At 70.3% G+C, this 87,275-nt stretch carries 84 protein-coding genes, 5 tRNA genes and 1 other RNA gene; 36 read left to right on the top strand and 54 right to left on the bottom strand.

Annotation, left to right across the window (positions count from 1 at the left end; all coding sequences use genetic code 11):
* The first annotated feature begins 118 nt into the window (after positions 1-118).
* Entirely contained in the window at positions 119-466 is a 348-nt protein-coding gene (locus O3X23_RS32055; protein ID WP_269275779.1) for a hypothetical protein, read from the top strand.
* 142 nt (positions 467-608) lie between these two features.
* On the opposite strand, the gene purL is transcribed toward O3X23_RS32055, so the two are convergent.
* Genes purL through purS form a run of 3 tightly spaced genes read right to left on the bottom strand, consistent with a single transcriptional unit; the run spans position 609 to position 3,777 of the window.
* Positions 609-2,858 (bottom strand): phosphoribosylformylglycinamidine synthase subunit PurL, encoded by a 2,250-nt coding sequence (purL, locus tag O3X23_RS32050; protein ID WP_269275777.1) that lies wholly within the window; start codon positions 2,856-2,858, stop codon positions 609-611.
* Positions 2,855-3,535: a phosphoribosylformylglycinamidine synthase subunit PurQ gene (purQ, locus tag O3X23_RS32045; RefSeq protein WP_269275775.1), complete on the bottom strand. Its 681-nt coding sequence runs from the start codon at positions 3,533-3,535 to the stop codon at positions 2,855-2,857. The genes purL and purQ overlap by 4 nt, the downstream gene beginning before the upstream one ends.
* Positions 3,532-3,777, bottom strand: a complete 246-nt coding sequence (gene purS / locus O3X23_RS32040) for a phosphoribosylformylglycinamidine synthase subunit PurS (protein ID WP_269275773.1) — start codon at positions 3,775-3,777, stop codon at positions 3,532-3,534. The genes purQ and purS overlap by 4 nt, the downstream gene beginning before the upstream one ends.
* A gap of 354 nt (positions 3,778-4,131) precedes the next feature.
* Here purS and O3X23_RS32035 point away from each other — a divergent pair, with 354 nt between their 5' ends.
* The 8 genes from O3X23_RS32035 to O3X23_RS32000 all read left to right on the top strand — a co-directional run bounded on the left by O3X23_RS32035 (position 4,132) and on the right by O3X23_RS32000 (position 8,784).
* A complete protein-coding gene (locus O3X23_RS32035; protein ID WP_269275772.1) occupies positions 4,132-4,449 on the top strand; it encodes a histone-like nucleoid-structuring protein Lsr2 in 318 nt (105 codons plus the stop codon).
* A gap of 162 nt (positions 4,450-4,611) precedes the next feature.
* Positions 4,612-4,683, top strand: a tRNA-Gly gene (locus O3X23_RS32030).
* Positions 4,684-4,741: 58 nt separating this feature from the next.
* Positions 4,742-4,814 (top strand) — tRNA-Gly (locus O3X23_RS32025).
* 150 nt (positions 4,815-4,964) lie between these two features.
* Positions 4,965-5,891 (top strand): ABC transporter ATP-binding protein, encoded by a 927-nt coding sequence (locus tag O3X23_RS32020; RefSeq protein WP_269275771.1) that lies wholly within the window; start codon positions 4,965-4,967, stop codon positions 5,889-5,891.
* On the top strand, positions 5,888-6,727 hold the full coding sequence (locus O3X23_RS32015; protein WP_269275769.1) for an ABC transporter permease: 840 nt from the start codon (positions 5,888-5,890) through the stop codon (positions 6,725-6,727). The genes O3X23_RS32020 and O3X23_RS32015 overlap by 4 nt, the downstream gene beginning before the upstream one ends.
* A 20-nt stretch (positions 6,728-6,747) precedes the next feature.
* Positions 6,748-8,028, top strand: coding sequence for a sensor histidine kinase (locus O3X23_RS32010; protein ID WP_269275767.1), 1,281 nt, complete (start codon positions 6,748-6,750; stop codon positions 8,026-8,028).
* Positions 8,025-8,678 (top strand): response regulator transcription factor, encoded by a 654-nt coding sequence (locus tag O3X23_RS32005; protein WP_269275765.1) that lies wholly within the window; start codon positions 8,025-8,027, stop codon positions 8,676-8,678. The genes O3X23_RS32010 and O3X23_RS32005 overlap by 4 nt, the downstream gene beginning before the upstream one ends.
* Before the next feature lie 33 nt (positions 8,679-8,711).
* Positions 8,712-8,784: transfer RNA gene (locus O3X23_RS32000), tRNA-Gly, on the top strand.
* 115 nt (positions 8,785-8,899) lie between these two features.
* Here the strand turns inward: O3X23_RS32000 and O3X23_RS31995 are convergent.
* The 4 genes from O3X23_RS31995 to purD form a co-directional block, all read right to left on the bottom strand.
* On the bottom strand, positions 8,900-9,799 hold the full coding sequence (locus tag O3X23_RS31995; protein WP_269275763.1) for a phosphoribosylaminoimidazolesuccinocarboxamide synthase: 900 nt from the start codon (positions 9,797-9,799) through the stop codon (positions 8,900-8,902).
* 104 nt (positions 9,800-9,903) lie between these two features.
* Entirely contained in the window at positions 9,904-11,442 is a 1,539-nt protein-coding gene (locus tag O3X23_RS31990) for a N,N-dimethylformamidase beta subunit family domain-containing protein (protein WP_269275761.1), read from the bottom strand.
* Positions 11,443-11,608: 166 nt separating this feature from the next.
* Positions 11,609-13,339 carry a hypothetical protein gene (locus O3X23_RS31985; RefSeq protein ID WP_269275759.1) on the bottom strand — a complete coding sequence of 577 codons (1,731 nt, stop codon included), beginning with the start codon at positions 13,337-13,339 and terminating at the stop codon, positions 11,609-11,611.
* 228 nt (positions 13,340-13,567) lie between these two features.
* A complete protein-coding gene (gene purD / locus O3X23_RS31980) occupies positions 13,568-14,827 on the bottom strand; it encodes a phosphoribosylamine--glycine ligase (RefSeq protein WP_269275756.1) in 1,260 nt (419 codons plus the stop codon).
* A 225-nt stretch (positions 14,828-15,052) separates the two neighbouring features.
* Between purD and O3X23_RS31975 the strand changes: the two genes are divergently transcribed.
* Positions 15,053-15,796, top strand: a complete 744-nt coding sequence (locus O3X23_RS31975) for an SLATT domain-containing protein (protein ID WP_269275754.1) — start codon at positions 15,053-15,055, stop codon at positions 15,794-15,796.
* A gap of 44 nt (positions 15,797-15,840) precedes the next feature.
* Here the strand turns inward: O3X23_RS31975 and O3X23_RS31970 are convergent, their stop codons facing one another.
* The 3 genes from O3X23_RS31970 to O3X23_RS31960 all read right to left on the bottom strand — a co-directional run bounded on the left by O3X23_RS31970 (position 15,841) and on the right by O3X23_RS31960 (position 18,795).
* Positions 15,841-16,491 (bottom strand): hypothetical protein, encoded by a 651-nt coding sequence (locus O3X23_RS31970; protein ID WP_269275752.1) that lies wholly within the window; start codon positions 16,489-16,491, stop codon positions 15,841-15,843.
* 93 nt (positions 16,492-16,584) lie between these two features.
* On the bottom strand, positions 16,585-17,241 hold the full coding sequence (locus O3X23_RS31965) for a GntR family transcriptional regulator (protein ID WP_269275750.1): 657 nt from the start codon (positions 17,239-17,241) through the stop codon (positions 16,585-16,587).
* 180 nt (positions 17,242-17,421) lie between these two features.
* Positions 17,422-18,795 carry an aspartate aminotransferase family protein gene (locus tag O3X23_RS31960; protein ID WP_269275748.1) on the bottom strand — a complete coding sequence of 458 codons (1,374 nt, stop codon included), beginning with the start codon at positions 18,793-18,795 and terminating at the stop codon, positions 17,422-17,424.
* 222 nt (positions 18,796-19,017) lie between these two features.
* On the opposite strand from O3X23_RS31960, the gene O3X23_RS31955 reads away from it, so the two are divergent.
* Positions 19,018-20,634: a serine/threonine-protein kinase gene (locus O3X23_RS31955; RefSeq protein ID WP_269275746.1), complete on the top strand. Its 1,617-nt coding sequence runs from the start codon at positions 19,018-19,020 to the stop codon at positions 20,632-20,634.
* Between the two features lie 24 nt (positions 20,635-20,658).
* Here O3X23_RS31955 and O3X23_RS31950 read toward each other — a convergent pair whose 3' ends face one another.
* Complete coding sequence (locus O3X23_RS31950) at positions 20,659-21,942, bottom strand: adenylosuccinate synthase (protein ID WP_269275744.1); 1,284 nt, start codon at positions 21,940-21,942, stop codon at positions 20,659-20,661.
* Between the two features lie 137 nt (positions 21,943-22,079).
* On the opposite strand from O3X23_RS31950, the gene O3X23_RS31945 reads away from it, so the two are divergent.
* Positions 22,080-23,027: a diacylglycerol kinase family protein gene (locus tag O3X23_RS31945; protein WP_269275742.1), complete on the top strand. Its 948-nt coding sequence runs from the start codon at positions 22,080-22,082 to the stop codon at positions 23,025-23,027.
* On the opposite strand, the gene O3X23_RS31940 is transcribed toward O3X23_RS31945, so the two are convergent.
* From O3X23_RS31940 to O3X23_RS31920, 5 genes are all read right to left on the bottom strand, one after another.
* Complete coding sequence (locus tag O3X23_RS31940) at positions 23,017-24,255, bottom strand: cytochrome P450 (RefSeq protein WP_269275740.1); 1,239 nt, start codon at positions 24,253-24,255, stop codon at positions 23,017-23,019. The two genes, O3X23_RS31945 and O3X23_RS31940, sit on opposite strands and share 11 nt — an antisense overlap.
* Positions 24,255-25,097 (bottom strand): MBL fold metallo-hydrolase, encoded by an 843-nt coding sequence (locus O3X23_RS31935; RefSeq protein ID WP_269275738.1) that lies wholly within the window; start codon positions 25,095-25,097, stop codon positions 24,255-24,257. The genes O3X23_RS31940 and O3X23_RS31935 overlap by 1 nt, the downstream gene beginning before the upstream one ends.
* Entirely contained in the window at positions 25,094-26,017 is a 924-nt protein-coding gene (locus O3X23_RS31930; RefSeq protein ID WP_269275736.1) for an NUDIX hydrolase, read from the bottom strand. The genes O3X23_RS31935 and O3X23_RS31930 overlap by 4 nt, the downstream gene beginning before the upstream one ends.
* A 102-nt stretch (positions 26,018-26,119) precedes the next feature.
* Positions 26,120-26,581: a RidA family protein gene (locus O3X23_RS31925; protein ID WP_269275734.1), complete on the bottom strand. Its 462-nt coding sequence runs from the start codon at positions 26,579-26,581 to the stop codon at positions 26,120-26,122.
* A complete protein-coding gene (locus O3X23_RS31920) occupies positions 26,578-26,739 on the bottom strand; it encodes a DUF4177 domain-containing protein (protein WP_138358698.1) in 162 nt (53 codons plus the stop codon). The genes O3X23_RS31925 and O3X23_RS31920 overlap by 4 nt, the downstream gene beginning before the upstream one ends.
* A 185-nt stretch (positions 26,740-26,924) precedes the next feature.
* Between O3X23_RS31920 and O3X23_RS31915 the strand changes: the two genes are divergently transcribed.
* Entirely contained in the window at positions 26,925-27,935 is a 1,011-nt protein-coding gene (locus O3X23_RS31915; RefSeq protein WP_269275729.1) for an ArsA-related P-loop ATPase, read from the top strand.
* Positions 27,936-28,001: 66 nt separating this feature from the next.
* Positions 28,002-29,348 carry an ArsA family ATPase gene (locus O3X23_RS31910; RefSeq protein ID WP_269275727.1) on the top strand — a complete coding sequence of 449 codons (1,347 nt, stop codon included), beginning with the start codon at positions 28,002-28,004 and terminating at the stop codon, positions 29,346-29,348.
* Here the strand turns inward: O3X23_RS31910 and O3X23_RS31905 are convergent.
* Positions 29,330-29,662 carry a WhiB family transcriptional regulator gene (locus O3X23_RS31905; protein ID WP_138358704.1) on the bottom strand — a complete coding sequence of 111 codons (333 nt, stop codon included), beginning with the start codon at positions 29,660-29,662 and terminating at the stop codon, positions 29,330-29,332. The genes O3X23_RS31910 and O3X23_RS31905 overlap by 19 nt on opposite strands.
* Positions 29,663-30,046: 384 nt before the next feature.
* Here O3X23_RS31905 and O3X23_RS31900 point away from each other — a divergent pair, with 384 nt between their 5' ends.
* Positions 30,047-32,329, top strand: a complete 2,283-nt coding sequence (locus O3X23_RS31900; protein WP_269275725.1) for a transglycosylase domain-containing protein — start codon at positions 30,047-30,049, stop codon at positions 32,327-32,329.
* A gap of 66 nt (positions 32,330-32,395) precedes the next feature.
* Here the strand turns inward: O3X23_RS31900 and O3X23_RS31895 are convergent, their stop codons facing one another.
* On the bottom strand, positions 32,396-32,863 hold the full coding sequence (locus O3X23_RS31895; RefSeq protein ID WP_269275723.1) for a GatB/YqeY domain-containing protein: 468 nt from the start codon (positions 32,861-32,863) through the stop codon (positions 32,396-32,398).
* Between the two features lie 350 nt (positions 32,864-33,213).
* Between O3X23_RS31895 and O3X23_RS31890 the strand changes: the two genes are divergently transcribed.
* The 4 genes from O3X23_RS31890 (at position 33,214) to O3X23_RS31875 (ending at position 36,104) form a co-directional block, all read left to right on the top strand.
* The gene (locus tag O3X23_RS31890; RefSeq protein ID WP_269275721.1) at positions 33,214-34,152 is read left to right on the top strand and encodes an ATP-grasp domain-containing protein; all 939 of its coding nucleotides are present in this window, start codon (positions 33,214-33,216) and stop codon (positions 34,150-34,152) included.
* On the top strand, positions 34,149-35,003 hold the full coding sequence (locus O3X23_RS31885) for an ATP-grasp domain-containing protein (protein WP_269275719.1): 855 nt from the start codon (positions 34,149-34,151) through the stop codon (positions 35,001-35,003). Before O3X23_RS31890 ends, O3X23_RS31885 begins: the two co-directional genes overlap by 4 nt.
* Complete coding sequence (locus O3X23_RS31880; protein ID WP_269275717.1) at positions 34,970-35,920, top strand: metallophosphoesterase; 951 nt, start codon at positions 34,970-34,972, stop codon at positions 35,918-35,920. The genes O3X23_RS31885 and O3X23_RS31880 overlap by 34 nt, the downstream gene beginning before the upstream one ends.
* Before the next feature lie 110 nt (positions 35,921-36,030).
* Positions 36,031-36,104 (top strand) — tRNA-Pro (locus tag O3X23_RS31875).
* Positions 36,105-36,213: 109 nt separating this feature from the next.
* Here O3X23_RS31875 and O3X23_RS31870 read toward each other — a convergent pair.
* Positions 36,214-36,384, bottom strand: coding sequence for a hypothetical protein (locus O3X23_RS31870; protein ID WP_269275714.1), 171 nt, complete (start codon positions 36,382-36,384; stop codon positions 36,214-36,216).
* A 422-nt stretch (positions 36,385-36,806) separates the two neighbouring features.
* Between O3X23_RS31870 and O3X23_RS31865 the strand changes: the two genes are divergently transcribed.
* Positions 36,807-37,019 (top strand): hypothetical protein, encoded by a 213-nt coding sequence (locus O3X23_RS31865; RefSeq protein WP_269275712.1) that lies wholly within the window; start codon positions 36,807-36,809, stop codon positions 37,017-37,019.
* Positions 37,020-37,112: 93 nt separating this feature from the next.
* On the opposite strand, the gene O3X23_RS31860 is transcribed toward O3X23_RS31865, so the two are convergent.
* The 3 genes from O3X23_RS31860 to O3X23_RS31850 form a co-directional block, all read right to left on the bottom strand.
* On the bottom strand, positions 37,113-38,420 hold the full coding sequence (locus O3X23_RS31860) for a site-specific integrase (protein WP_269275710.1): 1,308 nt from the start codon (positions 38,418-38,420) through the stop codon (positions 37,113-37,115).
* Positions 38,417-38,635, bottom strand: coding sequence for a helix-turn-helix domain-containing protein (locus O3X23_RS31855; RefSeq protein ID WP_164607325.1), 219 nt, complete (start codon positions 38,633-38,635; stop codon positions 38,417-38,419). Before O3X23_RS31855 ends, O3X23_RS31860 begins: the two co-directional genes overlap by 4 nt.
* Positions 38,636-38,757: 122 nt before the next feature.
* On the bottom strand, positions 38,758-39,300 hold the full coding sequence (locus O3X23_RS31850) for a helix-turn-helix transcriptional regulator (RefSeq protein WP_269275705.1): 543 nt from the start codon (positions 39,298-39,300) through the stop codon (positions 38,758-38,760).
* Positions 39,301-39,573: 273 nt separating this feature from the next.
* Between O3X23_RS31850 and O3X23_RS31845 the strand changes: the two genes are divergently transcribed.
* The 4 genes from O3X23_RS31845 to O3X23_RS31830 all read left to right on the top strand — a co-directional run bounded on the left by O3X23_RS31845 (position 39,574) and on the right by O3X23_RS31830 (position 44,881).
* The gene (locus O3X23_RS31845; protein WP_269275781.1) at positions 39,574-41,103 is read left to right on the top strand and encodes a DnaB-like helicase N-terminal domain-containing protein; all 1,530 of its coding nucleotides are present in this window, start codon (positions 39,574-39,576) and stop codon (positions 41,101-41,103) included.
* A gap of 248 nt (positions 41,104-41,351) precedes the next feature.
* Positions 41,352-42,293, top strand: a complete 942-nt coding sequence (locus O3X23_RS31840) for a DUF2637 domain-containing protein (RefSeq protein WP_269275703.1) — start codon at positions 41,352-41,354, stop codon at positions 42,291-42,293.
* Positions 42,294-42,632: 339 nt separating this feature from the next.
* Entirely contained in the window at positions 42,633-43,160 is a 528-nt protein-coding gene (locus O3X23_RS31835; protein WP_269275701.1) for a MobC family plasmid mobilization relaxosome protein, read from the top strand.
* 5 nt (positions 43,161-43,165) lie between these two features.
* Complete coding sequence (locus O3X23_RS31830; RefSeq protein WP_269275699.1) at positions 43,166-44,881, top strand: relaxase/mobilization nuclease domain-containing protein; 1,716 nt, start codon at positions 43,166-43,168, stop codon at positions 44,879-44,881.
* Positions 44,882-45,230: 349 nt separating this feature from the next.
* Here the strand turns inward: O3X23_RS31830 and O3X23_RS31825 are convergent, their stop codons facing one another.
* Positions 45,231-46,556 (bottom strand): tetratricopeptide repeat protein, encoded by a 1,326-nt coding sequence (locus O3X23_RS31825; protein WP_269275697.1) that lies wholly within the window; start codon positions 46,554-46,556, stop codon positions 45,231-45,233.
* Between the two features lie 251 nt (positions 46,557-46,807).
* On the opposite strand from O3X23_RS31825, the gene O3X23_RS31820 reads away from it, so the two are divergent.
* The 4 genes from O3X23_RS31820 to cyaB all read left to right on the top strand — a co-directional run bounded on the left by O3X23_RS31820 (position 46,808) and on the right by cyaB (position 51,288).
* Positions 46,808-47,131, top strand: a complete 324-nt coding sequence (locus O3X23_RS31820) for a DUF6415 family natural product biosynthesis protein (RefSeq protein WP_269275695.1) — start codon at positions 46,808-46,810, stop codon at positions 47,129-47,131.
* A gap of 332 nt (positions 47,132-47,463) precedes the next feature.
* Positions 47,464-49,602: a B12-binding domain-containing radical SAM protein gene (locus O3X23_RS31815; protein ID WP_269275693.1), complete on the top strand. Its 2,139-nt coding sequence runs from the start codon at positions 47,464-47,466 to the stop codon at positions 49,600-49,602.
* A gap of 10 nt (positions 49,603-49,612) precedes the next feature.
* The gene (locus O3X23_RS31810; RefSeq protein WP_269275691.1) at positions 49,613-50,689 is read left to right on the top strand and encodes an aldo/keto reductase; all 1,077 of its coding nucleotides are present in this window, start codon (positions 49,613-49,615) and stop codon (positions 50,687-50,689) included.
* A gap of 29 nt (positions 50,690-50,718) precedes the next feature.
* Complete coding sequence (cyaB, locus tag O3X23_RS31805; protein WP_269275690.1) at positions 50,719-51,288, top strand: class IV adenylate cyclase; 570 nt, start codon at positions 50,719-50,721, stop codon at positions 51,286-51,288.
* A 416-nt stretch (positions 51,289-51,704) separates the two neighbouring features.
* Here cyaB and O3X23_RS31800 read toward each other — a convergent pair whose 3' ends face one another.
* Positions 51,705-52,772 carry a PucR family transcriptional regulator gene (locus O3X23_RS31800; RefSeq protein ID WP_269275688.1) on the bottom strand — a complete coding sequence of 356 codons (1,068 nt, stop codon included), beginning with the start codon at positions 52,770-52,772 and terminating at the stop codon, positions 51,705-51,707.
* 410 nt (positions 52,773-53,182) lie between these two features.
* Between O3X23_RS31800 and O3X23_RS31795 the strand changes: the two genes are divergently transcribed.
* Both O3X23_RS31795 and O3X23_RS31790 read left to right on the top strand, forming a co-directional pair.
* Positions 53,183-53,692 carry a hypothetical protein gene (locus O3X23_RS31795; RefSeq protein ID WP_269275686.1) on the top strand — a complete coding sequence of 170 codons (510 nt, stop codon included), beginning with the start codon at positions 53,183-53,185 and terminating at the stop codon, positions 53,690-53,692.
* 71 nt (positions 53,693-53,763) lie between these two features.
* Positions 53,764-55,194, top strand: a complete 1,431-nt coding sequence (locus tag O3X23_RS31790) for a flotillin family protein (protein WP_269275684.1) — start codon at positions 53,764-53,766, stop codon at positions 55,192-55,194.
* A gap of 651 nt (positions 55,195-55,845) precedes the next feature.
* On the opposite strand, the gene O3X23_RS31785 is transcribed toward O3X23_RS31790, so the two are convergent.
* The gene (locus O3X23_RS31785) at positions 55,846-56,274 is read right to left on the bottom strand and encodes a hypothetical protein (protein WP_269275682.1); all 429 of its coding nucleotides are present in this window, start codon (positions 56,272-56,274) and stop codon (positions 55,846-55,848) included.
* Positions 56,275-56,308: 34 nt separating this feature from the next.
* On the opposite strand from O3X23_RS31785, the gene O3X23_RS31780 reads away from it, so the two are divergent.
* A complete protein-coding gene (locus tag O3X23_RS31780) occupies positions 56,309-56,980 on the top strand; it encodes an LAETG motif-containing sortase-dependent surface protein (protein ID WP_269275680.1) in 672 nt (223 codons plus the stop codon).
* 216 nt (positions 56,981-57,196) lie between these two features.
* Here O3X23_RS31780 and O3X23_RS31775 read toward each other — a convergent pair whose 3' ends face one another.
* From O3X23_RS31775 to O3X23_RS31755, 5 genes are all read right to left on the bottom strand, one after another.
* Positions 57,197-57,574, bottom strand: coding sequence for an STAS domain-containing protein (locus tag O3X23_RS31775; RefSeq protein ID WP_269275678.1), 378 nt, complete (start codon positions 57,572-57,574; stop codon positions 57,197-57,199).
* A 45-nt stretch (positions 57,575-57,619) separates the two neighbouring features.
* The gene (locus O3X23_RS31770; RefSeq protein ID WP_269275676.1) at positions 57,620-57,931 is read right to left on the bottom strand and encodes a hypothetical protein; all 312 of its coding nucleotides are present in this window, start codon (positions 57,929-57,931) and stop codon (positions 57,620-57,622) included.
* A 73-nt stretch (positions 57,932-58,004) separates the two neighbouring features.
* Entirely contained in the window at positions 58,005-59,303 is a 1,299-nt protein-coding gene (locus O3X23_RS31765; protein ID WP_269275674.1) for an ArsB/NhaD family transporter, read from the bottom strand.
* Positions 59,300-59,767: a CBS domain-containing protein gene (locus O3X23_RS31760; protein ID WP_269275672.1), complete on the bottom strand. Its 468-nt coding sequence runs from the start codon at positions 59,765-59,767 to the stop codon at positions 59,300-59,302. The genes O3X23_RS31765 and O3X23_RS31760 overlap by 4 nt, the downstream gene beginning before the upstream one ends.
* On the bottom strand, positions 59,754-61,079 hold the full coding sequence (locus O3X23_RS31755; protein ID WP_269275671.1) for a cation:proton antiporter: 1,326 nt from the start codon (positions 61,077-61,079) through the stop codon (positions 59,754-59,756). The genes O3X23_RS31760 and O3X23_RS31755 overlap by 14 nt, the downstream gene beginning before the upstream one ends.
* A gap of 245 nt (positions 61,080-61,324) precedes the next feature.
* Between O3X23_RS31755 and O3X23_RS31750 the strand changes: the two genes are divergently transcribed.
* Entirely contained in the window at positions 61,325-61,477 is a 153-nt protein-coding gene (locus O3X23_RS31750) for a hypothetical protein (RefSeq protein WP_269275669.1), read from the top strand.
* Between the two features lie 513 nt (positions 61,478-61,990).
* Here the strand turns inward: O3X23_RS31750 and O3X23_RS31745 are convergent.
* Positions 61,991-63,412 (bottom strand): ATP-binding protein, encoded by a 1,422-nt coding sequence (locus tag O3X23_RS31745; protein WP_269275667.1) that lies wholly within the window; start codon positions 63,410-63,412, stop codon positions 61,991-61,993.
* Between the two features lie 241 nt (positions 63,413-63,653).
* Between O3X23_RS31745 and O3X23_RS31740 the strand changes: the two genes are divergently transcribed.
* Positions 63,654-64,466, top strand: a complete 813-nt coding sequence (locus O3X23_RS31740) for a class I SAM-dependent methyltransferase (RefSeq protein WP_269275665.1) — start codon at positions 63,654-63,656, stop codon at positions 64,464-64,466.
* A gap of 43 nt (positions 64,467-64,509) precedes the next feature.
* Positions 64,510-64,653: a hypothetical protein gene (locus tag O3X23_RS31735; RefSeq protein WP_269275663.1), complete on the top strand. Its 144-nt coding sequence runs from the start codon at positions 64,510-64,512 to the stop codon at positions 64,651-64,653.
* A gap of 1 nt (position 64,654) precedes the next feature.
* On the opposite strand, the gene O3X23_RS31730 is transcribed toward O3X23_RS31735, so the two are convergent.
* Positions 64,655-65,329 (bottom strand): class I SAM-dependent methyltransferase, encoded by a 675-nt coding sequence (locus O3X23_RS31730; RefSeq protein WP_269275661.1) that lies wholly within the window; start codon positions 65,327-65,329, stop codon positions 64,655-64,657.
* 54 nt (positions 65,330-65,383) lie between these two features.
* Here O3X23_RS31730 and O3X23_RS31725 point away from each other — a divergent pair, with 54 nt between their 5' ends.
* Positions 65,384-67,168 (top strand): S9 family peptidase, encoded by a 1,785-nt coding sequence (locus O3X23_RS31725; protein ID WP_269275659.1) that lies wholly within the window; start codon positions 65,384-65,386, stop codon positions 67,166-67,168.
* Between the two features lie 41 nt (positions 67,169-67,209).
* Here O3X23_RS31725 and O3X23_RS31720 read toward each other — a convergent pair whose 3' ends face one another.
* The 10 genes from O3X23_RS31720 to ffs form a co-directional block, all read right to left on the bottom strand.
* Positions 67,210-68,058 carry an SURF1 family protein gene (locus tag O3X23_RS31720; RefSeq protein WP_269275657.1) on the bottom strand — a complete coding sequence of 283 codons (849 nt, stop codon included), beginning with the start codon at positions 68,056-68,058 and terminating at the stop codon, positions 67,210-67,212.
* Between the two features lie 151 nt (positions 68,059-68,209).
* Positions 68,210-69,193: a hypothetical protein gene (locus O3X23_RS31715; protein ID WP_269275656.1), complete on the bottom strand. Its 984-nt coding sequence runs from the start codon at positions 69,191-69,193 to the stop codon at positions 68,210-68,212.
* 293 nt (positions 69,194-69,486) lie between these two features.
* Positions 69,487-70,152 carry a SigE family RNA polymerase sigma factor gene (locus O3X23_RS31710; protein WP_443048042.1) on the bottom strand — a complete coding sequence of 222 codons (666 nt, stop codon included), beginning with the start codon at positions 70,150-70,152 and terminating at the stop codon, positions 69,487-69,489.
* A 276-nt stretch (positions 70,153-70,428) separates the two neighbouring features.
* On the bottom strand, positions 70,429-71,532 hold the full coding sequence (locus O3X23_RS31705) for an aspartate-semialdehyde dehydrogenase (protein WP_269275652.1): 1,104 nt from the start codon (positions 71,530-71,532) through the stop codon (positions 70,429-70,431).
* Positions 71,529-72,803 carry an aspartate kinase gene (locus tag O3X23_RS31700; protein ID WP_269275650.1) on the bottom strand — a complete coding sequence of 425 codons (1,275 nt, stop codon included), beginning with the start codon at positions 72,801-72,803 and terminating at the stop codon, positions 71,529-71,531. The genes O3X23_RS31705 and O3X23_RS31700 overlap by 4 nt, the downstream gene beginning before the upstream one ends.
* A gap of 335 nt (positions 72,804-73,138) precedes the next feature.
* Positions 73,139-73,861 carry a DUF5063 domain-containing protein gene (locus tag O3X23_RS31695; protein WP_269275648.1) on the bottom strand — a complete coding sequence of 241 codons (723 nt, stop codon included), beginning with the start codon at positions 73,859-73,861 and terminating at the stop codon, positions 73,139-73,141.
* Positions 73,854-74,453 (bottom strand): recombination mediator RecR, encoded by a 600-nt coding sequence (gene recR, locus O3X23_RS31690; RefSeq protein ID WP_269275646.1) that lies wholly within the window; start codon positions 74,451-74,453, stop codon positions 73,854-73,856. The genes O3X23_RS31695 and recR overlap by 8 nt, the downstream gene beginning before the upstream one ends.
* 69 nt (positions 74,454-74,522) lie before the next feature.
* On the bottom strand, positions 74,523-74,855 hold the full coding sequence (locus O3X23_RS31685; protein WP_269275644.1) for a YbaB/EbfC family nucleoid-associated protein: 333 nt from the start codon (positions 74,853-74,855) through the stop codon (positions 74,523-74,525).
* Positions 74,856-74,973: 118 nt separating this feature from the next.
* Positions 74,974-77,262, bottom strand: a complete 2,289-nt coding sequence (locus O3X23_RS31680; protein WP_269275642.1) for a DNA polymerase III subunit gamma and tau — start codon at positions 77,260-77,262, stop codon at positions 74,974-74,976.
* A 17-nt stretch (positions 77,263-77,279) separates the two neighbouring features.
* An RNA gene (gene ffs, locus O3X23_RS31675) (signal recognition particle sRNA small type) lies at positions 77,280-77,376 on the bottom strand.
* A 72-nt stretch (positions 77,377-77,448) separates the two neighbouring features.
* Here ffs and O3X23_RS31670 point away from each other — a divergent pair.
* A tRNA-Ser gene (locus O3X23_RS31670) sits at positions 77,449-77,533 on the top strand.
* A 79-nt stretch (positions 77,534-77,612) separates the two neighbouring features.
* Here the strand turns inward: O3X23_RS31670 and O3X23_RS31665 are convergent.
* The 12 genes from O3X23_RS31665 to O3X23_RS31610 form a co-directional block, all read right to left on the bottom strand.
* The gene (locus tag O3X23_RS31665; RefSeq protein ID WP_269275640.1) at positions 77,613-78,878 is read right to left on the bottom strand and encodes a tyrosine-type recombinase/integrase; all 1,266 of its coding nucleotides are present in this window, start codon (positions 78,876-78,878) and stop codon (positions 77,613-77,615) included.
* Between the two features lie 11 nt (positions 78,879-78,889).
* Positions 78,890-79,114, bottom strand: coding sequence for an excisionase family DNA-binding protein (locus tag O3X23_RS31660; RefSeq protein ID WP_269275638.1), 225 nt, complete (start codon positions 79,112-79,114; stop codon positions 78,890-78,892).
* A 282-nt stretch (positions 79,115-79,396) separates the two neighbouring features.
* Positions 79,397-80,941 carry a YfjI family protein gene (locus O3X23_RS31655; protein ID WP_269275636.1) on the bottom strand — a complete coding sequence of 515 codons (1,545 nt, stop codon included), beginning with the start codon at positions 80,939-80,941 and terminating at the stop codon, positions 79,397-79,399.
* Positions 80,938-81,177, bottom strand: coding sequence for a hypothetical protein (locus O3X23_RS31650; RefSeq protein ID WP_269275634.1), 240 nt, complete (start codon positions 81,175-81,177; stop codon positions 80,938-80,940). Before O3X23_RS31650 ends, O3X23_RS31655 begins: the two co-directional genes overlap by 4 nt.
* A 134-nt stretch (positions 81,178-81,311) precedes the next feature.
* Entirely contained in the window at positions 81,312-82,172 is an 861-nt protein-coding gene (locus O3X23_RS31645; protein WP_269275632.1) for a bifunctional DNA primase/polymerase, read from the bottom strand.
* On the bottom strand, positions 82,169-82,855 hold the full coding sequence (locus tag O3X23_RS31640; RefSeq protein WP_269275631.1) for an SAM-dependent methyltransferase: 687 nt from the start codon (positions 82,853-82,855) through the stop codon (positions 82,169-82,171). The genes O3X23_RS31645 and O3X23_RS31640 overlap by 4 nt, the downstream gene beginning before the upstream one ends.
* Before the next feature lie 84 nt (positions 82,856-82,939).
* Positions 82,940-83,284: a hypothetical protein gene (locus O3X23_RS31635; RefSeq protein WP_269275629.1), complete on the bottom strand. Its 345-nt coding sequence runs from the start codon at positions 83,282-83,284 to the stop codon at positions 82,940-82,942.
* Complete coding sequence (locus O3X23_RS31630; RefSeq protein ID WP_269275628.1) at positions 83,281-83,907, bottom strand: hypothetical protein; 627 nt, start codon at positions 83,905-83,907, stop codon at positions 83,281-83,283. Before O3X23_RS31630 ends, O3X23_RS31635 begins: the two co-directional genes overlap by 4 nt.
* A 20-nt stretch (positions 83,908-83,927) precedes the next feature.
* Entirely contained in the window at positions 83,928-84,122 is a 195-nt protein-coding gene (locus O3X23_RS31625; RefSeq protein ID WP_269275627.1) for a hypothetical protein, read from the bottom strand.
* Complete coding sequence (locus tag O3X23_RS31620) at positions 84,113-84,409, bottom strand: hypothetical protein (protein WP_269275625.1); 297 nt, start codon at positions 84,407-84,409, stop codon at positions 84,113-84,115. Before O3X23_RS31620 ends, O3X23_RS31625 begins: the two co-directional genes overlap by 10 nt.
* 140 nt (positions 84,410-84,549) lie before the next feature.
* Entirely contained in the window at positions 84,550-86,790 is a 2,241-nt protein-coding gene (locus O3X23_RS31615) for a cell division protein FtsK (protein WP_269275623.1), read from the bottom strand.
* A 28-nt stretch (positions 86,791-86,818) separates the two neighbouring features.
* Entirely contained in the window at positions 86,819-87,190 is a 372-nt protein-coding gene (locus O3X23_RS31610; RefSeq protein ID WP_269275780.1) for an RRQRL motif-containing zinc-binding protein, read from the bottom strand.
* Between the last annotated feature and the right edge of the window lie 85 nt (positions 87,191-87,275).

Here is an 87,275-nt window from a genome sequence, read left to right as displayed (position 1 = left end):
GTCAAGGTGCGCAGCGCCGCAGAAGAACCACTCCGCAACGTTCTGACCCCGGCCCCCGCCCCCCGAACTCGGCCCACTCACCCGCCCCGTAGCTCGTATGACCTGAGAGGACCGCCATGTGACTACGCGACCCAAGCACCCCGGCGGAGAGCTGATCCCCCGGCCCGCACGGACCCCCGACGCCCTGCGGGTCGCCCTTGCCCGCATCGCACCTCACCGACTGGAGGAGATGGATCGGCAGAAGAACGAAGCGTTCTCCATGGCCGTCCAGCACGACACCATCGGCCCCATGCGGATGTGGCTGCTGATGTGGTCCGGCGAAGTGGAAATCGAGCGGCGCCCGGACCTGTACGAACGGCGGCGCAACGCCGAGGAGTCGGCGGCAGCGCTCCCTCCGGAGGCGCCCGCCTGGCGCGCCGCCATGGACGAGATCGTTGCCCTCACCGAGGAGGCACGCTCCCCCTGAACCACTCCCTCCCCAGCAGGAGGCCGAAGGCCGACCATGAGCTCGTCGTCCGGGTGGAGGTCGAAGGCCAGGAGCGTCGCCGGCCGCGCGATCCTGGCAGGTCCCGGCCCCCTTCCGAGGGGCCGGGACCTGACGCGAACGATCAGGCCAGCAGAGCCGGGATCGTCGCCTCGTGCGCCTGCTTCAGCTCGCTCAGCGGGATCGTGAACTGGCCCTGGACCTCGATCACTTCGCCGTCCACGACACCGATGCGCGCCGCCGGGAGGCCCCGGGCGCCGCACATGTCGTTGAAGCGGAGCTCCTCGCTGCGCGGGACGGCGACGATCGCGCGGCCGGCCGACTCGCTGAAGAGGAGGACGAACGGGTCGAGGTCGTCCGGGACGACGATCCGGGCGCCCTTGCCGCCCCGCAGGCACGACTCGGTGACGGCCTGGATGAGGCCGCCGTCCGAGAGGTCGTGCGCGGCGTCGATCATGCCGTCGCGGGAGCCCGAGATGAGGATCTCGCCGAGCAGCCGCTCGCGCTCCAGGTCCACCTTGGGCGGCAGTCCGCCGAGATGACCGTGGATGACCTCGGACCAGGCCGAGCCGCCGAACTCCTCGGCCGTGTCGCCGAGGAGGTACAGGAGCTGTCCCTCTTCCGCGAACGCCATCGGCGTACGGCGGTTGACGTCGTCGATGACGCCGAGCACCGCGACCACGGGGGTCGGGTGGATGGCGACGTCGCCGGTCTGGTTGTAGAGCGAGACGTTGCCGCCGGTGACCGGGGTGCCCAGGATCAGGCAGCCGTCGGCGAGGCCGCGGGTGGCCTCGGCGAACTGCCACATGACGTCCGGGTCCTCGGGGGAGCCGAAGTTGAGGCAGTCCGAGATGGCGAGCGGCTTGGCGCCGGTGGCGGCGACGTTGCGGTACGCCTCCGCCAGCGCGAGCTGCGCGCCGGTGTACGGGTCGAGCTTGGCGAAGCGGCCGTTGCCGTCGGTGGCGATGGCCACGCCGAGGTTGGTGTCCTCGTCGATGCGGACCATGCCCGAGTCCTCGGGGTACGACAGCACCGTGTTGCCCTGCACGAACCGGTCGTACTGGTCGGTGATCCAGGACTTCGACGCCTGGTTCGGCGACGAGACGAGGGCCAGCACCTGGCGGCGCAGCTCGTCGCCGCTCGCCGGGCGGGGCAGCTTGTTCGCGTCGTCGGCCTGGAGGGCGTCCTGCCAGGACGGGCGGGCGAACGGCCGGTCGTAGACCGGGCCCTCGTGGGCGACGGTGCGCGGCGGGACGTCCACGATCTGCTCGCCGTGCCAGAAGATCTCCAGCCGCTCGCCTTCGGTCACCTCACCGATGACGGTGGCGATGACGTCCCACTTCTCGCAGATCTCCAGGAAGCGCGCGACCTTCTCCGGCTCGACGATCGCGCACATGCGCTCCTGGGACTCGCTCATGAGGATTTCCTCGGGCGAGAGGGAGGAGTCGCGCAGGTGGACGGTGTCGAGCTCGACGCGCATACCGCCGGAGCCGGCCGAGGCCAGCTCGGAGGTGGCGCAGGACAGGCCCGCGCCGCCGAGGTCCTGGATGCCGTCGACGAGGTCGGCCTTGAAGATCTCCAGGGTGCACTCGATGAGGAGCTTCTCCTGGAACGGGTCGCCGACCTGCACCGCGGGGCGCTTGCTGGGCTTCGCGTCGTCGAAGGTCTCCGAGGCGAGGACCGAGACGCCGCCGATGCCGTCGCCACCGGTGCGGGCACCGTAGAGGATGACCTTGTTGCCGGCGCCGGACGCCTTGGCGAGGTGGATGTCCTCGTGCTTCATGACGCCGACGCAGAGCGCGTTGACGAGCGGGTTGCCCTGGTAGCAGGCGTCGAAGACGACCTCGCCGCCGATGTTCGGCAGGCCGAGGCAGTTGCCGTAGCTGCCGATGCCGGACACCACGCCGGGCAGGACGCGCTTGGTGTCGGGGTGGTCCGCGGCACCGAAGCGCAGCGGGTCCATGACCGCGATCGGCCGCGCGCCCATCGCGAGGATGTCGCGGACGATGCCGCCGATGCCGGTGGCCGCGCCCTGGTGGGGCTCGATGTACGAGGGGTGGTTGTGCGACTCGACCTTGAAGGTGACCGCGTACCCCTGGCCGACGTCGACGACGCCGGCGTTCTCGCCGATGCCGACGAGCATGGCGTCGTTCTCGGGGGCCTTCTCGCCGAACTGCTTGAGGTGGACCTTGCTGCTCTTGTACGAACAGTGCTCGGACCACATGACGGAGTACATGGCGAGCTCGGCGCCGGTCGGGCGGCGGCCGAGGATCTCGCGGATGCGCGCGTACTCGTCGGGCTTGAGGCCGAGTTCGGCCCAGGGCTGCTCGGCCTCGGGGGTCTTCTCGGCGTTCGCAATGGTGTCGAGGGTCATGCGTTGACCAGCTTCTTCAGGATCGAGGTGAAGAATCCGAGACCGTCGGTGCGGCCGGTGCCGATCAGCGGCTCGACGGCGTGCTCGGGGTGCGGCATGAGGCCGACGACGTTGCCCGCGGCGTTGGAGATGCCGGCGATGTCGCGCAGCGAGCCGTTGGGGTTGACGTCGAGGTAGCGGAAGACCACGCGGCCCTCGGCTTCCAGCTCGTCCAGCGTCCGCTCGTCGGCCACGTAGCGGCCGTCGATGTTCTTCAGCGGGATGGAGATCTCCTGGCCGGCCGAGTAATCGGCGGTCCAGGCGGTGTCCGCGTTCTCCACCCGCAGCTTCTGGTCGCGGCAGATGAAGTGCAGGTGGTTGTTGCGGAGCATCGCGCCGGGCAGCAGGTGCGACTCGGTCAGCACCTGGAAACCGTTGCAGATGCCGAGGACCGGAAGGCCGTCCTTGGCGCCCGCGATGACCGACTCCATGACGGGGGAGAAACGCGAGATCGCGCCCGCCCGCAGGTAGTCGCCGTAGGAGAAGCCGCCGGGCAGGACGACCGCGTCGACCTGGTGGAGGTCCTTGTCGCGGTGCCACAGGGGCACCGGCTCCGCACCGGCGACGCGGATCGCGCGCTGGGTGTCGCGGTCGTCGAGCGTCCCGGGGAAGGTGACGACGCCGACGCGTGCCGTCACGACTCCACCTTCACGATGAAGTCCTCGATGACGGTGTTGGCAAGGAAGGTTTCGGCCATCTCCCGGATGCGGGCGAGGACGGCGTCGTCGACCGGCCCCTCCACTTCCAGTTCGAAGCGCTTTCCCTGGCGGACGTCCGCGATCCCTTCGAACCCGAGACGCGGCAGTGCGCGATGCACCGCCTGGCCCTGGGGGTCGAGGATCTCCGGCTTGAGCATGACGTCGACTACGACGCGTGCCACTGGCACTCCCGGTGTTGTGGTGGTGCGTGAAGTGACTTCAGCGTACCCGCCACAAAAATCTACGCGGGTAGATATACCGTTCTCCGACGGTTGACGCTCATCACGTTTAAGTATCGGCCGTCCGATTCCCTAGGGATTGCGTTTCAAGAAACGTAGGGTCCGATTGCGGCGGGACACGCGGAGGAATAATCCTCCGGCTTCCCGACGTAATGCATGGCATCGTACAAATGAAAACTTATTGTCCCCGACATGTCGGCTTCATCGCATCGGCCCAGCTCAACCGTTGATCAGTCGTTGATCAGTGGCAGCAAGGAAGCCGGTGGAAGCCGATTCCGCACGAAAGGACCGACACCCATGGCGCAGCGCGTAGTGGTCAGCCTCTCCGACGATCTGGACGGCGGCGAGGCAGCCGAGACGATCGTTTTCGGCATCGACGGAAAGTCCTTCGAGATCGACCTGTCGGCCGTCAATGCCGACAAGCTGCGGAGCGCCCTGTCGCCGTATGTCGGCGCCGGCCGGAAGCACGCCCGTTCGGGAAAGGTCTACCAGCGCACGGCCGTCGCGCCCGACCCGGCAGCGGTGCGCGCGTGGGCCCGGTCCAACGGTTTCGACGTGCCGCCGCGGGGCCGTATCCCGAAGAAGGTCTACGAGGCGTTCAACGAAGCGAGTTGAGCCGGCGGCCGGTCGCCCACGGGCCGGAGCCGATCTTCCACGAGCCGACGGACGACGCGCCGCGAGCTGCGGCCCTACCGACTGGACAGGCACCCCCTGTGTTCCGCTACTGTTTGGAGCACGCCGAGGGCAGGGTCGAAAGACCAGGTCTTCGATAGTCACGCGGGTGTAGCTCAGTAGTAGAGCGCCCCCCTTCCAGGGGGGAGGCGCAGTGTGCGATCCCTGTCACCCGCTCTGACTGTTCTGACCGGTCCAATGGATCGGGTAGAGTAGTCCTGCGCAACAGCGCGGTGCGGACGTAGCTCAGTTGGTAGAGCGCAACCTTGCCAAGGTTGAGGTCGCCAGTTCGAACCTGGTCGTCCGCTCAGTTCGATGAAGTCCCCGGTCGGATCCTCGACCGGGGACTTCATTGTTTTCACCTTCCCCCGCCACCCCCGGCCCCTCATGACATTCGTCATCAATGCCGATGACAGCGCGCACTGACGTCGCGTCCGGGCCGGCGGAACGCTGGATATATGGACACGTACAGCGGGGACACCCACGAGAAGGTGATCGATGTCGCCGGATTGCGCCGCCGATATGACGGTCAATTCGAGGCGGTACGGGGAGTGACGTTCACGGTGGCGCGCGGCGAGCTCTTCGCGCTGCTGGGGACCAACGGGGCGGGCAAGACCTCCACCGTCGAGGTGCTGGAGGGGCTGGCCCGGCCGAGCGGCGGCCAGGTCAGGGTGCTGGGGCACGATCCCTACCGGGAGCGGGCGCTGGTGCGGCCGCGGGTGGGCGTCATGCTCCAGGAGGGCGGTTTCCCCTCCGACCTGACGGTGGCCGAAACCGCGCGCATGTGGGCGGGGTGCACGAGCGGGGCCCGGCCCGTCGGGGAGGCACTGGACATGGTCGGCCTCGGCACCCGCCACAAGGTGCGCGTCAAGCAGCTGTCGGGCGGTGAACGGCGGCGCCTGGACCTGTCGATGGCGCTGCTCGGCCGCCCCGAAGTGCTCTTCCTGGACGAACCGACCACCGGGCTCGACGCGGAGGGCCGCCACGAGACCCAGCGACTGGTGCGCGAACTGCGGGACCAGGGCACGACCGTCCTGCTCACCACGCACTACCTGGAGGAGGCCGAAGACCTCGCCGACCGGCTGGCGATCATGCGCGACGGGCAGATCGTCGCGATCGGCACCCCCGCCGAGGTGACGGCGGCCCGCCCGGCCCGGATCCGCTTCACCCTGCCGGAGGGGGTGACCCCGGACCGGCTGCCGCTGTCCGTCCCGTCGGCCGCCGACGGGCGCCGGATCGAGGTGCGGACGGTGCGGCTCCAGGAGGACCTGCTGGAACTGCTGGCGTGGGCGCGCGACCGGGACGTACAACTCCTCGGACTCGACGCGCGGACCGCGACGCTGGAAGAGGCGTTCATGGACATCGCGAAGGGGGACGCACGATGAGCACGGGGACAGGGACAGGCACGGGCACGGGCACGCTGGAGGGGACGGAGGCGGTGCGCGCGGCGGGCGCCAGGACCGGGAGCGGTACACGGCTGCTGGCCCTCGGGCGGGCCGAACTCACCCTGCTCTGGCGCAACCGGACGGCGCTGTACACCGCGCTGCTGCTGCCGGTCGCCATGGTCTGGGCGACGCGCTCGGTGATCCCGGCCGACGACCTCAGGGAAGCCGGGCTGACCCGCAACGCCCAGACGATGAGCGGCGGCATCGGCGTCGTCCTGCTCTTCGTCGTCTACTACAACCTGGTGACCGCTTACGTGGCGCGGCGCGAGGAGCTGGTGCTCAAACGGCTGCGGACCGGGGAGGTGTCGGATCTGGAGATCCTGGCCGGGACGGCGCTCCCGGCGGCCGCCGTGGCGCTCGCGCAGTGCACGGCGCTGGTCGTGGCGGGTGCGGTGCTGCTGGACCTGCCGGCTCCCCGGCGGCCCGAACTGCTGGTCGCGGGTGTGCTGTCGGGAGTGCTGCTGCTGGCGGCGCTGGCGGCGGTCTCGACCGTCTTCACCCGGAGCGTGGAGGTGGCGCAGCTGACCACCCTGCCGCTGTTCATGGTGTCGATCATCGGGTCGGGGCTCTTCGTCCCGGTGAACCTGCTGCCCGACCACATCGCCGACCTGTGCCGGCTGCTGCCCGTCACCACCGTCACCGACCTCGTACGGTTCGGCTGGCTGGGTGGCGCGGGGGCGGGCGAGGTCCTGCGGACGCTGGGCCTGGCGGTGGCCTGGACGGTGCTCGCGGTGTTTGCTGTACGCCGGTGGTTCCGCTGGGAACCGCGCCGCTGACCAGGCCCAGGGAGACGACCGTGGCGAAGTTGACGGGATGGTGGGAGGGGCGCAGCGACCCGGCCCGCTTCGAGCTCTACACCCGGTGGTCGCTCTACTCCTTCGCCGCGATCGAGGTCTTCCTCGTCCTCGGCGCGGTGCAGCGCTCCGACAGCCCGACGGGTGCGCGCGTCGTCCTGTGGGCGCTGCTGGGGCAGGCCGTGCTGTGCGCGGTGCTGGTCTCGCGGGTGCTGGACTGGGCGCTGGGCCGCCGCGAGCGGCCGACCGGGCTGCTCGCCGCCCTCGGCGGTGTGACGGCCCTCGCCGTCCTGTTCGTCGTCGTCCTGCGGGCGCGCGGCACGCTGTCCCCGGGCGGCGAGGCGGTCCAGATCGTCATCGGCTTCACCAGCTTCGCGATCGGCCCCGCGGTGCTGAACATCCGCCGCCCGCGGTGGATCGTGCTGCTCGTCGCGGGCACGGCCGCGCTGGTGGCGGCGTTCTCCGCGGCGGCCGGACTGCCGGGAGGCGAGGCATTGGGCTACGCCATCGGCGTGGCGGCGGGAGGCGCGGGCATGGCGTTCACCTACCGCGGCTCCGCGTGGATCCTGGTCGTCGTGTGGGAGCTGGACACGGCGCGGGAGGCGCAGTCGCGGCTGGCGGTGGCGGAGGAACGGCTGCGGTTCGGACGGGATCTGCACGATGTGATGGGGCGCAACCTGTCGGTGATCGCGCTCAAGAGCGAGCTCGCCGTGCAACTCGCCCAGCGGGGGCGCCCGGAGGCCGTCGACCAGATGGTGGAGGTGCAGCGCATCGCGCGGGAGTCGCAGCGCGAGGTGCGCGAGGTCGTCCGCGGCTACCGTTCGGCGGATCTGCAGGTGGAGTTGGCGGGCGCGCTGTCGGTGCTGCGGGCCGCGGGCGTCGACTGCCGGGCGGAGGGCGACGACGGGGCGACGCTGGCACCCGCCGTCCAGTCCGTGATCGCCTGGGTGGTCCGCGAGGGCACCACCAACGTGCTGCGGCACGGCGACGCCCGCAGCTGCGTCATCCGGCTGCTGGCCCCGCCGTCCGGCCCCGCCGTGCTGACCATGGAGAACGACGGCGCGGCGGCCGTCCCCGCCGCGGCCGGTCCGAGGACGCCGGGGACCGGGCTGACCGGGCTGCGCGAGCGCGTCGGCGCGCTGGGCGGCACGCTCACCGCCGAGCCGGACGCGGGCGGGGTCTTCCGGCTGACGGCGCGGGTGCCGCTGCAACGCGGCGCCGGCACCCCGGCAACCCCGGGCACCCACGCCCTTGGTCCGCAGAGCGAGGAGGGCGCCGCATGACGCATCGACCCGGAACCGCCGCAGCCGCCGGGAGCGGCGAGGCGCGCGTGCGCGTGCTGCTCGCCGACGACGAGCACCTCATCCGCGGCGCGCTCGCCGCGCTGCTGTCCTACGAGGACGACATCATCGTCGTCGCCGAGGCCGCCTCGGGGCCCGAGGCGCTCGCCATGGCGCGGGCGCACCGGCCGGATGTCGCGGTCCTGGACCTCGAGATGCCGGGCGCCGACGGTGTGGCGGTCGCCACATCCCTGCGGGCCGAACTGCCCGGCTGCCGGACCATGATCGTGACCGGTCACGGGCGTCCTGGGCACCTGAAGCGGGCGCTCACCGCGGGCGTCAGGGGGTTCGTCCCCAAGACCGTCTCCGCACAGCGGCTCGCGGAGATCATCCGCACGGTGCACGCCGGAGGCCGTTACGTGGACCCGGAGTTGGCGGCCGACGCGATCAGCGCCGGGGACTCCCCGCTGACCGCCCGCGAGGCCGAGGTCCTCGACCTGGCCGCCGACGGCGCGCCGATCGCGGAGATCGCCCGGCGGGCCGCGCTGTCGCAGGGGACGGTGCGCAACTACCTCTCGTCCGCCGCCGCGAAACTCTCCGCGGAGAACCGTCACGAGGCCGCGCGCATCGCCCGGGAGCGCGGTTGGGTATAGTGGCTCTCGCGCAATGCACACAGCAAGCGCGATGCGGACGTAGCTCAGTTGGTAGAGCGCAACCTTGCCAAGGTTGAGGTCGCCAGTTCGAACCTGGTCGTCCGCTCAGCAGAACGAAGGCCCCGGTGGATTTCTCCACCGGGGCCTTCCTCGTTCCCGGCCACCGTGCACAGCCGCCGGATGCCCGGCCGCGGTTCGCGCGGCCGGGCCTTCCCGCGGGCTCAGGACCAGGTCGTGCCGGTGAGGCGCTCGTAGGCCTCGACGTACTTGGCGCGGGACTGCTCGATGATCTCCGGGGGCAGCGGCGGCGGGGGCAGTTCGCTGTTCTTGTCCCAGCCGGAGGCGGGGGACGTCAGCCAGTCGCGGATGAACTGCTTGTCGAAGGACGGCTGGGCGTGGCCGGGCTCCCACTGGTCGGCCGGCCAGAAGCGCGAGGAGTCCGGAGTCAGCACCTCGTCACCGATGACGAGCCCGTCACCGTCGAAGCCGAACTCGAACTTGGTGTCCGCCAGGATGATGCCGCGGTCGCGGGCGACATCGCGGGCCCGGCCGTAGACCGCCAGGGTCGTCTGCCGCAGCAGCGCCGCGGTCTCGGCGCCGACCTGGCGGGCCGCCTCCTCGTAGGAGACGTTCTCGTCGTGCTCACCGACCTCGGCCTTGGTGGCGGGCGTGAAGATCGGCGCGGGCAGCTCCGAGCCGTCGACGAGGCCCTCGGGCAGCGCGAGGCCGCAGACCGTGCGGTGCTTCTCGTACTCCACGAGGCCGGAGCCGGTGAGGTAACCGCGGGCCACGCACTCGACCGGGATCATCCGCAGCGACTTGCAGATCATGGTGCGCCCGGCCCAGTCGGCGGGGGCGCCGGGCGGCACGTTGGTGGAGATGACGTGGTTGGGGACCAGGTCGGCGAGCTGGTCGAACCACCACAGCGACAGCTGGGTGAGGATCCGGCCCTTGTCGGGGACCTCGGTGGGCACCACCCAGTCGTACACGGAGGTGCGGTCGCTGGCCACCATCACCAGCTCACCGGCCGCGTTCTGGTACAGGTCGCGGACCTTCCCGGTGTGCAGATGCACCAGTCCCGGTACCTGGACGGGTTCAGGTTTCTCGACGAATCCGGACATGGGTCCTCCCCACTCGGTGGCTCAGCTCCCGATTCTCCCGCACGGAAGGGGGTGCGATCCGACAGGGTGCGCGGCCGGAGCGGACCTACGGGTTGTGCCGGAACCTAGTCGCGCTTGCAGATCCGGTCCAGGAGGTTGGCCGTGGCGCGCTGGATCCGCGCGTCCACGTAGTGCGGCCGATCGAGCGCGGGTGACCACGCGAAGGTGCCGGAAGCGAAGACATAAGCGCCGCTCGGAGCCTGGTACAGCGAGGTCTCCTGGTGGCGGCGGCGCCCGTTGGCGTCCTCGTACGGCGAGTGCGCGAGCAGGATCCGGTCGGTGGATTCGGGCAGCGCGGTGCGCGGGAAGTACCGATCCGCCTCACCGGCGACCAGGTCCTCGATCTCCTCCCCGTCGGCCGCGCCGGTCGCCTCCCACAGCCAGTGGTCGGCGTTGCGGACGACGAGCGGGGCGGGTTCGGGGACGCGGCCGGCGTACTGCACGCCCAGCAGCAGCTGCTCCGGCTCGCCCAGGTCCCGCCACAGGGCGCTGCGGCCGCGGGCGTCGCCGCGGCGCTTGCGGCAGGTCAGCAGCCGGTCGGGCTCGCCGGCCGGGGAGGGGCCCAGTTCGACCTGCCAGTACATGGAGTTGGCGGAGAGGAAGACCAGCGAGGTGCCGCCGTCCCTGGCGGCCTCGGCGGCGCGGCGCATCGGGACCGACCAGTACTCGTCGTGCCCGGGGAAGACCAGGCCGCGGTACCGGGAGGGGTCGACGCGGCCGGCGTGCAGATCGCGGGCGTCCGCGTAGGCCAGGTCGTAGCCGTACCGCTCCGCCCAGCGGATGAAGTCGTAGGCGTGGCCGACGTGCAGCGGCAGCCCGGCTCCCGCGTACGGGCGGTCGAAGGAGACCGTGGCGGGCGCCTCCTCCTCGCCGAGCAGCCGGCCGTCGGCGTCCCAGGCGTGGTAGAGGCTGGCGCCGGTCCTGCCGTCCTCCGGGTACAGGTTGTACGCCTGCCAGGTCACGTCGGGCATCAGCAGCAGCAGGTCCGCGTCGAGCGCGGCGGCGCGGGGCGGTTCCTTGGAGGGGTAGCGGCGCGGGGCCGGCGGGCGCTCGTCACGCACAGTGAACGGAATGTGGCTGCGATAGCCGCCGGCGGTGGTGAGCACCGCCACATACGCGCCGGTCTTCCAGTACCCCGGCACCTGTAGCCGCCAGGACTGCCACCAGTGGTGACAGGAGACGGTGCGGCCGGCGGCGAGCGGGGCCGACTGGACGATGCCGGACAGCCGTGGACTGGCCGTCATGTGGCACGCGCCGTCACCGCCGTAGTGGCCGATGCGGTAGATGTCGACGGTGAACTGCTGGGGCGGGTCCACCGTCACCCTGAAGTCGATGGCCGCCCCCGGGGCGACCGCGCCGGCCGACGCGAAGCCCTTGACCTGGCAGTGCACGTCATCGGCGGTGCGCGGGCCCGGCACGTGAGGCCGGGCCGGTGCCTCCCCGCGGCTCGCGGAGAGGTCCACGTACCAGGGGACGACGTTTCCCTCGTCGTCCAGGTACTGCTCGGCTCCGCGCAACCATGGCAGAGGGCCCTGTCCGAACGGGTCGGTCACGCCATGTGCGAGCGCTCCCGACTGCCAGCGCCGGATCTGTTCCGTCCCCACGTGTGCCTCCCTTCTTCGCCACGCCCACGGGCAGAATCCTTCGCGCCCATACCCAGCACATCACATAACGCACTCTCATGGTTACTGTTCGTGGCGGATAATCGGAACAGTTTCGCTCCGAGTGAGGCAGAAACGGTCACACGCTGAAAGGGGCGGGGCCCCTGCGTCAGACGAGTCGGACGGGCTTCTCCAGCCGGACGCCGACGGCGGTGAGCCACGAGCGCAGCGGAGCCGCGTCGCCGTTCTCCACGAGACGGAGCACCGGCCACGCGAGATCGGCCCGGCGGGCGCCGTTGACGAGCAGGGCGGGGCCGTCCAGCCAGTCGAGACCGGCCGTCGCGCCCGCGGTGTCGACGGCGGCGCAGCAGACCATCGCCGTGACGTGTTCGGTGAGCAGCTCGCGGCCGGTGCGGGGCGGGAGCAGTTGGTAGACCGGGGCGAGGGGGGTGCCGGTGGCGGTTCTCCGGTTGGCCTCGCGGGCCGCTTCCTCGCGGGCGACATGGCCGGTGATCCTGGCCGCCAGCTCCTCGCTGCCGCCCCGGGAGAGCCGGTCGATCACCCGGGCGATGGTGGCCCGGCCGATCTCGTCGGGGAGCTCGGCGGCGCCGGCCACGGCTGCCTGGCGGGCGGCCTGGCCGCCCATCAGCAGCCCGGCGCCGGAGCGGCTCTCCGCGTTGGCGGTCTGCTCGGCGTTCTGCACGGTGATGACCGCGGGCCGGTCGCGCTCGGGGCGCGGCACGGCGCTGCCCGGCTCGTCCAGCACCCGGATGAGCAGGGCGGCCTCGGAACGCCATATGCGGTCCACGACCTCCTCGGGGTACGAGTCCCAGTCGACGGGCGACCAGTCGGGGCCGTGGTCCTCGGGGCCGCCGTGGAAGAGCCGGGCGGCCAGCAGCGAGGCCGCCTCGTCGACGGTGCCGGGCTCTTCGAGCAGGTCACAGGCGGGACGCTCGCCCAGCCGGGACTCGAAGCCCTCGGCCAGCCGGTCGCGGCGGGACAGATCGGTGAGCGCGGCCACCACTCCGGCGTCGAGCCGGGACGGCCAGCGGCCCATCCGCCAGGCGGGCAGCGCGACCCGCGTCAGCAGCCGGTCCCAGCCCGCGTAGGCGAGGCCGACCTGCTCCTGGGCGACGATCCGCAGCCCGTAGTCCACCGCCTGGGCGCGCTCGGAGGCGGACGCGGCCACCCCGCGCTCCATCTCGGCGGCGTGCGCCCGGCAGCCGCGCAGCAGCAGCCGGGCGACCCAGCCGAGGAACGCGTACGCGGGCCGGGCGAGACCGCCGGGCCGGGCCGCGGCGACGCCCGCCGCCGCGTCCAGACCCCGGATGAAGCGCCGGGCCGCGGCTATGTCGGGGTCGGCGGAGGGGCCGGTGCCGGCGACGACGGGGGCGAGCAGGGCGCGCAGCTCGGCGACCCGCATCCACCACATGAAGGGCGAGCCGATCACGAGCACGGGGGCCAGCGGCTCCTGGCGGCGGCCCCGGCGGCCGGCGGCCGCCCGCTCCGGGCGGCGGTCCTCCAGCCAGCTGTCGCAGTCGGGAGTGAGTTCTATCGCGGAGGGCGTGGGGACCTGGAGCCGCACCGCGAGGTCGTGGACCATCCGGTACAGGTCGGGGGCCGACGATTCGGCGACCGGCACCGTCGGGCTGACCGCAGGGCGGGCCCGGACGACAACGGCGGCGACAGCGCCCGCGAGCAGCAGCACCAGCAGGGCTCCGCCCACCACCGACCAGCGCAGCGCGTCCCAGCTGTCGCCGACGCGCCCGGTGGCGCCGCCCACGAGCAGGACCACGGCCGCGGCGGCGGGCAACAGCGCCACGGCGCTCGCGGTGCTGCGGATCCGCAGCACCGCGAGCGCACGGGAGCGTGCGACTCCCTCACCAGTTTCTCCGGCCATCGGGCGGCTCACCCCCGTCTCACTGTCACGACCGCCATCGGCGGCTTACCCCACTGTCGCACCGCCCACGGACAACGCAATGTCTGTACGGCTACTTGCCGCACAGCACCACACCGTCCGGCAGTGCGCTTCCGGGGCACAGTAGTTGGGGACCGCTGCCACGTCAGCCGGTTGGAGAAGCCATCACTCCTAGGGGTGGCTTTGGGTAAAGCCACCCCGGAGGCCGGCTCAGGACCGGTCGGTTTTCGCCGCCTCGGCCGCGATGTCGGTCCGGTGGTGCGAGCCGTCCAGCCGCACCCGGGCGACCGCCCGGTACGCCCGTTCCCGGGCCTCGGCCAGGTCAGCGCCGGTGGCGGTGACGGACAGCACCCGGCCGCCCGCGCTCACCACCCGGCCCTCGTCGTCCAGCTTGGTGCCGGCGTGCAGCACGTACGCGTGCTCGTCCTGCTCCACGACGTCGGCGAGACCCGTGATCTCGTCGCCGGTGCGCGGGGTGTCCGGATAGTTGTGCGAGGCGATGACGACGGTGACGGCGGCGTCGTCGGTCCAGCGCAGCGGCTCGACCTCGGAGAGCCGTCCGGTCGCGGCGGCCCGCAGCAGACCGGCCAGCGGGGTCCTGAGACGGGCGAGGACGACCTGTGTCTCCGGGTCGCCGAAGCGCGCGTTGAACTCGATCACGCGCACGCCCCGCGAGGTCATCGCGAGCCCCGCGTAGAGCAGCCCTGCGAACGGGGTGCCCCGGCGGCGCAGCTCGTCCACGGTGGGCTGCAGGACCGTCCGCTCGACCTCGTCGACCAGCTTGGGGTCGGCCCACGGGAGCGGGGAGTACGCGCCCATGCCGCCGGTGTTCGGGCCCTCGTCGGCGTCCAGCGCGCGCTTGAAGTCCTGGGCGGGCTGCAGCGGGACGACCGTCACACCGTCGGTGACGGCGAAGAGCGAGACCTCGGGGCCGTCCAGGAACTCCTCGATGACGACGCGGTCGCAGGCCAGCGCGTGCGCGCGGGCCTCGGCGAGGTCGTCGGTGACGACGACGCCCTTGCCCGCGGCCAGACCGTCGTCCTTGACGACGTACGGGGCGCCGAAGGCGTCCAGCGCCACGTCGATCTGCTCGGCGGTGCTGCAGACGTACGAGCGGGCGGTGGGCACCCCCGCGCCGGCCATGACCTCCTTGGCGAACGCCTTGGAGCCCTCCAGCTGCGCGGCTTCCGCGGACGGGCCGAAGCAGTCGACACCGCGGGCCCGGACCGCGTCGGCGACGCCCGCCACCAGCGGGGCCTCCGGACCGACGATCACGAGATCCGCGCCGATCGAGACGGCGAGGTCGGCGACGGCGGCGCCGTCGAGGGCGTCGACCGGGTGCAGCTCGGCGGCCTCCGCGATCCCGGCGTTGCCGGGGGCGCAGTGCAACGAGGTGACATCGGGGTCGAGGGACAGAGAGCGGCACAGGGCGTGTTCGCGGGCGCCGCCGCCGATGACAAGGACCTTCACGTGCCCAAGGGTAGTGGCCCCGTGCGGAGCCCCGTGCCGCGCGCCGCGGCTCACTCTTTCGAGTGGGACGAATGTTCGGCCTATACCTGACCACGAGGCATTTAAGGGCTGAAATCAAAAGATCCTGCCCCCACGGTCAGCCGTTCGGCGGTAAGAAGGGAGCTTCGTCGTGTCGGAGGACGAGCGGTGCCGGGAGACGAGCGCCGGAATGCGAGGGAGCGCGCAGTGAGCCAGCCGGACATGTATCCCGAGGAGGCTCCCCGGGAGGAGCCCGTTCAACGGGCTCTGCATAGCCAGGAGGACCTGCGGGCACTGCCTTTTCCGCTCGGCGACTGGGGCGAGCCCGCCGAACGCCTGGAGGAGCTCTACCGCTGGGCCGAGTCCGGGGCGCTGCAGACCACCGACTGGTACCTCGCCGACCGCGTCTGGAAGCGGCACGGCGCGCGCGGGCTGCGGCTCGCCACCGCGTTATTCGGCACGGTCGGGGCAGCGCTGCCGCTGATCGAACTGACCGGCGTCGCGGGCGGCGCCGCGCGCTGGGGTTATGTGGCGCTGCTCCTCGCCGCTGTCTGCGTCGGCCTCGACCGCCTCTTCGGGCTGACGTCCGGCTGGATGCGGGACGTCGCCACCGCCCAGGCGGTGCAGCGACGGCTGGAGGCGCTGCGCTTCGACTGGGCGGCGGAGTGCGTCCGCGAGGTGCTGGGCCCCACCGAGGGCACGGCTGCCGAGGCGGCCGAACGCTGTCTCGGGGTGCTGCGCCGGTTCTGCGAGGACGTCTCGGACCTGGTCAGGATGGAGACGGCGGACTGGATGACGGAGTTCGGGACGCGGAGCGCGCCGCTGCGCGCGCAGGCCACCGTGCCGTGGGCCGCGCGCACCGAGGGCGCGGCCCACGGCCGCTTCCCGATGGCGCCCGGCGGACGCCCGAACATGCCGCGCCAGCGGCCCCCGGAGGGGCCGACCCGCTAGGACCTGTCTTCAAACTGGCGCCTGCCCGGCGCAGGGCGCCGCCGTCAGCTGAAGACCACCATCGATCCCTGCGCCAGCGAGCGGGTCGCCGCCGCGTGCAGGCCGAGCCAGACGTGCCGTTCGCGGGCGAACGGGCTGGGATCGTACGACGGCTGGGCGGCCGGCTCCTCCAGTCCGGTGGGCCGGTCCGGCGGGGCCGGCGCCTGCGGCGGGTTGGCCGCGTCGATGCCGATCGCCGCCGCGACGGACTCGAGGTCGCGCAGCAGGCCGTGGCTCGAACCCAGCGGACCGCCGCCCTCCAGCAGTTCGTCGTTGACGACGGGGAACGGGAAGTCCAGCGGAACGTAGGCGCCCGCGTGGTCGTAGTGCCACACGAGGTGCGACTGCTGGGCGGTCGCCTCGAACATCTCCAGCAGCTGCTCGTAGTCGCCCCCGAGCGCGTCGACCGGGGTGACCTCCAGTCCCTGGAGGTTCAACAGGAAGGCCCGGCGCAGGAAGTGCAGTGCGTCGTAGTCGAAGCCGGCCACCGGGCCGACGTCGCCGGAGAGCCCCGGCATGTAGGTGTGCACGGGCACCGGCGGCAGGCCCGCGTCGTTCAACGCCTTGTCGTAGCGCGCCAGTTCCTCGGAGAAAGGGTTTTCGGGGCTGTGGCAGAGCACGTCCACAAGCGGAACCAGCCACAAGTCGCAGGCCACAGGCGCTCCAAGTCGTCTATGCGATCGTCGGGCCAGCGTAGTGCGAGGCGCGGTCGGCGTCAGGAGGTGGCGTCGTTTCCGGCTGTCGCGAAGCTACTGCCGTGCCAGTTCGACCATCAGCGCGAGGGCGTGCTCGTTGTAGCCGGCGATGATTCGGCGTGCCGCGGGCAGGTCGCGGTCCCGGACTGCGTCGACGAGTTCGACGTGGTCCGACCAGCAGACGCCCGCGAGCGTCGGATGGGCCCGCAGGTACGGGATCGAGTACATCCAGGTCTGGGTGCGGATCCGGTCGAGGAACTCACAGATGTGCGGATTGCCCGAAAGCGCCGCGACTTCGCGCCAGAAGCGGATGTCGCAGCCGATGAGCACGTCGAGCATCCCGGAGCGCGCGGCCCGTGCCGCGGCCTCGCCCCGGCGCCGCACCGACGCGATGACCTCGGCCGGCACCTCGCGCGGCCGGTCTCCCTCGACGCGCCGGAAGATCCCCTCGGTCACCAGGTTGCGGGCCTCGACCATGGAGACGAAGTCGTCGGGGGTGAAGCGCCGGACCTGGAAGCCGCGGTGCTGCTCGACGTCGAGCAGGCCCTGCGCCGCCAGGTCGACCAGCGCCTCGCGCACGGGCGTCGCGGAGACGCCGTACAGCTCCGCTATCTCCTTGACGGTGAAGTCCCGGCCGGCCGGGAGCCGGCCGGTGAGCACCTCGTCGCGGAGCGCGTCGGCGATCTGCTGCCGCAGGCTGTTGCGCTTCACCGGTGTGGTGTCCGCCAGCACTGCCGCCCCCTCGCCCGAACGTACGTTTCACTCCGATTACTCCGCACACGATAAGCGAAGGTTCGGGAATCAACGGCACGTCCGGGGAGGGAAGCGTGCGGGGGTTATGCGCGTTTCGTGATCATTTCCCACGCTGCCGGCGGCCGGTGGGGGCAAGCGCTATCCGCTGACGGCGTACCGGTCGGCCACGGTCAGCGCCTCGTCCAGCGCCGCCAGGCCCTCCTTGGCCTCGGCCTCGGTCACCGTGCAGGGCGGGACGACGTGCGTGCGGTTCATGTTGACGAAGGGCCACAGGCCGCCCTTCCTGCACGCCGCCGCGAACTCGGCCATCGGCGCGTTGTCCGCGCCCGCCGCGTTGTACGGCACCAGCGGCTCGTGCGTCGCCTTGTCCTTGACGAGGTCCAGGGCCCAGAAGACACCGAGGCCGCGCACCTCGCCGACCGAGGCGTGCCGGGCGGCGATGTCGCGCAGCGCGGGCCCGATGACCCGCTCGCCGATCGCGGCGGCGTTCTCCACGATCCGCTCCTCACGCATCGCGTTGATCGTCGCTACGGCGGAGGCGCAGGCCAGCGGGTGGCCAGAGTAGGTGAGTCCGCCCGGATAGGGGCGGGTGGCGAAGGTCGCGGCGATCTCCGGGGAGATGGCGACGCCGCCGAGCGGCACGTAGCCGGAGTTGACGCCCTTGGCGAAGGTCAGCAGGTCCGGGACGACGCCCCAGTGGTCGGCGGCGAACCACGCGCCGGTGCGGCCGAAGCCGGACATGACCTCGTCGAGGATGAAGACGATGCCGTACCGGTCGCAGATCTCCCGGACGCCGGCGAGGTAGCCGGCCGGCGGCACCAGGATGCCCGCGGTGCCGACCACCGACTCCAGGATGATCGCGGCGACGGACTGCGGGCCCTCGAAGGCGACGAGCTGCTCCAGGTGCTCCAGCGCGCGCTCGCACTCCTGCTCCTCGCTCGTCGCGTGGAACTGCGAGCGGTACAGGTACGGGCCCCAGAAGTGCACGACGCCCGCCGAGCCGGTGTCCGACGGCCAGCGGCGCGGGTCACCGGTGAGGTTGATCGCGGTGGAGGTGGCGCCGTGGTACGAGCGGTAGGCGCTGAACACCTTGTGCCGGCCGGTGTGCAGCCGGGCCATGCGGACGGCGTTCTCGACCGCCTCGGCGCCGCCGTTGGTGAAGAAGACCTGGTCCAGGTCGCCGGGGGTGACCTCGGCGATCAGCCGGGCCGCCTCCGACCGCACGTCGACGGCGAAGCCCGGCGCGATGGTGCAGAGCCTGGCCGCCTGCTCCTGGATGGCGGCGACGACCTTCGGGTGCTGGTGGCCGATGTTGGTGTTCACCAGCTGCGAGGAGAAGTCCAGATAGCGGTTGCCGTCGTAGTCCCAGAAGTACGAGCCCTCGGCCCCGGCCACGGCCATCGGGTCGATGACCGCCTGCGCGGACCACGAGTGGAAGACGTGCGCCCGGTCTGCGGCCTTGACGGCGGCTCCGGTCCCGGGATCGGCGGCGGCGGCGAAAGGAGGGGTCATGCGCTCAGGCTAAGGATCGCCGCCGGTCAGGGACACGGTCACCTTGTATGGCAGTCGGCACGTTCTCCGACAGGCTGTCATCGGCGGCGGCCCGCCGGGACTCCGTCCGGCGGGTCGCGCGGCCCCGGCCCGCCCCCGCCGGCAGTGCCGGGATCACCCCTCGAACGGTCAGACTATTCTTCGCCTACGGGGCGGCCGTCAGGCCGGGAGGAGGCGCGCGGCGTGGAAGAACTCAGATCCGACGATCCGCAGTGGATCGGCGCGTACCGGCTGTTGGGCCGGCTCGGCACGGGCGGCATGGGACGGGTCTTCCTGGCCCGTTCGGAACGCGGCAGGACCGTCGCGGTGAAGCTGGTGCGGGCCGAACTGGCCGCGCAGGACGAGTTCAGGGCCCGCTTCCGGCAGGAGGTCCAGGCCGCCCGCCGGGTCGGCGGCGCGTGGACCGCGCCGGTCCTCGACGCCGACACCGAGACCGAGATCCCCTGGGTCGCCACCGGCTACATCGCCGGGCCGACGCTGCAGCACGTCATCGCCAAGGAGCACGGCCCGCTGCCGGAGCGTTCGGTGTGGGTGCTGGCGGCCGGGCTGGCCCACGCGCTCAAGGACATCCACGCCGCCGGGCTCATCCACCGCGACCTGAAGCCGTCGAATGTCATGATCACGATCGATGGCCCACGGGTCATCGACTTCGGCATCGCCCGCGCCCTGGAGACCGTCACCGGCGGTCTGACCAACACCGGCGCGCTGGTCGGCTCCCCCGGCTTCATGTCGCCCGAGCAGGTGCGCGGCGACCGCGTCACCCCGGCCTGCGACATCTTCTGCCTGGGCTCGGTGCTGGCGTACGCGGCGACCGGGAAGCAGCCCTTCGGCGCCGCGAGCAGCGGGGTGCACGCCCAGATGTTCCGGATCGCGCAGGAGCCGCCGGAGCTGGACGAGCTGCCCCCGGCGCTACGCGAGCTGGTCGCGGAGTGCCTGGTCAAGGAGGCCGCTCTGCGGCCGGACCTGGACGCGGTGCTGGCGCGGATCGCCGCCCACTCGCCGCAGGACGGCAGGACGTGGCTGCCCAGCGCGATCGTGGCGCAGCTCGGCCGGCACGCCGTGCGGCTGCTGGAGGCCGAGAACCCGCACGAGGGGGACGCCACTCCGGCGCCCGCCCCCGCGGTGGTCCCCCAGCCGCTGCCCGCCCGGCCGACCATGGTCGAGGGGGCCGCCCCGGCGCCGCCCCCGTACCCGCAGGGCGGCTACGGCTACCCGCACCCGGGATACGCTCCCCCGCCGGGCTACACCGCACCGCCGGCGGGCCGGCGGCGGCAGGGGGTGCTGATCGGGGCCGCGGTGGCCGTCGCGGTGCTCGCGGGCGCCGGGGCGGCCGTCGTCGCGCTCGACTTCGGCAACGGCGGCACGACGGACGACAAGGGCCGCGAGGGCCTTCCGGGACCCTCGACGGCCCTCCCGTCCGGAAACGGCTTCGCCCAGTACCCGACGTCCCCCTCGCAGACCGGCACCACGGCTCCCGGCGAGGTGCCGGAACGGTTCGTCGGCACCTGGCAGGCGGGGTTCGACAGCAACGGCACCAACACCCGCACGCTGACGATCGGGCGGAACGGCAGCGTCACCCTGACCGGCACCGGAACCACCTATCAGTGCGAGTGGACGATGCACATGACGTCGGCCGGGCCGCCGCTGGCGCTGAGCCCCTCACTGCTGACCAGTGCGGTCCCCGCCGCCTCCTGCAACCCCGGGGTGGCCTCGACGCTCACCGTGATCGACGACGCCCATCTGGTGCGCGACTCCCGTGAGGCGGGCAAGGCGCCGCTCACCTACACGAAGCTCGACTGAGAGGCGTCGTCGTACGAGCGACCGTCAGATGAACGAGTTGATCTCGATCGTCTCGGTACGGCCGGGACCCACTCCGATCGCGGAGATCGGGGCGCCCGACATCTCCTCGAGCGCCTTGACGTACGCCCGCGCGTTCTTCGGCAGGTCGTCGAAGGTCTGCGCCTTCGTGATGTCCTCGGACCAGCCGGGGAGCATCTCGTAGATCGGCTTCGCGTGGTGGAAGTCGCTCTGGTTGTAGGGCAGCTCCTCGACGCGCTTGCCGTCGATCTCGTAGGCCACACAGACCGGGATCTGCTCCCAGCCGGTGAGGATGTCGAGCTTCGTGAGGAAGAAGTCCGTCAGGCCGTTGACGCGGGTCGCGTACCGCGCGATGACCGCGTCGAACCAGCCGCAGCGACGGTCGCGGCCGGTGGTGACCCCGCGCTCGTGGCCGATGATCCGCAGCTTCTCGCCGTCCTCGTCGAACAGCTCGGTCGGGAACGGACCGGCGCCGACACGCGTCGTATAGGCCTTGAGGATGCCGATCACGCGGCTGATCTTCGTCGGGCCGATGCCGGAGCCCGTGCAGGCACCGCCGGCGGTCGGGTTCGACGAGGTGACGAAGGGATAGGTGCCGTGGTCGACGTCGAGCAGAGTGCCCTGGCCGCCCTCCATCAGCACGACCTTGCCCTCGTCCAGCGCCTTGTTCAGGATCAGGCCGGTGTCGGCCACGAAGTCCTTGATCTGCTCCGCATAGCCGAGGTACTCCTCGACGACCTGGTCGACGCTGATCGCGCGCCGGTTGAAGAGCTTAACCAGGAGCTGGTTCTTCTCGTGGAGAGCGGCCTCCACCTTCTGGTGCAGGATCGACTCGTCGAAGAGGTCCTGAACGCGGATCCCGACGCGGTTGATCTTGTCGGCGTAGGCCGGGCCGATGCCGCGCCCGGTCGTGCCGATCTTGCGGCTGCCGAGGAACCGCTCCGTCACCTTGTCGATGGTCTGGTGATACGGCGTGATCAAATGAGCGTTACCGCTGATCAGGAGCTTGGACGTATCGACTCCGCGGTCGTTCAGCCCGCTCAGCTCGGAGAGCAGGACCGCCGGGTCCACGACGACACCGTTACCGATGACCGGGGTACACCCCGGCGACAGGATTCCGGAGGGGAGGAGATGCAGTGCGTACTTCTGGTCGCCGACGACGACCGTGTGGCCGGCATTGTTGCCGCCCTGGTAACGCACGACATAGTCCACGGAGCCACCGAGCAGGTCAGTGGCCTTCCCCTTGCCTTCGTCACCCCACTGAGCACCGAGCAGCACAAGTGCGGGCACAGGCGTACACCCCTTCCGGGCGGGGCATGTCCAACGTGCAGAGAGCCGTCGAACGCGGTGCCCCGGAATAGACGAAGCCCCTGACGCAACGGCGCAAGGGGCTCTTGCACCGAGATTTTACCTGAGGAAGGACCAAGGTGTCGGCTCAGCGACCTTCCGGGCAGCAATTGCTCGTGGTCATCGACCCCGCCGCACGTGCCGTCGACGGCGAATCCGTCCGCATCGCGAAGGATGTCCTGTGTGCGGGCGCGTCGTCCGTAAAAATCGCTCTACCGGATTCGGCCGAAGAGGTGGCGCGGGTGCTCGCGCACCGCGGCCGGCGCCGCCCGGTCGTGCTCGGCGACGATCGGAGTCTGCTGCGGGCGGTGCGGGCACTGCACCGTGAGCGGGCACTCGGCGAGGCCCCGCTGGCGCTGGTGCCGATCGGGCCGCACTCCTCACTCGCGCGGGCGCTGGGCGTGCCCGGCCAGGTGCTGCCCGCCGCGCGGGCGGTGCTCGACGGCACCGACCGCGAGCTGGACCTGCTGGTCGACGACAGCGGCGGCATCGTGCTGGGCAGTCTGCGCATCTCCTCCGACGGCCTCGGCCCCTCGGCGCACTGGTGGTCCGCGAACCGGGAGGCACACCGGGACGCGGAGCGGGGCGACGCGCCGAGGGGGTGGTGGCGGCCGACGGGCGGCTGGACCGCCCGGTCGCTGGTCCGCACCCTGAACATGCCGGCGCCGTCGCACACCCACGGGCCGGGGCACGGCCACGGGCACGCGCCGCGCCAGCGGCTGCGCATCGAGGCGGACGGCGTGGTGCTGGTTGACCTGGACCACCCCGTCCACGAGGTGTCGTTCCGGACGGTGGACCCGGGGCTCATCGAGGTCCGGGTGCACCATCCCGACAGCGCGGATCCGCTGTGCGTGCGGGCCGCCACCGTCACCGTCTCGGGCCGGGACTTCCGCTACCGCGCGGATTCCGCCGTCGCCGGCCCCGTCAGGACCCGCACCTGGACGGTCCAGCCGGGGGCCTGGCGGCTCACGGTGCCGCGGGTCGGAGGAGGAGGCCCGGGAGGGGCCGTCACCGGCGTCACCAGGTGACGAGCAGTTCCTCCAGGCCCCGGATGACGTAGCCGGGCTTCCAGCGCGGCCCGGCCGCGAGCCGCAGGCCCGGCCCGCGGCTCAGCAGGGTGCCGAAGGACGCGCCGAGTTCCAGGCGGGCCAGCGGTGCGCCCAGGCAGTAGTGGATGCCGGCCCCGAAGGTGACGTGCCGGTTCTCGGCGGCGGGCCGGCGCAGGTCCAGCCGGTCGGGATCGGGGAAGTGGGAAGGATCACGGTTGGCCGACCCGAAGAGCAGCGCGACCTCGGAACCCCGCGGGATCACCGTGTCGCCGACCTGGATGTCGTCCAGTACCCACCGCTCGAACATCTGCAGCGGCGTGTCGTGGCGCAGCAGCTCCTCGACGGCGTCGCGGAGCAGCCCGGGTTCCGCGCGGAGCAGAGCGAGCTGGTCGGGGTGACGGAAGAGGGTGAACCAGCCGTTCGCCGTGGTGTTCACCGTCGCCTCGTGCCCGGCGTTGAGCAGCAGCACGCAGGTGGAGACCATCTCCTGCTCGCTGAGGGTGTCCCCGTCCTCGTGCGCGGCGATCAGGGCGCTGATCAGGTCCTCGCCCGGCGCGCGGCGGCGCTCGGCGATCAGTCCGCGCAAGTAGGCCGAGAACTCCTCGCTCGCCCGCACGGCGCGCCGCGCGGTCTCCTCGTCCGGATTGAGTTCGAACATCCCGCAGATATCCGCCGACCAGGGCCGCAGCGGCTGCCGGTCGCCCGGCGGGATGCCCAGCATCTCCGCGATGACCGCGACGGGCAGCGGTTCCGCGACCCGGGCCAGCAGGTCGCCGCCGCCGTCCGCGTACAGGCCGTCGACCAGCTCGGCGGCCAGCCGCTCGACGGTCGGCGCGAGCCGCTCGACGGTGCGCGGGGTGAACGCCTTCGCGACCAGTCGGCGGATCCGCGTGTGGTCGGGGGCCTCCAGGTCGAGCAGGCCGTTGTCGTTGAGGACGTGGAAGGGCTCGTGACCGGCCGGGGGCGCCTCGCGGCCGAACTCCTCGTGGGTGAAGCGGTGCAGATACGTCCGCCCGAGACGGCGGTCGCGCAACAGCGCGCTCACGTCGTCGTAGTGCGGGATCAGCCACTGCCGGGTCGGCTCGAACCAGTGCGCGCGGCCCGCGGCACGCAGTCCCGCGTACACCGGATAGGGGTCCGCGACGAACGCGGCGGACCACGGGTCGAACTCCCCGGCCGCCGAGGCGGCCGTGCCCGGGTTCCCCATCAGTCGACCCGCCGGTCCTCGATCAGCCCGTGCTCCCGCAGATAGTCCAGCTGCGCCCGCACCGACAGCTCCGCCGCGGGCCACAGCGACCGGTCGACGTCGTGGTAGACGTGCGCGACCACCTGCGCGGGCGTCAGCCGGCCCGCCTCCACGGCGGTCTCCACCTGCGCCAGCCGGCTCGCGCGGTGCGCGAGGTAGTACTCGACGGCGCCGCGCGCGTCCTCCAGCACCGGGCCGTGGCCGGGCAGCACCGTGTCGACACCGCCGTCCATCGTCATGGCCTGCAGGCGGCGCAGGGAGTCGAGGTAGTCGCCGAGCCGGCCGTCCGGGTGCACCACGATCGTCGTGCCGCGCCCCAGCACCGTGTCGCCGGTCAGGACGGCGCCGTCGGCCGGCAGGTGGAAGGAGAGCGAGTCCGAGGTGTGACCGGGTGTGGCCACCACCCGCAGCTCCAGGCCGCCGGTGGTGATGACGTCACCCGCCGCCAGCCCCTCCTCGCCCAGCCGCAGCGCCGGGTCGAGCGCCCGGACGTCCGTCCCCGTCAGCTCCGCGAAGCGGGCGGCGCCCTCCGCGTGGTCGGGGTGGCCGTGCGTGAGGAGCGTCAGCGCCACGCGCTTGCCGGCCGCCTCGGCGGTCGCGACGACGTTGCGCAGGTGCGCTTCGTCGAGCGGGCCCGGGTCGACGACGACCGCGAGCTCGGATCCGGGCTCCGACAGCAGCCAGGTGTTGGTGCCGTCCAGGGTCATCGGCGACGGGTTCGGGGCCAGGACGCAGACGGCACGCGCCGTCGCGGGGCCGCCGACCGTCGCCTGCGGCCTGCCGGGCAACATCGCCGAGGTCATTCAGCAGCTCCTTGCGACGGGCCGGACCCCTGCGAAGAACCCGGTCCCTGCGGAATGTGCTTGGTGAACTCCTCGTGCCCCGGCCAGCTCAGCACAATCCGCCCTTCCTCCAGCACCGCCCGCGCCAGCACCGGCTCCAGGTCCCGGTCGGCCGCGGCCGCCAGGGCCGCCTCCACCGAGTCGTACGGGAGCAGCGCGCGCAGCGTCGCGATGGTCGGCGGCATCATCACCATCTCGCCGCGCCGGTACCCCTCCACGGCCTCGGCCGGACGCAGCCACACCGTGTGGTCGGCCTCGCCCGAGACGTCCAGCGTGCGCTGTCCCGCCGGCATCATCGCGACGAAGAACCAGGTGTCGTAGCGACGCTCCTCGAACTCCGGGGTGATCCAGCGGGCCCACGGGCCGAGCAGATCCGAACGCAGCACCAGCTCGCGCCTCGCCAGGAAGTCCGCGAACGACAGCTCACGGCTGACGAGCGCCTCCCGGTCGGCCTCCCAGCTCTCCCCGGTGGTGTCCGCCACGACGCTGTCGCCGTCCGGGCCGGCCAGCAGGACGCCGGCCTCCTCGAACGTCTCCCGCACCGCCGCGCAGACCACCGCCTGCGCCGACACCGGGTCCACGCCGAGGGCCGCCGACCACTGGTCGAGCGACGGTCCCGCCCACCGGACCGGCTTCTCGTCCCGGGGGTCCACACCGCCACCCGGATACGCGTACGCGCCCCCGGCGAAAGCCATGGAGGCGCGTCTGCGCAGCAGGTGGACGGCCGGCCCTTCGCCCGCGCCGTCCCGCAGGAGCAGGACGGTCGCGGCCCTGCGCGGGGTCACCGGGGTCAGCTCCCCGTTCGCCAACGCCCGGATCCGGTCGGGCCAGGAGGCCGGGAACCACTGTCCGTCACTCGTGCCGCCGCTGCTCGTGGTCATGGGCGGGATCGTACGGCCTGCCGCCCTGATGTTCGAGGGTCGGACTCCGCTGTTCGAGGGTGCGCCCCCGCAGCCGGGCACCCGGCCCCGCCTGCGGCGGACTCAGACCAGCTCGACCTGGATCTCGACCTCGACCGGGGCGTCCAGCGGCAGCACGGCCACGCCGACGGCACTGCGCGCGTGCACGCCCTTCTCGCCGAGCACCTCGCCGAGCAGCTCGCTCGCACCGTTGATCACGGCCGGCTGCCCGGTGAAGTCCGACGCCGAGGCGACGAAGCCGACGACCTTCACGACACGCTTGATGCGGTCCAGGTCACCGACGACCGACTTGACCGCCGCGAGCGCGTTCAGCGCGCACGTACGGGCCAGGTCCTTGGCCTCCTCCGGCGTCACCTCGGCGCCGACCTTGCCGGTCACCGTGAGCTTGCCGCCCACCATCGGCAGCTGGCCGGAGGTGTACACGTACACACCGGACTGCACGGCCGGCTGGTACGCGGCCAGCGGCGGCACCACGTCGGGCAGCGTCATCCCGAGCGAGGCGAGCTTGTCCTCGACCGCGCTCACGCCTGCTTCTCCCGCTTGAAGTAGGCCACCAACTGTTCCGCGTTGTTCCCATTGGGTACGACCTGGACCAGCTCCCAGCCGTCCTCGCCCCACGTGTCCAGAATCTGCTTCGTCGCGTGCACCAGAAGGGGCACGGTCGCGTATTCCCACTTAGCCATGGAGCCGACTGTAACGCCTGCTCCCACCCGCCCCGGCCAGCACCCGCCCGCACCGCCCGGACGGGTCGGGACGGGAGGATCGCGGGCCGTCCCCGCACGTTCCGGTCCGGATCCCGGCGGGAGATAGACGCCACACCTGGGTGGTGGGCTGCTTGAGCCGTACACCGAGTGGTTACGCTCGAAGTGTGAGCCCACAACAGTCCACTCCCACCAGGCTCCATATCGTCACGGGCAAGGGCGGCACGGGCAAGACCACGGTCGCCGCCGCCCTCGCGCTCGCCCTCGCCGCAGAAGGCCGCCGCACGCTGCTGGTCGAGGTCGAGGGGCGGCAGGGCATCGCCCAGCTCTTCGAGACCGGGGCGCTGCCCTACGAGGAGCGGAAGATCGCCGTCGCGCCGGGCGGCGGCGAGGTGCGCGCGCTCGCCATCGACCCGGAGCTCGCGCTCCTGGACTACCTGGACATGTTCTACAAGCTCGGCCGCGCGGGCCGCGCCCTCAAGAAGCTCGGCGCGATCGACTTCGCGACGACCGTCGCCCCCGGCCTGCGGGACGTCCTGCTGACCGGCAAGGCGTGCGAGGCCGTGCGCCGCAAGGACAGCGCGGGCTGGCGGGCGTACGACGCGGTCGTGATGGACGCCCCGCCGACCGGCCGCATCACCCGCTTCCTCAACGTCAACGACGAGGTCGCCGGCCTGGCCAGGATGGGCCCGATATACAACCAGGCGCAGGCCGTCATGCGGGTGCTGAAGTCCACCGAGACCGCCGTGCACCTGGTGACGCTGCTGGAGGAGATGCCGGTCCAGGAGACCGTGGACGGCGTCGCGGAACTGCGGGCCGCGGGACTGCCGGTGGGAGCCGTCGTGGTCAACATGCTGCGTCCGGTGCTGCTGGACGACGCGGACCTCGAATCGGCCGCCAACGGCCGGCGCACCGCCGTCGCCAAGGCGCTGTCCCAGGCCGGCCTGGGCGGTGCCCGCAAGGGCGGCCAGGCGGAGCGGCTCGTCGACCCGCTGCTCGAGCAGGCCCACGAGCACGCCCAGCGCGTCCTGCTGGAGCGCCGCGAGCGCGCCGAGATCGCCGACCTCGGCCTGCCGACGTACGAACTGGAACTGCGCGGCGAGGGCATCGACCTCGGCGGCCTCTACCGGCTGGCCGACAGCCTGCGCAAACAGGGCATGACGGGCAGGGAGAACTGACATGGGCTTGGGCAACGGCACGGGCACGAGCGGCGGCAGCGGCACGGTCCGGCGGGGAGAGCTGACATGAGCCTGGAGAATCCGGGGGATCTGGAGAGTCCGGTGCTGGCGATCGACCCGCTCCTCGACGATCCGAAGACCCGCATCATCGTCTGCTGCGGCTCCGGCGGCGTCGGAAAGACCACGACCGCCGCCGCCCTGGGCGTGCGCGCCGCCGAACGCGGGCGCAAGGCCGTCGTCCTGACCATCGACCCGGCGCGGCGGCTCGCGCAGTCGATGGGCCTCACCGAACTGGACAACACCCCGCGCCCGGTCACCGGGATCGACGAGTCCGCGGGCGGCACGCTGCACGCGATGATGCTCGACATGAAGCGGACCTTCGACGAGGTCGTGATGCAGCACTCCGACCCCGAGCGGGCCCGCGCGATCCTCGACAACCCCTTCTACCAGTCCCTGTCGGCCGGCTTCGCGGGCACGCAGGAGTACATGGCGATGGAGAAGCTGGGCCAGCTGCGCGCGCTGGACGCCTGGGACCTGATCATCGTCGACACCCCGCCGAGCCGTTCCGCGCTGGACTTCCTGGACGCCCCGCAGCGTCTCGGGTCGTTCCTGGACGGGAAGTTCATCAAGCTGCTGATGGCGCCGGCGAAGGTCGGCGGCCGGGCCGGGATGAAGTTCCTCAATGTCGGCATGTCGATGATGACGGGCGTGCTGAGCAAGGTGATGGGCACGCACCTGCTGGGTGACGTGCAGACCTTCATCGCCGCCATGGACACCATGTTCGGCGGCTTCCGCAAGCGCGCGGACGCCACGTACAAGCTGTTGCAGGCCCCCGGGACGGCGTTCCTCGTGGTGGCCGCTCCGGAACGGGACGCGCTGCGCGAGGCCGCGTACTTCGTCGAGCGGCTGGCCGCCGAGGACATGCCGCTGGCCGGCCTGGTGCTGAACCGGGTGCACGGCAGCGGCGCACCGCAGCTCACCGCGGAGCGGGCGCTGGCCGCCGCCCAGGCGCTCGAGGAGCCGCGGGAAAATCTTGGGGACGGCGGCATTGTGGATCAGGGGGCCGGGAAGACTGACTCCATTGCCGAGGGGGCCGAGGGCGCCCCTGCCGAGGGGGCTATTGCCGAAGGCGCCGAGAAAACGGACCCGAAGGCCCGGGCCGAAGCGGCCGACGACATGCCGAGCGACACGACGATTCCGCCCGAGCAGCGGCTCGCCGCCGGGCTGCTGAGACTGCACGCCGAGCGCATGCGCGTGGTCGCGCGCGAACGCCGCACCCGGGACCGTTTCGTCTCCGTGCACCCTGAGGTGCCGATGGTTGACGTAGCGGCCCTACCGGGCGACGTGCACGACCTGGACGGCTTGCGCTCGATCGGCGAACGGCTTGCCGGGGATCACCCCGCGGCGGCGTAGTCGTCCTCTTCGTCCAGCGGCAGGATGCCGGTGCTCCGCTCGTACTCGGTACGCGCGGTCTCGAGCAGCCTGCGCCACGAGGTGACAGTTGGTCGCCGGCGCAGCAATGCCCTGCGCTCGCGCTCGGTCATCCCGCCCCACACGCCGAACTCCACCCGGTTGTCGAGCGCGTCCGCCAGGCATTCGGTCCGCACCGGGCATCCGGTGCACACCGCCTTGGCCCTGTTCTGGGCCGCTCCCTGGACGAAAAGCTCGTCCGGATCAGTCGTCTTGCACGCTGCCTGCGTGCTCCAGTCGGTTACCCAGCTACTCATGCTGGCGCCGTCCTCTCCCGAATCGAGGCTCCCCCACGGCGGCAACCGGCATATTCACCGTTGCCAGTTGAGGACGTTACGGAAGGTAGGCGTGACGCAACAGCCCTTTCAGGCCCAATCTTCGATGGCCCGAATGGACTATGGGTGCGCGCCAGATCACCCAACGGAGTGAGCGGCACCTATTTCGGACTTATGCGACAGAACGGTCACTGCGCCTGGCATATCGCCCAAGTCACCCGGCATATGACAGGAATTCGGGCAGTTCTCATCACCCACAAGAGTGATGATGGAGGGCAGGCGCACGCTCAGCGATCGCGCCTGTCCGTTACAGACTAGGCGAACACCTGGGCGCACGTCCGGGGAATCGCAACGTAGGCTGCCTCCATGCCTCACAAGCGATCGGGCGGGGGTCTCTCGACGGCCCAGCAGGCCGCCAAGTTCCTCGGTGTCAGTGTCCTGTCCGGAGTGGTACTGGCGGGGATCGCCCTGCCGGCCGCCGGCGCCCTCGGCCTGTCGGCGAAGGGCACGGCCTCCGGGTTCCAGGACCTGCCGGGTGAGTTGAAGCGCCCGCCGCTCAGCCAGGCGTCGAAGATCCTCGACTCCAACGGCGGGCTGATCGCGACCGTCTACTCGCGCGACCGCACCGTCATCCCGATCCAGCAGATGAGCCCGAACATACTGAAGGCCATCGTCGCGATCGAGGACGCCCGCTACTTCGAGCACGGGGCGATCGACCTCAAGGGCATCCTGCGCGCGCTCAACAAGAACGCCCAGGACGGCGGGGTCTCCGAGGGCGCCTCCACCCTCACCCAGCAGTACGTGAAGAACGTCTTCATCGAGCAGGCCGGCGACGACCCGGACAAGGTGGCGCAGGCGGTCCAGCAGACCATCGGCCGCAAGATCAAGGAAATGAAGTACGCGATCCAGGTCGAGAAGGAACTCGGCAAGCAGCAGATCCTGGAGAACTACCTCAACATCACCTTCTTCGGCGAGCAGGCCTACGGCGTCGAGGCCGCGGCCAAGCGGTACTTCAGCAAGCACGCCAAGGACCTGACCGTCGGCGAGTCCGCGATGCTGGCCGGCATCGTCCAGTCACCCAGCCGCTTCGACCCGGTCAACGACGAGCAGGAATCGATCAAGCGCCGCAACCTCGTGGTCCAGCGGATGGCCGACCTGGGGGACATCACCCCGGCGCAGGCCGAGGCCACGAAGAAACTGCCGCTCGGCCTCAAGATCAGCAAGCCGAAGAACGGCTGCATCACCGCCGTGAACGGTGCCGGCTTCTTCTGCGACTACGTCCGCAACACGTTCCTGCAGAACGCGGCCTTCGGAAAGACGAAGGAAGCCCGCGCGAAGCGCTGGCGCCAGGGCGGCCTGACGATCAAGACGACGCTGGACCCGCAGGCCCAGGCGTCCGTGCAGAGTTCGATCAACAAGCACGTGTACAAGAGCGACAAGGTCGCCACCGCCGTGACGCTGGTCGAGCCCGGGAGCGGCAAGATCCGCGGCATGGGCCAGTCGAAGCCGTACGGCTTCGGGGCCGACCAGACGCAGATCAACCTCTCGGTCGAGAAGCGGATGGGCGGCTCCAACTTCGGCTACCAGGTCGGCTCCACCTTCAAGGCGTTCACCGCGGCCGCCGCCCTGGAGCAGGGCACACCGGTGACCCAGTCGTACCCGTCGCCGTACAAGATGGACTACCCGAGCCCGGTGCAGACCTGCAACGGCGAGTGGAAGAACAATGTCGACAAGCCCGACACAGTGCAGAACGAGCTGACCACCGAAGTCGGCCCGTTCTCCCTCAAGCAGGCCGCGGCCAAGTCCATCAACACCTACTTCGTGGCGATGATCAGTGACATCGGGGTCTGCCCGGTCACCACCCTCGCCAAGAGCATGGGCGTCGAGATGGGCAACGGCGCCCCGCTCCCGCAGGTGCCCGCCGTCACCCTCGGTGCCGCGACCATCGCCCCGCTGACGATGGCCAACGCGTACGCCACCTTCGCCAACCGCGGCACCTACTGCTCCCCGGTCGCCATCGAGTCGGCCACCGACCCGGCGGGCAAGGCCATCACGGTTCCCAAGACGCAGTGCACCCGGGTGATGTCCGAGCAGACGGCGGACACCATCAACACCCTGCTGCTGGGCGTGGTCGAGGACGGCACCGGCAGACAGGCCGGACTGGACGACCGGCAGAGCGCCGGCAAGACCGGTACGACCGACAACCGCGAGGCCGCCTGGTTCGTCGGCTACACCCCGAACCTCGCGGGCGCGGTCTGGGTCGGCGGCGGCCCCGGCACCAGCCACCTGTCGATGGAGGAAGTCACCATCGGCGGCGAGTACTACCCGAAGGTCTTCGGTGGCGGCGTCCCCGGCCCGATCTGGAAGGACGCCTTGGGCGGCGCCCTGGCGAACAAGCCGGCGCCCGGGTTCACCACCGTCTCGATCCCCGATCCGGTAGAGGCTCCGAAGCCGCCGGGCACCCCGGCGAACCCCGGCAAGCCCACCAAGCCCGGCCACACCACGGGCGCCACCACCACGGGCGCCACCACCACCGGCACGACGACCGGGGGGCCGGGCAAGCCGGGCTCGTGGCCGACGTTCACCCTCCCGCCGGGCATCATCGGCGGAAACGGCCACTCCGGCGGCGGGACGGGCGGCAACCGCTGACGGTTTCCGGAACGGCTGAGGGGCGCGACCCATTCCGGGTCGCGCCCCTCACGCATGTCCACGGGGTCAGCCGGCGAGCTGCTTCTTCACCTCGGCCGCGACGCGGCCGCCCTCGGCGAGGCCGGCGACCTTCGGGTTCACGATCTTCATGATCGCGCCCATGGCGCGCGGGCCCTCGGCGCCGCCCGCCTTCGCCTCGGCCACGGCGGCGGTGACGATGCCGACCAGCTCCTCGTCCGAGAGCTGCTTCGGCAGGTACGCGTCGAGCACCTCCCCCTCGGCCAGCTCGCGCTCGGCCTGGGCGGGACGATTGCCCTGGGCGAAGGCTTCGGCCGCCTCCCGGCGCTTCTTCGCCTCACCGGCGATCACCTTGAGCACCTCGTCGTCGGAGAGCTCACGGGCGGTCGTGCCCGCGACCTCCTTCTTGGTGATGGCGGTCAGCGTGAGGCGGAGCGTGGCGGAGCGAAGTTCGTCGCGGCCCTTCATGGCCGTGATGAGGTCGTCGTGCAGTCGCTGCTTGAGCGTGGTGGTCATGCCGTCGAGTCTCGCACCCGCACGGCGGTGCTGCCGCCCATTAACCCCCGGGGGACTACGGGGGGACTGTCCGGGGCTGTCCCGTACCGACCGGCGACGGCGCCGCACGGCCCCGCACGGCGCCGAAACCGTTCCGCCGGCGTTCCGGCCGAGCCACGTGGGGGCCCCGTCACCGCGCCGTCCACGGATCGTCCCGGCCGCCTCCCGGTCCCCTGCACGTATCGTCCAGGTCCCGGAGATGTCCCGGACCGGTCCCACGCGGCGGAACACCAGGCGTCCCGTGGCATCCTGTTCGGTCACAGCTCTGCCGGACTGATCGGCGGACGTCCGGGGGTCGAGGGGACCAGCAGATGAGGCTCTGTTTCCTCGTCGAGGAGCACTACCGTCATGACGGCATGCCTCTCGACGTGGTCGCTCAACTGACCGCCTGGGGACACCGGGTGGACGTCATCCGCCCCGGCAGCTCCCTCATCAGGCTGTCCGAGTTCTCCGAACTGTCCGGGCTCTCCGACGCGGTGCGCTCCGGCGCCCACGACGCCTGGGTGCTCAAGACCGTATCCGGCGGCCCCGGCCTGACCCTCCTCGAAGGCGCGGCGGCCCTCGGCCTGACCACGGTCAACGACGCCCGCGCGATCCGGACCGTCCGCGACAAGGCACTCACCGCGCTCGTCGCCCAGCAGCACGGCCTGCCGATGCCGGTGACGTACGCGGCGGCCCGGGCCGAACTCTTCGCGGAGGTCCCCGGGGAGCACTTCCCGCTCGTCGTGAAGCCCGCGGCGGGCAGCGCGGGCCGGGGGGTACGGCTGGTCCGCACGCCGGACCGGCTGACGGGAGGACCCGACGGCCACGAGGCTGCTTCCGCGCCCGCTCCTGAGGACGACGGCCTGCTCATCGCCCAGCCGTACGTGCCCAACTCCGGGACGGACCTGAAGGTGTACTGCGTCGGCGGTGAGGTGTTCGCGGCCGTCCGGGCCTCGCCGCTGCGCCCGGAACTCGCCGTGGACGAGCGGATCGTGCCGCTCCCCCGCGAGGTGGCGGAGCTGGCGGCCGAGATCGGCGCCGTCTTCGGCCTGGACCTGTACGGGTTCGACGTGCTGCTCGGGCCCGACGGCCCGGTCGTCGTCGACATCAACGACTTCCCGAGCTTCCGGAAGGTGCCCGACGCCGTCGCCCGGGTGGCGCGGGCCGTTCTCGAACTGGCCCGCACGGGCGGCGCGGCACAGCACCCCGGACGCGGCGCCCTGCGCCCGGAGACCGTGGCCTTCGTCCCCGCCCAGGCAGGCACATGACCACCGCGGACACCGCTCCGGCGCGGGTCTGCTTCCTGACGGACAAGCCGGACCACCCCCTACTGGCCTCCACCGCCGCCCTGCTGACGATTCATCACCACGCCGAGGTCTCGTTCACCGACCCGGCCGCCGTCCCGGAATCCGGACCGGCGTCGCTCGCCGACGTCTATCTCCTCAAATCGCACACGCCCCGCGCCATACGGCTCGCCCGAAGCCTGGAGCGGCGCGGCGCGCGCGTCGTCAATTCGGCCGCGGCGACCGAGGTGTGCCAGGACCGGGTCCGGATGGCGGAGACCGCGCGGGCCGCGGACCTGCCGTTCCCCGGGACCCGGGCCGTCGCGCCCCTGTCCCGGATCACCGGGCCGCCGCCGTCCGGCTACCCGTTCATCGTCAAGAGCCGGGCCAACCGGCGCGGGGACGTCGTCGCCAGGGTCGAGGACGCCGCCGGCCTGCGGGAACTCGCCCGCGAGTGGCCGGACGAACCGGTCGTCGTCCAGGACTTCACACCGGGCGACGGCTGGGACCACAAGCTCTGGGTGATCGCCGGCGAGGTCTTCACGGGCGTCCGCCCGACCCCGCTGGGAACCCAGGACGCCGCGCGAACCACCGCGGCCAAGCCCCCGCCTCCCCCCGGGGCGCACGGCCTGGCGCTGCGGGCGGGCAGGGCCTTCGCCCTCGACATCTACGGCGTGGACGTCATCGCGGACAGGGCCGGAACCCCTCTGATCGTCGATATCAACGCCTTTCCCGGCTTCCGTGGCGGCAACGGAGCGCCACACGCTCTGGCGACCCTCATCTCATCTGCGACGATGGACGCATGCGAGCGCGATACGGAGTTCCCCTCGGCGTGACGGCAGTCGGCGCGGCCTGCGTGGCCTATGCGGCCGGAATCGAACCGCGGGCCTTCCGGCTGCGCCGCTTCGACGTCCCGGTGCTGCCCGCCGGAATGCGGCCGATCCGGGTCCTGCAGGTGTCCGACATCCACATGGTCTCCGGCCAGAACGCCAAGCGCCGCTGGCTGCAGTCCCTGGCGGGCCTGCGCCCCGACCTGGTCGTCAACACCGGTGACAACCTCTCCGACCCGGAAGGCGTCCCCGAGGTCCTGGACGCGCTCGGGCCGCTGATGGAGTTCCCCGGCGCGTACGTCTTCGGCTCGAACGACTACTACGGGCCCCGCTTCCGCAACCCGGGCCGCTACCTCCTGGAGAAGTCCCGCCGGCAGCACGGGCTGAACGGCAAGACGGATCCGGTCACCCATGTGATCCGCAACCCGTGGGGCGACCTGCGCGACGCGTTCGACGCCGCCGGCTGGGTCGGCCTGAGCAACACCCGCGGCCACCTCAAGCTCGACGACGGCATCGAGATCGCCCTCACCGGCCTCGACGACCCGCACATCAAGCGCGACCGCTACGCGGAGGTCGCCGGCGGCCCGGACCCCGCCGCGGACCTCAGCCTCGCCATCGTCCACGCCCCGTACCTGCGGGTCCTGGACGCCTTCGCGGCCGACCGCTACCCCCTGATCCTCGCGGGCCACACCCACGGCGGCCAGCTCTGCATCCCCTTCTACGGCGCCCTCGTCACCAACTGCGACCTGGACACGAAGCGCGTGAAGGGCCTGTCGGCCCACACCGCGGGCCGCGAGCGCTCCTACCTCCACGTCTCCGCAGGCTGCGGCGCCAACCGCTACACCCCCATCCGCTTCGCCTGCCCCCCGGAAGCCACCCTCCTCACCCTCACCCCCCGAAAGACCCCCCACCCGGCCCGGTGAACCCCCCGGCGAACCCCCCGCCCGTGACCCCCGCCACACCCCCGCCCCACCACCGAAGAAACCGGATTTCGTCTCCGGCCCCCCGTCCGCTAAAGTAAATCTCGTTGCACCGGGGTGTGGCGCAGCTTGGTAGCGCGCTTCGTTCGGGACGAAGAGGCCGTGGGTTCAAATCCCGCCACCCCGACCCAGGTCAGAGGCCCTATCGGAGAGATCCGATAGGGCCTCTTTCGCGCTGTACCGCAGGAAAGTACAGCAACCACTCCGGCCGTCAGCGACCTTCACCGACCGCCAGGTCAGACGACCTCCTCTTCCAGCTCGGCCGCCGCCTGATCCGTCGGCCCACCGCCGAAGGACGCCCGGAGCTTGCGCAGGGCGCCGCGGATCTGCTCGGACAGCTCGCGGGGAACGAGCTGTGCGGGTCGCGCTTGGCGCGGCAGCAGCGCCGCCCGGCAGGACCAGGACAAGGGGAACGCAACGCGGTCCGCGGCGGCTGCACTGCAGCGCCCACGTGCCCGCCACACCCGAGAAGCCCCAGACCGCACAGTGCCGGGATGGCCGGCGGGCCTGACCGCCACACCGGCCGCACGGATCGAACCCCTCCAGCTGTCGGCATCGACCCGGGGAGGCTGGCGCAACATAGCCGACGATCGCCGGTTAGCCCAACCGGCGATTCTCCGAACCATTGGTGTTCCCCAACCAACGAGGAGCATCACCCCGCATGACCACGCCCACACCCCGACCTGACATCGTCGCCCTTCTCTGCAGCTCGGACTTCATTCGCCTGTCCAACACCGACATATGGACCCACCGTGACGGACGCCCGTTCAGCAGGGAGGAACAGGCTCGTGTCCTCGGGGCAACCCGTGCCGAACGTGAAGAAGTACGGATGCAGCACACCCGGTACCGGAATTACCTGCAGGAAGCGGTGGACGCGCCGGAGACCCTGCAGCGCTTCCTCGCCCCGTTCATGCAGCAGCTCACCGAGAAGAACCTCGGCAACGCCGTCGAGCTCATGAGCAAGGACGAGTACACCGAATTCGAGCGTCTGCTCGGCCTTGTAGCGGAACCGGTGCGCCCTTTCACCGCCAACACCTTCTGACGAAGGGCAGCGGTGTCCTGACCTAGGCCAGAGGCCCCATCGGAGATATCCGATGGGGCCTCTGGCGTGAGGTAACGCAGCGAGGTACAGCAACTACTCCGGCTGCTGGCGACCTTCCTCGGCTGCCGGATCGGGCACGCCCTCGTCCAGCTCAGCCTCCGCCAGATCCGCCAGGTCCGCCAGCCCACCTTCGAGCGTCGCCCCGAGCTTGCGCAGAGCGTCGCGGGTCTGCTCGGACGGAATGTGCGTGTAGACCTCCATGGTCACCGAGATCTGCGTGTGCCGGAGGATCTGCATCGCGATGCGCGGGTGGACGTCCAGGGCCGCCAGCAGCGAGCCGCAGGTGTGACGGGTGTCGTGGACGCGGATCAGCCGGACCCCGGCTTCGGCGCAGCGGAACGCGAAGCGCCGGTTGAAGTTCCGGGGCTCGACCGGCGTCCCGTAGCGGGTGGTGAAGACCATGTCCGACTCGGTCCACAGCTCGCGGGCGGCGAGCTTGTGGGCGTCGCGGCTCTTCTGCCGCAGCAGCAGCGCCGCCCTGCAGATGTCCGGCAGCGGGAGCAGTGCCTCCGAGGCGTCGGTCTTGGTCTCGGAGTGCAGCAGCTGGCGGCGTACCCGCTGGAGCTGCTTCTGGATGAGGACCTCGTTGCGGTCGAGCAGCACGTTCGACCATTCCAGCCCGAGCACCTCCCCTTTGCGGAGCCCCAGGACCAGGATCATCACGTACGCGCCGTAAAGCGGGTCGCGGGCGGTCCGCGCTGATTCGAGGAAGCGGCTGGCCTCCTCGACCGACCAGGGGATGACCTTGCGGCTGCGGGGCTTGGCCATTTTGACGAGCTGGGCGACGTTGCGGGAGATCATCTCCTCGCTCATTGCGTAGGTGAGGGCGCTGCGCAGCACGGTCCGGGCGTCGCCGACCGACCGCTTGGCCAGCACCTTGCCGCAACATTTGCCGATCGCGCAGCAGCGGCGTCGCTCCTCGGGTCGGGCCTCGTCCTTGCCCTGCGCGCAGCATTGGCAGGTGGCGGCGAGCTTGTTCAGCCACTCGCGCACGTCTCGGACGTTGAGCCGGTCAACGCGCTTGGCGCCGAGGAGGGGCGTTATGTAGAGGCGGACCACCGTCTCGTAGGTCGCGGCGGTGAGCGGCTTGAGGTTGACCTCCACCTCGGCCTTCAGCCAGTGGGCGAGGAAGCTCTCCAGCGTCGGTGTGCTGGTGGCCACCGGGCCGGCCTTGGCCGCCGTGTGGAGCTTGAGCCACTTGTCGTGGACCTCGGGGCGGGTCTTGCCGTAGACGTACTTGCGGGCGCGCTTGCCCATGGGCGTGGTCACCCAGGCGTAGGCGGCGAAGCCGTTCTTGTAGGGGTAGATGGACCCCTCGCCGTTACCGCGTTTGCCGCTCATGCCGTCAGCTCCATGTCGTCGGCGACGACCCGGGCAACGTACTCGTCGACCCAGACGGGCAGGATGCGGCGGCTGCGGCCGATGAGGACTGAGCGGATGGCGCCCGAGTGGACGAGTGCCTTGGTCTTGGACAGGCCGAAGTTGAGCATCTCGGCGACCTCGGCGGTGGTGAACCACTTCCGCTCGATGACGGTGGTGGCAGTGCTGGCGGGCATGGGAGGTTCCTCTTCTGGCTGACCGTGGGACGGCGAATCCCGGGGTCGGCCGGTGAAATCGTTCAGGGATGGGCGACTGGTTCGAACAGATGCCGCGCTGTTCGTAGCAGCGCGGCACCGTTTCAGTTGTTGTCGGTCGGGCCGTTCATACGGTCGCCGAGGAAACTGCGGAGCTTGGGCGGAGCGGCGTTGTGGTGATGGAACTCGCCGTTGGAGGCGACGGCCATCTCATGCGTGAGGAGCCCCTTGACCATGTCTTCCTGGTTCGGGTTGGCGTCGGTGTACGCCTTGAGGTCGTCCTGGATCCGGCGCATGTCCTTGCCCAGCGCCCGCCATTCCTTCCATCTGTCGACGTACTCGCCGATAAGACGGCGGACCAGCGGATTGGCTAGCTGGCCGGGCGGGCTGCTCAGCTCTTCGAGGGTGAGGTCGAAGACCTTGCAGAAGCCGAGCGCCTCGTCGAGGTTGACCCGCCGACGGGGCTTGCCGCTCTCGATGCGCCAGATCGCGGACTGGTTGACGACGTGCCCGGCCTCGGCCATCCGCTCGGCGAGCGTGACCGTGCTCCAGCCGCGCGCCTCGCGTTCGAGCTTGATGCGCTCGGCGACGTACTCCTCTGGCAGCGGCCGGTCCTGCCCTGCGCGAGACGCGCCTTCGTCGCTCACGGCTCCACCTCCTCGACCGGGCCCGGCGGACAGCCGGGGCGATGATGACAAGGAAACACCATTGCGGAGACGAATGCAAGCGTTGCAATGCGGAACGTTTCCGGTACCGTGGTCGTTGACCCCGGAGGGAGGTGAACGCAAAAAGCCCCCGGCGCTACGAACGCCGAGGGCCAAGCTCGCACACTCACAACCGCCCATCCCTGAACGATTTACCCGCGTGGCCTGGGATTCGCCGTCCCGTACGGCCCGCGAGCGAGGAGCTTCGTGTCCAGTATGGACGAACCCCGGTCGAACGCGCCACACCTCCGGGAGAACGGCAGCCACCCGCCATCTCCGGACATAACGGCGGTACCCCCGCACGACGTGGCCGCCGAGGCCGCTGTGCTCGGCGCCTGTATGCACCACCCGGACGTCATCGACGCCGTGCGCCACCTGCTCGACGGCGCCGACTTCTACCGCCCGGCCCACGAGTCGATCTGGCACGCCCTCCTCACCTTGCGCAGCGAGGACAAGCCCACAGATCCGATCGTCCTGTGCAACCAGCTGCGCGAGCAGGACGACCTGCAGCGGGTCGGCGGCGCCTCCTACCTGCACCAGATCGCCGGCGCCACACCCTCGGTCAGCGGCGCCGAGCACTACGCCGGCATCGTGCGCAAGCTCGCCGACCTGCGGCGCCTGCGCACCTCCAGCATCCGCACCGTCCAGCGCACGATGGAACCCGGAGCGGACCCGGACCTGATCCGCAGCGAGGTCGAGTCGGAGGTCCGGGCCGAGCGCGAACGCGCCCTGGCCTCAGGACAGGGACGGCTGTCGCGCTACATCGTCGACGGCTGGCGGTTCGTCACCGAGACCGGCGCCGACAAACAGCCCCTGTGGGGGACGAGCGCGCAGACGGTCTGGGCGTCCGGAGAGAGTCTGATGATCGTCGGAGCTCCTGGCGTCGGGAAGACGACCCTGGCCCATCAGGTGGTCATGGCCCGCCTGGGACTGGCAAGCGGTGTGCTGGACATGCCGGTCGCGCCGGGCAAGCGCGTGCTGTACCTGGCCATGGACCGGCCCCAGCAGATCGCCCGAGCCCTGGCCCGACGGATCGAGCCCGCTCACATGTCGCGCGTGCGCGACGGGCTGGCCGTCTGGCAGGGCCCACTGCCCGCCACCCTGGACAAGGAACCCGACCTCCTCGCCGACCTCGCCGCCGCCCACCAGGCCGACACGATCGTGATCGACAGCCTCAAGGACGCGGTCAGCACCCTGGTCGACGACGCCCTCGCCGTCGCCTACAACAACGCCCGCCAGCGAGCCATCCGTCAGGGCGTTGAGGTCATGGAGCTCCACCACCAGCGCAAGGCCACCGAAGGCGCACCCCGCGCCCAGCGGCCGACCCTCGACCGCGTCTACGGCTCCACCTGGCTCACTTCCGGGGCAGGCAGCATCCTGTTCATCGGAGGAGAGGCCGGTGACCCCGCCGTCACGCTCCACCACCTCAAGTGCCCGACCGGTGAAGTCGGCCCCCTCCAGGTCCTCCACGACCACGAACGCGGCACCTCGCAGGTCGACCCAGCCCTCGACCCGGTCGCGATCCTGCGCCAGCGCCCCGACGGCCTGACCGTCCGCGAGCTGGCCACCATTCAAAGCGGCGACAGCAACCCCGACCGCGCCGCCAGTGAGAAGGCCAGGCGCACCCTGGAGCGCCTGGCCAAAGCCGGTCTCGCGGTCAAGGCGGAAGGCACGGCAGGCGGCAGCGGGGGTGGCCAGCAGGCCCGCTACCGCGCCTCGGTACGCCACATCGGCGCCGTCTCCTAACCCCGCCCTACGGGCGTCAGGACCGTACACGGGGGCGTACACGCGCCCCTCCCGCGCACATGGGTCCACAGCGCGCCCAGAGCGTCCACGCTCGCCGCAAAACCGCAGGTCAAACGTTCACGCGACCGTACACGCCGTCCACGCACCCCAGCGTCCACGCGCGAGCCCCCCTTTAGAAGGGGGCTCGCGTGTACGCCCCTGCCGTGAACGCCGTGAACGCCCCTGAAACCACCCACGGAGAACTCCGCATGCCCCCGCTCGCCCTACGCACCAACACCGGCACCAGCCAACGCGCCACCGGCTGGGACCGAGCAGCGATCTTGACCCTAGGCGCCGCCGGATGCGCCTTGTCCTACGACGCCCTCCAGCAGATGGCCGTCGCCATCCACGTCCGTGGGATCCTCACCTACCTCTTCCCGCTCGTGATCGACGGCTTCATCGCCTATGGCGTCCGCGCCCTCCTGGTCCTACGCACCGCTCCCTTCCACGCCCGCCTGTACGTGTGGGCCCTGTTCGGCATCGCGACCACGGCTAGTGTCTGGGCCAACGCCCTCCACGCGGTGCGGCTCAATCAGCAAGGCGCCACCGGTGACCTTCACCTGGGTAACGTCCCCGTCGGCCTCCTGGCCATGCTCGCCCCGCTGGCCCTGGCCGGAGCCGTTCACCTCCACATCCTCATCGCCCGCCATACGACGGACGCTCCCCTGCACGGAATCCCTGCCGATCACTGCGAACCACACGACGCGGTGACCGGAATTCGACCCAGTGGGGACGAACCGACGCCGACCGCCAGCACCCCGCCCTTCGACGAAGCCGCCGCCGATCTCGTCGAAGACAGGGATGTGGATAGCCAGCCCCCTGCCTCGCCCAAAGACTTCTCAGTCCAGGAGGTGGCCGGACACTTCACTGTGGACGAACCCCAGAACGAGGTGACCTCAGCAGGTGACAGCCCGACCGGAAGTTCCGGTGGACTGACCGCCGGCAAGCCCGCCGGGCGTCCGCCGGGGGCGTCCCTGGACGATCTGCTCGCCATCGGCCGCCAAGCAGCGACCGACGCCGGGCTGCTGAGCCGGACCGTGGTCACCAAGGCCGTAAGGGCGCACGGAATCACCTTGTCCAGCGACCGGCTCACCGGCGTCATGGACCGCCTCCGCGCGGAAGAGAGCGCCGAGCAGCTCCCCCTCCGCTGACCAGGGACCGCGCGGGGCGGCTCCCAGCCGGCCGGGAGCCGCACCGCTCTCTATCCCATCGCTCCGGTCCCACCAAACCGCCGGACATCCGGACCATCACTCCGAGTTCACCCGTCCGAATCCGCCTCGTTCGCAGCACCGAACCATCCGCCAGGAGACCCCAACATGACGAAGGACCAACACATCGCAGATAGCGCCGGAGAAGGATCCGAGCAGGTCCCAAAGCCCCCTACGATGAAGGGACTCTGGCGGTGGGCGTTCGGGAAGACAGCCCCTGGCGGAGCCAGTAGTACCCCAACTCCGACTTATGGCCGGAGTGGGGGAGTCTCCGCCCCAGGGGTGGCGGAGGAAGCCTGGCGCGAGGGCGCGCCAGGCCAAGAGGACGGGCAGCTCGCCCTGGATAAGCTCCCCGCCGTCCAGCGCGAGATCCTCGCCGCCATACGCCCCAGCGCTCCCGTCGAGCAGAGCTCCCATCGATCCAATCGCCGCTTCAACGGCGTGAACCGCCAGGCCCGCGTCGGCCCGTTGCAGTTCCGGCCCGAGGAGCGTGAGCACCTGGACGTGTCGGCTGCCGCGAACGGTTACCGCAGCCCCGGCGGCTTCGCCGCGGACGTGACCCTGGCCTTCGTCGACGGCCGGTTCTTCGTCGACCTGCCGCTCGCGGAAGAACGCCGCAAGCTGCACCTGTTCCGCACCCAGGTCATCCGTCACCTCAGCAGGATCGGGCACAACATCAACCAGATCGCCCGCGCCCACAACGGCGGCTACGAAGCACCAGCCGACGCCTACCGAAGCCTGGACGAGCTGCAACACCTCCTGACGGAGATCGCCGAGGCTCTGCGTGAGCCCTCCGGTCAGGGGGTCTGACCGCCGTGATCGCCGCCATCAAGCCCTCCGGTGCCAACACCCGCGGTCTACTCGCCTACCTCTACGGGCCCGGCCGCCATGACGAACACCACGACCCCCACATCGTCGCCGGCTTTGAAAACTTCGCGATGCCCGACCCTGGCCGCGACCCCACGGCCACCCTCACCGAACTCGCCCACTACCTCGACGAACCCGTGAAACTCCGCAACGGCGAACCGGGCAAGCCCGTCGCCGACCACGTCTGGCACTGCCCCGTACGCGCCGCACCCGAAGACCGGCACCTGTCCGATGCCGAATGGGGAGAGATCGCCGAGCGCATCGTCCGCACCGCCGGCATCGCCCCACCAGGTGATGACCTGGCCTGCCGCTGGATCGCCGTGCGCCACGCCGACGATCACATCCACATCCTCGCCACCACCGTCCGCGAAGACGGCCGCCGCCCGAAGCGTCACAACAGCGGCCAGCGCGCCGGGCAGGAGTGCCGTCAGATCGAGAAGGATTACGGGCTGCGCCAGCTCGCCACCGGTGACGGCACCGCCACCCAGGCCCCCACCCAAGGCGAAATGCACAAGGCAGCCCGCCTGGGCTGGGAGGAGCCCGCCAAGCAATGGCTCCAGGACTGCATCCGCGCCGCCCTCCCCCACGCCGCGAACGTCGAGGAGCTCTTCGCCTACCTCCAGGCAGACGGTGTACAGATCAAGATCCGCCGGATGCCCTCCGGCGACCCGATCGGCTACGTCGCCGCCCGCCCCGGGGACCTGAAGGCCAACGGACAGCCCAACTACATCCCTGGCGGGAAGATCGCCACCGATCTGACCTTGCCCAAGCTCCAAGCCCGCCTCGACACCGGGAAGCCCGAAGAGCACCCCACCGCGCGCCGCAACCGGCCCGGCACCCCGTGGACCCGCGCCACCGAAATCCTCGACGCCACCACTGGCGAGGAAGGTGACGGCACCCTTGGTCAGGCCCACATCGCCGCGCTCGGCGAGCTCATCGAAGCCACCTCACAAACCACCCCCAAGGAGCTTCGGGCAGAACTACGAGCCGCCACCAGGACGTTCGCCCGCGCCCAGCGCTCCCAAATCCGTGCCGAGGACCAGGCCGCCGCGGATCTGCGGCGCGCCGCCCGCGACATCATCAACGCCACCGCCGGCCCCGACGGCAGCGCCCTCTCAGCCCTGCTCGCCACCCTGATATGGACGGCGATCCTCGCCGGACGCTGGCATGAGCGACGCGGCCACCAGCAACAGGCTGCTGCTGCCCATCAGGCAGTCCAGCACCTGCAGAGCGCCCATGACCAGGTCCTCACTCCCCACCTCGTCGGCCTCACCGCCCGCCAGCCCAAGGAAGCGGTGCGCAACACCCTCGCCGCCGACGTTCGCGCCGCCCTGCCCGACCACGCCGCGCGCATCCTCGCCGACCCCAACTGGCCCGCCCTCGCCACCGTCCTCGCCGACGCCGAATCCAGCGGCCACAAACCCCACCAGCTCCTGAAAGAGGCCGCCGCCCGCCGCGAACTGGCCACCGCCCGCCAACCCGCAACCGTCCTGCTCACCCGCATCCAACACACCGCCCGCAACCCCGCACCCAACCCACGAGCCGAAGCCGCCCGACGGCGATCCCCTGCCATCACAACCGCCTCGGCCCAGCAACCGAGCACCGTGCAGCCCACACCACCAGCCCCCGCGCCGGCCGACACGCACCGGCCGCACCGCCGATAGATAACGAAGGACCCGCTCACCCACCCGCCGACGTCGCTGAGGAACCCGGACCAGCCGGGTCCTTCAGCCGGCTTCGGGTGTCTGCGAGTCCTGCTCGTATGGTTGTCAGGCGCGGTGCTGCTTCCAGGCCAGGGCGATGGATCTCCAGCGGGCTCAGGCCGTGGCCGCCGACAGCGCATCCCGGATGCGTGCCTGGGGGTGGTGCTCCAACGCGCGGTCGATCTGCCCGGCGCAGAGTTCCTCGGAGACGTTGCAGGAACAACCGCGATCGTCGTGGGGGTGTACAGAACAGAGGTAAGGCTGGCCACGACCCCACCGACGAGAAGCCGGACACTAAAGCGCCTCCCGGTCAGGCTTCCGCTGCGGGCCGGAGTAATTCTGCTCTCTGTCGGAGGTCTTCTGCCTCGGGCACGTTCCTATAGCGGTCCAACCGGGCGTACATGTCCTCGACCGCCTCGCCAACTTTCACCGACCTGATGCCGTCCGCACAGTCGAGGAACGCCGTCCACGTGGACAGTGCCGCGTCGAGGTCGCCTTGCCGCACGTGGACCTGGCCGAGGTCGGCGAGGACAATCGCGCGGCTGCGGCGGCGGTCGAGACCGTGGATCTCCAGGGACTGGTGCAGGTGCTCGGTGGCCCCGTCGAGGTCGCCCAGCCTGGCGAGGATCATGCCCGAGTGGTGGGCCCACCGCCCGATGCTGAAGTGGGAGGCCCACGAATCCCCCGGCGGTGCGTCGGGGGATTTCTCAATCGCCGTCTGCGATGCCGCAAGCGCCCTGGTCGCAAGACGGCGGTCGCCGTCCAGCGCGGCGGCGTCGGCAAGGGTGGTCTGGTAGTACGAGACGGCTCGCGCGTCGTCCAATGTCTTCGCCGCGTCGACGCATCGCTCGGACAGCCGCAGGGCGACGGCATGGAACCTCGGGCCGAGGTCGATGGCCTGGACGGCCATGCCCCGCAGGGCGGTCGCGGACAGTTCGGGGTCGCCGGCTTCGGCCGCCAGGCGGTAGGCGTGCGCGTAGTAGCGCTGGGCCATTCCCTGATTGCCTTCGTCCTGGGCCATCCAGCCGGCGAGGTGGACGAGTTGGGAGGTCGCGGCGAACAGTTCCCGGCCGGTCTTCTCGGTGTAGTTGCCGTTGAGCCAGGGGCCGACGTCTTCGATGAGGTAGCGCACGGCCAGGTGCCGGGCGTGGCCGCCGCCGAGCTCGGCTGCCGCGTCGCCGAGGACCTGGGACATCTGCCGGACAGCGGCGACCTCGCCGGTGCCGACCCGTACGGCTCCGGCACGGTTGGTCCGGCGCACGATGCCCTCCGGGTCCGGGAGGTTGATGGCGCCAAGGGCGTATGCGCTCGTCGCGGCGAGGAAGTTCCGCCGTTGCACGTCGCTCCTTCCCAACTCGATGACTGACGCCACGGTATCGGCGACCGCTGATCCGGTCTCCGCGTATTCCGGTGCTGCAACTGAGTGATCGTCCAGTTCGAGAACGTCGACGATGTACGGCATCCAGTAATCCGGCTTCCGTTTGCCGACCATCCACCGGCGGACGGATTGCCGGTCGAGGCCGGCGGGTCCTCGCCCTTCGGCGATCCCGAGCTCTCGGGCGAGCTTGGCCGGACCCCAACCGCGTGCCGCACACGCCTGCTGGATCAGTAGGCCGATCTCCGGGCTGTCGGGCACCTCGCCCCTCCCTCCGCCTGGCACGGGAGGACTCATGTCCGCCCTGGGTTGGCCTACACGGGCCTACGACTGGCCTACAGCCTGGCACCTCCTCACCGTGCGTACCCACCCGTTGACTGAACAGCACAGAGAAGGTGCTCGCTCATCGAACGGAAAACGGTGATCACGCCCGTGCACACCACCGACAAATCCACCATTGAAGGCGCCTGTACCCCCGCAACCCACGCGGTGCTTCTGCCCGCGGAGTCCCGATGACGACCCCGGCCGGCGCCGCCGACATGGCCAGTGATGTCCGGCTCGCCCTGGCCCTGGCCGAAGGCAGGCCGACGGGGCCTGCCACCGATGTGCTGCGCGGACGCCTCCGTACCTACATCGGGGCCCTCCTGGACCCGGCCGACGCCTACGCCGCGAACCTCGCGGATTCCCGGGCGCGCGACATCGCGGTGAACACCGTCCGCCATGCGCGAGCCGTAGTGCAGGACCCCGTACAGGACCCTGCAGCGAACCTCCGTCTGCTGGCCAAGACCGTTGATCATCTGGCCCGCTACGCCGCAGCGTCGAAGGAAGGTGGCTGACGGTGAGCGGGGTGCACGCGGCTGCCCCACGATCCTCGAAGCCGGGGTGGCCGTGGCCCTGCTGGGCTTGTTGGGGCTGCTCCCGCCAGCCGTGATCCTCGCACCGCACGTAACGGAGGCGGCACGAGTCCCCGTGGCAGCCTCCCGCCCTGACGTGCCGCCCATCGCCGACGAAGCCGCCCACCTGCCGGTTTAACCCCGGGCCCCTGTGCTCCGGTGTTCTTCATGCTCCGTCACCTCCCGCCGCAGTCCCCGGCGGCCGCGCGGTGCCACTTCCCGCCCGGCCGCCGGATTCCACCTCCCGCCCATCCCTCCCGAAAGGACCCCTGTCCATGTCCCTCGACACAGGCACCAGGCTGCGAGAGATCCTCCGGCTGGCCGGATCACCCGACGACCAACACAGGTTGGCGGAACAGGACATCCACGGCCTGTCGATCGCCCCCGAAGCCCTGCGCTCAGCCCTCGCGTCCTGCCACACCGGGCGAGTCCACGTCACCGGCACACTCGAACGGCGCCTGGTCCTCCTGGAATGCTCCGACAGGCGATGGGTAGTCGCGGACCTGTCCGGACAGCCGCACGAGACGCGGGGCTGGCCGGCCTGGCTGGACGGGCACCTCCACCTCGACGACGCCGGATCCTGGCTGTCGCTGGCAGATCTGGACGAGCACGCCGTCGGCCGGTTCAACCGCCCCCGTGTGCTGCTCGCAGCCCTGTACCACCCGGAGTACTTCCCGCTCCCCCGCTTCCCGTTAGGCATCTCCGACGTGGCACGCGCCGCCCGCTCCACCCTCCTGGGCACCGTGTCCCTGGCAGACATGCAGCTCGGCGTGACGTTGAGGGATCTGATCACCCAGGTGCGGATCGAGGCCCCCGACATTCTGGGAGTGTCCGCAACCTTCGGCCAGCACGACCTCCTAATCACACTGCTGGACACGGTCTTCGCCCAGCCGGAGCCGCCCGTCATCGTGGTCGGTGGAAGCCTCACCGCACGCAACGAAGGCTTGCTCCTGGAGCGCTACCCGGACCTGCTGGTGGCCCGTGCTGGCGGGGAAGCCACGATCGAAGGGCTCCTCGGGCACTGGCACGGCGACCTTGAGCGCCAGCACATCCCGGCGCTCGGCTACAACGGAACCGCCAGAGGAGGCGGCATAGCCATCGCCCGGCGTCGCACAGCCAAGCCGATAGCGCGCGACGCGACGGCGGATATCTTCCCCGAACTTGATCTTCTCCCCGCCACGTTCGAGCACCACGGTGTGGCCCAGCTGGAGGCAAGCCGAGGGTGCACGAATTTCTGCTCGTTCTGCCCGCGCGGCCACAAGGGCACCTGGTCCGGAGCCGCCCCGGAGCGGCTGCCGTGGATGCTGGGCGAAATGCGGAAGGTCTACGACCGTTATCCGGATGTGTCGCGGACCCTGTACCTGGTCGACGAGGAGTTCATCGGCCGCGGTGACGATGCTGTCTCCCGGGCGCTGGACGTCGGCCGGGTACTGCACGAAGCCGGGTTCGCCTGGGAATCGAGCTGCCGGGTGGACCAGGTCGTACGGACCGACCGCGACGCTGCGTGGCACGTGGAGCGGGCCGACATGTGGCGCACGCTCGTGAACCGGGGCCTGCGCCGGATGCTGTTCGGCGTGGAATCGGGAGTCGACTCCATCCTGGCCCGGTTCAACAAGGAGACCGGCGGCGAGCAGAACGCCCTGGCCATTCGTACCTTGTCCGCGCTCGGCGTCCCCACGCGCTTCACGTACATCACCTTCGACCACCTGATGACGCTGGAGGAGCTGAAGGCCACCTACGCCTTCCAAGGCCGAACCGATCTCCTGCTGCTCCCGCAGCCCCACCTGGCGCCGGCCGACATCGTGCGCGGGGTACGGGACGAGGCGTTCGTAGCTCAGGCGGCGACCGGCAGCCCTCTGCACACGGGCATCTCCTACATGCTCGTCTCGATGGAATGCCTGATCGGAGCTGCTTACACCCGCAAAGCCCAGGAACACGGCCTGACCGGCGATATTCGGCCGTCGATGGGCCGTGTCGATGCCCGGTTCGCGGACTGGCGTATCGGCGTCGCCAGCACGTGGGCACAGCGCTGGGTCGACCGGAACTTCGCCCTGGACTACACGCTCAAGTCGCTGGAGAAGATCCTCGACGGCGACCAACGCGACGCGGTGCGCGCAGCCCGCGTCGTCCTCAAGGACGCAGCGTTCACCGTTCTTGGCGACATGATCGCCGTCATCGAGGCCCACCCCCTGATCCCGGTCGAGGAGCACGCCGAGCAGCAGCTCACCGTCCTCATCGGCACCTTGCTGGAGGCCCGGATCGACCGGCTGCGCGAGCGCATGGCGTCCACCGTCGAGCAGGTGGGAGCGCAACTGCGCGGGGAGCACGCCAAGATGCTCCGCCACGAACACGGCCGGTGGGAGTCCGCCACCGGCTGGCAGCTGATCAACGCCTCAGACCCCTGCGGAACCTAGGGAGGATCAGATGGACCACCACGACATGCCGGGCCTCGGCCGGAAGGTGTCACGGTTCGGCGCGGGCTGCTGGACCATCGGCGGTCCCGCCGTCAACAACGGGACACCGATCGGTTGGGACGGAGTGGACGAAGACGCCGCCTACGCTGGGCTGGTTCGCGCACACGAATTGGGCGTCACCGTCTTCGATACCGCAGACGTCTACGGGCTCGGCCGCTCCGAACGCCTCATCGGCCGCCTGCTGCGCGAGACCACCCGCAACAACCTCGTGATCTCCAGCAAAGTCGGGTACTTCGCCGGCACCGCCCGACACCCCTACCTCCCCAGCCAGATACACCGCCAGTTCGCCACCACCCTGGACAACCTGGGAACCGGCTACCTGGACCTCTACCATCTGCACAGCAGCGACTTCGGCGACCGCGACACCTACCTGCAACCAACGATCGACAGCGTCGTCCAGTTGCGCGATCGGGGTCTGATCCACGCCATCGGGATGCGCACACCCCACCGGTTCGCCCTGGAATGGGCAGACCGGCCCAGCCACCCCCACGCGGCCGAGACGCGCCGCTTCCTGCACCTGCTCCGATCCGTACGCCCGGACGTGCTCACCGTCCGCCACAACCTGATGAGCCCCCGGTACTCACCCGGCGAGACCGACATCTTCGCCTTCGCGCGCGCCGAAGGAATCGGCGTCATGATCAAGCAAGTCCTCGGACAGGGACTCCTCCTGGGCACCCGCCAGACCGGCTCCGAACGCACGTTCAGCGCCTCCGACCACCGCTCTGGTAAGCCGGTCGACGCCGATCTTCTGCGCCTGCTGGGAAACGCGGTGAACCAGATCGGACGACGGTTCGGCGCAGCCCGCCAGGACCTCGCCAGAGCTGCAGTGCAATATGCCCTGCACGACGCCCCTAAGGCGGTCGCCCTCATCGGATTCCGGGATGCCTCCCAGATCAGCACCACCCTGGCCCGCGCCAACGAACCGATCACCGACGGAGACATGGACTTCCTGCACGCCGTCATGTCACCCGTACGGGAGAAGATGACCGATTCCCAGCCCGGCACGAACGCCCATCGAAAGAATTGACCCACGCCCCCAGCGGCAAAGGAGACACCGTGGAGTACACCGAAGTCGAGCAGAAGTACCGGCTCGCTGTCCCGACCCAGTCCGTCAAGGACACCCTGACGCGGATGGAAGCCAAACCCGGCGAGGCGTCCCGGCAAATCGACACCTACTACAACGCTCCCCATCGGGACTTCCTCGCCCCCACGACGATCTCCGAATGGCTACGGGTCCGCGTCGAGGACAACACCGCGTCCCTGAACTTCAAGCGGTGGCACCCGATCGAGGCCCAACTGAAGACGCACTGCGACGAGTACGAGTCGGCCGTCACCGATCCGAAGGCCGTCACCATGCTCCTGGACGCACTCGACTACAAGGAGATCGCCACCGTCGACAAGGTCCGCGAGGAGTGGACCACCAGCGACGGGGACATCGCCGTCGCCTTCGACGAGGTGGCCGACCTCGGCACCTTCATCGAGTTCGAGTTCAAGGGCGAAGCCGCCAGCATCGAAGCTGCCACCACCCGCCTGGACGAGTTCATCGCCACCATCGGTGCCGAGCTCGGCGAGCGCATCCACGCCGGCTACCCGCACCTGGTCCTCGGCCGCCACACCGCATCCTGAGCGGTTGACCCACCGCAGGCTGTGCGAGCCTGAGGCAACATCGCAAGCTTGGTGACCCCTGTGCGCTTTCCGCCTCCGAAGCAGCGGCCTAAGCGACGATGAAGGCGCGCCAGAGAGACACATCAAGGGCACACGAGAGCCACAAACGTCGGTGATCGGCGGGAACTACTGAAGGTAGTTCCCGGCGATCACCGCGCCTGCGTCGAGGCCCGCCCAGATGGCGACCAAGTGGGGCCGGCTTCGTCGCAGGTTCGTACCAGCCACTGAAACTCGCGCCACGAAATCCCCGCTGCTGCGTCCAAGCCTTCCAAAGATCAACGTCTCGGCCACAAAGGTGCGAAAAGACTTCTGATCGGTCGGATCGAAAATCCGCCGATACGCCTTGCCATGCTTCGACGTGCGGGGTTCTAACCGGGCTAGATTTCGTTGCCAGGCCAGTCCAGGAGCCGGGCACCGATCACGGCGGTCTGAAGGGTGTAGCGGTGCATTGGCTCGGCGGGGTCGGAGCCGGTGAGCTGGTGAATGCGATGGAGACGGTAGGTCAAGGCCCGTACGCTCAGACTGAGGCGGCGCGCCGCCTCGGCCGAGACGCAGCCTGAGTCGAAGTAGGCGGTCAAGGTCTCCAAGAGCGGTTCAGCCCCGCCTCGGGCCTGCCGGAGCGGGCCCAAGGTACTGCTCACCAGGTCGGACATGGCTTGCCGGTCTCGGGTGAGGACTGGGAATACCAAGAGGTCGGCTGCGCGGAGAAGGGCATCGCCGAGGTTCATGCGCTCCGCGAGATCGAGTGCGCTGAGGGCTTCCTCATATGAATGGACCACACCGCCCGCTCCCGAGTGGGAGCGGCCGATCGCCGTCCTCCCCCCGCCGACCGCCGCGTATGCCTGCTGGGCGAAATGCGTCAGGACATCGGCCTGGTCGCCTGGGGCGACGCAGACCAGCCGGCCCTCCTTGGTGGTGAGCAGGATCCGGCGATCACCGAACCGGCTGATCAAGGCGCGCTCCACGCGCCGGGTGACCGGGTCGGTGTCGTCGTACGCCGCCGGGCCCTCCGCAACTGCGACGGCGTGCGCCTGGGACAGCAGCAACCCGAAGTGCTTGGCCCGCTCCGCGAGACGGCCCAGATCGCTGCGACCGTAAAGTAGATCATCAATGAACTCGCGCCGGGCCGCCTCTTCCTGGCGCACTGCGAGCCGCTGCGCACGCTCATGGCCCTCCGCGAAGGCGTCGACGGCCTGCTCGACGGCGGCCAGGACGCTGTCGACCCGGCCAGTGATCTTGGGGAGGTTCGGCAGAGCAGCCCGCGTGGCGGCCAGGTGGGCGCGGACGAGGGCTCGCAGGCCGTGCCCGTCCTCGGCCGCTTGTTCTCCCAGCGACCGGCGAGATTCGAGCTCGTCGCGGGTCAGTCGCCGCCCCGTCGAGGACACTTCGGCCAATATGTGGCCATATTCGTCTAGGTAGTGCTCGGGTATCTCCCGCTGCGCCACGTGGTCTCCTGGATCTTGACGGGCTTGTGACGGCTACTTGACGCACGAAGGGCAACAATGTCAGAACGCCAGACGAGCACGGCACCCGGCAGCGGGAGTCCATCAACATTGTCGGTGTGCCGCGGTGCAGCATCGGCGGCATTCGCAGGGGAACGAGGACGGACCCGGTGTCGGAAGCGGCCCTGCGCCGCACCCGAGAACGTGACCTGGGCCGCGGTGCACAAGGGATCGGAGCACCTGTCTCCTCTACGGGCCCTGTGAGCGGCCAGCGTTGCGGCGAGAAACATTCGGAAGGGCAAGGCGGCATCAAAGACGGGAAAAAATTGCCGGGAAGCGGCAATGTGTCTCTCCCCGCTCCGGTGGGACCATCCCCCGACCCGCGGATCAGCAGGGCAGAAGGGGTGGAACGGATGACCGTGTTTCTTTGTCTCGGAACGGCGGGAATCGTCCTGCTCGCGCTTTCGTTGATCTTCGATGGTGTAGCCGAGGGGCTCTTCGACGGCGTCCTGGACGGGGTGTTCGACGGCTTGCTGTCGCTCCCGGTCGTCGCGGGGTTCGTCTCCATGCTGGGCTTCGGCGGCGCCATCGTGCTGGGCACCACCTCACTCGGGCCCATCGGCGCCACTCTCACGGGCGCTCTCGCGGGTGTCGCGACCGGCTGGTTGACTTTGAAGCTCAGCCGCACGCTGATGCGCGGGCAGACGGCCGTTACTCCGCGCGGTAGCGATCTCGTGGGCATGGCTGGTTCGGTTGTCACCGCCATCCCGGCCGACGGCTATGGCGAGGTGCTGCTGCGTCGCGCGGGCCAGCTGGCGAAGTTCGCGGCCAAGAGCCCGGTTCCCGTCGAACGAGGTGCCGAGATCTGGGTGGAAGCAGTGCTGTCGACCACTTCGGTCGCGGTGCGCCCCGTCCACCCCTGACAGACGTTCCTGCATCACCTGAATCCGACCGCATCGATCTGCCGTCCCCCGGGAGGCAGGGGGGAACCATCATGAGTCCAGTCGCCGGCGCCGTCGTGGGAGTCGTCGTACTCCTCGTCCTGCTCGCCCTCGTCGTCATCACCCGCTACAAAGTCGCAGGCCCCAGCGAGGCATTCATCATTACCGGCCGCCGCGGGAAGTCGTCCACGAACCCCGAGACCGGCCAGATCAGCACCGACAACAGCGGCCAGAAGGTCGTCGTGGGTGGCGGCGTCTTCGTCGTCCCCTTCGTCCAGCAGAAGTTCACCCTGGACCTCTCCAGCCGGCACATCCCGATCGCAGTTCGCGGAGCCGTCACCCTGCGCGGCGTCAAGGCCAACCTCGAAGGCGTCGCGATCGTCAAGGTCGGCGGCAACGAGGACGCCATCCGGGCCGCCGCCCAACGCTTCCTGCAGCAGCAGGACGGCATCGTCGGCTTCACCCAGGAAGTACTCTCCGGCGCCCTGCGCGCCATCGTCGGCCGGATGTCCGTGGAGGACATCATCCGCGACCGCGCCGCCTTCGCCGGGCAGGTCGCCGAGGAGGCGGAGGCGAGCTTGTCCGGGCAGGGCCTGGTCCTGGACGCCTTCCAGATCCAGGACATCACCACCGAAGGCTCGTACCTGGAGGACCTCGGCCGCCCGGAGGCCGCCCGCGCCAAGCAGGAGGCCGACATCGCCGAGGCGATCGCCCGGCAGGCTTCCGAGCAAGCCCGGCTGAAGGCCGCTGAAGAGATCGCCATCGCGGAACGGACCTTCTACCTGAAGCAGGCCGAGATCAGGGTCGAGACAGAAGCCGCAGCCGCGAAGGCCAACGCGGCCGGACCGCTCGCCGACGCAGCCCGCCAGCAGGAGGTCCTCGCCGAACAGGAGAAGGTCGCCCAGCGACAGGCCGCACTGACCGACCGCCAACTGGACACCCAGGTCCGCAAGCCCGCGGACGCCGCCCGCTACCAGGCCGAGCAGGAAGCCGAAGCCCGCAAGATCGCCCTGGTCAAGCAGGCCGAAGCAGATGCCGAACGCGCCCGCCTGACCGGTCTCGGCGAGCAGCAGCACCGCGCCGCACTCGCGGACGCGGTACGGATCGAGGGCGAGGCCGAAGCCTCCGCGATCGCGGCGAAGGGCTCCGCCGAAGCCGAGGCCATGCAGAAGAAGGCCAACGCATTCGCCCAGTACGGCGATGCAGCGATGATCCAGATGTTGGTCGAGGTGCTGCCCCAGGTCGTCGCGAAAGCCGCCGAGCCGCTCAGCGCCATCGACAAGATGACGGTGATCTCCACCGACGGAGCAAGCCAGCTCTCCCGCACGGTCACCAACAACGTTGCCCAGGGCTTCGAACTACTCAGCTCCACCACCGGCGTCGACCTCGCAGAGCTGCTCCGGAGCATCACCCAGCGAGGCACCACAGCCTCGTCTCCCGCCCCCGCCGAATCATCCAACGGCAAGATCGAGATCTCCGAGTAGTGCGGCGGCGTCCGGTGATCCCGCGATACGGCTTGGCCGTAGCCTTCCCCGGTGAAACCGCGTGGATCGTCGCCCCGCGGGCCAGGAAGACAGCCCAGCCTCGTCGGATGGCCGGACTCTGTGCTGACCTCGCGACGAGGAAAGCTGCCGCGTCAATCCACGTTCACCCGGTCCCCGCCCCCCTTTGCCGGCGCTCGTACGAAAAATCGCAGGAGGGCAAGGAAAGACAGTTCACACGAAAACGGCTGGCTGGACGATATGCATGCGGGCGTTGAATTTGCGGTCGACGATACCGTCATGATGGCCGCACCGGGATCCTGGCGACGCGCTACGTCCCGGGGTCCTGGGCGCCGCATGAAAAGGGGGCCCGGCGTTGCGGCCATCGTCGCGTACTCCGGGCTCGCCAGGGGCTCGCACCTGATTTCAGGGACATTTCGGCCACTCCCTCGCGGAGGGCGAATCGGACCTAACTCGCCTGGGGCATCTAGGACTTTTCATCGAAGGAACGGGCCGCTCGGCGATATCGCCGAACAATCCAATCCATTACCTTCTCAGCGCTGCTCCTGCCCCATGACATAGGTCACAGCCTTCTCATGGGAGGCGTGGGCAACTTTCCCAAAAAGGTTGATTTGTACTTCGCTGAATGCATGGTCAACTGTCAGCCCGACACGAAATAGCTCGCACATGTAGCACAATTGGCAGTAAGATCAGCCGAGCCGTTCTGTGTGACCCTTCCCACGGCGGCTTCTCCCTTTCTTTCCTGGACCCGAGAGGTCTTGTCATGAAGCTTCGCCGCTCTTTGGTGACGGTCGCTGCGACCGCTGTTATAGCGCCCGCCGCGCTCCTGTCCGCTACCGCCGCCTTCGCCGACACCACGGTCCCCGGTGCCGACGTGTCCGCGACCACCTCGGCGTCCCCGAGCGCCTCCGCCTCGCCGTCGGCAACCGCCACCACGAAGGTCGCCCCCACCGCGTCCGCCACGACCTCTGCCTCTGCCTCCCCGACGGCCACGGCCTCCGCGTCAGCAACGGCGACCACCTCCACCAAGCCGACGGTCTCACCGACGCCGGCGAAGTGCACGGACACCAGTGACCCGGAATCCGACGGTCCGCCGGTGGACAAGACGTTTACCACGACTCTCACTGGTCTGCCCTCGAAGATTGTCGCAGGCAGCGGCTGGCACGGCCTCACGATCGACGTGTCGAACAACTCGGCCAGGAGCTACCAGCGCGTCGACTTCGGTGCGTTCGCCGTCGCGGTAGGCGGCAAGGACTTCTCGGACACCTCCCGGCACCTGAAGCTTCAGTTCAAGAACTCCGACACCGGTGCCTGGCAGAACGTCTCGCTCAACGAGGAGAACCCGGACTTCGGCGGCCTGGGCTGGACCGACGTCCGGGCTCACGAGAAGTTCAAGCTGAGCTTGCGGATCGCGGCCGATGCCTCGACCCCCGCAGGTTTCGGCGTCGTGATCGGCATCGGCGCCTACGCCGACGAAAAGGGCAACTGCGTCTTCTCCAGCGGTCAGAACTTCTACGAGTTCAACATCCTTAAGGCCAACACCAAGCCGGGTCACGTACCGGACTCCAAGCCGCAGACCGGTGGCACTAAGCCGCTGCCGACCGTGAAGCCCGCCAACACCATCCAGGTGACCCCGGAAGGCCGACTGGCCGAGACCGGTTCCTCCTCCGCCATGCCGCAGCTCGCCCTCGCAGGCGGCGCGGCCGTGGCGGTCGGTGTGGGCGCGATGTTCATCGTGCGCCGTCGCAAGGCCAGCTCCGCCGTCTGATTCAGCTGACCGGCTAGCAAACACCCACCGCTCGTTGCCCTCCCCCATTCCCGGTCGTGGGCCGCGGCACCGGTCGCTCGTGAGTCCCGTCGCCATCAGGCGGCGGGACGCTGTGCTCAGAGCGGATGATGGATACGTGCACGCCGACACGCAAGGCGTCCAACTCACGGCAGCGCCATCGACTCGATGCACCTGACGCGCGCCGACCCCGCATGGTCATGACCGCGGCCAGGCCGGTTCGTCGTCGTAGAACAGCGCTCGATCCAGGCCGAGGCCGCGGAGACTGGTGCGCAGGGCTGGGCTGGCGCGGTGGACGATAAGGGTGGTGCCCTGTTCGCGGGCGGTTGCCATGAGAGGGAAGAACAGCGAGCCTGCCGCCGTCCCCAGACCCGAGATTTCCGCAAAGTCCAGATGGGCCTCGTCAGGTGATGCTTGAAGGAGCTCGGCCAGGAGGCGTCCGATCGGCGCGGCGTTGTCGTGGTTGATGTCGCCGTGCAGGCTCACCACGACGCTCTCGTGATCACAGCGGTGGACATGCACGTTGCGGCGCAGGGCGCGCGCTGCGCGCCATGCTTTCCATCCTCGTTCCGGCACGGTGGTTTCCCTTGGCTACGTCAGGTCCCGCTGGCCTCGGCCCGATCAGGGCCGTGGACGGGCGGACCCAGGTTGTACGACGGCGGCGATGGTGGTGAGGGTCAGTGTCAGGAGCGCCATGGCTATGCCGATGCCGGTGCAGAGCATGAGAATGTCCACTTGGGCGTGGGCCAGTCGCGGAATGGTGTTGACGGCCACGACCCCGTTGTACAGCAGCGCGCACAGCCTGAGGATCCGGCGGTGGGTGAAGCGGGATGCCAGCTGTGGCAGCGGGGCGCCGAGGAGCGGCAGGATACTGAGGGGGAGCAGGACGGCGCTGCTGATGGCCAGGGCCGACCAGTTGATGGTGGGGTTCATCGGGGGCCTGTCGTGGTTGCGATGTGGTGAAGGGGGGCCGGCCGGGGTGCAGCGGTGGCTGCCGACCGGGTCGTTAGGCGAGGGCGAAGTAGCGGAGCCAGATGTAGAGGGCGGAGACGGTGATGGTGACGGCGGCGACGGGGGCTCCGTAGCGGGTGAAGGTCCAAAAGCTGATGGGGGTGCGGTTGCGCTCTGCGATGCCCAGGACGACGACGTTGGCGGAGGCGCCGATGGCGGTGGCGTTGCCGCCCAGGTCGGCGCCTGCGGCCAGGGCCCACCACAGGACGGGTCCGTGGGGGTCGCCGACGGTGTGGACGAGGTCGGCGGTGATGGGCGCCATGGTTGCGACGTAGGGGATGTTGTCGACGATGCCGGACAGGATCGCGGACGCGCCGAGCAGCAGCATGGTGGCGCCCAGCGGGTTGCCGCCGGTGGCGTCGGCCAGGGCGGTGGAGACTTCGGTGATGACGCCGGTTTCGATCAGGGCGCCGACCATGATGAACAGGCCGGCGAAGAACGCCAGGGTGGGCCATTCCACGTCCGCCAGGACGTCGTTGGTTTTGACCGGGCTGATGGCGACCAGCAGTCCGGCGCCGAGCAGGGCCACGACGCTGGGTTCGTAGTGCAGCACCGGGTGCAGGACGAACGCGGCGACCACCAGGCCGAGCACGATCAGGCCCTGGGCGAGCAGTCGGCGGTCGCGGATGGCTTCCCGTTCGCTGAGCGCCATCACCTCGGCGGCGCGGTGTTCGTCGTAGATGAACGCTTTGCGGAACATGAACCGGCACATGCCTACCAGTACGGCGGTCAGGATCACGGCCAGTGGGGCGAGGTGGACGAGGAAGTCGTTGAAGTTCAGGCCCGCGCGGCTGGCGATGATGATGTTGGGCGGGTCGCCGACGAGGGTGGCGATGCCGCCGATGTTGGAGGCCAGCACTTCGGCGATCAGGAACGGTGCCACCGGCAGATTGAGGCGCTCGCACACCAGGAGGGTGACGGGGGCGACGAGCAGCACGGTGGTGACGTTGTCCAGCAGCGCGGAGGCCACCGCGGTGATGACCACCAGCATCACCATGACGCGGAAGGGTTTGGCGTGGGCGCGTTTGACCGCCCAGATCGCCAGGAACTCGAACAGTCCCGTGCGGCGCAGCACACCGACGATCATCATCATGCCCAGCAGCAGGAAGATGACGTTCCAGTCGATGCCGGAATCGGTGGAGAAGAACGCGGCGTCCGCGTCCGTGGCGCGCAGCGCGAGCATGAGGGCGGCGCCGCCCAGGGCGGCAGCGACCCGGTGCACCCATTCGGTGATGATCAGAACGTAGGCGCCGGCGAAGACCGCCAGGGCTGCCCAGGCGTGCCAGTTGTTCATACCGCACCCAGCAGGCGCTCAAGGAGGCGGGAGGCGGTGATAACCCCCAGCAGCCGGCCCTGCCCGTGCCGGTCGGCGGCGTGTTCGACGACGGCGACCAGCGGGCTGCGGGAGGTCGCCATCAGTGCGGCAACCTCTACTGCCGTGTCGTCGGCATCGGCGACCGGTGGCGGCGTGGCGCCCGTGGGCAGAACCTGGCCGACCGTGCGACCGGCCAGCGCCTGACACAGCCGGTCGGCGTGGGCCTCATCGATCACCGCCGCCAAGGTGGGGTCCTCCAGGACGTAGTTCGGCACCAGCAGGCGTACCAACTGCGAGGCGGGCAGGATCGCCTTCGGCAGGCCGTAGGCGTCCAGGACCAGAACAGCGGGCAGGCGTTGCTCGGCCAAAAGCCGGGCTCCGGCCAGCGCGTCATCGCTCTCCCCGATGCTGGGGTAGGGCTCGGCGAGGTCACGTGCGCGCACGTCGGGACTCCTTGTCCTGTGAGGTGTCCGCCCCCGCGGGGCGGGGTGCAGGGTCAGCGGCCTGGGACGGCAGGGGTGGTTGCGGGTTGCGGCCTTCGACGACGTCGGCCGTGATGTCGTCCTCGTCGTCCGGGATGCCGATCAGGTCGTCGACGTGGAAGAGGCGGGCGATGGGGACATCGCTGCTGGAGTGCACCGCGATGGACACCGCGATACACACCGCGATCAGGGTGTATGCCTGTTCGCCGTGCGGGATTCCGGCCTGCAGCACCAGCAGCCCGTAGACCACTGACGCGAAGCCCTTGGGACCGAACCAGGCCGCCACCCACCGCTCCCGGCGGTCGATACGCGTGCCCAGCAGGGCGATCAGCAGCGAAGCCGGGCGGATCAACACGATCGCCAGGACCACCACCACATACCCGCCCACCGACAGGCTCCCGAACAGGGCCGGGGTCAGCAGCGCGCCGAAGACCAGCAGGGCGGCGAACTTGCTCAGCTCCGCGAGCGCCTCGCCCAGGGCTTCGAAGGCGTGGGTGGTCTGCGGGGCGGCGGAGGCCAGCACCGCTCCGGCGGCGAAAGCCGCCAGGTAAGGGTTCGCACCGGTCAGGTGGCAGGCCGCGTACAGGACGATGCCGATCGCCAGCGGCCCCAGCGGCTGCAGACGCGGCTCCGCACCCAACCCCGGCAGCCGCACCACGGCCGTGACCAGCAGCGGCACCACCACGCCCAGCGCCAGGCCACCGGCCAGCTCCAGGCCCACCACACCCAGCGACCCGCTGCCCTCGGCGTGCAACGGACCGGCTGCGGTGATCAGGACCAGCACCACCGGCAACGCCAGCCCGTCATTGAGGCCCGACTCCACGTTCAGCAACTGCCGCAACCGAGCCGGCACCTCTTTGCGGCCCACGATCGCCGAAGCGAACACCGGATCGGTCGGCGACAGCACCGCACCCACCAACAACGACGTCGTCCAGTCCAACCCCACCAGATAGTGCGTCAGCACCGCCACACCGCCGAACGCCAACGGCATCCCGATGCCCAGAGCGCGGGCGGGGTGACGCCACGCACTACGCAGGCTGGGGAACGAGACGTGCATGCCGTCGGTGAACAGCACCGTGAATAGCGCCAAATCCGCGGTCGCGGTCACCAACGAGCTGTCCGGGGCGATGTGCACCAAGCCCAACGCCCCATCACCCACCACGGCGCCGGCGAGCAAGAACAGCAAGGACGTGGAGAGAACGGAACGGGCGGCCAGGCCGGACACCAGCACCGCAACCAGCAGCGCAACACCGAACACCGCGACAAGTACCACAGGAAACTCCCTGGATCGGCAGAAGGATCGCCAAAGCGATCGCCGACCAGACTTCCCGGCACACCGTCACCGAACTTACACGATCTTTACGCGCCCGACGACGAATATCCGATGGCCACTCCCCGCGCCGGGTACCGCAGGTCCCCGCCGCGGTGAGCGCGAGCGGGCCACGCTGGACGTTGCGGCCGCGAATGGTGTGCCAACCTCCTCGATCTGCAAACCCCCGACGAAACGGACGTGACTCGGTGAGCGACTTCCCCAGCAACATCCTCGCTCTGTTTTGGATCGTGGGCTGTGCCCTCGGCCTCGACGACTTGGCGCTCGACGTCCATCACGTCGTCAACCACGCTGATTCCGCGACGCTCCCGCTCTCCGCCCCGGACAACGCCGTCACGTGATCAGCCGCCAGAACGCCGGTCCCGACCGGAGACAACTTCACCGCGCACTCCCCCGCGTCTGGATGCAGTCTTCGGGCGGGACCGGTTCTACGAACATCAGGCGCGCTCGCCGGCCACGTACCGACGATTAGCCATGGAGTACTGACTGCACTCCCGAGCCGGTACTCGACGTTCAGGCAGTGCCGGAAGTACAGCAGCGAAGTACAGCAACCAGGGCGGCCAGCGGCGACCTTTAACGACCCTTGCGCTGCCTCTGACGTGCGTAGATGACCTCACCGACCGCGGTGCCCGTGATTCGGGACGAAGAGGCCGTGGGTTCAAATCCCGCCACCCCGACCATGTAACACAGCACGTCAGAGGCCCTGCCGGAGAAATCCGGCAGGGCCTCTGACGCGTTTGGGGCGCTAAGGGGTACAGCAACCTTTTCGGCCCCTCATGGCCGTCATCAACCTTCGGTCCTATCGGCGAACCATCACAGGCAGGGCCCACCGCCGACTTCGCGTGGTCCGCGGTTCAGCGGGCGCGCCAGGCGCTGAGCAGTTCTTCCGGCCCGAATGTCGCCTGGAGTCCGGAGCAGCTGACGCCGTTTCGGGAGACGGCGACGAGTGGGATCGGATCGTCGGTGAGCGCGGCTCTGTGCTTGTGCAGGGCGGCCAGGTCGTGGGCGTCGAAGGGGGATGTCTCCAGCCACTTGACCGACCCCAGGAAGAGCAACTGCTTGGCTACGGGCTGCCGGTCGGCGCCCACGAGGTCGATCTCGATATCGTTGCTGCGGGTCCAGTAGCCGCCGACAACCGGGGCGGCGGGCAGTTCGCCGTCAGGTAGAAGGCGGGCGAGAGACTCGCGGATCAACGGCTCGACGGCGCGTCCCCGCCAACTGGACCACTGGTCCCTGACCCGGGCCAGGGTGAGGTCGCCGCGCATGCGCTCGATCTCCGCCATGTGCGGATCAAGGAATGCCAGCCAGAACCGCAGATACGGATCCGCCACCCGATAGCGCCGCTCTTTCGAGGGGTGCAGCGAGACCGGAAGTTCGGCCGCGACGACGCGCTTGTCGATCAGCAGATCCGCCGCCCTGCTGAGGGTGCTGTGGGCGATGCCGCCGGCAGCGCGCGCGATATTGGTGAAGGTCCGCTCGCCCGACCCGATCGCCCGCAGCACCTCTCTGCCCATCGCCTGCGGGGGAAACTCCGCAGCGAGCGACCGCTCGGCCGAGACCAGGAGAGCGGAGATCGGGTTCTCCAGCGCCGCTTCGAGGAACTCCCACATGGAGCTACCGGCCTGCCACTCCCGGCAGATCAGCGGCAACCCGCCGGTGATCAGTGCGGCGTCGAAGGCCGCGGCCGGCTCCAGGCCGAGCATCTCGCCGATGTCGGCCGGGTTCAGTGCACCCACGACCATCTCCCGCCCACGCTGATGGAACGGCCGGTCGTAGCTGTTGAGCGCCTCCATCATCGACAGATCCGAACCGACCAGCAGCAACAGGACCGGTTTACGGCTGAGCAACCGGTCCCAGGCCCGCTGGAGCATGCCCTCGAAGGCGTCGATGCGCTCCATGAGGTAGGGCACCTCATCGATCACCACCACGCTCGGGGTGTCATCCGGCAGGATCTCCGCCAGGAGCCGGAAGGCCGCGTTCCACTGGCTCGGCGTCTCCTCCGCGAAGAGCGAGCGACCCGGCAGGGTGGATCCCGCCGCAGCGTCGAGCAGTTCCGCCAGCTCGTCCTCGGCCGAGCCGCCGCTGGCGGTGAAGAAGAGGTGGGGAACCTCCGTCTGCCGGAGGAACTCCTCGACCAGCGTGGACTTCCCGACCCGCCGCCTGCCGCGCATGAGCACGCACTGGCCGGGCTGGGCCGCGCCGCCGGCTTCTCCGACCTCGGCGAGCGCATTTCGCAGCGTACGCAGTTCTCGGTCCCTGCCGATGAAGCGGTGCATGAGGAAGATCCCGTCGTGGCGACACGGCAATACTGGCGCTATAGATAGTAGCGCCTCAGATACTATCGTGAATGAAAGTATTAATGTGCTCGGATCTCACGGCCCGACCGGATCACGGAGGACGGCACGGCGGAAAAGCCCGGGCCCTTTCGTCGGGTCTCACCTACAGTCGCTGCGGCGGGGGCGGCAGGGCTGAGCAGGGAGATGTCGCGTGGACAGGGTTGAGATCATTGCGGGGGCCATGGCGGCTTCTGTGGGGCATCTCGGGGTGCAGCGGGATCAGACGCGGTTCCGGGTGGGGCTGGTGGACGGGTGGGGGATTCCGGCCGGGGCCTCGGTGCTCGAAGTCGGGTGCGGGCAGGGGGACATGACCGCGGTGCTCGCGGACGCGGTCGGGCCCGGTGGGCGGGTGGTCGGGGTGGACATCGCGGAGCCCTCGTACGGCAGCCCGGTCACGCTCGGGGAGTCGGCGGCGTTCCTGGCCGACGGGCCGCTCGGGTCGCGGATCGACATCCGGTTCGGCGTCGACGTGCTGGACGAGGCGGTCTCGTTCCCGGACGACGCGTTCGACTACGTGGTGCTGTCGCACTGCTCCTGGTACTTCGCCTCCCTCGACCAGCTGCTCCGGACGCTGACGCGCGTCCGGCCGTGGGCGCGGCGGCTGTGCTTCTCGGAGTGGGATCTGCGGCCGCGCGGGGTGGAGCAGCTGTCGCACCTGCTGGCCGTGCTCGTGCAGGGCCATGTCGAGGCGGTCGGGGCGCGGGGCGAGGGGAACGTGCGGACGCCGTTCTCGCACGAGGCGCTGCTGCGGATCCTCGCGGAGGCCGGATGGCGGGTGGCATCCGAGCTGGAGGTGGACACGACGGGTCTGCAGGACGCCGACTGGGAGGTGGACGCCGCGCGGCGGATGGCCGGCTCCGACCAGCGGTTCGCGGAGCTGACCCCGCTGGCGCGGGGCTTCCTCACCAGCCAGCTCGACGTGCTCGGCTCCCTCGCCAGGGACAAGGGGAACGCGCCGCTGCCGTCGTACGCCTTCACCGCGGACCGTGCCTGACGGGCCTCTCGCTCCCCTGGTTCCGGTGCGGCATGCTCGGGATATGGCCTTCCTCTTCTTCATGACGCTGCCGGGCCTGGTGGTCCTGCTGACGGTCGCCGCGTTGGTCGACCAGGTGATGCTGCGGGCCGGGATGGAGGGCGGGACCGGCGTGCTCCGGATTCCCGGCGCCGACAGCGCTCCCTGAGTCAGCCCCGCACCGCGCGCGATGCCCGGAGCGAGTACATCCCGTCGTGCTCGTGCAGGAACTCCAGCCGCAGGCCGGTGGCGGCGATCGCGGTGGCGACGTCGCCGAGCATGTGCTGCGTCTCCCAGACGTCGACGTCCGGGCCGCCGCCCGCGGCGTCGTCCGGCCAGTCGTCGGGGATCACGCGGGAGCCCGTCAGGGGATGGGTGTCGGTGAGGTACAGAAAGCCGCCCGGAGCGACGAGGAACGCGGCCGTCTCGGCCCAGCGGACCAGGTCCGGGAGCCGGGAGAGGGCGCCGGTGCCGGTGTACACGATGTCGTAGGCGGAGTCGGGGACGGCTTCGGCCGCGTCGTACACGTCGGCGGCGACGAAGGCGGCTCGGTCGGGCGGGAGGCCGAGGTCGGCGGCCAGGTCGCGGGCGGCCTCGACGGCGGACTCCGAGGAGTCCAGCCCGACGACCCGGGAAGCGCCGCGGCGTGCCCAGGCGAGGGCGTCGTGGCCGAGGTGGCACTGCAGGTGCAGCAGTGACTTGCCGGCGACGGAACCCATCTCCGCCGCCTCGAACCGGCGGATCACGTCCTCGCCGGCCGGGAAACCCGCGGTGTGGAACGGCACGCTCTCGCCCCACCTGGCACGTTTCGTCACTCGTCGGTCCGCCGGGGTCCCCGTGTCCATGGGGAGTGACCCTAGTCGGGGTGAAGGCGCCCGGCCATCGGGTTTGATGGAGCCATGAGTGAAGTCACGGCTGCCATGCCGGAATGGGAAAAGCGTTTCCGCGCGCCTCGGGTGGGGCTTCCGGAGTGGGCGGAGGACGCGCCGCAGCGCTGCCTCTTCGTATCGAACGCGACCGGCACGTTCGAGCTGTACGCCTGGGACCGGACCACCGGCGAACGCCGCCAGGCGACGGACCGGCCGAACGGGACGACGGAGGGCACGCTGTCCCGCGACGGCGAGTGGGTGTGGTGGTTCTCCGACACCGACGGTGACGAGTTCGGGGTGTGGATGCGCCAGCCGTTCGGCGGCGGTGAGGACGAACCGGCCACGCCCGGCCTCGCCCCCTCGTACCCGGCCGGCCTGGCGCTCGGCGCGGACGGGACCGTCGTGATCGGCCGGTCGACGGATGACGAGGGCACGTCCGTGCACGTCGCGCGGCCGGGCGCCGAGCCCGTCGAGATCTACCGGCACGCGGAGTCGGCCGGGATCGGCGACCTGTCGGAGGACGGCACGCTGCTCGTCATCGAGCACACCGAGCACGGCGACGCGATGCACGGCGCGCTGCGCGTGGTGCGGCTCGACGGCTCGACCGTCGCCGAGCTGGACGACTCCCGCGGCGGCACCGAGGAGCTCGGGCTCGACTGCCTCGGCTTCGCGCCGGTGGCCGGGGACACCCGGCTGCTCGTCGGGCACCAGCGCGCCGGGCGCTGGCTGCCGATGGTGTGGGACGTGCTGACCGGCGAGGAGACGCCGCTGGCGATCGACCTGCCGGGCGATGTCTCCGCCGAGTGGTACCCGGACGGTTCCGCGCTGCTCGTCGTGCACTCGTACCGGGCGCGCAGCGAGATGTTCCGGTACGAACTGGCGACGGGCGAACTCGCCCGGCTGGAGACCCCGCGGGGGACGGTGAGCAGCGCGACGGCCCGCCCCGACGGTTCGGTGGAGTACCTGTGGTCGTCGGCGGAGCAGCCGGCGGTCGTGCGGTCCACGGCGGGCGGGATCGTGCTGGAGGCGCCGGGGCTCAAGGCCCCGGCCTCGGTCCCGGTCGAGGACGTGTGGGTGGACGGCCCGGGCGGGCCGGTGCACGCCCTCGTCCAGAAGCCGGAGGGCGACGGGCCGTTCCCGACGGTCTTCGAGGTCCACGGCGGCCCCGCCTGGCACGACTCCGACGCTTTCGCGGCCGGGCCCGCCGCCTGGGTGGATCACGGCTTCGCCGTCGTCCGCCTCAACTACCGCGGCTCCACCGGCTACGGGCGCGAGTGGACGGACGCGCTCAAGCACCGCGTCGGGCTGATCGAGCTGGAGGACGTCGCGGCGGTCCGTGAGTGGGCCGTCGGCTCGGGGCTGGCCGACCCGGCGAAGCTGGTGCTCTCCGGCGGCTCGTGGGGCGGCTACCTGACGCTGCTGGGGCTCGGCACGCAGCCGGCCGCCTGGACGGCGGGGCTCGCGGCGGTTCCCGTCGCCGACTACGTCACCTCGTACAACGACGAGATGGAGGCGCTGAAGTCGCTGGACCGCACGCTCTTCGGCGGCTCGCCCGCCGAAGTCCCCGAGCGATACGAGGCATCGTCGCCGATCACGTACGTCGGGCAGGTGACCGCGCCGGTGTACCTCTCGGCGGGCATGAACGACCCGCGGTGCCCGATCCAGCAGATCGACAACTACGTCGAGCGGCTGGTGGCGCTGGGGAAGGTGCACGAGGTGTACCGGTACGACGCGGGGCACGGCTCGCTCGTCGTCGAGGAGCGGATCAAGCAGGTGCGTCTGGAGCTGGCCTTCGCGATGAAGCACGCGCTCTGACGCGTTTCTGACGAGTTTCTGACGAGTTCGGGTGGGGGGCCTCAGTCGCCGGGCAGGGCTTCTTCCAGCTTGCCCGGCGACTCGGTGCCGGTGTCCGTCCGGTCCGGGATGAGGCCCAGCGCGGTGTCCTCGCGCAGCTCCGCCTCGCGGCGGACCAGCCGGAACCACATGAAGACCACGAAGCCGGCGAAGACGAACCACTCGCCGGTGTAGCCCAGGTTCTGGAAGGCCTTGAGGTCGAGCCCGGAGTTGCCGGGGGCCGCCGGGGGCACCGCCTTGAGGGGCGCGGTGGCGTCGGTGACCGTGATCCACCCGCTGTAGACCTCGTACGGCAGCACGTTGACGAGCGACGCGGCGCTGATCATCCCGAGCTGCCCCTGCGGCAGACCGCCGGCGGACTGGACGCCCTGGGTGCCGGTGTTCTCGGGGGCCTGGAGGGCGCCGGAGACGGTGACGTCGCCCGCGGGTGCCGCCGGGATGCCGGCGGGGCTCGCGGACGAGACCTCGCCGGGCAGCCAGCCGCGGACGACGGGCAGCGCCGCGCCACCGGCCGTGCGCAGCGGGGTGAGGACGTAGTAGCCGGTGCGGTCGCCGAGGTCACGGCCGGGGACCAGGAGCTGGTGACCGGTGTCGTAACGGCCGGTCACGGTGACCGTGCGGCCGGTGGTGTCCTGGGTGACCTGCGCCCTGGCGTCCGGGAGGACGTCCGCGAGCGGGACCGGTGCGGCGGACGCGGCGGCCTCGGGCGCCTGCTCCGCGACGTGGTGGCTGTTCATCCGGTCCTCGAAGCGGCTCAGCTGCCAGCTGCCCATGAAGACGCAGAACGGCACGGCGAGCACGACGAAGAGGTGGACTCCCAGCCAGCGCGGGGTCAGCAGAAACCGGTACACGCCCCAACGGTACGGGGAGCGGGGCGGATGAACGCCACCGGGCCCGGGGCGCGGGCCTCCGCACCACGCCGGAGCGGGGTGCCGCGCTCTCGCGCCCCGGCGCCCCCGCCCGTCTCGGCTACCGCGGCGCTGCCGCGGCCTTACTGCGGCATTACCGCGGCGCGAGGGCCGTCGTCTTGTAGATCGTCCCCGCGCAGGCGTCCGGGATCGTCGTGTCGGCCACCGCCGGCGCGCCCGCCTCCGGGGTGTGGCTGACGGCGACGCTCGCCGGGCCGGGTGTCGGCGGTTCGTCGGCCGCCGCCGGGGTGTTGTCCGAGGCGCTGGTGCCGTTGTTGGAGCTGCTGCCGCTGGTGCTGCCACCGCCGGTGGTCGGGGTGGGCGTCGGAGTGGGCGGCGCCGGGCACCCGTTGGGGCCCGCCGCGTCCGGCACCCAGGCGAACCGGACCTCGTACGTGTCGCCCGGCTGGAGGACCAGCGGGGCGGCCGCCACGTCGGGCAGTCCGGTGGCCGGGTCGCCCAGCGTGTGGTCCAGCACCTGGATCTTCGACGCGTCGGCGCTGCCCTGCGCGATCACGGTGAGGGCTCCGCCGCCCTTGACCAGGCAGCCCTTCGCGGAGACGTTCGCGACGCGGAACCAGCCGTACACGTTGCCCTTGGCGTCCGGGGCGCCGGTCCTGCTCGCGCCGCTGCCCAACTGGGCGCGGTCGCAGGTCGGGGCGGTGCGGCCGGTCGAGCCGGAGGGCGTCGGGGCGACGGTGGCGCCGGGCGCGCTCGTGGGTGAGGGGTTCGGCGACGGGGTCGCCGACGGGGCGGGCGCGCTGCCCTCACTGGTCCCGGTGTCGGCCGGACCGCCCGTGTCGTCCTGGCTGCTCTCCCCCGCGCCGCCGGTGTCCTGCCGCGGCTCGTTGGGGTTGGAGACGCCGGCCGCGGTGGTGTCCTGCTGGTCCGCGGTGTTGGCGGCGTGCAGCAGGGCCGGCACGGCGGTACACGCGAGCAGGAACGCGGCGGCGGCGCCGGCCACGGCCTGACGGCGGCGCGTCCGGCGGGCCGGAACGGCGTGCCGCAGGTGGTCGAGCGCGTCGGGTGCGGGCTTGAGGCTCTTGACCGCGTCCTGCATCAACTGGCGCAGCGCCAACTCGTCGAAGCTCCCCCCGGAAACGGTTCCGGTACCGAAACCGGAATCGGGATCGGGGCGGGAAGTGGAACCGGCGGCGCCGAACGCCGACTCGGACCCAGACCCGGACTCAGACCCGGAGCCGGCTCCGGACCCTGGACCGGCTCCCGCAAGAGGGCTGGTTCTCGCCCCGAAGGGGCTTGATCCCGCCCCCTGGGGGCTGGTGCCGGCGGGCGCTTCGTCGCGTCCTGCGTTCGGTTCTTCGAGGATTTCGGGGTTCTCTGGATCCATGCCACGTGAGTCGTAGGGGGTGGTCATACGGTCGCCTCCATCGCGATGCGAAGCGCCGCGAGGCCACGGGAACCGTACGCCTTCACCGAGCCCAGGGAAATTCCGAGCGTCTCGGCGACCTGTGCCTCGGTCATGTCGGCAAAGTAGCGCAGCACGAGGACTTCGCGCTGACGGCGCTGGAGGGAACGCATTGCGGTCTTGAGCTGGTCGCGCTCCAGGATCTCGTAGGCGCCCTCTTCCGCACTCGCCATGTCGGGCATGGGCTTGGAGAGGAGCTTGAGGCCCAGGATGCGCCGCCGGAGCGCCGACCGGGAGAGATTGACCACCGTCTGCCGCAGGTAGGCGAGGGTCTTCTCGGGGTCGCGCACGCGGCTGCGCGCGGAGTGGACGCGGATGAAGGCCTCCTGGACGACGTCCTCGCAGGAGGCCGTGTCGTCCAGCAGCAGGGCGGCGAGGCCGAGCAGCGACCGGTAGTGGGCGCTGTAGGTCTCGGTGAGGTGGTCGACCGAGGTGCCGACGGACATCGCGGCGTCAGCGCCCAGCTCGGACGGCACGCGCACGATCGGCCAGGGCGCTATCACGGGCATCCCGCCCGGAGTGCGCGCCCGACCGGGCGTACGCGAGCGCGGCACGCGTGTCGGAGCGCCGCTCCGCCCCAGTGCCGTCTCGATACCCAGTGCCTCTGCCACGACTGTTGGACACGCGTCCCCCCGTCAGGGTTGTACGCGCAAGGCATCGCCTTTGATCTGGCGTCGAATATCCCCATGCGTACCAACTCTTCCCCAATGCGCCCATTTGCCCAGGCACGAACCGCGCCTGCCCGACACCCCCGGCACGCAGCACATTAGGGCAGTGCGCTGACACAAAGACGCCCCCCGTCTACTGCCGGTTGCAGTGGCCAGGGAGCGAATTGTCCATTGGCGGAGGAACCACGACAAGTGGTCCAGACCAAAGAGTTGATCACATCATGTGTGCGAACCGACGAACTCGGCCGCCACGACTTCGGCGATCTGTGCAGTGTTCAAGGCGGCGCCCTTGCGCAGGTTGTCACCGCACACGAAGAGTTCCAGCGCGTTCGGGTCGTCCATGGAGCGGCGTACCCGGCCGACCCACGTCGGGTCGGTGCCCACCACGTCCGCGGGGGTCGGGAACTCACCCTGGGCGGGATCGTCGGTCACGACGACCCCAGGGGCGCTCCGCAGGATCTCGTGCGCCTTCTCCACGGTCACCTCGTTCTCGAACCGCGCGTGCACCGACAGCGAGTGCGTCGTGATGACGGGCACCCGTACGCAGGTCGCGGTGACGCGCAGTTCCGGGAGGGCGAGGATCTTCCGCGACTCGTCCCGGACCTTGAGCTCCTCCGAGGACCAGCCGTCCTCGCGCAGCGAGCCCGCCCACGGCACCACGTTGAGCGCGAGCGGTGCCGGGAAGGGACCGAAGTCGCCGACCGTGCGCCGCACATCGCCCGGCTGGGTCCCCAGGTGGGTGCCGGCGATCTTGGAGAGCTGGTCGCGCAGGGTGTCCACGCCGGCCTGGCCCGCGCCGGAGGCCGCCTGGTACGAGGAGACGATCAGCTCGCTCAGCCCGAACTCGGCGTGCAGCGCGCCGATCGCCACGATCATCGACAGCGTCGTGCAGTTGGGATTGGCGATGATGCCGCGCGGACGCATCCGCACCGCGTGCGCGTTCACCTCCGGCACCACCAGCGGGACGTCGGGATCCATCCGGAAGGCTCCGGAGTTGTCCACGACGACCGCGCCCTTGGCGGCGGCGATCGGCGCCCACTGGGCGGCCACCTCGTCCGGGACGTCGAACATCGCGACGTCGACGCCCTCGAACGCCTCCTCGTTCAGCACGACGACCTCGGTCTCCACACCGCGCACCACGAGGCGGCGGCCGGCCGACCGCGCGGAGGCGATCAGCCGGATCTCACCCCACACGTCCTGCCGGGTGGAGAGCAGCTCCAGCATCACCGTGCCGACCGCGCCCGTCGCACCGACGACGGCCAGGGTCGGCTTGGACCGACCGCCGGCCACGGAGCCCGCGGCCGTGGCCGGGCCGTAGCTCATCGTCCCGTACCGCCGTAGACGACCGCTTCGTCGCTTTCGCTGTCGAGCCCGAACGCGGAGTGCACCGCCTGGACGGCCGGCTTCACGTCGTCGGCCCGGGTGACCACCGAGATCCGGATCTCGGATGTCGAGATCAGCTCGATGTTGACCCCGGCGTTCGACAGCGCCTCGAAGAAGGTCGCCGTGACGCCAGGGTTGGTCTTCATCCCCGCGCCGACCAGCGAGATCTTGCCGATCTGGTCGTCGTAGCGCAGCGAGTCGTACCCGATGCGGTCCTGCGCCCTGGTGAGCGCGTCCATCGCCTTGCGGCCCTCGGTCTTGGGGAGGGTGAAGGAGATGTCGGTGAGACCGGTGGCCGCGGCCGACACGTTCTGGACGACCATGTCGATGTTGACCTCGGCGTCCGCGATGGCCCGGAAGATCGTCGCCGCCTCGCCCGGCTTGTCCGGCACCCCTACGACCGTGATCTTGGCCTCGGACGTGTCGTGCGCAACCCCGGAGATGATCGCCTGCTCCATCGGCTTGCCTCCTTGCGGTGCTTCGTTGCTCACCCAGGTACCCGGCAGACCGGAGAAGGACGAGCGGACGTGGATCGGGATGTTGTAACGACGGGCGTACTCGACGCAGCGGTGCAGCAGCACCTTCGAACCGGAGCTGGCCAGTTCCAGCATGTCCTCGAAGGAGATCCAGTCCATCTTCTGGGCGCGCTTGACGACCCGCGGGTCGGCGGTGAACACCCCGTCGACGTCCGTGTAGATCTCGCACACCCCGGCGCCGAGCGCGGCGGCCAGCGCCACCGCGGTCGTGTCGGAGCCGCCGCGGCCCAGCGTGGTGATGTCCTTCTTGTCCTGGGACACGCCCTGGAAGCCGGCCACGATCGCGATGTTGCCCTCGTCGAGCGCGGTCCGGATCCGGCCCGGCGTCACGTCGATGATCCGCGCCTTGTTGTGGACGGAGTCGGTGATCACCCCGGCCTGGCTGCCGGTGAACGACTGCGCCTCATGACCGAGGTTTTTGATCGCCATCGCCAGCAGCGCCATGGAGATGCGCTCTCCGGCGGTCAGCAGCATGTCGAACTCCCGGCCGGCGGGAATCGGTGACACCTGCTCGGCGAGATCGATCAGCTCGTCCGTCGTATCGCCCATCGCGGACACCACGACAACGACCTGATGGCCGTTCTTCTTGGTGTCGACGATTCTCCGGGCGACCCGCTTGATGCCTTCGGCATCGGCGACGGAGGAGCCTCCGTACTTCTGCACGACAAGGCCCACGTGCGCTCCTCGGGAAGGTCTGGAACTGCGGTCGGCTCAGTCTAACGAGCGGGCCGGGGCGGCCTCCGCAGTACCGGATATTGAGACATGTGGCCCACTCGGTGGGCCCCCTGCCCAGGACGGAACGGAATAACCCCAGATCAGGGGCTGGATGCAGGCATGCCGTCCCGAACGCCGTCCCGGACCGTCGGCGGGCGTTGGCGGGGCGTTCCCGGGCCGTTACCGGGTCGTTCCGGCGCCGCTTCCGGACCGTTGGCGGGCCGTTCCCGCGCCGCTTCGCGGCCGCTGGCTCAGCCGGTGCCGGGCTGGGCGCTCAGCCGGTGCCGGACCGGCGCTCAGCCGGTGGCGGGCTGGGCGCGGGCGCTCAGTGGGGTGCCGAGCTCGGCCGCCATGACCTTGCCGGCCTCCTCGGCCAGCCGGTCCTCGTCGTCCGCCGAATCGTCCGTGTCCAGGCCGTCCAGCTCGTCCAGCGGGCTGTCCAGGCGGACGTGGGCGACCAGGGACTGCAGCGCGCGCAGCGAGGCGCTGGCCGTCGGTCCCCAGTTCGACAGGTACGAGAACTGCCACCACCACAGCGCCTCGCTCACCCGGCCCGCGCGGAAGTGCGCGAGTCCGTGCGTGAGATCCGTCACCACGTCGGCCAGATCATCCGAAATGCGGCAGGCGACGGGCGTGCTGCGCGGCACGTAGGGGTCGAAGACCTCCGAGTACACGTCGATCGGCTCCAGCAGCGCCGCGAGGTGCTGGCGCAGCTCGTCCGCGTCCGGCTCGGGGCCGATATCGGGCTCGTAGCGCTCGTCCGGGACGATGTCCTCGTGCGCGCCGAGCCGGCCGCCGGCCAGCAGCAGCTGGGAGACCTCGAGCAGCAGGTACGGGACCGCGCTGTCCGGGTCGTCGCCCTTGGCGACCTCGCGGACCGAGAGGATGAAACTCTCGATCTGATCGCAGATCTGAACGGCGAAGTCGTCGGGTTCCTGAACGTTCGGATCGCTGAGGTCGCGTCCCGGAGAGCCCGGCGCGCCCTTCGGGTCCTGTGCGGTTACCGCGGTGTCAGACATCGAGCAGTCGTCTCCCTTCGAAGGCACGACCCAGCGTGACCTCGTCGGCGTACTCCAGGTCTCCCCCCACGGGCAGACCACTGGCCAGTCGCGTCACCTTCAGCCCCATGGGTTTCACCATGCGGGCCAGGTACGTAGCGGTCGCTTCACCTTCAAGGTTGGGATCCGTGGCGAGGATCAGCTCGGTGACGGTGCCGTCCGCGAGCCGCGTCAGCAGCTCCCGGATCCGTAGATCGTCCGGACCGACGCCCTCGATGGGGCTGATCGCGCCGCCCAGTACGTGGTACCTGCCGCGGAACTCACGGGTGCGCTCGACCGCGACGACATCCTTGGGCTCCTCGACCACGCAGATCACCGCGAGATCGCGGCGCGGGTCACGGCAGACCCTGCACAGCTCGTCCTGCGCGACGTTCCCGCAGATGTTGCAGAACCGCACCTTGGCCTTGACCTCGGCCAGTACGTGCGCGAGGCGCCGCACGTCGGCGGGATCCGCCTGCAGGATGTGGAAGGCGATCCGCTGCGCGCTCTTGGGACCCACGCCGGGCAGCCTGCCCAGTTCGTCGATGAGGTCCTGAACCACGCCTTCGTACACGGGCGCCTTCCTTGGGTCGGAGCCGGCACGGGGTCGGCTCGGATGTCGTCGCCTGAGTCGGGCGAACGCCTAGAACGGCAGGCCGGGCATGCCGCCCAGCCCCTGGGCGAGCGGACCGAGCTTCTCCTGCTGGAGCTCCTGCGCGGTCGCGTTCGCGTTGTGCACGGCGGCGACGACCAGATCGGCCAACGTCTCCGTATCTTCAGGATCGACTGCCTTGGGGTCGATGACCAGCCCCCGGAGCTCACCGGCACCGGTCACCGTGGCCCTCACGAGACCGCCGCCCGCGGAACCCTCGACCTCCGCCTCGGCCAGCTCCTGCTGGGCTGCCGCAAGGTCCTGCTGCATCTTCTGGGCCTGCTGGAGCAGCTGCTGCATGTTGGGCTGACCACCGGGGATCACGGGTTCACTCCTGCCTCACGACAACGTTGCGGGGTAGGGCGAGCCTACGTGCTCGGACGGCCCTGCGCCCTACGCCGTACGGAGGATCGGACGACGTGACGCGGAACACCGGGTGACTTCAGTCGTTCGGAATCTCCTGGATCACTGTCGCACCCATTTCGCGCACGAACAGCTCGTATCCGGACAGCGGGGATTCGACCAGATCCACGTCGTCGTCCTCGGGAATGTCGTCCTCCAGGGGCGGCGGCGTCTCGTCCGACATCAGCGGCGGCGGGCCCTGGGGCCGGCCGGGGGCCGCCTGGGGCGCGGCATAGGAGGCCTGCTGGACGGGCCCGCCCTGGGGGTCGGACGACGTGGACGGCGCGGGCTGGGCCGGCGGGGCCGGGGCGGAGGGTGCGGGTGGGGCGGCCGGGGCAGGCGGGCGGGAGCCGCCGCCACCGGTTCCACCCCCGGTTCCGCCACCGCTTCCACCGCCGGTTCCGCCGAAGCCACCACCGGGGCCTCCTGACGTGCCTCCGCCACCCGACGGGTCCACGATCGCCTCGATGCGCCACTCCACCCCGAGCGCGTCGACGATCGCCTGCTTGAGCACGTCCTCGCTGCCGCTGTTGGCGAAGCTGTTGCGCGCCCCGGGGTTGTCGAAGCCGAGCTGCAGCGTCTGCCCGTCGAAGCCCGCGACCTGCGCGTTGTTCAGGAGGAGCATCCACGTCAGCCTGCGGCGGTTCTTGACCGCCTCCAGGATGTCCGGCCACATCTGCCGGACACGCGTCGAGTCACCGGCGAACCCGGACGCCGCAGGGGCGGCGGGCCCGGCGGGCGGCGGTGTCCGGACGGCCGGGGCAGCGGCCGGAGTGGCCGCGGCGGCCGGGGCGGACGTCGGCCAGGCGCCCGGGCGGGCGGCCTCGGCAGGGGCGGCCGGCTCGGCGGCGGGAGCCGCGGGGGCGGCCGTGGTCGGCCAGGCGCCGGGCCGCTGCCGGGCGCCGCCGTCCGAGGGCGCCGGAACGGCTGCGGCTGCGGGACTGGGACCGGTACTGGGTTCGCGCTGCTCAGGAGCCGGCTGCGGGGTCGCAACCGGGCGTCCGCCACCGGTACCACCGCCACCGCCCACAGCCGCACGGACCGAGGCCGCGCCACCGGGACCGCCGGAAGCGGGGGCGGGGGCGTGGTCGGCGTGCGCGGGCTGGTAGGCGAAATCCGGGACCTGGGGGGCGCCGGGGGCGAAGCCCCGCCGCTCCAGCTTGTCCAGCCGGGCCTGCACGGACCGCTCGTCGTCGTACGCCGCGGGCAGCAGCACCCGGGCGCAGATCAGCTCCAGCTGCAGCCGCGGCGACGTGGCACCACGCATCTCCGTCAGACCGGTGTTGACCAGGTCCGCAGCACGGCTCAGCTCGGCGGCGCCGAAGACGGACGTCTGGGCCCGCATCCGCTCCACGACGTCGCTCGGGGCGTCGATGAGCCCCTTGTCCACGGCGTCCGGAACCGCCGCGATGATCACGAGGTCGCGCAGCCGCTCCAGCAGGTCCGCCACAAAGCGCCGCGGATCGTGGCCGCCCTCGATGACGCGGTCGACCATCTCGAAGACCGCCGCCCCGTCACCGGCGGCGAACGCGTCCACCACCTCGTCGAGCAGCGCCGCGTCCGTGTAGCCGAGCAGCGCCGTCGCCATGGCGTACGTCACACCGTCGGCGCCCGCGCCCGCCAGCAGCTGGTCCATCACCGACATCGAGTCCCGCACCGAACCCGCGCCCGAGCGCACGACCAGCGGATACACGCCGTCCTCGACCGGAATGTCCTCCCGGGCGCAGACCTCGGCGAGGTAGTCCCGCAACGTGCCGGGCGGCACCAGCCGGAAGGGGTAGTGGTGGGTACGCGACCGGATCGTCCCGATGACCTTCTCGGGCTCGGTGGTCGCGAAGATGAACTTCAGATGCTCCGGGGGCTCCTCGACCACCTTCAGCAGGGCGTTGAAGCCCTGCGGGGTGACCATGTGCGCCTCGTCGATGATGTAGATCTTGTACCGGCTGCCCGCCGGCCCGAAGAACGCCTTCTCCCGAAGATCACGCGCATCGTCCACACCACCGTGCGACGCCGCGTCGATCTCGATCACGTCGATGGATCCCGGCCCGTTCCGCGCCAGGTCCTGGCACGACTGGCACTCCCCGCACGGCGTCGGCGTCGGCCCCTGAACACAGTTCAGACACCGCGCCAGGATGCGCGCGCTCGTCGTCTTCCCGCAGCCGCGAGGCCCACTGAACAGGTACGCGTGATTGACCCGGTTGTTGCGCAGCGCCTGCTGCAACGGGTCGGTTACGTGCTCCTGCCCGATGACCTCGGCGAAGGACTCGGGACGATAGCGGCGGTACAGAGCGAGGGACACGCCTACGAGGATATGGGGGCCCACCGACATCCGACGCCCCCGGAAAACGCAAAGACCCCTCACGCACCCGCCAGAGCCCACCTACCCTTGCTGCCTTCCGGCCCTGGGGGAGTTCAGCGAGATAGCGCCACGTGAGGGGCTGCACACAGCGTACCCGATCGGATCACCCACTTACGAGTTCGCGAGCACCCCTCCGAGTCTTGTAGTGTTCGTCGCGGAGGATTCGCCTAGTGGCCTAGGGCGCACGCTTGGAAAGCGTGTTGGGGGCAACCCCTCACGAGTTCGAATCTCGTATCCTCCGCACCCGCCCATCAGGGCAGACGGAAGCCCGGACCTGAACAAGGTCCGGGCTTCCGTCGTCTCTGGTCTCAGTTTTGGTCTCAGTTGCCGTTCTGGGCCCCGGACCCGGGCCCCTCCGGTCGTCCCCACAGGAGTCCGCTCACCTTGCTCGCGGTGTCCTTCAGGACGCGTCCGGTGAGGTGCTGGTACCGCGAGCGCATCCGTCCGGACTTCCCCGGCTCCCATCCCATGATCGCGTCAACGATCGTGTCGGAGACTCCGAGGATGAGCAGCACGGTCCCGGCGGTGTGCCGGGCGTCGTGCAAGCGCCCGTCCCGGACGCCGGCTGCCTTCAGCAGCTCCTTCCATTTGTGGAAGTCCGTGTTGGGGTTCAGCGGCTCCCCTGTCGGTGAGGTGAAGACGTAGCCCTTGTCGATCCACAGGTCTCGCGCGATCTTCCGTTCCCGGTCTTGCGACACCTTGTGCTCGCGCAGGAGTGCCGTCAGCTCCTCCGGGAGGCCGATCGGCCGCCTTCCCGCCCGCGACTTTGTGGCCTTGGTCTCACGGCGGACGCTCTCCCGCTGCGGGCAGTACCCCGCCTTCCGGCCGCAGGTCTCACCGCAGCCGTGCGCGTACCTCGGCCGCAGGCGTCCCCGGCGGACCCGGATGACTCCGGCATCCAGATCGACGTCCGACCACTGCAAGCCGAGTACTTCCCCCTGCCGCAGGCCCAACGCCAGGGCGATGACCCATCGGGCGGCGTTGCGCTGCTTCCCTGCCTGCAGCAGGAGTTGTTGCACTTCCTCGATCGTGTAGGGCTCGATCTCCTCCTCATCGAGCTTGGGAGCCTTCGCGATCGTCGCCGGATTCGGCTTGGTCAGGTGGCCGCGTCGCTTGGCCTCATTCAGCGCGGCCCGCACGGTGCGGTGCACCTGGTGCGCGGTCCCGGCCGCACTGCCATTGGCCTGCATCTTCTTGTAGAGGCGTTCGAGGTGTTCCGGCTCCAACTTGTCGAGTCGATGAGCGCCCAGTCCCGGGATGAGATGGACGTTGACGGCCACGCGGTATCCGTCGATGGTGTTCTCGCTCACGTGGGGAGCCGCGATCTCCTCCACCCAATGGGCAAGCCAGGTCTTCACGGTCCAGCGCTTACCAGGCTTGCGCACGGTGCCGGCGTCGCGCATCTTCTCCAGCTCGCGCACGGCGCTGTGGATCTCCGCTTTCGTCTTGCGGTTTACGTGTCGGCGGTCGGGTCGTCCGTCGTCCCTGACTCCGACCGTCACCCGGCCGTGCCAACGGCCGTCCTTGCCGAAGTAGATGGTCGATTCGCCGTTGGGATTCCGGGTGCGCTTGGCGTTCTCAGGCATGGCACAGCTCCTCAGGCAGCGGCGATGTGGCGGTGGGACCGGCGGAGACGTGCGACGTATTCAGGGACTGCTTCGGCCGGGACCCGGCGCAGCCTGCCGACCGGGACGGATTCCAACTCCCCGTTCCGGATGAGGCGGTAGCAGAGCGTCCGGCCGATGCGGAGGCGCCGGGCGGCTTCCTCGACCGTGAGCAGGACGAGGGTCGGGTCGTACGGGATGTCGTGGGCGGGGTTCACGTGGCTCCTCGGGACAGCTCTGGGTACCGGGGGGCGCCACAGAAACCACGAAATACACAGAAAGACCGGCTCAGCGGGCTGACCTGCGGAAACGGGGGCTGCGAGACGGCATGGCGAGCTCCCACAGAAATCGTCGGAAGTTCCACAGAAATAAGGGCAGGTATTTCTGTGGGACTTCCAGGGGTTTCTGTGGGAGCCGCCGGGCGGGCGGTCCGTCGCAGGTCAGAGCACAGGTGCGGTATTTCTGTGTATTCCGTGGTTTCTGTGGAGGGATTCAGGCGCTCAGGCGGCGGGGTCGTGCACTCGCGGGTGTACGAGGTAGCGCGGGGAGGGCGGCCGGCCACGTCCACCGGTCCGGGCGACGGGCAGACTCCGCACCCAGCCGTGGTCCTCCAGCAGACCGAGGACGGGTTCGAGGTCGGCGACGGTGGTGAACTCGGAGCGGGAGAGCTTCACCAGAAGATCCCGCTTGCTGATCTCCCCGACTTCAGCCGTCTTCAGCACGTCCAGGACCGTGCGGGCCCTGGCCACGGTGGGATCGGCTCCCATCCGGTCGAACACCGCCAGCGCGTGCGTGGCGAAGTACTGGCCCACCTCGATCGCGGCCTCCATCGTCGTGACGGTGATCGGGATGGTGTGAGCGTTGTCGGGGTGCTCGGCCAGGTGCAGCAGACCGGCGATGCGGGCGACGGCTCCGACCAGCTTTCCCGCCCAGTCGCTGATGTGTCCGAACGCGCCACCCCGTGCCGCCAACTTCGGCTCTACCAGGTCTTGAAAGGCCAGGAGCGCCGCGTCCGCGTCGGAAGTGGGCTGAAGTACCGCCGGATCCGTCCAGTCCGCCAGGGAGAGCGTCAGGGCGATGACGCGGCGGGTGTAGGTCGCCCGGACATCTGCCGGGATGGGTGCGGGGTTGGAGACGCGTCGGCCGACCAGGGATTCCGGCAGGGAGTACAGGAAGCGCCCCAGCAGGCCGCGCCCCCTGCCGCCCTTAATGCGTCCGATGTCGTCCAGTACTTGCGGCTGGACGCACAGGCCCATCGTCAGTGCGGGGTGGTCGATGTACTCCCGGCGGGTCTGTCGATCCACGCGCAGCCGGTCCCCCGCGTGGCCTTTGAGGAACGGCCCCATGTTGGGGGCGCCGCCCGTGTAGCGACCGGCGATGATGTCGAAGATCTCGCCTTCCGCCGACATGACGGAGATGCGTCCTTCCTGCTCTGCCATGCGGGTAATGACGGTCTCGGCCGTCGCGTCATCGGCGAGCAACTGCGGCAGTACCGGGACTTTGAGCGTGTCCGCGCTCTGTGCCATCGCCACGGCGGTAGCCACCAGTTCATCGCGCGACCCGTCGCCGCGGGCGAGGACGGCCGCTTCCTTGGCCGCTTCCCGCGCGAGATCCACGGTCAACTGCGCTTCGGCGATGAGCGGTTTCGTCGCGGCCTGGAGCTGCTTCTCCGCTTCGTACAGCGGGTCGGAGAGCAGGTCGAATACGGCGGACTTGCGGTTGGCAGGCGGGAGAGCCACGACCACGAACAGATTCGTGGGCTCTCGCCAGTTCCCCCGCACGTTCACCACCGCCCGTCCGCCGGCGGCGGTGGCCAGTACCGCCAGGGCGATGCATCCGGCGAGGTCGATCGGGGTTTGGGTCTCCTCGGCAACGGCTTCGGTGAACTCCCGCAGCCATCCGGGCAGGGCATGGGTGGGGAAGGCGCGAAGCTGGTGGTGGCCGGTGAGGGGTACGGGGTTGTCCCAGACCTGCGGTGCGGGTTCGTCCGGGTCGGACAAGGGCGCGTCCCACAGGTCGGGCAGGGATTCGCTGGGGGTGCTCATGCGGCCTGCCTCCCTTCGGCAGCGTTGCGGAGCGGGCATTGGGTGCGGTGCGCGATGTGCTGCTGAACCACCAGCAGGACACTGCGGCGGCCTCGGGCACGGCGCTCGAATCCGCAGGTGCACCACACATGTGCGGAGACCTGCTCCGTGTAGTAGTCCGGCGCCACGATGTGAATCCACGCGATCACCCATGCGGGTCCGACCGGCTGCGTCTGCGGCTCCGAGCGGACAGGCATGGAAGGACGGCCTCCGGCCGGCGTCTTTCGAGCAACGACCGCCCGCCCGGTGGCCTCCTTGGTCGGAGACGCGTCGGAAGGTCCGATCAGGGCGAGCTGTCGTCCGATGGGTGCTGCGGATTCACCATGAGCGTTCATGCCGCCCTCCCCGCGTAACCGTTCGCGACAGCGCGTCGGGCGTATTTCTCGGGGACGCCTACGGCGACGGCTGCGGCAACGATCTGGCGCTCAAGTACGTCCATGCCGCACGGACCCGGACACTGCGTGTGCTGGGCTGCCAGGAACCGGGCCACGCCGAACGTCTGCGACGCGGCGCCGGATTCGGTGCGGCTACGGATCAGGGCCAGGCCGCGATCCAAGCCGGTGCGCACGTACTTCTCGGTGTGGCGGCATCCGGCCGCTACCGCCCCGTTCCAGTCGGCCCGTTCGCGGTCAGAAGAGACCACCGGCCCCGGGGCGGGGGTGGTCTCTTCTGTCGCGACCAGCGCGCGGACGGAGGTCGGCAGAGCGACCATGAGGCCATGCCCGGGGCCGCGCCAGCGTGCGTAGGACATGAGGGATTTGATGTCGACGCCGGTCCGGACCGCGTTCGCAGACCGCAGGGCGCCCAGGTAGATCCAGTGCTCTCCGCGCGTTGTCGGCACTGTGCGCGTAGCGGGCAGGGTTTCCCGCGCCCACGTGACGGCCTGCACGTTGTCCAGGTCGACAACGGTGAGGCCGGCCCCTCCCGGGTGATAGGCGACGGCCACGGCGCGACGCCATGCCCTGGCCCATGCCGCAGACGCGATGACGTGAGGGTTGGTGGTGGCGGCAGCCCACGCGTGACAGACATCCGGGCACCGGCAGGGGCCGGGAACCTTCATGTTGGGCCGTCCTCCGCAGGCGCTATCAGAGCAGATACGGCAGTTCCCGAACGGCACCTTGCCTGCCCTCAACGGCAGAACCGGCACCCCGGCCGCAGCCAGCTCCAGGGCGGTGGTCACCAGCTCGTTCATGCCGCCACCTCCAGCGACAACGTGATGCTGGTCAGGAGCTGGGCGCCGATCCACGCGCTGTAGGCGGGTGGGATGCATTCGCGGATGCCGTCGCGGTTCATCCACGGCACGCCCATGACGCGGCGGGCCAGGTCGACGCCGGAGAAGTTCCCGACGAACTGCCCGTACCAGCCTGCCGGGACGGGGCGTCCCATCTTGGCCTGCGGCGCGGCGTGGGCCGGGTGGGAGGGTGCGGTGAGAGTGAAGCCGCCGCCGGTTTCGAAGTACCGGTGCCGGTAGGTCTGCAGCCCGAACATCGCCCCGCACAGCATCACCGGCTCGCGGAGCTTGGGCAGAGCGCCCTTGACGTTCTCCATCACCCACGGCCGCCCCGTGGACTCCAGGGCGGCGCGGGTGGGGGCGATTAGGTCGGGGTGGTCGCGTCCCTGGAGGCGCTGGCAGTCGCTGTCGTGCTGGCACGGCGGAGACGCGTGGATCGCGTCGAACTCCGCCCCGTGCTCGCGGATGAAGGCGACCGCGTCGCCCTGGATGCAGGTGAAGGGGTAGCGGGGCTGCGGGTGCAGGTCGAGACCGGTGACGTCGAACCCGGCGTCGTCATAGCCCTTGCCGGCGCCGCCCTGGCACCCGTAGGCGTCCAGCAAGCGGGGTCGGCGGGATCGCCGAAGGAACGCGTGGTGGGTCATGCTGGAGGTCTCCTGTTCCTTGGAACGGGGGGAAGAGCCGGGGCGGACGATTTCTTTGGCGAGAGGCGTCCGCCCCGGGCACAGTCAGGTGGTGGGCAGGCCGTTGGAGTACGCGGCGTACTGGTCACGGACGTAGTGGCGGGCCGCGATCCCGAGCAGGGTCGTCGTCAGTCCGCCGGTCGGCTCCGCCGGTCCGTGGTCCTGGCGCATCAGCTCTATGGCTGCGTCTCCGGCGACGTCGGCCGCGTCGGTGTCGTCCGGGGTCTTGAGGGCGATGCGGTCCAGCAGCGCGGCCTTGCGGAGCTGCAGCTCCCGCACCCGCTCCGGGGTCGATGAGACCCGGAGCGCGGCGACGAGGTGCAGGACGAGGTTGATTTCGCGGATTATCGGCGGGGCGTCGGTGTACGCGGCGGGTATGGGCACGGTCACCAGGTCCTGTCAGGGTCGGTGTCGGCGGCGGTCAGTTCGGGCAGTCCGGACGTGGCCAGGGCGGCGGGGTCAAAGCCCGGCAGGGCTGCGCGGGCGGTGAGGGCTGCGGCGAGCGCGGTGGCGTAGGTGCCCCCGGCTTGTGCGCTATTGACCTGGGCGCGGGCCCGGATGACTTCCACGGTTTCGACGTGCCGGTGGTCCTCGTGGCGTTCGATGGTGCGCCGGTCGTAGGCGAGGGTTTCGCGGCGGTCGGTGCGCCAGTAGCGGGCGGCCAGCGTGTAGGCGAGGACGGTGGCGATCGCCCACAGCAGGAGCGGGAGCGGCAGGTCGTCCGCGTAGGCGGCGACCCCGGCAAAGGCGAGGGTGCCGGCGGCGGTGAACGCCATCCCGGTCACGGTGCCGTCAGCGTTGCGGCCGGTTGCCGACGCGCCCCCGGCCATCGCGGCTCCGGTGGCCAGGACGCCGATGAGCCACGCGTCGCCGACGGAGTGTTCTGCGCCGTTGGCGTTCCAGATGCGCGCCAGGATCAGCACGGTGGAGGTGGCCAGGACCGGTGCCACTTTGGGCAGGGCCGCGATGAGCTGGTGACGCAAGGTGGGCGGGGGTGCGGTGGTCTCGTACACGGGGTTCTCCGTTCCGGTGGTCAGGGGCGCATGTCGCCGATGGTGTGGGCGGCTCCGGTGATGGCGTGGTTGATGGGGCCTGCCGCGCCGGTAGAAGCGAGCAGGAAGCCGAACATCACGGCGACGAAGCAGACGCCTGCCTTGATGGAGCCGACCTTGAGCAGGAAGGCGAGCAGGGCGCCGAACAGCAGGACGAGGGAGACGGTCACAGCCACGGGCGGGACTCCGTTCGGGTGCCGGCGGTCGGGGTGGGTCGGGTGCCGCGCTCGTGGGTGCGGCGCCACAGGTCCCACAGGTGCCGGCCGCGTCGTATGCGGGCGCCGGTGGCCTTGCAGCGGCGGCAGTCCTTGCCGCGCTTGGCCCGGCCCTTGCGGTCGGTCTTGGTTGCGAAGCCGAAGCCCCGGCACTTGCGGCAAGCCGCGAACGGCTGCGCGGCGCACAGTCCGGCGTAGCAGAGCGTGAACAGCAGGAGGAGGAAGCTAGCGAGCGCGGGCAGGGGCACGATGGGCCTCCAGGGCCGGATTCTGGGGTTTGCGCAGGTCGGTCGCTAGCCGCTAGCGACCTGATCAGGTGTTGTTTGGGTCGCTAGCGAGGTCGCTAGCGCTAGCGACGTGTGGTGCTAGCGCTAGCGACCCTGGGGACCTATGCGGCGGGGCGTTTGCGGTTGCGCTCGGTGATGGCGGCGGTGATGTGTTCGCGGACGATGCCGCGCCGGGTGACGGGCTTGCCGTCGATGCGGCGGCCGATCTGCTCGGTGCCGATGCCGTACGGCTTGAGCGCGTTGTTGAGCTGGTCCGCCTTCGCGCGGCCTTCCAGCGCGGCCCACATGCCGTACCGCTCGGGGTTCAGGTTCGCGAGCGCGTCGACCACGATCTCGGACCACTCCTTGGCCTGCGAGCGGGGCAGCACGGCGGCGATGTCGTCCAGCAGCGTGTCCGCCGCCGCGTCGTTGCCGGCGCTCTGACCGATCGCGTCGCCGGACAGGGTGCCTTCGGCCTCGCGCAGGGCTGCGGCGCGGGTGAGGATGCTCTCCGCGTCGCGGCCGTTGGCGAGGTAGGTGCGCACGATCCCCGACTCGTCGGACATGCCCTTGAGCAGCCCAACGCCCTTGTGGGAGCGCAGCAGCCGCGACGCGTCCAGCCCCTCGGTGTAGGAGCCCGCGCCCAGGATGACGTCCGAGACCTGCCAGGAGCCGACCATCAGCGCGAAGCGGGCCTGGTGCTGGTCGCGCAGGACCGACGGGCACGCCTTGTCGTCCGGCTTCTGCGTGGAGTTCATGACGGACACACCGACCGCCGGGGCGACGCGGGCGAGGTAGACCAGCAGGTCAAGGATGGTCTTGCCGTGCTCGGGGTGCTGCAGGTACTCCTGCACCTCGTCGATGACGACCATCGTGAGCGGCATGTTCATGGCCTTGTTCCGCGACAGCTCCGGGGTGAGCTTGCCCTCCGGGCACAGGTGCAACGGCAGCTCGGACAGCCGGTGGTAGCGGTCCTCCACATCGGCCTTCAGCTCGGTGAGCGCGTTGATCAGGTGCAGCACGGGGTCGATGCCGTTCTTCGGCACGATCCCGAACCCGATGCGGTGCGCGACCTTCGCGAAGTTGCGCCAGTCCGGCGACGCCTTCCCGTCGAACACGATCAGGCGCACGTACGGATCCAGCGCCGCCGCCAGCGCGATGGTCCGTGCGGAGAACGTCTTGCCCTGCCGGGGCACCGCCCCGACCAGGAGCGAGAGCCACAGCATCGTGACCGCCACCTCGTTGCCGCGCTCATCGCGGCCCCACGGGAACGGCTTCCAAAAGTCCACCCGTTCCGCCGTGATGAGCGGAGAGGGACCGGCAGGAACGGCCAGCGGGTCTTGGTTCGCGACCCACATCGACACCCGCCGCGCGCTCGTCACGTCCTTGTCCAAGAACACCTGCGTAGGCGCCACGTCGATACCCGAAGCCAGCGACTCATGGGCCTTGAGCGCGTGCGCGAACGTCTTGCCGTATGGGAGGTCGACGGTCACGCGGTAGCCGTCGCCATCGGGCACGATCGGGCGGGGGAACGCCACGCCCTGATCGGGCTTGGTGAGCCCGGCCGCGATGAACGCCCGCGAGACGATGTCGCTGGTCAGCTTGCGGTTGCGGAACTTGACCCGGGCGGACTCGATCAGCGGCCGGTCGGCGGGAATGCCCGCCCAACCGAACGTCGTGGTCACGATGACCGCCGCCAGTGCGAGCATCCACGTGGGCGCGAGCACCCACATCGCCAGCGTCGCGCCCAGACCGACCAGGCTCGCCAGCGAGGCGAGGATGCCGCGCAGTTTCACCCGTCCGTCCCGGATGCGGGCCAGGCGCAGGTACTCGGCCGCGTCCTCAGCGCGCACCGCCGCGAGACGGACGGGGCGGGATTCCGCGTCGGAGACCCATCGGCCGGCCGCTCCCGCCCAGCGGGCCAGCCCGTACGGGGCGTAGGCGGTCAGCTTGGCCCAGTACAGCGGGATCCGCACCGCGTGAAAGCCGGTCACCGCCGCATAGTGGCGCACCGCCCACCGGGCGACCTGCTTGCGCTGCTCCGGCGACTTCAGCCACGCCGGGATGACGCTGTGACGGGCCTTGTCCTTGGCCTTCATCGTCTCCGCGAGCGCGGTCGGATACTTCACCTGCGGCCGGTCGACGGCCTCGCCCTCGATCAGACCCTCGGCCTCGGGGTCCTCGTCGGGGAGGTCGATCTCCTGCTCACCGGTCGCGGGCTCATCGGGCGCCACGTCCGGGACGGTCTTGCCGCGCTTGGACAGGAACGGCAGCACCGAACCTTCGTTACGGTCGGCCGCATCGGTGTCGCGGCTGTCCGAGTCGTCGTCGTTGGTGTGGTTGATCAGCGGGTTTTCAGACACGGTGGGTCTGCTCCTTGGGTGGGGAGGTTCAGGCAACGCGCTGTTCTTCGGGGTAGGCGCAGGTCACGCACATGCCGAGCGAGGACGCGATGACGTATCCGGCGTCCTTGTGGCACTGCGGACACACGCGCCGGGCTGCGTTCGCAAGGGCGAGGGACGCCCACTTGGCCGGGGTCATCGGCCGGACCGGCACGGCCCGCTCGATCCGATACAGGTACGCGACACGGATGCGACGGCCGTAGCGGCGGGAGTGCCACATCACCTGTGCGGCGATGTCCTGCCCGCCCGGCCGCAGCCCATCGGCCCGTAACTGCCGGCGGGTCGCCAGACCATCGGGGGCAAGACGGAACGGAAAGGTGGAAAGCAGCGGGTTCGCAGATTCTGAGAGCTGTCTGAGCACGAACCCGCTGCTGGTTGGGGTGTTGGGGTGGGTGAAGCGGCGGGTTGCCGCTGTTATGCCTGGGTGGGGTCGATCGTGAAGCGTT

The organism is Streptomyces sp. H39-S7 (assembly GCF_027158205.1).
In the GTDB taxonomy this organism is placed as follows: Bacteria; Actinomycetota; Actinomycetes; order Streptomycetales; family Streptomycetaceae; genus Actinacidiphila.
Note: the sequence above shows the minus strand (reverse complement) of the source record. Positions and strands in the feature narration are given on the sequence as shown.

Bases quoted from the DNA above. Each gene is read 5' to 3' on its own strand.
- O3X23_RS31880 (WP_269275717.1), top strand. From the start codon at position 34,970: ATGCGAGCGCGATACGGAGTTCCCCTCGGCGTGACGGCAGTCGGCGCG.
- O3X23_RS31730 (WP_269275661.1), bottom strand. From the start codon at position 65,329: ATGGACACGGGGACCCCGGCGGACCGACGAGTGACGAAACGTGCCAGG.
- O3X23_RS31705 (WP_269275652.1), bottom strand. From the start codon at position 71,532: ATGAGCTACGGCCCGGCCACGGCCGCGGGCTCCGTGGCCGGCGGTCGG.
- O3X23_RS31735 (WP_269275663.1), top strand. From the start codon at position 64,510: ATGGCCTTCCTCTTCTTCATGACGCTGCCGGGCCTGGTGGTCCTGCTG.
- O3X23_RS31765 (WP_269275674.1), bottom strand. From the start codon at position 59,303: ATGAACAACTGGCACGCCTGGGCAGCCCTGGCGGTCTTCGCCGGCGCC.
- O3X23_RS31665 (WP_269275640.1), bottom strand. From the start codon at position 78,878: ATGCCTGAGAACGCCAAGCGCACCCGGAATCCCAACGGCGAATCGACC.
- O3X23_RS31995 (WP_269275763.1), bottom strand. From the start codon at position 9,799: ATGTCCGGATTCGTCGAGAAACCTGAACCCGTCCAGGTACCGGGACTG.
- O3X23_RS31855 (WP_164607325.1), bottom strand. From the start codon at position 38,635: ATGCCCGCCAGCACTGCCACCACCGTCATCGAGCGGAAGTGGTTCACC.
- O3X23_RS31935 (WP_269275738.1), bottom strand. From the start codon at position 25,097: ATGACCTCGGCGATGTTGCCCGGCAGGCCGCAGGCGACGGTCGGCGGC.
- O3X23_RS31885 (WP_269275719.1), top strand. From the start codon at position 34,149: ATGACCACCGCGGACACCGCTCCGGCGCGGGTCTGCTTCCTGACGGAC.
- O3X23_RS31770 (WP_269275676.1), bottom strand. From the start codon at position 57,931: ATGAACCCCACCATCAACTGGTCGGCCCTGGCCATCAGCAGCGCCGTC.
- O3X23_RS32015 (WP_269275769.1), top strand. From the start codon at position 5,888: ATGAGCACGGGGACAGGGACAGGCACGGGCACGGGCACGCTGGAGGGG.
- O3X23_RS31655 (WP_269275636.1), bottom strand. From the start codon at position 80,941: ATGAGCACCCCCAGCGAATCCCTGCCCGACCTGTGGGACGCGCCCTTG.
- O3X23_RS31680 (WP_269275642.1), bottom strand. From the start codon at position 77,262: ATGTCGGTGGGCCCCCATATCCTCGTAGGCGTGTCCCTCGCTCTGTAC.
- O3X23_RS31960 (WP_269275748.1), bottom strand. From the start codon at position 18,795: ATGACCCCTCCTTTCGCCGCCGCCGCCGATCCCGGGACCGGAGCCGCC.
- O3X23_RS31910 (WP_269275727.1), top strand. From the start codon at position 28,002: ATGAGCCTGGAGAATCCGGGGGATCTGGAGAGTCCGGTGCTGGCGATC.
- O3X23_RS31865 (WP_269275712.1), top strand. From the start codon at position 36,807: ATGCAGCACACCCGGTACCGGAATTACCTGCAGGAAGCGGTGGACGCG.
- O3X23_RS31745 (WP_269275667.1), bottom strand. From the start codon at position 63,412: ATGCACCGCTTCATCGGCAGGGACCGAGAACTGCGTACGCTGCGAAAT.
- O3X23_RS31900 (WP_269275725.1), top strand. From the start codon at position 30,047: ATGCCTCACAAGCGATCGGGCGGGGGTCTCTCGACGGCCCAGCAGGCC.
- purL (WP_269275777.1), bottom strand. From the start codon at position 2,858: ATGACCCTCGACACCATTGCGAACGCCGAGAAGACCCCCGAGGCCGAG.
- O3X23_RS31645 (WP_269275632.1), bottom strand. From the start codon at position 82,172: ATGAACGAGCTGGTGACCACCGCCCTGGAGCTGGCTGCGGCCGGGGTG.
- O3X23_RS31640 (WP_269275631.1), bottom strand. From the start codon at position 82,855: ATGACCCACCACGCGTTCCTTCGGCGATCCCGCCGACCCCGCTTGCTG.
- O3X23_RS31815 (WP_269275693.1), top strand. From the start codon at position 47,464: ATGTCCCTCGACACAGGCACCAGGCTGCGAGAGATCCTCCGGCTGGCC.
- O3X23_RS31985 (WP_269275759.1), bottom strand. From the start codon at position 13,339: ATGGCCGGAGAAACTGGTGAGGGAGTCGCACGCTCCCGTGCGCTCGCG.
- O3X23_RS31650 (WP_269275634.1), bottom strand. From the start codon at position 81,177: ATGCCTGTCCGCTCGGAGCCGCAGACGCAGCCGGTCGGACCCGCATGG.
- O3X23_RS31930 (WP_269275736.1), bottom strand. From the start codon at position 26,017: ATGACCACGAGCAGCGGCGGCACGAGTGACGGACAGTGGTTCCCGGCC.
- O3X23_RS31920 (WP_138358698.1), bottom strand. From the start codon at position 26,739: ATGGCTAAGTGGGAATACGCGACCGTGCCCCTTCTGGTGCACGCGACG.
- O3X23_RS31725 (WP_269275659.1), top strand. From the start codon at position 65,384: ATGAGTGAAGTCACGGCTGCCATGCCGGAATGGGAAAAGCGTTTCCGC.
- O3X23_RS31820 (WP_269275695.1), top strand. From the start codon at position 46,808: ATGACGACCCCGGCCGGCGCCGCCGACATGGCCAGTGATGTCCGGCTC.
- O3X23_RS31740 (WP_269275665.1), top strand. From the start codon at position 63,654: ATGGCGGCTTCTGTGGGGCATCTCGGGGTGCAGCGGGATCAGACGCGG.
- O3X23_RS32020 (WP_269275771.1), top strand. From the start codon at position 4,965: ATGGACACGTACAGCGGGGACACCCACGAGAAGGTGATCGATGTCGCC.
- O3X23_RS32005 (WP_269275765.1), top strand. From the start codon at position 8,025: ATGACGCATCGACCCGGAACCGCCGCAGCCGCCGGGAGCGGCGAGGCG.
- O3X23_RS31695 (WP_269275648.1), bottom strand. From the start codon at position 73,861: ATGTCTGACACCGCGGTAACCGCACAGGACCCGAAGGGCGCGCCGGGC.
- O3X23_RS31905 (WP_138358704.1), bottom strand. From the start codon at position 29,662: ATGAGTAGCTGGGTAACCGACTGGAGCACGCAGGCAGCGTGCAAGACG.
- O3X23_RS31890 (WP_269275721.1), top strand. From the start codon at position 33,214: ATGAGGCTCTGTTTCCTCGTCGAGGAGCACTACCGTCATGACGGCATG.
- O3X23_RS32035 (WP_269275772.1), top strand. From the start codon at position 4,132: ATGGCGCAGCGCGTAGTGGTCAGCCTCTCCGACGATCTGGACGGCGGC.
- O3X23_RS31790 (WP_269275684.1), top strand. From the start codon at position 53,764: ATGAGTCCAGTCGCCGGCGCCGTCGTGGGAGTCGTCGTACTCCTCGTC.
- O3X23_RS31940 (WP_269275740.1), bottom strand. From the start codon at position 24,255: ATGGGGAACCCGGGCACGGCCGCCTCGGCGGCCGGGGAGTTCGACCCG.
- O3X23_RS31795 (WP_269275686.1), top strand. From the start codon at position 53,183: ATGACCGTGTTTCTTTGTCTCGGAACGGCGGGAATCGTCCTGCTCGCG.
- O3X23_RS31840 (WP_269275703.1), top strand. From the start codon at position 41,352: ATGCCCCCGCTCGCCCTACGCACCAACACCGGCACCAGCCAACGCGCC.
- O3X23_RS31895 (WP_269275723.1), bottom strand. From the start codon at position 32,863: ATGACCACCACGCTCAAGCAGCGACTGCACGACGACCTCATCACGGCC.
- O3X23_RS31860 (WP_269275710.1), bottom strand. From the start codon at position 38,420: ATGAGCGGCAAACGCGGTAACGGCGAGGGGTCCATCTACCCCTACAAG.
- O3X23_RS31845 (WP_269275781.1), top strand. From the start codon at position 39,574: ATGGACGAACCCCGGTCGAACGCGCCACACCTCCGGGAGAACGGCAGC.
- O3X23_RS31810 (WP_269275691.1), top strand. From the start codon at position 49,613: ATGGACCACCACGACATGCCGGGCCTCGGCCGGAAGGTGTCACGGTTC.